The sequence below is a fragment of the Kitasatospora sp. NPDC057936 genome (assembly GCF_042887525.1).
Taxonomy (GTDB): domain Bacteria; phylum Actinomycetota; class Actinomycetes; order Streptomycetales; family Streptomycetaceae; genus Kitasatospora.
Window position 1 is genome coordinate 1 of the sequence record NZ_JBHVPD010000015.1, and the last position, 115,343, is coordinate 115,343.

General features: G+C 73.0%; 83 protein-coding genes, 2 pseudogenes and 1 riboswitch (1 of these 86 running past the window's edge). Of the genes and pseudogenes, 31 read left to right on the forward strand and 54 right to left on the reverse strand.

Annotated features, from left to right (window positions below; all coding sequences use genetic code 11):
- Nucleotides 1-96, forward strand: a pseudogene (locus ACFVU9_RS10725) (ATP-binding protein); the annotation flags it as partial.
- Nucleotides 97-156: 60 nt separating this feature from the next.
- Here ACFVU9_RS10725 and cimA read toward each other — a convergent pair.
- From cimA to ACFVU9_RS10745, 4 genes are all read right to left on the reverse strand, one after another.
- Nucleotides 157-1,761, reverse strand: a complete 1,605-nt coding sequence (gene cimA / locus ACFVU9_RS10730; RefSeq protein ID WP_380441411.1) for a citramalate synthase — start codon at nucleotides 1,759-1,761, stop codon at nucleotides 157-159.
- A 360-nt stretch (nucleotides 1,762-2,121) separates the two neighbouring features.
- Complete coding sequence (locus ACFVU9_RS10735; protein WP_380505835.1) at nucleotides 2,122-3,234, reverse strand: branched-chain amino acid aminotransferase; 1,113 nt, start codon at nucleotides 3,232-3,234, stop codon at nucleotides 2,122-2,124.
- A 259-nt stretch (nucleotides 3,235-3,493) separates the two neighbouring features.
- Nucleotides 3,494-4,531, reverse strand: coding sequence for a 3-isopropylmalate dehydrogenase (locus ACFVU9_RS10740; protein ID WP_380441407.1), 1,038 nt, complete (start codon nucleotides 4,529-4,531; stop codon nucleotides 3,494-3,496).
- 9 nt (nucleotides 4,532-4,540) lie between these two features.
- Nucleotides 4,541-5,161: a Uma2 family endonuclease gene (locus ACFVU9_RS10745; RefSeq protein ID WP_387592034.1), complete on the reverse strand. Its 621-nt coding sequence runs from the start codon at nucleotides 5,159-5,161 to the stop codon at nucleotides 4,541-4,543.
- Nucleotides 5,162-5,352: 191 nt separating this feature from the next.
- On the opposite strand from ACFVU9_RS10745, the gene ACFVU9_RS10750 reads away from it, so the two are divergent.
- Nucleotides 5,353-7,785, forward strand: coding sequence for a YfhO family protein (locus ACFVU9_RS10750; RefSeq protein ID WP_387592037.1), 2,433 nt, complete (start codon nucleotides 5,353-5,355; stop codon nucleotides 7,783-7,785).
- 60 nt (nucleotides 7,786-7,845) lie between these two features.
- On the opposite strand, the gene ACFVU9_RS10755 is transcribed toward ACFVU9_RS10750, so the two are convergent.
- The 20 genes and pseudogenes from ACFVU9_RS10755 to ACFVU9_RS10850 form a co-directional block, all read right to left on the reverse strand.
- On the reverse strand, nucleotides 7,846-11,193 hold the full coding sequence (locus ACFVU9_RS10755; RefSeq protein ID WP_387592040.1) for a S8 family serine peptidase: 3,348 nt from the start codon (nucleotides 11,191-11,193) through the stop codon (nucleotides 7,846-7,848).
- A gap of 226 nt (nucleotides 11,194-11,419) precedes the next feature.
- On the reverse strand, nucleotides 11,420-11,581 hold the full coding sequence (locus tag ACFVU9_RS10760; RefSeq protein WP_380441399.1) for a hypothetical protein: 162 nt from the start codon (nucleotides 11,579-11,581) through the stop codon (nucleotides 11,420-11,422).
- A gap of 289 nt (nucleotides 11,582-11,870) precedes the next feature.
- Nucleotides 11,871-13,451 carry a phosphoglycerate dehydrogenase gene (serA, locus tag ACFVU9_RS10765; RefSeq protein ID WP_380441418.1) on the reverse strand — a complete coding sequence of 527 codons (1,581 nt, stop codon included), beginning with the start codon at nucleotides 13,449-13,451 and terminating at the stop codon, nucleotides 11,871-11,873.
- Nucleotides 13,452-13,699: 248 nt separating this feature from the next.
- A complete protein-coding gene (ilvC, locus tag ACFVU9_RS10770) occupies nucleotides 13,700-14,698 on the reverse strand; it encodes a ketol-acid reductoisomerase (RefSeq protein WP_030243908.1) in 999 nt (332 codons plus the stop codon).
- 102 nt (nucleotides 14,699-14,800) lie between these two features.
- On the reverse strand, nucleotides 14,801-15,325 hold the full coding sequence (gene ilvN / locus ACFVU9_RS10775; RefSeq protein WP_238951331.1) for an acetolactate synthase small subunit: 525 nt from the start codon (nucleotides 15,323-15,325) through the stop codon (nucleotides 14,801-14,803).
- Between the two features lie 80 nt (nucleotides 15,326-15,405).
- Nucleotides 15,406-17,262: an acetolactate synthase large subunit gene (locus ACFVU9_RS10780; RefSeq protein ID WP_380499309.1), complete on the reverse strand. Its 1,857-nt coding sequence runs from the start codon at nucleotides 17,260-17,262 to the stop codon at nucleotides 15,406-15,408.
- A 332-nt stretch (nucleotides 17,263-17,594) separates the two neighbouring features.
- On the reverse strand, nucleotides 17,595-20,537 hold the full coding sequence (locus ACFVU9_RS10785) for a putative bifunctional diguanylate cyclase/phosphodiesterase (protein ID WP_387592143.1): 2,943 nt from the start codon (nucleotides 20,535-20,537) through the stop codon (nucleotides 17,595-17,597).
- Between the two features lie 458 nt (nucleotides 20,538-20,995).
- Complete coding sequence (locus ACFVU9_RS10790; protein ID WP_387592045.1) at nucleotides 20,996-24,136, reverse strand: AAA family ATPase; 3,141 nt, start codon at nucleotides 24,134-24,136, stop codon at nucleotides 20,996-20,998.
- A 50-nt stretch (nucleotides 24,137-24,186) separates the two neighbouring features.
- A complete protein-coding gene (locus ACFVU9_RS10795; protein ID WP_380441391.1) occupies nucleotides 24,187-24,345 on the reverse strand; it encodes a hypothetical protein in 159 nt (52 codons plus the stop codon).
- Between the two features lie 226 nt (nucleotides 24,346-24,571).
- Nucleotides 24,572-26,080 (reverse strand): Asp-tRNA(Asn)/Glu-tRNA(Gln) amidotransferase subunit GatB, encoded by a 1,509-nt coding sequence (gene gatB, locus ACFVU9_RS10800; protein ID WP_380441388.1) that lies wholly within the window; start codon nucleotides 26,078-26,080, stop codon nucleotides 24,572-24,574.
- Nucleotides 26,081-26,171: 91 nt separating this feature from the next.
- On the reverse strand, nucleotides 26,172-26,432 hold the full coding sequence (locus ACFVU9_RS10805; RefSeq protein WP_329927884.1) for a hypothetical protein: 261 nt from the start codon (nucleotides 26,430-26,432) through the stop codon (nucleotides 26,172-26,174).
- Entirely contained in the window at nucleotides 26,429-27,922 is a 1,494-nt protein-coding gene (gatA, locus tag ACFVU9_RS10810; protein WP_380441383.1) for an Asp-tRNA(Asn)/Glu-tRNA(Gln) amidotransferase subunit GatA, read from the reverse strand. Before gatA ends, ACFVU9_RS10805 begins: the two co-directional genes overlap by 4 nt.
- 5 nt (nucleotides 27,923-27,927) lie before the next feature.
- Nucleotides 27,928-28,224, reverse strand: coding sequence for an Asp-tRNA(Asn)/Glu-tRNA(Gln) amidotransferase subunit GatC (gene gatC / locus ACFVU9_RS10815; protein ID WP_329927886.1), 297 nt, complete (start codon nucleotides 28,222-28,224; stop codon nucleotides 27,928-27,930).
- Between the two features lie 162 nt (nucleotides 28,225-28,386).
- Nucleotides 28,387-30,159 (reverse strand): annotated as a pseudogene (locus ACFVU9_RS10820) (putative bifunctional diguanylate cyclase/phosphodiesterase); the annotation flags it as partial.
- Between the two features lie 326 nt (nucleotides 30,160-30,485).
- Nucleotides 30,486-32,789 carry an NAD-dependent DNA ligase LigA gene (gene ligA, locus ACFVU9_RS10825; protein WP_387592145.1) on the reverse strand — a complete coding sequence of 768 codons (2,304 nt, stop codon included), beginning with the start codon at nucleotides 32,787-32,789 and terminating at the stop codon, nucleotides 30,486-30,488.
- A gap of 21 nt (nucleotides 32,790-32,810) precedes the next feature.
- Nucleotides 32,811-33,821 (reverse strand): methionine synthase, encoded by a 1,011-nt coding sequence (locus tag ACFVU9_RS10830; protein WP_387592050.1) that lies wholly within the window; start codon nucleotides 33,819-33,821, stop codon nucleotides 32,811-32,813.
- Nucleotides 33,822-33,857: 36 nt separating this feature from the next.
- Nucleotides 33,858-34,547 (reverse strand): SDR family oxidoreductase, encoded by a 690-nt coding sequence (locus ACFVU9_RS10835; protein WP_380505820.1) that lies wholly within the window; start codon nucleotides 34,545-34,547, stop codon nucleotides 33,858-33,860.
- Nucleotides 34,548-34,560: 13 nt separating this feature from the next.
- Complete coding sequence (locus ACFVU9_RS10840; protein WP_380441377.1) at nucleotides 34,561-35,085, reverse strand: TIGR00730 family Rossman fold protein; 525 nt, start codon at nucleotides 35,083-35,085, stop codon at nucleotides 34,561-34,563.
- A gap of 47 nt (nucleotides 35,086-35,132) precedes the next feature.
- Complete coding sequence (gene mnmA / locus ACFVU9_RS10845; RefSeq protein WP_387592055.1) at nucleotides 35,133-36,269, reverse strand: tRNA 2-thiouridine(34) synthase MnmA; 1,137 nt, start codon at nucleotides 36,267-36,269, stop codon at nucleotides 35,133-35,135.
- Nucleotides 36,270-36,439: 170 nt separating this feature from the next.
- Nucleotides 36,440-37,621 carry a cysteine desulfurase family protein gene (locus tag ACFVU9_RS10850; protein ID WP_387592058.1) on the reverse strand — a complete coding sequence of 394 codons (1,182 nt, stop codon included), beginning with the start codon at nucleotides 37,619-37,621 and terminating at the stop codon, nucleotides 36,440-36,442.
- Nucleotides 37,622-37,797: 176 nt separating this feature from the next.
- Here ACFVU9_RS10850 and ACFVU9_RS10855 point away from each other — a divergent pair, with 176 nt between their 5' ends.
- Nucleotides 37,798-38,544, forward strand: a complete 747-nt coding sequence (locus ACFVU9_RS10855; RefSeq protein ID WP_380441371.1) for an IclR family transcriptional regulator — start codon at nucleotides 37,798-37,800, stop codon at nucleotides 38,542-38,544.
- Here the strand turns inward: ACFVU9_RS10855 and ACFVU9_RS10860 are convergent.
- From ACFVU9_RS10860 to ACFVU9_RS10895, 8 genes are all read right to left on the reverse strand, one after another.
- Nucleotides 38,480-39,139, reverse strand: coding sequence for a trimeric intracellular cation channel family protein (locus ACFVU9_RS10860; RefSeq protein ID WP_380441369.1), 660 nt, complete (start codon nucleotides 39,137-39,139; stop codon nucleotides 38,480-38,482). The two genes, ACFVU9_RS10855 and ACFVU9_RS10860, sit on opposite strands and share 65 nt — an antisense overlap.
- 109 nt (nucleotides 39,140-39,248) lie before the next feature.
- Entirely contained in the window at nucleotides 39,249-40,313 is a 1,065-nt protein-coding gene (locus ACFVU9_RS10865; protein WP_380441367.1) for an ABC transporter ATP-binding protein, read from the reverse strand.
- A gap of 34 nt (nucleotides 40,314-40,347) precedes the next feature.
- Entirely contained in the window at nucleotides 40,348-41,418 is a 1,071-nt protein-coding gene (locus ACFVU9_RS10870) for an ABC transporter ATP-binding protein (protein WP_380441365.1), read from the reverse strand.
- Entirely contained in the window at nucleotides 41,415-42,425 is a 1,011-nt protein-coding gene (locus tag ACFVU9_RS10875) for an ABC transporter permease (RefSeq protein WP_380441363.1), read from the reverse strand. Before ACFVU9_RS10875 ends, ACFVU9_RS10870 begins: the two co-directional genes overlap by 4 nt.
- A gap of 99 nt (nucleotides 42,426-42,524) precedes the next feature.
- Nucleotides 42,525-44,285 (reverse strand): ABC transporter substrate-binding protein, encoded by a 1,761-nt coding sequence (locus tag ACFVU9_RS10880; protein WP_380498046.1) that lies wholly within the window; start codon nucleotides 44,283-44,285, stop codon nucleotides 42,525-42,527.
- Between the two features lie 54 nt (nucleotides 44,286-44,339).
- Nucleotides 44,340-45,329 carry an ABC transporter permease gene (locus ACFVU9_RS10885; protein WP_380441359.1) on the reverse strand — a complete coding sequence of 330 codons (990 nt, stop codon included), beginning with the start codon at nucleotides 45,327-45,329 and terminating at the stop codon, nucleotides 44,340-44,342.
- Nucleotides 45,330-45,793: 464 nt separating this feature from the next.
- Nucleotides 45,794-46,723: an enhanced serine sensitivity protein SseB C-terminal domain-containing protein gene (locus ACFVU9_RS10890; protein ID WP_387592063.1), complete on the reverse strand. Its 930-nt coding sequence runs from the start codon at nucleotides 46,721-46,723 to the stop codon at nucleotides 45,794-45,796.
- Between the two features lie 116 nt (nucleotides 46,724-46,839).
- Nucleotides 46,840-47,634 (reverse strand): enhanced serine sensitivity protein SseB C-terminal domain-containing protein, encoded by a 795-nt coding sequence (locus ACFVU9_RS10895; protein ID WP_380441354.1) that lies wholly within the window; start codon nucleotides 47,632-47,634, stop codon nucleotides 46,840-46,842.
- Nucleotides 47,635-47,842: 208 nt separating this feature from the next.
- Nucleotides 47,843-47,948, forward strand: a riboswitch (glycine riboswitch).
- A 231-nt stretch (nucleotides 47,949-48,179) separates the two neighbouring features.
- Here ACFVU9_RS10895 and gcvT point away from each other — a divergent pair.
- From gcvT to ACFVU9_RS10915, 4 genes are all read left to right on the forward strand, one after another.
- Complete coding sequence (gene gcvT, locus ACFVU9_RS10900; protein ID WP_380441352.1) at nucleotides 48,180-49,301, forward strand: glycine cleavage system aminomethyltransferase GcvT; 1,122 nt, start codon at nucleotides 48,180-48,182, stop codon at nucleotides 49,299-49,301.
- Nucleotides 49,302-49,400: 99 nt separating this feature from the next.
- Nucleotides 49,401-49,775 carry a glycine cleavage system protein GcvH gene (gcvH, locus tag ACFVU9_RS10905; protein WP_359969324.1) on the forward strand — a complete coding sequence of 125 codons (375 nt, stop codon included), beginning with the start codon at nucleotides 49,401-49,403 and terminating at the stop codon, nucleotides 49,773-49,775.
- Nucleotides 49,776-49,911: 136 nt separating this feature from the next.
- On the forward strand, nucleotides 49,912-51,180 hold the full coding sequence (glyA, locus tag ACFVU9_RS10910) for a serine hydroxymethyltransferase (protein WP_380498044.1): 1,269 nt from the start codon (nucleotides 49,912-49,914) through the stop codon (nucleotides 51,178-51,180).
- Nucleotides 51,181-51,334: 154 nt separating this feature from the next.
- On the forward strand, nucleotides 51,335-52,702 hold the full coding sequence (locus ACFVU9_RS10915) for an L-serine ammonia-lyase (protein ID WP_387592069.1): 1,368 nt from the start codon (nucleotides 51,335-51,337) through the stop codon (nucleotides 52,700-52,702).
- A gap of 81 nt (nucleotides 52,703-52,783) precedes the next feature.
- Here the strand turns inward: ACFVU9_RS10915 and ACFVU9_RS10920 are convergent, their stop codons facing one another.
- The 6 genes from ACFVU9_RS10920 to ACFVU9_RS10945 form a co-directional block, all read right to left on the reverse strand.
- Nucleotides 52,784-53,065 (reverse strand): hypothetical protein, encoded by a 282-nt coding sequence (locus ACFVU9_RS10920; protein WP_387592072.1) that lies wholly within the window; start codon nucleotides 53,063-53,065, stop codon nucleotides 52,784-52,786.
- A 135-nt stretch (nucleotides 53,066-53,200) separates the two neighbouring features.
- Entirely contained in the window at nucleotides 53,201-54,142 is a 942-nt protein-coding gene (locus ACFVU9_RS10925) for a DMT family transporter (RefSeq protein ID WP_387592075.1), read from the reverse strand.
- 554 nt (nucleotides 54,143-54,696) lie between these two features.
- Nucleotides 54,697-55,254, reverse strand: coding sequence for an ATP-binding protein (locus ACFVU9_RS10930; protein ID WP_380441343.1), 558 nt, complete (start codon nucleotides 55,252-55,254; stop codon nucleotides 54,697-54,699).
- Between the two features lie 160 nt (nucleotides 55,255-55,414).
- Nucleotides 55,415-56,629: an Ig-like domain-containing protein gene (locus ACFVU9_RS10935; protein ID WP_380441341.1), complete on the reverse strand. Its 1,215-nt coding sequence runs from the start codon at nucleotides 56,627-56,629 to the stop codon at nucleotides 55,415-55,417.
- A 200-nt stretch (nucleotides 56,630-56,829) separates the two neighbouring features.
- Complete coding sequence (locus ACFVU9_RS10940; protein ID WP_380441339.1) at nucleotides 56,830-58,068, reverse strand: Ig-like domain-containing protein; 1,239 nt, start codon at nucleotides 58,066-58,068, stop codon at nucleotides 56,830-56,832.
- A 168-nt stretch (nucleotides 58,069-58,236) separates the two neighbouring features.
- Complete coding sequence (locus ACFVU9_RS10945; protein ID WP_387592079.1) at nucleotides 58,237-59,478, reverse strand: Ig-like domain-containing protein; 1,242 nt, start codon at nucleotides 59,476-59,478, stop codon at nucleotides 58,237-58,239.
- 255 nt (nucleotides 59,479-59,733) lie between these two features.
- Here ACFVU9_RS10945 and glgX point away from each other — a divergent pair, with 255 nt between their 5' ends.
- The gene (gene glgX, locus ACFVU9_RS10950; RefSeq protein ID WP_387592082.1) at nucleotides 59,734-61,938 is read left to right on the forward strand and encodes a glycogen debranching protein GlgX; all 2,205 of its coding nucleotides are present in this window, start codon (nucleotides 59,734-59,736) and stop codon (nucleotides 61,936-61,938) included.
- 11 nt (nucleotides 61,939-61,949) lie between these two features.
- On the opposite strand, the gene ACFVU9_RS10955 is transcribed toward glgX, so the two are convergent.
- Nucleotides 61,950-63,377, reverse strand: coding sequence for a family 2B encapsulin nanocompartment shell protein (locus tag ACFVU9_RS10955; protein WP_387592085.1), 1,428 nt, complete (start codon nucleotides 63,375-63,377; stop codon nucleotides 61,950-61,952).
- A gap of 233 nt (nucleotides 63,378-63,610) precedes the next feature.
- Here ACFVU9_RS10955 and ACFVU9_RS10960 point away from each other — a divergent pair, with 233 nt between their 5' ends.
- Together ACFVU9_RS10960 and ACFVU9_RS10965 are read left to right on the forward strand one after the other, a co-directional pair.
- Nucleotides 63,611-65,413, forward strand: coding sequence for an ABC transporter ATP-binding protein (locus ACFVU9_RS10960; RefSeq protein ID WP_387592088.1), 1,803 nt, complete (start codon nucleotides 63,611-63,613; stop codon nucleotides 65,411-65,413).
- On the forward strand, nucleotides 65,410-67,266 hold the full coding sequence (locus ACFVU9_RS10965; RefSeq protein WP_387592091.1) for an ABC transporter ATP-binding protein: 1,857 nt from the start codon (nucleotides 65,410-65,412) through the stop codon (nucleotides 67,264-67,266). The genes ACFVU9_RS10960 and ACFVU9_RS10965 overlap by 4 nt, the downstream gene beginning before the upstream one ends.
- Nucleotides 67,267-67,305: 39 nt before the next feature.
- Here ACFVU9_RS10965 and glgP read toward each other — a convergent pair whose 3' ends face one another.
- Complete coding sequence (gene glgP / locus ACFVU9_RS10970) at nucleotides 67,306-69,999, reverse strand: alpha-glucan family phosphorylase (RefSeq protein ID WP_387592094.1); 2,694 nt, start codon at nucleotides 69,997-69,999, stop codon at nucleotides 67,306-67,308.
- 1,159 nt (nucleotides 70,000-71,158) lie between these two features.
- Here glgP and ACFVU9_RS10975 point away from each other — a divergent pair.
- From ACFVU9_RS10975 to pyk, 7 genes are all read left to right on the forward strand, one after another.
- Nucleotides 71,159-73,114 carry an alpha-1,4-glucan--maltose-1-phosphate maltosyltransferase gene (locus ACFVU9_RS10975; protein WP_380498053.1) on the forward strand — a complete coding sequence of 652 codons (1,956 nt, stop codon included), beginning with the start codon at nucleotides 71,159-71,161 and terminating at the stop codon, nucleotides 73,112-73,114.
- Nucleotides 73,111-74,835: a maltose alpha-D-glucosyltransferase gene (gene treS, locus ACFVU9_RS10980; protein WP_380441325.1), complete on the forward strand. Its 1,725-nt coding sequence runs from the start codon at nucleotides 73,111-73,113 to the stop codon at nucleotides 74,833-74,835. The genes ACFVU9_RS10975 and treS overlap by 4 nt, the downstream gene beginning before the upstream one ends.
- A 254-nt stretch (nucleotides 74,836-75,089) precedes the next feature.
- Entirely contained in the window at nucleotides 75,090-76,580 is a 1,491-nt protein-coding gene (locus tag ACFVU9_RS10985; RefSeq protein ID WP_380441323.1) for a phosphotransferase, read from the forward strand.
- 61 nt (nucleotides 76,581-76,641) lie between these two features.
- Entirely contained in the window at nucleotides 76,642-78,978 is a 2,337-nt protein-coding gene (gene glgB / locus ACFVU9_RS10990) for a 1,4-alpha-glucan branching protein GlgB (protein ID WP_380498035.1), read from the forward strand.
- A gap of 223 nt (nucleotides 78,979-79,201) precedes the next feature.
- Nucleotides 79,202-81,331, forward strand: coding sequence for a phosphate acetyltransferase (gene pta, locus ACFVU9_RS10995; protein ID WP_387592099.1), 2,130 nt, complete (start codon nucleotides 79,202-79,204; stop codon nucleotides 81,329-81,331).
- A gap of 177 nt (nucleotides 81,332-81,508) precedes the next feature.
- Nucleotides 81,509-82,750 carry an acetate kinase gene (locus ACFVU9_RS11000; RefSeq protein WP_380440179.1) on the forward strand — a complete coding sequence of 414 codons (1,242 nt, stop codon included), beginning with the start codon at nucleotides 81,509-81,511 and terminating at the stop codon, nucleotides 82,748-82,750.
- 94 nt (nucleotides 82,751-82,844) lie between these two features.
- Nucleotides 82,845-84,272 carry a pyruvate kinase gene (pyk, locus tag ACFVU9_RS11005; RefSeq protein WP_380440177.1) on the forward strand — a complete coding sequence of 476 codons (1,428 nt, stop codon included), beginning with the start codon at nucleotides 82,845-82,847 and terminating at the stop codon, nucleotides 84,270-84,272.
- A gap of 78 nt (nucleotides 84,273-84,350) precedes the next feature.
- Here the strand turns inward: pyk and ACFVU9_RS11010 are convergent, their stop codons facing one another.
- The 4 genes from ACFVU9_RS11010 to ACFVU9_RS11025 form a co-directional block, all read right to left on the reverse strand.
- A complete protein-coding gene (locus ACFVU9_RS11010) occupies nucleotides 84,351-85,826 on the reverse strand; it encodes a hypothetical protein (RefSeq protein WP_387592103.1) in 1,476 nt (491 codons plus the stop codon).
- Nucleotides 85,823-86,389, reverse strand: coding sequence for a DUF6114 domain-containing protein (locus ACFVU9_RS11015; protein ID WP_387592105.1), 567 nt, complete (start codon nucleotides 86,387-86,389; stop codon nucleotides 85,823-85,825). The genes ACFVU9_RS11010 and ACFVU9_RS11015 overlap by 4 nt, the downstream gene beginning before the upstream one ends.
- 131 nt (nucleotides 86,390-86,520) lie before the next feature.
- Nucleotides 86,521-87,189, reverse strand: a complete 669-nt coding sequence (locus tag ACFVU9_RS11020; RefSeq protein WP_380440169.1) for a DUF6230 family protein — start codon at nucleotides 87,187-87,189, stop codon at nucleotides 86,521-86,523.
- Nucleotides 87,190-87,886: 697 nt separating this feature from the next.
- Nucleotides 87,887-88,894, reverse strand: coding sequence for a tetratricopeptide repeat protein (locus ACFVU9_RS11025; RefSeq protein ID WP_387592109.1), 1,008 nt, complete (start codon nucleotides 88,892-88,894; stop codon nucleotides 87,887-87,889).
- Nucleotides 88,895-89,320: 426 nt separating this feature from the next.
- Here ACFVU9_RS11025 and ACFVU9_RS11030 point away from each other — a divergent pair, with 426 nt between their 5' ends.
- Nucleotides 89,321-89,965 (forward strand): TetR/AcrR family transcriptional regulator, encoded by a 645-nt coding sequence (locus ACFVU9_RS11030; protein WP_380440193.1) that lies wholly within the window; start codon nucleotides 89,321-89,323, stop codon nucleotides 89,963-89,965.
- Nucleotides 89,966-90,041: 76 nt separating this feature from the next.
- Here ACFVU9_RS11030 and ACFVU9_RS11035 read toward each other — a convergent pair whose 3' ends face one another.
- The 3 genes from ACFVU9_RS11035 to ACFVU9_RS11045 form a co-directional block, all read right to left on the reverse strand.
- Nucleotides 90,042-91,727: a methylmalonyl-CoA mutase gene (locus ACFVU9_RS11035; RefSeq protein ID WP_387592112.1), complete on the reverse strand. Its 1,686-nt coding sequence runs from the start codon at nucleotides 91,725-91,727 to the stop codon at nucleotides 90,042-90,044.
- Between the two features lie 259 nt (nucleotides 91,728-91,986).
- Nucleotides 91,987-92,328, reverse strand: coding sequence for a DUF3817 domain-containing protein (locus ACFVU9_RS11040; protein ID WP_329927945.1), 342 nt, complete (start codon nucleotides 92,326-92,328; stop codon nucleotides 91,987-91,989).
- 77 nt (nucleotides 92,329-92,405) lie between these two features.
- A complete protein-coding gene (locus ACFVU9_RS11045) occupies nucleotides 92,406-92,954 on the reverse strand; it encodes a MarR family winged helix-turn-helix transcriptional regulator (RefSeq protein ID WP_380509457.1) in 549 nt (182 codons plus the stop codon).
- 497 nt (nucleotides 92,955-93,451) lie between these two features.
- Between ACFVU9_RS11045 and ACFVU9_RS11050 the strand changes: the two genes are divergently transcribed.
- Nucleotides 93,452-95,089, forward strand: a complete 1,638-nt coding sequence (locus ACFVU9_RS11050) for a M4 family metallopeptidase (protein ID WP_387592116.1) — start codon at nucleotides 93,452-93,454, stop codon at nucleotides 95,087-95,089.
- A 216-nt stretch (nucleotides 95,090-95,305) separates the two neighbouring features.
- On the opposite strand, the gene ACFVU9_RS11055 is transcribed toward ACFVU9_RS11050, so the two are convergent.
- The gene (locus tag ACFVU9_RS11055) at nucleotides 95,306-95,617 is read right to left on the reverse strand and encodes a DUF3817 domain-containing protein (protein ID WP_380496789.1); all 312 of its coding nucleotides are present in this window, start codon (nucleotides 95,615-95,617) and stop codon (nucleotides 95,306-95,308) included.
- A gap of 249 nt (nucleotides 95,618-95,866) precedes the next feature.
- Between ACFVU9_RS11055 and ACFVU9_RS11060 the strand changes: the two genes are divergently transcribed.
- The 5 genes from ACFVU9_RS11060 (at nucleotide 95,867) to ACFVU9_RS11080 (ending at nucleotide 99,443) form a co-directional block, all read left to right on the forward strand.
- A complete protein-coding gene (locus ACFVU9_RS11060) occupies nucleotides 95,867-96,661 on the forward strand; it encodes a DUF2127 domain-containing protein (RefSeq protein ID WP_380496788.1) in 795 nt (264 codons plus the stop codon).
- A gap of 58 nt (nucleotides 96,662-96,719) precedes the next feature.
- Nucleotides 96,720-97,358 (forward strand): AIM24 family protein, encoded by a 639-nt coding sequence (locus ACFVU9_RS11065; protein WP_387592119.1) that lies wholly within the window; start codon nucleotides 96,720-96,722, stop codon nucleotides 97,356-97,358.
- Nucleotides 97,358-98,008, forward strand: coding sequence for an AIM24 family protein (locus tag ACFVU9_RS11070; RefSeq protein ID WP_380440157.1), 651 nt, complete (start codon nucleotides 97,358-97,360; stop codon nucleotides 98,006-98,008). Before ACFVU9_RS11065 ends, ACFVU9_RS11070 begins: the two co-directional genes overlap by 1 nt.
- 119 nt (nucleotides 98,009-98,127) lie before the next feature.
- Complete coding sequence (locus ACFVU9_RS11075; RefSeq protein ID WP_380440191.1) at nucleotides 98,128-98,862, forward strand: AIM24 family protein; 735 nt, start codon at nucleotides 98,128-98,130, stop codon at nucleotides 98,860-98,862.
- Between the two features lie 65 nt (nucleotides 98,863-98,927).
- Complete coding sequence (locus ACFVU9_RS11080) at nucleotides 98,928-99,443, forward strand: MarR family winged helix-turn-helix transcriptional regulator (protein WP_380440155.1); 516 nt, start codon at nucleotides 98,928-98,930, stop codon at nucleotides 99,441-99,443.
- A 66-nt stretch (nucleotides 99,444-99,509) separates the two neighbouring features.
- On the opposite strand, the gene meaB is transcribed toward ACFVU9_RS11080, so the two are convergent.
- Nucleotides 99,510-100,469, reverse strand: a complete 960-nt coding sequence (gene meaB / locus ACFVU9_RS11085; RefSeq protein WP_380440153.1) for a methylmalonyl Co-A mutase-associated GTPase MeaB — start codon at nucleotides 100,467-100,469, stop codon at nucleotides 99,510-99,512.
- A gap of 77 nt (nucleotides 100,470-100,546) precedes the next feature.
- On the reverse strand, nucleotides 100,547-101,755 hold the full coding sequence (locus tag ACFVU9_RS11090) for an acetyl-CoA C-acetyltransferase (RefSeq protein WP_380440151.1): 1,209 nt from the start codon (nucleotides 101,753-101,755) through the stop codon (nucleotides 100,547-100,549).
- A gap of 248 nt (nucleotides 101,756-102,003) precedes the next feature.
- Between ACFVU9_RS11090 and mce the strand changes: the two genes are divergently transcribed.
- The 3 genes from mce (at nucleotide 102,004) to ACFVU9_RS11105 (ending at nucleotide 108,838) form a co-directional block, all read left to right on the forward strand.
- On the forward strand, nucleotides 102,004-102,447 hold the full coding sequence (mce, locus tag ACFVU9_RS11095) for a methylmalonyl-CoA epimerase (RefSeq protein ID WP_329928148.1): 444 nt from the start codon (nucleotides 102,004-102,006) through the stop codon (nucleotides 102,445-102,447).
- A gap of 563 nt (nucleotides 102,448-103,010) precedes the next feature.
- The gene (locus tag ACFVU9_RS11100; RefSeq protein ID WP_387592124.1) at nucleotides 103,011-107,801 is read left to right on the forward strand and encodes a hypothetical protein; all 4,791 of its coding nucleotides are present in this window, start codon (nucleotides 103,011-103,013) and stop codon (nucleotides 107,799-107,801) included.
- Nucleotides 107,802-107,908: 107 nt separating this feature from the next.
- Nucleotides 107,909-108,838 (forward strand): cellulose-binding protein, encoded by a 930-nt coding sequence (locus ACFVU9_RS11105; protein ID WP_329927955.1) that lies wholly within the window; start codon nucleotides 107,909-107,911, stop codon nucleotides 108,836-108,838.
- A 61-nt stretch (nucleotides 108,839-108,899) separates the two neighbouring features.
- Here ACFVU9_RS11105 and ACFVU9_RS11110 read toward each other — a convergent pair whose 3' ends face one another.
- Together ACFVU9_RS11110 and ACFVU9_RS11115 are read right to left on the reverse strand one after the other, a co-directional pair.
- Nucleotides 108,900-109,211: a hypothetical protein gene (locus ACFVU9_RS11110; protein WP_329927956.1), complete on the reverse strand. Its 312-nt coding sequence runs from the start codon at nucleotides 109,209-109,211 to the stop codon at nucleotides 108,900-108,902.
- Nucleotides 109,208-110,005, reverse strand: a complete 798-nt coding sequence (locus tag ACFVU9_RS11115; RefSeq protein ID WP_387592128.1) for an alpha/beta fold hydrolase — start codon at nucleotides 110,003-110,005, stop codon at nucleotides 109,208-109,210. The genes ACFVU9_RS11110 and ACFVU9_RS11115 overlap by 4 nt, the downstream gene beginning before the upstream one ends.
- A 92-nt stretch (nucleotides 110,006-110,097) precedes the next feature.
- On the opposite strand from ACFVU9_RS11115, the gene ACFVU9_RS11120 reads away from it, so the two are divergent.
- Nucleotides 110,098-111,102 carry an ABC transporter ATP-binding protein gene (locus ACFVU9_RS11120; RefSeq protein WP_380496783.1) on the forward strand — a complete coding sequence of 335 codons (1,005 nt, stop codon included), beginning with the start codon at nucleotides 110,098-110,100 and terminating at the stop codon, nucleotides 111,100-111,102.
- A 1-nt stretch (nucleotide 111,103) separates the two neighbouring features.
- Nucleotides 111,104-111,871, forward strand: a complete 768-nt coding sequence (locus ACFVU9_RS11125) for an ABC transporter permease subunit (RefSeq protein WP_380440142.1) — start codon at nucleotides 111,104-111,106, stop codon at nucleotides 111,869-111,871.
- A 29-nt stretch (nucleotides 111,872-111,900) separates the two neighbouring features.
- On the opposite strand, the gene ACFVU9_RS11130 is transcribed toward ACFVU9_RS11125, so the two are convergent.
- Entirely contained in the window at nucleotides 111,901-112,221 is a 321-nt protein-coding gene (locus tag ACFVU9_RS11130) for an ATP/GTP-binding protein (RefSeq protein ID WP_380440140.1), read from the reverse strand.
- A 389-nt stretch (nucleotides 112,222-112,610) separates the two neighbouring features.
- Between ACFVU9_RS11130 and ACFVU9_RS11135 the strand changes: the two genes are divergently transcribed.
- Nucleotides 112,611-113,777 carry an LLM class flavin-dependent oxidoreductase gene (locus ACFVU9_RS11135; RefSeq protein WP_380440189.1) on the forward strand — a complete coding sequence of 389 codons (1,167 nt, stop codon included), beginning with the start codon at nucleotides 112,611-112,613 and terminating at the stop codon, nucleotides 113,775-113,777.
- Nucleotides 113,778-113,871: 94 nt separating this feature from the next.
- On the opposite strand, the gene ACFVU9_RS11140 is transcribed toward ACFVU9_RS11135, so the two are convergent.
- Entirely contained in the window at nucleotides 113,872-114,264 is a 393-nt protein-coding gene (locus ACFVU9_RS11140) for an SCO5389 family protein (protein ID WP_329927961.1), read from the reverse strand.
- A 486-nt stretch (nucleotides 114,265-114,750) separates the two neighbouring features.
- On the opposite strand from ACFVU9_RS11140, the gene nucS reads away from it, so the two are divergent.
- Nucleotides 114,751-115,343, forward strand: the 5' portion of a protein-coding gene (nucS, locus tag ACFVU9_RS11145) for an endonuclease NucS (protein ID WP_355252708.1). 67 nt of this gene lie beyond the right edge of the window; only the first 593 of its 660 coding nucleotides appear in the window; its start codon is at nucleotides 114,751-114,753; its stop codon lies beyond the right edge, outside the window.

Genomic DNA, 115,343 nt, shown 5'->3' on the forward strand with positions numbered 1-115,343 from the left:
ACCCCCGTCATCACCCTCGACGCCCGCCGCCGCGACAGCGCCAAGAGCGCCCTCATCACCCTCGTCGAACACGCCCTCCTCGCCCGACTCCGCTAACCGACGCGCCCGTGGCCCGCGGATCGAACCTCCGCGGGCCACGGGCGGGTTGACGGCTCGTCACTCGGTGGGCTCCACGCCCGCCCGGATCAGGCCGTAGGTGTACGCGTCCTCCAGCGCCAGCCAGGAGGCGGCGACGACGTTGTCGGCCACGCCGACGGTGGACCACGTCGACGTGCCGTCGGTGGACTCGATCAGCACCCGGGTCTTGGAACCGGTGCCGTGCTGGCCCTCCAGGATGCGGACCTTGTAGTCGACCAGTTCCAGCTTGGCCAGCTGCGGGTGGATGCCTTCGAGCGCCGTGCGCAGGGCCTTGTCCAGCGCGTCGACCGGGCCGTTGCCCTCGCCGGTGGCGATCCGGCGCACGCCCTTGGCCCACAGCTTGACCGTCGCCTCGTTGCCCGTGAAGCCGTTCGGGCCCTGCTCGCTGATGGTCCGCCAGGACTCCAGCGTGTAGAAGCGCTCCCGGCTGCCGCGCACCTCGTCGCGCAGCAGCAGTTCGAATGAGGCGTCCGCGGACTCGTACGTGTAGCCGAGGTTCTCCTGCTCCTTGACCCTGGCGACCACCCGGCCGGCCAGGTCTCGGTCGGTGGAGAGGTCGTAGCCGAGCTCCTTGCCCTTCAGCTCGACCGAGGCCCGGCCGGCCATGTCGGAGACCAGCATCCGCATGGTGTTGCCGACCAGCTCGGGGTCGATGTGCTGGTACAGGTCCGGGTCCACCTTGATCGCGGAGGCGTGCAGCCCGGCCTTGTGCGCGAAGGCGGAGTAGCCGACGTACGGCTGGTGGGTGGCGGGGGTCAGGTTCACCAGCTCGGCGATGGCGTGCGAGATCCGGGTCATCTCGGCGAGCCGACCCGCGGGCAGCACCCGGCGGTCGTACTTGATCTCCAGCGCGCCCACCACCGGGAACAGGTTGGCGTTGCCGACCCGCTCGCCGTAGCCGTTCGCGGTGCACTGCACGTGGGTGGCGCCGGCGTCCACCGCGGCCAGGGTGTTGGCGACGGCGCAGCCGGTGTCGTCCTGGGCGTGGATGCCGATCCGGGCACCGGTCGAGGCGATCACGTCGGCGACGATGTCGCGCACGCCGGCCGGCAGCATGCCGCCGTTGGTGTCGCACAGCACGACCACGTCGGCCCCGGCGCGGTGCGCGGTGCGGACGACGTCGAGCGCGTAGTCGCGGTTGGCCCGGTAGCCGTCGAAGAAGTGCTCGCAGTCGATGAACACCCGGCGGTCCGCGGCCCGCAGGAACTCGACGCTGTCCCGGATCATCTCCAGGTTCTCGTCCAGGGTGGTGCGCAGGGCCAGTTCGACGTGCCGGTCGTGCGCCTTCGCGACCAGGGTGACGACGGGGGCGCCGGAGGTGACGAGCGCCGCCAGCTGCGGGTCGTCGGCGGCCCGGCCGCCCGCCCGGCGGGTGGCGCCGAAGGCGACCAGTTGCGCGTGTTCGAGCGTGAGCTCGGCGGCGGCGCGGGCGAAGAACTCCGTGTCGCGCGGGTTGGCCCCGGGCCAGCCGCCCTCGATGAACCCCACCCCGAAGTCGTCCAGGTGCCGGGCAATGGCCAGCTTGTCGGCCACCGTGAGGTTGATGCCCTCCCGCTGCGCGCCGTCGCGCAGGGTGGTGTCGAACACGTGGAAGCTGTCGTCGGTACGGGTGACCTCGGTCATGACCCCTGGTTCTCCGTTCGGGGAGGTTTCGTACTGCTCTGCCGGTTCGTCGTCCCGGCTCCACTGTCCAGCATCCCGCGCGCGGCCCCGGTGTCCCCGAGCCCTTCGTGGGGGCTCTCGGCCGGTCCGGGAAACAAAAAGACCCCTCGCGGGTGCGAGAGGTCTGCGCGCGGGTCTGGACGCTGGTGGTCGCTCCGCATCGGGTCGTGCGGGAGCGGTCACTGCGGACCGGCGCGCCTGCTGCTAATAATCAGCGACAGCGAGGACACGCTGGCAGTCTGGCACACCCTCCGCGGTCCGGCCCGCACGTCTCGCGATGCGAAACGGTGCGGGCCGGAGGCGGTGGGGCGGGAGCGGAGATCAGACGATCTTGTGCAGCCAGCCGTGGGTGTCGGGGCTCTGGCCGCCCTGGATGGCGAGCAGGGCCTTGCGCAGCTCCATGGTGACCGGGCCGGGCTCGCCGGTGCCGACCGTCCAGTCGGCGGCGGCGGACTTGACCGAGCCGACCGGGGTGATGACGGCGGCGGTGCCGCACGCGAAGACCTCGGTGAGGGTGCCGTCGGCGTTGGCCTGCTGCCACTCGTCGGTGGAGATCTTCCGCTCCTCGACGGCGTAGCCGAGGTCGGCGGCCAGGGTCAGCAGCGAGTCGCGGGTGATGCCGGGCAGCAGGGCGCCGGACAGCTCCGGCGTGACGATCTTCGCGTCCTCGCCCTCGCCGAAGACGAAGTACAGGTTCATGCCGCCCATCTCCTCGACCCACCGGTGCTCGGCGGCGTCGAGCCAGACCACCTGGTCGCAGCCCTTCTCGGCGGCCTGGGCCTGGGCGACCAGCGACGCGGCGTAGTTGCCGGCGCACTTGGCGGCGCCGGTGCCGCCGGGGGCGGCCCGGACGTACTCCTTGGACAGCCAGACCGAGACCGGCTTGACGCCGCCCGGGAAGTACGCGCCGGCCGGGGAGGCGATGATCATGAACAGGTAGGAGTTCGCCGGGCGCACGCCCAGGCCGACCTCGGTGGCGAACATGAACGGCCGCAGGTACAAGCTCTGCTCGGGCTCGTTCGGCACCCAGGCCTGCTCCTGCTGGACCAGCAGCTCGACGGCCTCGACGAAGGTCTCGACCGGCAGCTCCGGCATGGCCAGGCGGCGGGCCGAGGCCTGGAAGCGGGCGGCGTTGGCCTCCGGGCGGAAGGTGGAGATCGAGCCGTCGGCCTGGCGGTAGGCCTTCAGGCCCTCGAAGATCGCCTGGCCGTAGTGCAGGGTCATGTTCGCCGGGTCGATCTCCAGCGGCGCGTACGGCGCCAGCTGGGCGTCGTGCCAGCCCCGGCCCTCGGTCCAGCGGACGGTGACCATGTGGTCGGTGAAGACGCGACCGAACCCGGGGTTGGTCAGCCGGGCCTCGCGCTCCGCGTCGGACAGCGGGTTGGCGGAGGGCTTGAGGTCGAACGTGATGGGCGCCTGGGTGGGCGTGCTCATGGCTGTGTGTCCTTCACCGTGGGGTTGGTTCGGGCCGCCACCGCCGGCTGAGCGTCGCTGCGGGCGGGTGAACGCCCGAACACACGCACAACGGCACGGCCCACTGTCGATACTCGCATCCAGAGGGCCGTGCCGAACAGTCGCCTGCCGCTTGGGAAGCTGCAAGCTGCGGTTATGTGGTCCGGCCCCGCGGCCGGATTCCCTTGTGGGGGTCGCGGCCCGTAATCGGCCGGAACTCCGCTGGTCGGATCCGGCCCCCTCAGCCGGATACTCGGGCGGCGAGCGCGTCGCCGACCTGGGAGGTGGTGCGGGTGCCGGAGCGCTCGGTCAGATCCGCGGCGACCGCGGCCTCGACCCGGGCGGCCTCGGCGGCCAGGCCCAGGTGGTCCAGCAGCATCGCGACCGACAGCACGGTGGCCGTCGGGTCGGCCTTGCCCTGGCCCGCGATGTCCGGCGCGGAGCCGTGCACCGGCTCGAACATCGACGGGAACTCCCCGCCCGGGTTGATGTTGCCGCTCGCGGCCAGGCCGATCCCGCCGGTCACGGCGGCGGCCAGGTCGGTCAGGATGTCGCCGAACAGGTTGTCGGTGACGATGACGTCGAAGCGCTCCGGCTGGGTGACGAAGAAGATGGTCGCCGCGTCGACGTGCAGGTAGTCGGTGGTGACCTCGGGGAACTCCGCGCCGACCTCGGCGAAGATCCGCGTCCACAGGTGGCCGGCGTGCACCAACACGTTGTTCTTGTGGACCAGGGTGAGCTTCTTGCGCGGCCGCGCCTGCGCCCGCCGGTAGGCGTCGCGCACCACGCGCTCGATGCCGAAGGCGGTGTTCAGGCTGACCTCGGTGGCCACCTCGTGCTCGGTGCCGGTGCGCAGCGAGCCGCCGTTGCCGACGTACGGGCCCTCGGTGCCCTCGCGGACGACCACGAAGTCGATCTCGGGCTGCCCCGCCAGCGGCGACGCGACGCCCGGGAACAGCCGGCCCGGCCGCAGGTTGATGTGGTGGTCGAAGGCGAACCGCAGCTTCAGCAGCAGCCCCCGCTCCAGCACGCCCGACGGGACGCTCGGGTCCCCGATGGCGCCGAGCAGGATCGCGTCGTGGCCCTTCAGCTCCGCGAGGACCTCGTCCGGCAGCGTCTCCCCGGTCCGGTGGTAGCGCCGGGCGCCGAGGTCGTACTCGGTGGTCTCCAGCTTCACCTCGGCGGGAAGCACGGCCCTGAGGACCTTGAGCCCTTCGGCCACGACTTCCTGGCCGATGCCGTCACCGGGAACAACTGCGAGACGAATCGTGCGAGACATGCTCGGACCCTACTCCGGTGTCCCAGGGGCTGACACCTCGCGTCCACGATCCGGACGCGTCAGGGTGAGGTCGAGAGGAAACGGCCGTCTCGTCACCAGGCGGTCGGGAAAAACCCCGGTCGGAACGTAGTCACTCGACGCCAGGTCCAACTCGTAGGTGTGGACGACCGGGCGGTCCTGCTCGTACTCGACCCGCCAGAAATACCGGATACCGGCGTTCGCGTACTTGCGCGGCTTGAGCTCACGATCGCGCTCCGCCGATTCCTCCTCAACCACTTCGACCACCAGCAGGACGTCCTGCGCGAGACAGAACGTCTGGTCGGGGCCAGTGTCCGCCCTGGCGTCCACCACCATCACGTCCGGCTCCGGTCGGTTCCGGGCGTCAAGCTTCAATCCCATCCGGCCCCAGATCTCCCAGCCCTCCGGCGCCTGGTCCTCCAGCTGCCGTTCCAAGGTGCTGATCGTCCTTGAGTGGAACATCGTCTGGCGCGACGAGAAGATCAGGCTTCCGAAGAGCAACTCCGTGTGTGGAGGGAGATTTTCGAGCCGATCAAGGTCGTCGGCGGTGTGGCCCGTGGCGGGAGGGCGAAGCCACTCCGGCATGTCATCGAGATCCATCTCCTTGTGCACGGGAAAACCTTGGCAGAACTGGCCCCGAGGCTGCTTCCACACCACCCGTTCGAAGGAGCGCGTACGCCCGGGAATGCGCTGGGGGCGCACTTACTGTGGCGGAGATCGGGATTCCTCGTAGAGCGGGGCGCAGCGTGCGGGCTGGGTGGCGGCGGGAGGGCGGGGTCTGTGCGGGGGCGGGCGGGCTCGCGATGGGTGGGTACGCGCTGGCCGCCGGGCTGCGCGGGGGCTGGCCGCCCGGGGCGGACGACCTCGCGGTGCCGTTCCACGCCCACCTGTGGGACCTCGTGCACGGGCGCGCCGCCGGGGACCTCCTGTTCAACTGGAACAGCGGGTACGGGGTGCCGTTCCTCGCCGACTTCTTCGCGTACCTGATGAACCCGTTCTCCTGGCCCGCCGCACTCCTCCCCCGCGACCAGGGGCACCTCGCGGTCCTCCTCGTCACCCTCGCGAGCATCGGCCTGGGCACCGCCCTGATGACGCACGTCCTCGGCCGGCTGCACCCGGGCCCGCGCCGGCTGCGCGCGCTCACCGCCGTCGGGTACGGGCTCTGCGCCTGGGTGCTGGCCGTCGGCGGGGCGGCGCCGCACTGGCTGTGGGGCCTGGTCTCACTGCCGCTGCTGTGCCTGGCCGGCGACTGGTGCCTGCACGAGCGCCACTGGGTGCTCGGCTCGCTGTGCGTCGCGCTCGCCTGGGCCGGCAACCTCTACACCGCCGCGATGGCCACCATCACCGCCGGACTCGTGCTCGCCGTGCGGCTGCTGGCGACCCCCCGGCCGTTCCGCCACCGCGTCCGCACGACCGGCCGGGCCGTCACGATGGCCGTCGCCGGGGTCCTGCTCGCCTCCCCCGTCCTGTTCGTCGCCGTCCGGGCCGCCCGCGCCGCCCAGCCGGAGTCGCCCGTGGAGCCGCTCGGCCCGGACGGCTTCGGCGGGCACCTCGCGCAGCTGCTGCCCGGCACGCACGGCGGCGCCCCGCTGCCGGACGTCGCCATCGGCCTGTTCGGGCTGCTGCTGGTGTGCGGGCTGCCGTTCAACCGGCGGGTGCGGGTGCGCGAGCGGGCGGTGTGGTGCGGCGCGCTGGCGCTGGTGGTGCTGAGCTTCGTCTGGACGCCGACGGTGCTGGTCTGGCACGGCCTGGCGATCCCGGCCGGCGGGCCGTACCGGGTGGCGTTCGCGCTGAGCGGGCTGCTGGTGCTGGCCGCCTGGGTGTCGCTGGCGCACCGGCCGGACCTGCCCGCGCTGCTCGGCGGGGCCGCCGTGATCGCGGTGATCGCCGGACTGGCGGCGGGCCGGCACTCCGTGCGGACGTCCACCTGGCTGCTGCTGGCGGTCGGCGGGGCGGTGCTGCTCACCGCGCTGTGGGCGTCGGAGCGGTGGCACGCCGACCGGCGGGCCGGCGCCGCCCTCACCTGGGTGCTGGGCGGCGCGGTGCTCGGCAACGCCGTCTGGTCCGGCTACGCGGCGCTGGCCCCCGGCCCGGAGGGGACGGCCTCCGGCACGGCGGTGCGGGCCGCCCACGCGGCGGTGCGCCGGGCCGCGGACTGGCCCGCCGGGCGCAGCGACCCGGGCCCGCACGCCTTCACCCCCAACGACCCGCTGCTCCTCGACGGCCAGGGCGGCGGCTACTTCAGCGGCTACCTGCCGACCGTCGCTGCCCTGCTCCTGCACGACCTCGGCGCGGGCTGGACGGCGGGCGGGCGGAGCACCGGCAGCGTCACCGACCCGGTCGGGCAGGCGCTGTTCGCCGTCCGCGCCCACCTGGACGACGGCCCCCCGCCGGACGGCTTCGCCCCCGGCCGGGCCGCCGCGCCGCCGCTGGTCACCGTGCTGCCGGCGGGCCACCGGGTGGACACCACCTCGGTGTGGTCGCGGCAGGAGTCGCTGCTCGGCGGCCCGGTGTACGACGCTCCGGTGCCCGTCCCGGCGGGCGGCCCGGCGCCGACGCCGCACGGCAGCAGCGGCTGGTCGCTGCCGGGCGGGGGCGCGGCGACGGAGTTCACGGCGGCGTGCACGCCCGGCGGGACGGCGTTCTTCCACGGCGTCTGGTACCGGGGCACGGTCAGCGGCCTCGGCACCACCTACCGCAGCGAGGGCGACCAGCCGACCACCGCCGTCCCGGTCCACCGGCTGGGGCCGGTCCCGGCCGACGGGCTGGTCCGGGTGGCGCTGCGGTCCGACGGGGTGAGCCAGGTCCCGGCCCGCCCGATCGGCTGCCTGCGGCCGGGCGCCCTGGAGGCGGCCGTGGCCCGGCTGACGGCGACCGGCGCGACCCGGGTGACGGCCGGCGGCCACGCGCTCACCGCCGTCCTCCCGGCCGGCTCGACGGGCACGGCGCTGGTGTCCGTCCCGGCCACCGAGGGGTGGACCTGCGCGGCCGGCGGCGGCCGGCCCGCGGAGCCCACACCGGTCCTGGGCATGATCGGCGTCCCGCTGGGGGCGGGGGCGGACCGCGTCACGTGCGCGTTCCGGCCGCCCGGCCTCACCGAGGGCCTGGTCGTCACGTCCGCGACCACGGCGGCCCTCGCCCTGGTCGCCGTCTTCACCCGCGTCTCCCGCCGCCGCCCGCCGCACACCCCGCGCCGCGTCCGCCGCCGGGAGGCCCGCGCGGCACAGGCCGGCTGACGGCACGCGGAGGGGCGGCCCGCGCGTGTCGTGCGGGCCGCCCCTCCTTCCGTCCGGGGGTCAGGGAAGCACGACCACCTCCGCCCGCCGGGCGCCCGGGTTGAAGTGGTGGAGCAGCAGGACCGAGGACGTGTCGCCCGCCGCCCGGTGGACGTCGAGGACGGTGCCGGGCCGCGCCGGGGCCGCGATGGCGGCCGGTCCCGCGATCCCGGCCCGGACCGTGACGGCCGGGTGGAGCACGTCGACCGCGACGGTCGGCCGCACGCCCCGCAGGCCGATCGACCCGAAGGCGTCGGCCGGGTCCGGCTTGCCCTGGACGGCCGGGCCGGTCCACACGCCGTACCGCACCACGCTGTGGCCCTCCTTGACCCCCGGGAGGGCCGCGATCCGCACCGGCAGGACCAGCACCTCGCTGTCCAGCAGGGCGGTGTCGACGTCGCCCCAGCGGGCGTTGAGCGGCTGGACGTCCAACTCGGCGCCGGTGCGGGCGTCGAGCGCGCGGGCGACCAGCACGTCGCTGCCGCGCTCCCGGTCGGCCTTCACGATCACGTCGGCGACGCCGTCCCCGTCGGTGTCCAGCGAGACCCGGACCCCGTAGAGGCCGACGGGCGTCGTGGCGGGAGCCCAGAGCCGGGCACCGAAGTAGAGCGTCCCGGAGTCCGCGGCGGCGCCGACGGCCCGCAGGTTCGCCGCCCGGTCACCGGGGTGTTCGACGCACACGTCCTCCGGCGCCGGCGCGTCCCCGCCCGACTTCTCGGGCACGATGCCCGAGCCGGGCCGCAGCCCGGCGCCGCCGCCGGGCGGGCAGTCGGCCCAGCGGGCGCCCTCGCCGCCGAGGGCGAAGGCGCTGACGAGTCCCGGCCGGTCCCCGGGGGCGCTGCTCCCGCCGAGCACCAGCAGGGTGCCGTCCCGGGCGGTGCGCACCGGGGCGGAGGCGCTGAGGCCGGTGGCGGGCCGCGGGGCCGCGAACACCGGGACCCGCAGCTCGGGCAGGGCCGGGTCGGTGACGGGGCTGAGCAGGACGCGTCCGGAGAGCTCGCCCCGGTAGGAGCGCGCCTTGCCGCCCTGGACGGCGTCGAGGGTCGGGTCCGGCGCGCGTCCCAGCTCTCCGGGGACGCTGAGCGTCACCCGGACGTGCGCGGTGCCGCCCGCCGGGACGTCGACCTGCTCCGGCGCCACCTCGTAGTGGGCGCCGGGCAGTTCGGTGGCCGCCGCGTACCCGGTGCGGTAGCTCAGCGGCGCCGCCGAGTGGTTGCGCACCTCGATCTCGCGCCGCAGCGCCGTCGGGCCGCCGACCTCGACCGGCCCGAAGGAGACGCCGACGGAGCCCTCGACCGCGCCGTCCCCGGAGGCGTAGGCGACGGCCGGGGTGCGCACGGCCCGGTCGACCGCGGCCCGGCCGGCGCCGGTGCGCTCGGGGCCGTAGACCGGGCTGCCGCGGTCCGCGTCGAGGCGGGTGTCGACGGAGGTGTTCATCAGCGCCGCCTTGACCTCCTCGACCGGCCAGTCCGGGTGGGCGGCGCGGACGAGGGCGGCGAGCCCGGCCACGTGCGGTGTGGCCATCGAGGTGCCGTCCTCGCGCTGGCCGCCGCTGCCGCTGCCGGCGAGCGCGGACCAGATGCTCTCGCCGGGGGCCGCGAGGTCGGGCTTGACGACACCGGGCAGGCCGATGCCGCGCGAGGTGAAGTCGGTGAGGGTGTCGGCCCGTTCGGGCTGGAGCTGGGAGACCGAGCCGTGCAGCGAGTTGCCGGGGGCGGCCAGCCGGACCTCGGCCCCGCCGGCCGCGGCGGCCCGGCGGAGCCGCTCGCCGTCGGCGCGGGCCAGCAGGGCGACGGGGATGCGGTCGTTGCCGGCGATCTCGGGCAGGTGGTCGCTGTCGGCGGCGTAGAGGGCGCCGATCGCGCCCGCGTCGGCGGCGTGGTCGGCGCGCGGGCCGGAGTTGCAGGCCCGCTCGGACTCGCGGGTGGCCCAGGCCAGCACCGCGACCTTGCCCGCGAGCCGCTGCCGGTCGGCCGCGCTGAACGCGGTACAGCCGTCCGACTGGTCGGCGGGCAGGGCGAGTCGGCCGTGCACGTCGGCGGTGGACCAGCCCTGGTAGCGCTCGCTCCAGTGGGCGGGGACGGCGCCGGCGAGGTCGGCCGGGGCGAGCACGGTGATGCCGTCGGTGTCGGCGTGCCCGTGCACGGAGGCGGCCACGGCGATGGCCCGGGCGGCGGTGCCGGGGCTGCCGCTGATGCCGTAGACGTCCCCCTCGTTGCCGGCGGCGGCGACCACGACGGTGCCGAGCGCGGCCAGGTGGTCGACGGCCACCGCGTCGGCGTCGTCGGGGCTGCCGAAGCGGCTGCCGAGCGAGAGGTTGACGACGTCGAGGCGGTCGCCGAGGTCGCCGTCGCCGTTGGGGTCGGCGGCGAGGTCGAGGGCCTGGGCGAGGCGGTCGGTGGAGCCCTCGCAGCCGAACACCCGGATCGCGTACAGCTGGGCGCCGGGGGCCGCGCCGGGGCCGATCCTGAAGCCGGCCGGGTCGAGGCCGGCCCGGTAGGGCCCGGTGTAGGTGCGGCCGTCGGCGGTGACGCCGAGACCGGCCGCGGTGCCGGCGACGTGGGTGCCGTGGCCGTTGCGGTCGCAGTCGATGGGGTTGTCGCTGGGGTGCGGCACCGGCTGGTGGTGCGGGGAGGACGGGTCCGGGTCGTAGTCGTCGCCGACCAGGTCCTTGCCGCCGATCACCTTGGCGGTGGGGAACAGCGCGGCCGGGGCGGGCTTGCCGCGCTCGACCGACCGGTAGGCGGCCTCGGTGCCGGGGCCGCCGAAGTCCGCGTGGGTGTAGTCGATCCCGCTGTCGATGACGCCGATCCGCACGCCCTTGCCGGTGTTGCCGTCGCTCCCGGTCCCGCTCGCGGCGGCCTCCCACACCTGTGGGGCGCCGGTCAGCGGAACGGAGTACGCGTTGTCACGCTGCTTGCGGACGATCGGGTGGACGGCCCGGACGCCGGGCAGCGCCCGCAGCGCGGCCAGCCGGTCGGCGGGCGCGGTGACCGCGAGGCCGGTGAGCAGGGTGCGGGTGCGGTACAGCTCGCGGGCGGCGGGCACGGCCCGGTGGACGGCCGCGGCGGCCCGGTCCAGCGCGTCGCCGGCCCTGGCCCGCTGGTCGGCGCCGGCCCGGGCGGCCGCCCGGTGGACCTCCTCGGGGGAGCGCCGGGCCCGCCGGGAGTCGTTGGCGGCGCGCCGCCAGGCGGGGCCGGCCGCCTCGGTGCCGAGTTCGAGCAGGACGGACGCCGCGCGGTCGGACCCGGGCGGGTCCGTCGGCGGACTGCCGCCGGCCGGCGCGGCGGCGAGCGCGGCCGGGCCGACCAGCAGGGTCAGGGTGACGCCGATCCGGGCGAGCGAACGGCGGACGGTTGGCAGACGCACGTGGGCCCTCTCCCCCGGCAAGGGGGACGGATCCGCACACCGAGGAGGTCGCTGACGCCCGCCCGCGCGGGCGTCGATCACCCTTCCGGGGGCCCCAAATTAGGATGATCGCGTCGGCCGGTGCGAGCACCGTCCCCCGGACGGAGGCAAGGTGCACTCTCCCGGGTGACCGTCCGTCAGCCCGTCCGGCCCAGTTGGCAGATGAACGCCCGGACGGCCCCGCCGGTCAGAGGTGGCCGGTCGCACCGCCGTTGTCGCGGCGGTCCAGCGAGCGCTGCAGCGCGGCGGCGGCGAAGGGGTTCCGCTCGGCGGACCGGCGGCGGCGCGGGGCGCGGACGGGGGTGGCGGCGGGGGCGGGAGAGGCGTGGCGGTCGGCGGTGGAAGGCATACCGGACTCCTTGGAAGCGGCGCGCAAAAGCACGACATGGTGAGGGGAGGGGTACGCGCAGAGGCAGGGGTCGCCTGCCCGTGAAGGCGCACGCACACACGGGCCGCGCGCCCTGGCTACAGGGGCGGCACACCGTATGGCTCTTCCACGGTACGACCCCGGCCCGGCCGTGTCTGCACGAATACTTGGATTTCCTAGTATCTGAGACGGGAGTCACCCGCACGCACGCAACCGGGCCCGGACCACCGTCGAAACGGAGGTCCGGGCCCGGTACGGAGCCTCGGGAGGGTCAGCCCAGGTCGACCGACCGCGCGAAGCGGGCGCCGATCTCGGCGGCGATCGCCGACAGCACGTCCTGCGGGATCTCGCTGTCCACGGTGAGGGACGCGAGCGCGCCGCCGCCGTCCCGGGCGACCTGCATGCCGGCGATGTTGATGCCGGCGTCGCCGAGGTGCTTGCCGAGGACGCCGACGACGCCCGGGCGGTCCTCGTACTTGAAGAAGGCCATGTGGTCGGTGAGCGCGACGTCCACGTCGAAGGCGTCCACGCCGACGATCTTCTGGGTCTGCTTCGGGCCGGCCAGCGTGCCGGAGATGGCGATCTCCTCGCCGTCGGCGAGCGTGCCGCGGACGGTGATGACGTTGCGGTGCTCGGGGCTCTCGCTGGAGGTGGTCAGGCGCACCTCGACACCGCGCTCCTGGGCGAACAGCGGGGCGTTGACGTAGGACACCGTCTCCGCCACGACGTCCTCGAACACGCCCTTCAGCGCGGACAGTTCGAGCACCTTGACGTCGTGCTGGGTGATCTCGCCGCGGACCTCGACGTCGAGCCGCACGGCGACCTCGCCGGCCAGCGCGGTGAAGATCCGGCCGAGCTTCTCCGCGAGCGGCAGGCCCGGGCGCACGTCCTCGGCGATCACGCCGCCCTGGACGTTGACGGCGTCCGGCACCAGCTCGCCGGCCAGCGCGAGGCGCACCGACCTGGCGACGGCGATGCCGGCCTTCTCCTGCGCCTCGTCGGTGGAGGCGCCGAGGTGCGGGGTGGCGACCACGTTGTCGAAGGCGAACAGCGGGGAGTCGGTGCACGGCTCCTTCGCGTACACGTCGAGGCCGGCGCCGGCCACCCGGCCGTCGCGCAGGGCGCTCGCGAGCGCCTCCTCGTCGACGATGCCGCCACGGGCGGCGTTGACGATGCGCACGGTGGGCTTGACCTTGTGCAGCGCCTCGTCGCCGATCAGGCCGATCGTCTCGGGGGTCTTCGGGAGGTGGACGGTGATGAAGTCCGAGACCTCCAGCAGCTCTTCGAGCGAGACCAGCTTGACGCCCATCTGCGCGGCGCGGGCGGCCTGGATGTAGGGGTCGTACGCGACGATCTTCATGCCGAACGCGGACATCCGCTGCGCGACCAGGACGCCGATCCGGCCGAGGCCGACGACGCCGAGGACCTTCTCGCTCAGCTCGACGCCGGTGTACTTGTTGCGCTTCCACTCGCCCTGCTTGAGCGCGGCGTTGGCCGGCGCGATGTTGCGGGCGACGGAGATCAGCAGGCCGCAGGCGAGCTCGGCGGCGGTGACGATGTTGGAGGTCGGCGCGTTGACGACCATCACGCCTGCCTTGGTGGCGGCGGCCACGTCCACGTTGTCGAGACCGACGCCGGCGCGGGCGACGACCTTCAGCCTGCGGGCGGCGGCCAGCGCCTCGGCGTCGACCTTGGTCGCCGAGCGGATCAGGATCGCGTCGACGTCGGCGATCGCGGTGAGCAGCTCGGTGCGGTCGGCACCGTTGCAGTGGCGGATCTCGAAGTCGGGGCCGAGGGCGTCGACGGTGGCGGGCGACAGCTCCTCGGCGATCAGTACGACGCCGGTTCTCACAGTGTTGTTAGCAGTGCTCACGACAGTGTGTCCTTAACTGTCCGGTTCCCCCGGGCACGGCGGTGGCGTGGAGGGCGGGGGAAGGTGGCATGCCGCGTAGGTAGACGCACGACGCTGTGGGCCTGACGCGCACTCGGAAGTGTATCGACGGGCGGAGTACGAGGCTGCTCCCGTCCGGCGAAATCACCCGGACGGGAGCAGCCTACTTGTACAAGGGAGTTGCGGAACGGGGCAGACCCCGGGCCGGGTCAGGCCTTCTCGTTGACCCAGCTCATCAGCGAGCGCAGCTTCTTGCCGGTGGTCTCCAGCAGGTGGTCCTCGTCGGCCTTCTTGTACTCGTTGTACTTGGGCAGACCGGCCTTGTACTCGGCGATCCAGGTGTTGGCGAAGGTGCCGTCCTGGATCTCGGCGAGGACCTTCTTCATCTCGGCCTTGGTGGCGTCGGTGATGATGCGCGGGCCGGTGACGTAGTCGCCCCACTCGGCGGTCTCGGAGACCGACCAGCGCATCTTCTCCAGGCCGCCCTCGTACATCAGGTCGACGATGAGCTTCAGCTCGTGCAGGCACTCGAAGTAGGCGATCTCCGGCTGGTAGCCGGCCTCGACCAGGGTCTCGAACCCGGCCTTCACCAGGGCGGCGGTGCCACCGCAGAGGACGGCCTGCTCACCGAACAGGTCGGTCTCGGTCTCCTCGGTGAAGGTGGTCTTGATGACGCCGGCCTTGGTGGCGCCGAGGCCCTTGGCGTAGGACAGCGCCAGGGCGAAGGCGTTGCCGGTCGCGTCCTGCTCGACCGCGACGATCGCGGGGACGCCGCGGCCCTCCTCGTACTGGCGGCGGACCAGGTGGCCCGGGCCCTTCGGGGCGACCATGCAGACGTCGACGTCCGCCGGGGGCTTGATGAAGCCGAAGCGGATGTTCAGGCCGTGGCCGAAGAACAGGGCGTCGCCGGCCTTCAGGTGCGGGGCGATGTCCGCCTCGTAGACGTCGGCCTGGATCGGGTCCGGCACCAGGATCATGATGACGTCGGCCTCGGCCGCGGCCTCGGCCGGGGTGACCACGCGCAGGCCGGCCTCCTCGGCCTTGGCACGGGACTTGGACTCGGGCTTGAGGCCGACGCGGACGTCGGCGCCGGAGTCGCGCAGGGACAGCGCGTGGGCGTGGCCCTGGCTCCCGTAGCCGATGACCGCGACCTTGCGGCCCTGGATGATGGACAGGTCGGCGTCGTCTTCGTAGAACAGCTCGGCCACGGGGGCACATCTCCTTGCGTGATGGGTGCCGGGTACGCGGTGCCTACCGTATTCGCACCCGGCGGGGTGTGGGGTCTTTGTTCAGCGTGTGAGAAACGCCGGTTACGCGCTGCGGTCCAGGGCGCGGAGCGAACGATCGGTGATCGAACGGGCACCGCGCCCGATGGCGACCAGGCCGGACTGGACCAGTTCCTTGATGCCGTACGGCTCCAGCATCCGGAGCATGGCCTCCAGCTTGTCCGAACTGCCGGTGGCCTCGATGGTCACCGCATCGGGCGACACGTCGACGGTCTTGGCACGGAACAGCTGGACGATCTCGACGATCTGCGACCGGGTCTCGTTGTCGGCGCGGACCTTCACCAGGACCAGTTCCCGCTGGATCGCAGCGGCCTGGTCGAGTTCGACGATCTTTATCACGTTCACGAGCTTGTTGAGCTGCTTGGTGACCTGTTCCAGCGGGAGGTCCTCGACGTTGACCACGATCGTCATCCGGGACACGTCCGGATGCTCGGTCGGGCCGACGGCGAGGGAGTCGATGTTGAAGCCCCGACGGGAGAACAGCGAGGCGATGCGGGCGAGCACGCCGGGCTTGTTCTCGACCAGGACGGAGAGGGTGTGCTTGGACATGTCGTTCCTCAGGCGCACGAGGGGGGTCCGGCGAAGCCGGTCCCGAGAAGGGTGGCGGTGGGCGACGGGAGGGCGGGGCGTCAGTCGAGGTCGTCGCCGAAGTCGGGGCGGATGCCCTTGGCGAACTGGATCTCGTCGTTGTTGGTTCCGGCCGCGACCATCGGCCAGACCATGGCGTCCTGGTGGACGATGAAGTCGATGACGACCGGGCGGTCGTCGATCGCCATCGCCTGCTCGATGACCGCATCCAGGTCCTCGGGGCGCTCGCAGCGCAGCCCGACGCAGCCCATCGCCTCGGACAGCTTGACGAAGTCGGGGATCCGGGTGCCGCCCTGCTCCGGCGGCTCGACGCCGTCGTGCCCGGGGCCGGCGTGCAGCACGGTGTTGGAGTAGCGCTGGTTGTAGAACAGCGTCTGCCACTGGCGGACCATGCCCAGCGAACCGTTGTTGATGACCGCGACCTTGATCGGGATGCCGTTCAGGGCGCAGGTGACCAGCTCCTGGTTGGTCATCTGGAAGCAGCCGTCGCCGTCGATCGCCCAGACCACGGCCTCCGGACGGCCCGCCTTGGCGCCCATCGCGGCCGGGACCGCGTAGCCCATGGTGCCCGCACCGCCCGAGTTCAGCCAGGTGGCCGGCTTCTCGAAGCGGATGAACTGCGAGCTCCACATCTGGTGCTGGCCGACGCCCGCGGCGTAGATGGCGTCCGGGCCGACGATCCGGCCAATCCGCTCGATGACCTGCTGCGGCGAGAGCTCCCCGGCGGGGGCGGGCTCGTAGCCCAGCGGGTAGGTCTTCTTCCACTCGTCGAGCTTCTGCCACCACTCGCTGTAGTCGCCCTTGTGGCCGGCGTCGAACTCGGCCTGGACGGCGACGATCAGGTCGGCCAGCACCTCGCGGGCGTCGCCGACGATCGGCACGTCGGCCGGGCGGTTCTTGCCGATCTCGGCCGGGTCGATGTCCGCGTGGACGACCTTGGCGTACGGGGCGAAGCCGTCCAGCTTGCCGGTGACGCGGTCGTCGAAGCGCGCACCGAGGGTGAACAGCAGGTCCGCCTTCTGCAGCGCGGTGACGGCCGGGACGCTGCCGTGCATGCCGGGCATGCCCAGGTGCTGCGGGTGGCTGTCGGGGAAGGCGCCGAGCGCCATCAGGGTGGTGACGACCGGGGCGCCGGTCAGCTCGGCCAGGATCCGCAGCTCGGCGGTGGCCTGCGCCTTGATCACGCCGCCGCCGACGTACAGCACCGGGCGCTTGGCGCCCACCAGCATCTTCGCGGCCTCGCGGATCTGCTTGGCGTGCGGCTTGGTGACCGGGCGGTAGCCGGGCAGCGAGGTCTCGACCGGCCAGCGGAAGGTCGTGGTGGCCTGGAGGGCGTCCTTGGCGATGTCGACCAGGACCGGGCCGGGGCGGCCGGTGGCGGCGATGTGGAACGCCTCGGCGATCACCCGGGGGATCTCGGCGGGGTCGGTGACCAGGTAGTTGTGCTTGGTGATCGGCATCGTGATGCCGCAGATGTCCGCCTCCTGGAAGGCGTCGGTGCCGATCGCCTTGGAGGCGACCTGGCCGGTGATCGCGACGATCGGGACGGAGTCCATGTAGGCGTCGGCGATCGGGGTGACGAGGTTGGTGGCGCCCGGACCCGAGGTGGCCATGCAGACCCCGACCTTGCCGGTGGCCTGGGCGTAGCCGGTGGCGGCGTGCCCGGCGCCCTGCTCGTGGCGCACCAGGATGTGACGCACCTTGGCCGAGTCCATCAGCGGGTCGTAGGCGGGCAGGATGGCCCCGCCCGGGATGCCGAACACGGTGTCCGCGCCCACGGCTTCGAGCGAGCGGATGAGCGACTGGGCGCCGGTCATGGTCTCGACGACGTGCTGGGGAGCGGGAGCGTGGGCGGCCGGGTTGTCCCCGCGGCGGGGGGATGCGGCGTGCTCGGTCATCTACCTGTCTCTTCTCGGGTTTTGCCGGCCCTGTGGTGCGGGCCCCAGGTGCTTCGAGGGTGGGGTCCCGGTTCGGGCCGATCGCCGGCTCTGCCTCAATCGTCCCGCTTTTCCCCGTTTCCGTGGGGTTCGCGGAGCAGTTGCGGCCAGGGGTCTTGCGTGGGTGGAACAGCGTCAGTGCAACAAAAAACCCCTCGTGCCAAGGGCATGCGAGGGGTGGCGCGTCGGTCTGTCACAAGCGGGGCGTGCGTGCCCGCTCAGCCGACGCGCCCGCCAAGTACGAGAATTCGGGTGCGCATGGCAACGACCTTCCTCCCGTTCGGGGGCGCGTGTCAAGCAGGTGGGACGGCCGTCTCGCCATGCGGACCGGCTCCCGGACCTGTCACGGCCCGGTGTTCGGGCAGGTCGGAGGCCCCGTGGTGATGTACGACACGCCCTCCCTGAGACTCCCCGCGGCCACTCGTCCGGGTGTCCGCGGCCAGGTACGCCCGGCGGGCCGAGAGCGAGCCGAGCGGTCTCGGGAGGGGGTATCCGCGGCGCACCAGGGCGCGGCGCAGCCGGGGCTCGTCGAGCGGCGGCGCGAAGGCCGATCCCTGGCCCTGGCGGCAGCCGAGCTCCTGCAGGGCGGCGATCTGCCGGGGCAGGTCCACCCCCTCGGCGCCGGTGAGCAGCCCGAGGTCGCGGCCGAGGCGCAGCGCGTGCCCGGCCAGGGTGCGGCTGAGCGCGGACTCGCCGAGGTCCTGCACGAGGGAGCGGTCCAGCTTGAGGCCGTCCAGCGGCAGCCGGGCGAGGGCGCCCAGCGAGCCGCTGCCGGCGCCGTAACCGGCCAGGACGGTGGCGACCCCGAGCCGGCGCAGTGCGGCCAGGCGGCGGCCGAGTTCGTCGGCGAGGGCGTCCGGGCCCATCCGGGCCACCTCGATCACCAGCTCGCCGGCCGGCAGCCGGTGGTCGCGCAGCGCAGCCGCGACGGTCTCGTACAGTCCGGGCGAGCACAGCCGCTCGGCGGAGAGGCGGACCGCGACGGGCACCGGCGCGGGGCCGGTGCGGTTGCGGGAGGGCAGGCCGCGCCGGGCGGCGGCCGCCGCCACCGCCTCGTGGATCAGCCAGCGGGAGAAGCGGGTGGCCGCGTCGCCGTGCTCGGCCGAGCGCAGGAACTCGGCGGGGGTGAGCAGCAGGCCCTTCGCCGAGCGCCAGCGGGCCTGCGCCTCGACGCCGGTCACGGCGCCGCTGCCGAGGTCGACCACGGGCTGGTGGAGCAGCGTGAAGCCGCCCTCGCGGACGGCGACCCGCAGCCGCTCGTCGAGTTCGGTGCGGCGCTCCAGGTCGGCCCGCATGGCGGGGCTGTAGAGCACCACCCGGCCCTTGCCCTCGGACTTGGCCCGGTACATCGCGAGGTCGGCGTTGCGCATCAGCTCGTCGGCGCCGGTGCGCGGGTCGGCGGCCGGGCCGCGCTCGGGGGTGCCGAAGGCGATGCCGATGCTGGCGGCGACCGCGAGCTCGGCGCCGCCGATCCAGTACGGCTCGGACAGCGCGACCCGCAGCCGGTCGGCGAGCTCCTGGACCTGGAGGCGGCCGAGCGGGCCGCACACCAGCGCGGCGAACTCGTCGCCGCCGAAGCGGGCGACGGTGTCCCCGCAGCGGACGGCGCCCTGCAGGCGGCGGGCGGCCTGCACCAGGAGCTCGTCGCCGACCTGGTGGCCGGCGCTGTCGTTGACCGCCTTGAAGCCGTCCAGGTCGAGGAAGAGCACGGCGATCCCGGCGCCCGGCTCGCCCCGGCCGCCCTGCCGGTCGCGGGTGCCGAGGGCGGCCCGCAGCCGCTGGGTGAACAGCGCCCGGTTGGGCAGGTCGGTGAGCGGGTCGTGGAAGGCGTTGTGCTGCAACTGGGCCTGGAGCATGACGCGTTCGGTGACGTCCCGGCTGTTGAGGATCAGCCCGTCGCGGTGCCGGCTGACGGTGGACTCGACGTGCAGCCACTCGCCGGCGCCGGAGCGGATCCGGCACTCGACCCGGGCGGAGGGTTCGGCGGTGCCCGGCGAGCGGTGCGCGGTGAGGCGGACCCGGGCGAGGTAGCGGCGCACCTCGCCGAGCACCCGGTCGACGTCCTCGGGGTGCACGAGGTCCAGCAGGTTGCCGCCGACCAGTTCCTCCGGGTCGCGCCCGTAGACGCCGAGCGCGGCCGGGGAGACGTACGAGAGGACGCCGTTGGCGCCGGCGATCATGATGACGTCGCTGGAGCCCTGCACCAGGGAGCGGAAGTGCGCCTCCTTGTGGGCGAGCTCCTGGGCGAGCGAGAGGTTGTCGAGCAGCATCACGCCCTGGCGCAGGATGAGCGCGAGGCCGACGGTGCAGGCGGCCGCGGCCACCACCCGGTCGAGCTGGCGCCCGCCGAGCGCGTTGTACAGGATCCCGGCGGTGCACACCGCGGCCGCGGCGTACGGGGTGAGCGCGCTGAACGTGGTGGCCACCCGGCGGCGCGGCAGGCCGCCGGCCGACGGGTGCTCGCGCAGCGGGCGGCGCCAGCGCGGCGACCACGGCGCCCAGGCCAGCAGCAGGCTGCCGGAGAACCAGCCGGCGTCGAGGAGCTCGCCGGAGTGGTAACTGCTGTGCAGCGCCGGGGAGGTGAACAGGGCGTCGCAGATGACGGTGACGGCGAGCGCCATCATCGCGGTGTGCACGGCGGCCCGGTTGCCGTCCCGGCCGCCGAAGCGCAGCCCGACCACCAGGCTGACCAGCAGGATGTCCAGCACCGGGTAGGCCAGCTTGAGGGCCAGGGTCAGCACCGAGCCGCCCTCGCCGGCGGCGATCCGGCCGAGCGCCAGGCTCCAGCTGAGGGTGAACAGCGAGCCCGCGATCAGCCAGCCGTCCAGCAGGAGGCAGAGCCAGCCGGCCGCGGAGCGCGGGCGCTGGGCGAGCACCAGGATGCCGGTGATGGAGAGCGGGGCGAACAGCAGGAAGGCGTACGCGGCGAGCGAGTCCTGGGGCAGGGCGGTGCGTTCGACGAGCTCGTACCAGCCCCAGGTGCCGTTGCCGAAGGCCACCGTGAGCGAGGAGAGGCCGAACAGCAGCCAGGCCGGGCGGGCGTGGCCGCCGACCGTGCAGCCGTAGACGAGGCAGGACAGCGCGGCCGCGAGGGCCGCCGCGGCGAGACCGAAATCACCCATGAAGACGGCGAGTTGGTGGGACCCCCAGCCGGTCGCGGCGCCGCACGCGTAGCTGAGGCACAGGGCGCCGAGGGCGAGGCCGGGCAGGGCGCGGCCCTCCCGCAGGCGGCGCATCGCGCCGCGTCTCGTGGTGGGCGCGTCGGCGGCCGGCGCGCCCGGCCGCTCGGCCGCGGGCAGCACCGTATCGGTGGAGCTCACTTGACCTCTCCCCCTCCGGCCCGGGACCCGGCGCCCCGGCCACGGGCCACCGGCCGCGCGCCGCTTCGCCGTACGCGGTGACCTGGCGCACCGTCAGGACGGTGGCCCAGGGGGTGGGCGGCCTTCCGGTCGCCGCACCGCACCGATGCTCCCGATCGGGACCCTACACCAATTCCGTCACTCAATGACACGCACACTGAACTTAGAGTAATGGTGGGAGGGTAGGGAAATGCACCTGATTCCGGCGGATCGGCCCGGTTGGCGGCGGCGCGCGGGCGGGGGCTCACGCGGCGCGCACGGGAGCACGCGACGGCGCCCACCGGTCCGGGGCCGGCGGGCGGGGTCCGCCGGCCGGTCCCGGGCCGGAGCGCGGGTCACCCGGTGGCGGGGGCCAGGTCGTCCGGGAACAGCCGCAGCCGGTGGGCCAGCGCGGCCGCCTCGCCGCGGCCGCCGACCGCGAGCTTGCCGAGGATGTTGGACACGTGCACGCTCGCGGTCTTCGGAGAGATGTACAGCTCCTCGGCTATCTGCCGGTTCGTCCAGCCGCGGGCGAGCAACCGGAGCACGTCCCGCTCACGGGGGGTGAGCCCGAACGACTCCCCCGCCGGTGCGGCCTGCCCCGAGGAGGCCGCCGCGGGCGCGGCCGGGGCCGGGGCCAGCCCGGCGCGGTCGGCCAGGCCGGTGATCTCGGCGACCAGCGGGCGGTCACCGCGCGCCTCGGCCAGTTCCCGCGCCTCGCGCAGGAGTTCGGCGGCCGCCTCGCGCCGCCCGGCCCGCACCTCGGCCTCGCCCGCCCGCAGCAGGCCGAGCGCCAGCGGGTGCGGCAGGGCGACCGGCCGCAGCAGGGCGACCGCGGCGGCCCACTGCTCCGGGGTGTCGGTGCCCCCGGCGCGGGCCAGCTCGCACTCCAGCAGCCGCGCCCAGCCGTGGTGCAGCGGCGCCTTGGGGGTGAGCCCGGCCGCCGTCGCGGCGATCCCGGCCAGCGCCTCGGCCCGCCCGGCCGCGGCCTCCGGCAGGCCCCGGGAGTCCGCCTCCACCGCGGCCCCCTCGAACAGCAGCGGGTACACGTCGGCCTCGTCGCCGAGCCGCCGGGCGTCCGCGAGCGCGCCGAGCAGTTCGGCGCGGGCCTCCATCGGCCGGCCGTTCAGCCACGCGATCCGCACCGCGAGCCGGCTGATCGGCGCCGAGTGCTGGATCCGGCCGACCCGGTTGGCCTCCCGGGCCCGGGCCACGAGAACGGCCGCCTTGGGCAGGTCCCCCCGCAGCAGGGCGATCTCGCCGCGCATCCGCTCCAGGAACTCGGCGTGGGCGTTGGTGGTCTCGTCCGGGTCGCAGTCGCCCAGCACCTCGACGGCCTCCGCGAGGCGGCCGAGGTCGATCAGCGCCTCGGCCAGGTTGCCGGTCAGGATGCTGCCGCTGTTGCGCACCAGTCCGTAGCCGGCGGCGTGCTCCAGGCCCTCGCGGGCCATCGCCATCGCCTCCTCGGACCGGCCGAGCCCGCGCAGCACGCTGGCGAGGTTGTTGATGCCGCGCAGCAGCACGTCCGGCGTGCCGACCCGCCGGGAGGCCTCGACGGCGGCCCGCAGCCCGGCCAGCCCGGACTCGGCGTCCCCCTCCAGGTCGTAGCGCAGGCCGGCGAGCGTCATCCGCGCGTGCTGCTCGACGGCGTGCGCGCCGACCTCGCGGGCGATCCGGATCGCCCGCTCGGCGAGCTCGATGTGCTCGGGCCCCGGGTCCTTGAGCATCGCGACGCCGGCGCCGAGCGCGAACACCTCGGCCTGCACCGCGGACGGCGGCAGGTGGTCGACCAGCCGGTGCGCGTACGCGATCTCCTCGTCGTCGCCCGAGCGCCGCAGGTGGCCGAGCATGCGGGCCCGGTTGATCCGGAACCAGGCCGCGCGCAGCGGGTCCACCGTCTCGTCGACCAGCTTGAGCGCCCGCTTGGCCAGGCTGAGCCCGCGCTCGCGGTCGCCGCTGCGCCGGGCGGCGACGACGGCCTCGGCGAGCACGTCGATCAGCTGGATCCGGTCGCAGTCCTCGTCCTGGGGACGGACGTCGCAGGAGCCGGGCGGGTAGGTCTCGGCCCAGTCGTACGGGCGCAGGGTGTGCGCGAGGACGTCCTCGGAGACCATGTCCCACAGTTCGAGGGCGCGTTCGAGCATGCGCAGCTGCTCGGCGAAGGCGTTGCGGCGCCGGGCGGCCCGGGCGGCGTCGAGGGCGGTCGGCAGGGCGCGGGCCGGATCGTGCGCGTGGTACCAGTAGTTGGCGAGCCGGGCGGGCAGGGCGTCAGCGGGCACGAGGTGCGGCTCGGCCTCGACGGCGAGCGCGAACTTGCGGTTGATCCGGTGCCGTTCGCCGGGCAGGAGGTCGTCCGAGACGGCCTCGCGGACCAGCGCGTGCCGGAAGCGGTAGCCCTCGCCGTCGCTGTCCAGGCGCAGGATGTTGGCGCCGACGGCCGTGCGCAGGGCGCCGATCAGTTCCTCCTCGTCGGCCATCAGGTCGGCCAGGACGGCGGCGAGCAGGGCGTGCTCGACGTGCGAGCCGCCCTCCGCGGCGATCCGCACCACCTTCTGGGCCTCCTCGTCCAGGCTCTCCACCCGGACCAGCAGGATGTCGCGCAGCGAGTCGGTGAGGCCGGCCCCGCAGCCGTCCTCGAAGGCGGTGGCGAGCTCCTCGACGAAGAAGGGGTTGCCCTCGGAGCGGCGGTGGATCCGGTCCACCAGCTGCCGGTCGGGCGCGGCGGTGCCGAGGATGCCGGCCAGCTGGGCGGCGACCTCGCCGCGGCGGAACCGCGCCAGCTCCAGCCGCTGGACGGTGCGCAGCCGGTCGAGCTCGGCGAGGAAGGGGCGCAGCGGGTGGCGCCGGTGCAGGTCGTCGGAGCGGTAGGTGGCGACCAGCAGCACGCGGGCGCGGTGCAGGGTGCGGACCAGGTAGGCGAGGAGCTCGCGGGTGGAGCGGTCGGACCAGTGCAGGTCCTCGACGGCGATGACGAGGGTACGGTCCGCGCCGAGCCGTTCGATCAGCCTCGCGGTGTGCTCGAACAGCCGGGCCCGGCCGTACTCGTCGTTCGGTTCGCCGTCGCCGTCGCCGAACTCGGGCAGCAGGCGGGCGAGATGGCCCTCGCTGCCCACGGCCGCGGCCTCCAGTTCGGGGCCGAGCGTGCGGTGCAGCCGGCGCAGGGCGCCCGCGATCGGTGCGTACGGGAGGCCCTCGGCGCCGATCTCCAGACAGCCGCCCAGGGTGGTGACCACTCCCCCGCCGTGGCCGGCGCGGTCCAGGAACTCCTCCAGCAGGCGCGTCTTGCCGACGCCGGCCTCGCCGCCGACCAGGACGGTCTGCGGGCTGCCGGTGCCGGCCCGGCGCAGCGCGTCGGCCAGCGCGGTGATCTCGGTGCCGCGGCCGACGAAGACGGGACTGACCGACATCTGCTGCATGGAGGCGAGCATGCCATAGGCGGTGGCGGCGGGCCGAGGGGATATCTCGCCCGGCGAACGCCCGGAGGGGGAGGCGCTCACTCGCGCCTCCCCCTCCGACTTCTCCTCGGCACCCGCCGGGTGCCGGTCCGTCAGCATTCCGTCTTCCGCGCGGCGCGGCGCTGGAAGCGCGCGGCGACCGGGCGGCGCAGGCCGCGGCGGGCCTCCTTCGCCTCGCGGACGAGGCGCTGGTGTTCGGCGTGGACCTGGAGCTCGTGGACCTGCTGCTGGATGAGCTCGTACTCGATCACGGTGTTCCCCTTGTGGGTTTCGTTCTTCGGTCTTCCCTGTTGACTAAGAGCTTCCTCTCCCAGAGGGGGGCACCACATCGGCAGGCTTCCCGATGTTTCGGGACCCGGATGCCTTAGATGAGGCCCCTCGGGCATGGCAAAGGCCCGGTTCCCTCCCAATTTAGGGGTGGAACCGGGCCTTAGGTCTTACTTAGGGGGCCTTAGATGCCTAAGACACCTTAGGAACTCAGGCAGAGACGCCGAGCTTCTCAAGGATCAGATCCTTCACGCGGGCGGCGTCCGCCTGGCCGCGGGTGGCCTTCATGACCGCGCCCACGAGCGCGCCCACGGCCGCGACCTTGCCGTCGCGGATCTTGGCGGCGACGGCCTCGTTCTCGGCGATGGCCTGGTCGACCGCGGCACCGAGCGCGGAGTCGTCCGAGACGACGGCCAGGCCGCGCTTCTCGACGACCTCGTCCGGCTCGCCCTCACCGGCCAGCACGGCCTCGATGACCTGGCGGGCCAGCTTGTCGTTCAGCTTGCCCTCGGCCACCAGCGCGGCGACCCGGGCGACCTGCGCCGGGGTGATCGGCTGCTCGCTGAGCTCGGTGCCGGTCTCGTTGGCGCGGCGGGCCAGCTCGCCCATCCACCACTTGCGGGCCTGGTCGGCCGGGGCACCGGCCGCGATGGTCTCCTGGATCGGCCCGACCGCGCCGGCGTTGAGGACGGACTGCATGTCCTTGTCGGACAGGCCCCACTCGGCCTGCAGGCGGGCCCGGCGCACCCGCGGCAGCTCGGGCAGGGCGGCGCGCAGCTCCTCGACCCACTCGCGCGAGGGGGCGATCGGGACCAGGTCCGGCTCGGGGAAGTAGCGGTAGTCCTCGGCGTTGTCCTTGATCCGGCCCGAGGTCGTGCTGCCGTTGTCCTCGTGGAAGTGGCGGGTCTCCTGGACGATGGTGCCGCCGTCGGTCAGCACGGTGGCGTGGCGCTGGATCTCGAACCGGGCGGCCCGCTCCACGCTGCGCAGCGAGTTGACGTTCTTGGTCTCCGAGCGGGTGCCGAAGGTCTCGGTGCCGTTGGGGCGCAGCGACAGGTTCACGTCGCAGCGCATCTGGCCCTTGTCCATCCGGGCCTCGGAGACGCCCAGCGAGCGGATGACCTCGCGCAGCTCGGCGACGTACGCCTTGGCGACCTCGGGGGCCCGCTCGCCGGCGCCGGTGATCGGCTTGGTGACGATCTCGATCAGCGGGATGCCGGCCCGGTTGTAGTCGAGCAGCGAGTGGGTGGCCCCGTGGATGCGGCCGGTCGCGCCGCCGACGTGGCTGGACTTGCCGGTGTCCTCCTCCATGTGGGCGCGCTCGATCTCCACGCGGAAGGTCGAACCGTCCTCCAGCTGCACGTCGAGGTAGCCGTTGAAGGCGATCGGCTCGTCGTACTGCGAGGTCTGGAAGTTCTTGGGCATGTCCGGGTAGAAGTAGTTCTTCCGCGCGAACCGGCACCACTCGGCGATCTCGCAGTTGAGCGCCAGGCCGATCTTGACCGCCGACTCCACGCCGGTCGCGTTGACCACCGGCAGCGAGCCCGGCAGGCCCAGGCAGGTCGGGCAGGTCTGGCTGTTCGGCTCGGCGCCCAGCTCGGTCGAGCAACCGCAGAACATCTTGGTCTTGGTACCGAGCTCGACGTGGACCTCAAGGCCCATCACCGGGTCGTACGACGCGAGAGCGTCCTCGTAGGAGACCAGGTTCATGACGCTCACAGCGTCCCTTCTCACGTAAAGACTTGGGAGGTACGGGCCCGGCCGCCGCTCGCGCGGGGCCGGGCCGGGGCGCTCGGCCCGAAGAGTGGCCCTAGCCCAGCAGCACGTCGTCGGAGGCGAGCTGCCGCAGCTCGCGCACCAGCAGGGCGGTGCCGGTGATCAGCGCGGCGGCGCCGACGAGGGCGTTGACCAGCTTCAGGGTGTCGCTCTCCTCGCGGGCCTTGCGGACGTCCTTGACCACGGAGATCGCGCCGAAGGCGCTGGTGCCGATGGACAGCCACAGACCGGGCTTGGAATGCTTCCACCCCTTCAGAGAAGCAGACTGGGCCTTGGCCTTCTCGATCTTGCTCACAGTGCCGGTGCCTCCTCCAGCAGGGTGTGCCCCCACTTGTCGTTGAGTGCGGCCTCGACGGCGCCGCCCACGCGGTACAGGCGGTCGTCCGCCATCGCGGGCGCGATGATCTGCAGGCCGACCGGGAGATTGTCCTCCGGGGCCAGGCCGACCGGCAGCGACATGGCCGCGTTGCCCGCCAGGTTGGACGGAATCGTGCACAGGTCGGCCAGGTACATCGCCATCGGGTCGTCGGCGCGCTCGCCGATCGGGAAGGCGGTGGTCGGCGTGGTCGGCGAGACCAGGACGTCCACCCCGGCGAACGCGGCGTCGAAGTCGCGCGAGATCAGCGTGCGCACCTTCTGGGCCGAGCCGTAGTAGGCGTCGTAGTAGCCCGAGGAGAGGGCGTAGGTGCCGAGGATGATGCGGCGCTTGACCTCGTCGCCGAAGCCGGCCTCGCGGGTCAGCGCGGTGACCTCCTCGGCCGAGCGGCTGCCGTCGTCGCCGACCCGCAGGCCGTAGCGCATCGCGTCGAAGCGGGCCAGGTTGGAGGAGCACTCCGACGGCGCGATCAGGTAGTACGCGGGCAGCGCGAGGGTGAAGGACGGGCAGGACACCTCGACGACCTCGGCGCCCAGCTCGCGCAGGAGCTCCACCGACTCGTCGAAGCGCTGCATGACGCCGGCCTGGTAGCCCTCGCCGGCGAACTCCTTGACGACGCCGATGCGCATGCCGCGCACGTCGCGCATCCTCGCGGCCGCGACGACGGCCGGGACGGGCGCGTCGATCGAGGTGGAGTCCAGCGGGTCGTGCCCGGCGATGGCCTCGTGCAGCAGCGCCGCGTCCAGCACGGTGCGGGCGCACGGGCCGCCCTGGTCCAGCGAGGACGAGAACGCGACCAGTCCGTAGCGGGAGACCGAGCCGTAGGTCGGCTTCACGCCGACGGTGCCGGTGACGGCGCCGGGCTGGCGGATCGAGCCGCCGGTGTCGGTGCCGATCGCCAGCGGGGCCTCGAAGGCGGCCAGCGCCGCGGCCGAGCCGCCGCCGGAGCCGCCGGGGATGCGGGAGAGGTCCCACGGGTTCCCGGTCGGGCCGTACGCCGAGTTCTCGGTGGAGGAGCCCATCGCGAACTCGTCCATGTTGGTCTTGCCGAGGATGACGACGCCGGCGTCCTTGAGGCGCGAGGTCAGCGTGGCGTCGTACGGCGGGATCCAGCCTTCGAGCATCTTCGAACCACAGGTGGTCGGGATGCCCTTGGTGGTGAAGACGTCCTTCAGCGCGAGCGGGACGCCGGCCAGCGGGCCCAGCTCCTCGCCCTTGGCGCGCTTCTCGTCGACCGCCTTGGCGGCGTTCAGCGCGCCCTCGGTGTCGACGTGCAGGAAGGCGTTGACCTTCTTGTCGACGGCGTCGATGCGGTCCAGGTGCGCCTGCGCGACCTCGACGGCGGAGACCTCGCCCTTGGCGATGGCGCTCGCGGTCTCGGCGGCGGTGTAGCGGATCAGGTCGGTCATCTCGGTCAGTCCTCCCCGAGGATCTGCGGCACACGGAAACGCTGCTCCTCGGCGGCGGGCGCGCTCGCGAGCGCCTGCTCCGGGGTGAGCGACGGCCGCACCTCGTCCGCCCGCATGACGTTGGTGAGCGGGAGCGGGTGGGAGGTCGGCGGGACGTCCTGTCCGGCGACCTCGGAAACGCGGGCGACCGCGCCGATGATCACGTCGAGCTGCTCGGCGAAGTGGTCCAGCTCTTCGGGCTTCAGCTCAAGACGCGACAGCCGGGCGAGGTGGGCGACCTCCTCGCGCGTGATGCCAGGCATGCAGCGATCCTCAGGGTGAGTTCTGGTGAGGCCCGGCGCTGCTTCAGCGGTGCCGGGCCCGGGCGGGAGCAGCCGGCTCGGCGCTCCCGTCCTCGTGGTCTTTGGACCCCATCCTATGGGGCCCGGCCCGGCCACCGGCCAACGAGTAACCGGCGGCGGCGGTTACTGCGGCCTGGTCCGGGCCCAACTCTGCGTCCCCGGCGCGTTGATCTCCATCTGCGCGGCCTGCACGGCCTGCACCACGGGGGGCAGGACGGGCGGCAGGACCGGCGGGAGTGTCGGGGGCAGGACCGGCGGCATCGCCGGCTTGCCGCCCGGGACCTTCTGCACGGCCGGCTTGATGCCGGGCGGCAGCGTGGCGGCCAGGCGCTCCACGGTCGGGCTGCCGGTGCGGTGCACCCGCAGCCAGGCGGTGGCCTGTTCGGGCGGCAGCGCGGCCGACACCAGCCAGCCCTGCACCGCGTCCACCCCCATGCAGTGCAGCCGCTCCCAGGTCTCGTCGTCCTCGACGCCCTCGGCGACCACGGTCAGCCCGAGCGAGTGCGCGAGCTCCACCGAGCAGCGGACCACCGCCGCGTCGTGGTCGTCGGCGACCATCCGGGAGACGAAGGAGCGGTCGATCTTCAGCTCGCCGACCGGCAGGCTGCGCAGCCGCACCAGCGAGGAGTGCCCGGTGCCGAAGTCGTCCAGGGACATCCCGACGCCGTAGCCGCGCAGCTCCGCCAGGGTGTCGGCGGCCCGCCGCGAGTCGTCCAGCAGGAGCCGTTCGGTGATCTCCAGCTGGAGCGCGTGGGCCGGCACCTGGTGGCGCACCAGGTGCCCCGCGACGCGCTGCGCGAAGCCCGGGTTGAGCACGTCGCGCGGCGAGACGTTCACCGCGACCTGCACCTGCAGGCCCTGGTCGCGCCAGTACGCGAGCTGGCCGACCGCCGCCTCCAGCACGTAGTCGGTCAGCCGCGGCATCAGCCCGCTGGACTCGGCGAGCCCGACGAACTCGTCCGGCGACACCTTGCCCTGGCCCGGCCGCTCCCAGCGCAGCAGCGCCTCCAGGCCCACCACCCGGCCGTCGAAGGCCACCTTCGGCTGGTAGTGCAGCTGCACCTCGCCGGTCTCCAGCGCGCGGCGCAGGTCCCCCAGGAGCCCGATCCGGTACGGGGTGTCGGCGTCCTGCGTCTCGTCGTACTGCTCGACGCCGCTGCGCCCGCGCTGGGCGTGGCCCATCGCGACGTCGGCGCGGCGCAGCAGCGACTCGGCGTCCTGGGCGTGCTGCGGGAAGACGCAGACGCCCGCGCTGGCCTCCAGGACGAGCAGCAGCCCGTCCAGCCGGATCGGGGCGGCGAGTTCGGCGATCAGGGCCTTGGCGACGCGCTCCAGGCAGTCCGGGTAGTTGATGCCGGGCAGCAGGACGGCGAACTCGTCGCCGCCCATCCGGGCCACCATCGGGCGGCCGCGGCGGTAGTGCCGGGGCAGGCCGGCGAAGACGTCGTCGATGGACTCGCGGGTGGGGGTGCCGACCGCGCCGCCGGAGCGCAGGGCGCGGTGCAGCCGGCGGGCGATGTGCACGAGGAGCCGGTCACCGGCAGTGTGGCCGAGGGTGTCGTTGAGTGATCGGAAGCGATCGAGGTCGAGCAGTATGAGACCGACGCTGTAGCCCTGTTCGTGCTCGGCGATCGCCTCCTGGGCGGCCAGCAGCAGGGCCTGACGGTTGGGCAGGTCCGTCAGCGGGTCGGTCAGCTGGTCGCGGGCGCGGTCCCGGGCGATCCGCCACGCCGCGACCAGGACGGCCAGCGGTACCGCGAACAGCGGCAACAGCTCGGGTTCGTACCGGTAGACCAGGACGGCCAGCGGGATGAGCGGCGCGGCTCCGGCCAGCAGCACGCCGAGCAGCAGGACCGCACCCGCCACCCCCTGCGGCGGGCGTGTGGGCGCGCCGCCGGTCGTACGATCCATAAGCCCTGTCCTCCGTCGGGCCCGCCCCGTCAGGCCGCCTTACGGTGAGGCACCGTGCCGGTACCGACTGCTGGCGGGCATGGAGCGACCCCGCGGAGTACCGGCTCAGCCGGTGCCCCCACCCCTGCTGACACTCTGTTGCGCTCCAGGGTATGCCGGGGCCCACCCGGTGGGCAGACTTTCGGACAACCGGAAACGCGCCACCGTGCCCGGGTGTCGCTCAGGGACACTGTGCCCGCTTTCACTGAACGGCACCCGGTGACGTTGCATCAGGACGATAACAAGACGGATTCGGCCACTCGCGGCTCGGGTCAGCCCTCGGCGGGGGCCTCCTCGGGGGCGTCCTCCGGGGTGTCCTCGGGAGCGTCCTCCGGGGTGTCGAGTCCCAGGTGGGCGCGGGCGGCGGCGGGCCCGTCGGCGAGCAGGACGGCGAAGCCGGCGTCGTCCAGGACGGCCAGGCCGAGCTGAACGGCCTTGTCGTACTTGGACCCGGGGTTGTCACCGGCGACCACGAAGTCGGTCTTCTTCGAAACCGAAACGGTCACCTTCGCTCCGCGCGAGGTCAGCGCCTCCTTGGCGCCGTCCCGGGTGTGCCCGGCCAGCGTGCCCGTCACCACCACCGTCAGCCCCTCCAGCGGGCGCTCCGCCTCCTCCTCGTCGGCGGGCTCCTCGACGAAGCGGACGCCGGCCGCGCGCCACTTCTCCAGGATCCCGCGGTGCCACTCCTCCTGGTACCACTCGATGACGGACCGGGCGATCGTCGGCCCGACCCCCTCGACGGCCGCCAGCTCCTCCTCGGTGGCCGAGAAGATCCGGTCGAGATCGCGGAACTCCCGTGCCAGCTCCTGGGCCGCGACCGGACCGACGTGCCGGATCGACAGGCCGTTGAGGAACCGCCAGAGCGGCCGGTCCTTCACCTTCTCCAGGTTCTCCAGCAGCAGGCCGGCCGTCTTCTTCGGCTCGCCCTTCTGGTTGGCGAAGAAGGTGGCGATCTTCTCCTTGCCGGTGCGGTCGTCCAGCTTGGGCATGCCGGTCTTCTGGTCGCGGACCAGCACCTTGATCGGCAGCAGCTGCTCCATCGTCAGCCCGAAGACGTCGCCCTCGTCCTTCACCGGCGCCTCGCCCGGCTCCAGCGGCTGGGTCAGCGCGGTGGCCGCGACGTAGCCGAGCCCCTCGACGTCCAGCGAGGAACGGCCGCCCAGGAAGGCGATCCGCTCCCGGATCTGGGCCGGGCAGAACTGGGCGTTGGGGCAGCGCAGGTCGATGTCGCCCTCGGACATCGGACGCAGCTCGGCGCCGCACTCCGGGCAGTGCGAGGGCATCACGAACTCCCGCTCGGTGCCGTCCCGCAGGTCCTCCACCGGCCCGAGGATCTCCGGGATGACGTCACCGGCCTTGCGCAGCACCACGGTGTCGCCGAGCAGGACGCCCTTGGCCTTGACGACCTGCTGGTTGTGCAGCGTCGCGTACTGCACCATCGAACCGGCCACCTTCACCGGCTCGGCCAGCACCGCGAACGGCGTGGCCCGGCCGGTGCGGCCGACGCCGACCCGGATCTCCGCCAGCCTGCCGGTGACCTCCTCCGGCGGGTACTTCCACGCGATCGCCCAGCGCGGGGACTTGGAGGTGGCGCCGAGGCGGCCCTGGAGGGCGATCTCGTCCACCTTGACCACGACGCCGTCGATCTCGTGCTCGACGGAGTGCCGCTGTTCGCCGAAGCGCTTGATGAACGCCCGCACCTCGTCGAGCGTCCCGACCACCTCGTTGTGCCGGGCGGTCGGCAGGCCCCACTGGCGCAGCAGGTCGTAGGCGTGCGACTGGTTGTCGATGTCGAAGCCGACCCGGGCGCCGATGCCGTGCACCACCATGTGCAGCGGGCGCGAGGCGGTGACCAGCGGGTCCTTCTGGCGCAGCGAACCGGCGGCGGCGTTGCGGGGGTTCATGAACAGCCGGATCAGCGCCCGGGGCCGCTTGCCCTCCTTGGCGCGCTCCTCGTTCTCCTGGCGGCGGCGCTCGTTCTCCTCCGCGAACGAGGCGTTGAGCGCGTCGAACGCCTCGGTCGGGAAGTAGACCTCGCCGCGGATCTCCACCAGCTCGGGGACGTCGTCGCCCTTGAGCTGCTGCGGGATCTCCTTGATGGTGCGGACGTTGGGGGTGATGTCCTCGCCCACCCGGCCGTCGCCGCGCGTCGCGGCCTGCACCAACTGGCCGTTCTCGTAGGTGAGGTTGACGGCCAGGCCGTCCACCTTGAGCTCGCACAGGTAGTGGTAGTCGATGCCGGCCAGCTCGCCCGCGACGCGCTCGGCCCAGGCGGCGAGCTCGTCGTCGTCCATGGCGTTGTCGAGGCTGAGCAGGCGCTCGCGGTGCTCGACCGAGGCGAACAGCTCGGTCGGGGCGCCGCCGACCTTCTGGGTCGGCGAGTCCGGGGTGACGAGGGCCGGGTGCTCGGCCTCCAGCGCCTCCAGCGCGCGCATCAGGCCGTCGAACTCGGCGTCGGAGACGACCGGGGCGTCCTGCTCGTAGTAGCGGGCGCGGTGGTCGGTGATCTCCGCCGCCAGCTCGGCGTGCCGCCTGCGCACCTCCGCCGGGACGTCCTCCCAGCCCTCGACAGCCACCACCGCAAGCCTCCTACGTTCTCATTCCGGGTTGTCCACCAGGCTCTGCGCCGCCCGCGCCGCGAGCAGCAGCGCCTTGCGCGCGTACGCCGGGGAGGCCCCGGCCAGCCCGCAGGTCGGTGTCACGAGCACACGACGGCCCAGCAGCTCCGGGGCGAACCCGAGCCTGCGCCACAAGGTCCTGACACCCTGGACACTACCGGCCGGGTCGGACACCTCCTGGTCAGTGGAGGGGACGACACCCGCGAGGATCGCCGTGCCCGCCTCGACGGCCTCGCCGAGGTCGTCGTCGGCGCGCTCGGTCAGCAGCGAGAGGTCCAGCGAGACGCCGGCGACGCCGGCCCGGCGCAGCAGCGGGATCGGCACGTCGGGCGCGCAGCAGTGCACGACGACCGGTGCGTCCAGGGCGCGGATCAGCTCGCGCAGCGCCTCCTCGGCGACCTGGCGGTCCACCGCGCGCAGCCGCTGGAAGCCGCTCGCGGTCTTCACCGAGCCGGCCAGCACGGCGGGCAGCGAGGGCTCGTCGAGCTGGAGCACCACCTCCGCGCCCGGCACCCGCCTGCGGACCTCGGCGAGGTGGCGGCGCAGGCCCTCGGCGAGGGACTCGGCGACGTCCCGGCAGGCGCCGCGGTCGGCGAGCGCCTTCTCGCCGTGCTTCAGCTCGATCGAGGCGGCCAGCGTCCACGGCCCGACGGCCTGGACCTTGAGCGGCCCCCGGTGGCCCTGGGTGTACTCCTCCAGCGCGTCGAGGTCCTCGCCGAGCCAGGAGCGGGCCCGCCGGGTGTCCCGGCCGGGGCGGTCGGCGAAGCGCCAGCCGCTCGGCTCGGTCTGCGCGAACAGCTCGGCCAGCAGGCCGGCGCTGCGGCCGATCATGTCGGCGCCCGGCCCGCGCGCGGGCAGCTCGGGCAGGAACGGCAGCTGCTCCAGCGCCCCGGTGGAGGTCCTGGCGGCCTCCCGGGCGTCGGTGCCGGGCAGCGAACCGACGCCGGTGGCGGCGCCGTGCAGGTCGGGGAAGGGGTGTGGGGTGCTCACCCGTCCGAGCCTAGTGCGCCGCCGACCGGCCCCGGATCAGTGGCCCGGGCGGACGGTGATGTCCGTGATCTCCGCGTCGCGGCTGGCGTCCAGGGCCGCGAGGACCGCCCTCGCGACGGACTCCGGCTCGATCCAGCGGCCGGCGTCGTAGGACCTGCCCTCCTGCTGGTGCACCTTGACCTGCATCGCGGTGGCGGTGCGGCCCGGGTACACCGAGGTGACGCGCACCCCGCCGGCGTGCTCCTCCTCGCGCAGCGCGTCGGCGAGCGCCTTGAGGCCGTGCTTGCTCGCCGCGTACGCCGCCCACTCGGCGCCGGCCCGCAGGCCCGCACCGGAGTTGACGAACACGACGTGCCCCTTGGCGAGGCGCAGCGAGGGCAGCAGGAGGCGGGTCAGCTCGGCCGGGGCGACGAGGTTGACGCCGAGCGTGTCGTTCCACACCTTGACCGGCAGGTCGCCGACCGGGCCGAGCTCGACCACGCCCGCGATGTGCAGCAGCGAGTCCAGCTCGACCGGCAGCTCCTGGTGGCCGAGGGCCCAGGCGAGCTTGGCCGGGTCGCCCAGGTCGCCGACCAGGGTGCGGGCGCCGGGGAAGCGCTCGCGCAGCTCGGCGGCGCGGCGGGCGTCGCGGGCCAGGAGCCAGAGGTCGTCGCCGCGCTCGGCGAGGCGCCCGGCCAGGACGGCGCCGATGCCGGAGCCGGCGCCGGTGATCAGATGTGCAGGCATGGGGCCGATCCTCTCAGGACTTGAGCTGTGCGAACACCTCGGCGGGCGTGTCCGCGAAGGAGATCAACTCGCCGAGCGGGCGCGGCAGGAAGCCCTCGGCGTCCATCCGCTCCAGCTGGAGGCGCAGGCCCGAGTAGAACCCCTCGCTGTCGAGGACGACGACGGGCTTCTCGAACATCCCGTGCTTCTTGAGCTCCAGCACCTCGGTGACCTCGTCCAGCGTGCCCAGCCCGCCGACCAGCACGACGATGGCGTCCGCGCGGGCCGCGAGCTCCGCCTTCCGCTCGGCCAGGTCGCGGGTCATCACGAGCTCGTCGGCGCCGTCGTACCCCTTGTGCTTCAGCATCTCGACCATGACGCCGACCAGCTTCCCGCCGGCCGCCTTCACCCCGTCGGCCAGCAGGCCCATCAGGCCGGCGTTCGAGCCGCCCCACACCAGGGTGTGCCCGCCCTCGCCGAGGAGCCGGGCGAACTCGGCGGCGGGGGCGGTGTAGCGGTCGTCGAGCGAGTACGCGGAGCAGAAGACAGTGATGTTCATAGTGTCGTCCGGTCTATCACGCGGACCGGGGACCGCTCACCGGGGTTTCAGGCCCGGACGGCCGGGCGCTCGGTCGTCGCGATGGTCGCGGAGCCGACCACCCGGGTGCCGTCGTACAGCACCACGGCCTGGCCGGGGGCGATGCCGCGGGCCGGCGAGTCCAGGTCGACGCGGAGCTCGCCGTCCACGACGGACGCCGAGACCGGCACCTCCTCGCCGTGCGCGCGCAGCTGGGCGGTGTAGCGCCCGTCGGCGGCCGGCTCGCCCCCGCACCAGCGCGGGCGGATCGCGGTCAGCCCGACCACGTCCAGGCCCTCGGCCGGGCCGACCGTGACGGTGTTGTTCACCGGCGAGATGTCGAGCACGTACCGCGGCTTGCCGTCCGGCGCCGGGCGGCCGATCCGCAGGCCCTTGCGCTGGCCGATGGTGAAGCCGTACGCGCCGTCGTGCTCGCCGAGCTTGGTGCCGTCCACGTCGAGGATGTCGCCGGTCGCGGTGCCGAGGTGCTTGGCGAGGAAGCCCTGGGTGTCGCCGTCCGCGATGAAGCAGATGTCGTGGCTGTCCGGCTTCTTGGCGACGGCCAGGCCCCGGCGCTCGGCCTCCTCGCGGATGACGTCCTTGGTGGTGTCGCCGAGCGGGAACAGCGAGTGGGCCAGCTGGTCGGCGTCCAGCACGCCGAGCACGTACGACTGGTCCTTGGCGGCGTCCACCGCGCGGTGCAGCTCGCGGCGGCCGTCCGGCAGGTCGACGATCCGGGCGTAGTGGCCGGTGCAGACGGCGTCGAAGCCGAGCGCGACCGCCTTGTCCAGCAGCGCGGCGAACTTGATCTTCTCGTTGCAGCGCAGGCAGGGGTTGGGGGTGCGGCCGGCCGCGTACTCGGCGACGAAGTCGTCGATCACGTCCTCGCGGAAGCGCTCGGCGAGGTCCCACACGTAGAAGGGGATGCCGATGACGTCGGCGGCGCGGCGGGCGTCCCGGGAGTCCTCGATGGTGCAGCAGCCGCGGGCGCCGGTCCGGAAGGACTGCGGGTTCGACGACAGCGCCAGGTGGACGCCGGTCACCTCGTGCCCCGCTTCGGCGGCACGGGCGGCGGCGACGGCGGAGTCGACCCCGCCGGACATCGCCGCGAGCACGCGCAGACGGCCAGTGGACGGAGCGGTCGGGGCACCCGGGAAATCAGTCATGATGCCCCCAAGCGTACGTGCTGCCCCCGGTGTTCCCCGAGCCGATATCGGGCCTCCGCCCGGGGCCCGGGCCGACGACGGACGCCGGCTCGGGGGCCGCAGGTCGACAGCGCCGGGGCGCGCGCCTTCGACGGGCGTTCAGACCCCCGAAGTGCGCGCCCGCGGAGCGGCTAGCGGCGGACCGACATCGGGCCCGCGTTGCGGGCGCGTTGGACGGCGGGGGCGATCGCCTGGGCCAGGGCCTTCACGTCGTCCTGGGTGGAGGTGTGGCCGAGAGAGAAGCGCAGGGACGCGCGCGCCAGGAGCGGGTCGGCGCCCATCGCCAGCAGCACGTGGCTGGGCTGCGGGACGCCCGCCGAGCACGCGGAGCCGGTCGAGCACTCGATGCCCTGGGCGTCGAGGAGCATGAGCAGGGCGTCGCCCTCGCAGCCGGGGAAGGAGAAGTGCGCGTTGGCGGGCAGCCGGCCCTCGGGGGCCGGGTCGCCGTTGAGCACCGCGTCGGGCACGGCGGCGAGCACCGAGGCGATCAGGTCGTCCCGCAGCGCGCCGAGCGCCGCCGCGTGCTCGGCCCGCCGTTCGACGGCGATGGCCGCGGCCGCCGCGAAGCCGGCCGCGGCGGGGGCGTCGAGGGTGCCGGAGCGGACGTCGCGTTCCTGGCCGCCGCCGTGCAGCAGCGGAACGGGCGCGGCGCCGCGCGAGAGCAGCAGCGCGCCGATGCCGAACGGGCCGCCGATCTTGTGCCCGGTGACGGTGACCGCGGTGAGCCCGGAGTCGGCGAAGGACACCTCCACCTGACCGAGCGCCTGCACCGCGTCGGCGTGCATCGGGATGCCGAACTCGGCCGCCACGGCCGCGAGTTCCCGCACCGGCTGGACGGTGCCGACCTCGTTGTTCGCCCACATCACGGTGACCAGGGCGACCGAGCCCGGGTCCCGTTCGATCGCCTCGCGCAGCGCCTGCGGATGGACCCGCCCGAGCCCGTCGACCGGCAGGTACTCGACGGTGGCGCCCTCGTGCTCGGAGAGCCAGTGCACCGCGTCGAGCACCGCGTGGTGCTCGACCGGGCTGCACAGCACCCGCGTGCGGGCCGGGTCGGCGTCCCGCCGGGCCCAGTACAGGCCCTTGACGGCGAGGTTGTCGGACTCGGTACCGCCGCCGGTGAGGACGATCTCGCTCGGCCGGGCGCCCAGCGAGTCGGCGAGCGACTCGCGGGCCTCCTCGACGACGCGGCGGGCCCGGCGGCCGGCCGCGTGCAGGGAGGAGGCGTTGCCGACGACACCGAGGTGCGCCGTCATCGCGGCGATCGCCTCGGGCAGCATCGGCGTGGTCGCCGCATGGTCCAGGTATGGCATAACCATCAGATTGTAGAGGGCCGTCCCCGGCACCGTTCCCGGCCTGCGCACCAGAATGCGACCTGATCCGAAAGACCCGTCCGAGCCGGGACCGCCGCGTCCGGCGCCGGTTTGACCCACTGCGCCGTCCGGTGGTTAGCCTGACGGACACTTCTCGTCGGAACTCGGGGGACGCCATGTCGCAGTCGGTCGACCGCGCCCTCACGCTGCTCGGCTCGCTCGGCGACGGACCCGTGACCCTGGAACAGGCGGCGACCAGCATCGGCGTCCACAAGTCCACCGCGCTGCGCCTGCTGCGCACGCTGGAGGAGCACGGCTTCGCGCAGCGCCAGCCGGACCGGCGCTACCGCCTGGGCGGCCGGCTGCTGTCGCTGGCGCACCGGGCGCTGGAGGAGATCGACGTCCGCCAGGTGGCCGCGCCGTACCTGGCCGCGCTGAACGCGCGCAGCGGACTCACCGTCCAGCTGGCCGTGCTGGAGGACGGCGAGGTGCTGTACGTCGACGAGGTCGCCGGGCCCGGCGCCCGGCGGCCGTCGCGGATCGGGCGGCGCGCGCCGGCCGCGGGGACGGCGATCGGCCGGGTGCTGCTGGCCGGGCGGCCGGAGGACGGCGCCCGCGAGGAGGAGCTGCCGCCGGAGCTGGCGGCGGTGCGCCGCCGGGGCTGGGCGGCGGAGTCCGCCGAGCACCGCGAGCCGGTGACGTGCGTGGCCGCGCCGGTGTCGGGCAGCGGCGGGCGGACGGTCGCGGCGTGCGCGGTGAGCGCGCCGGTGAGCGAGGTGCCGCCGGGCGAGCTGGCCCGGATGGTGCCGGAGCTGCTGTGCACGGCGGAGGCGATCTCGCTGGCGTACGGCGGCTCGCCTACTCCTCGCTGGTGCGAGAACCGTTGCGGTGCCAGGCCCGCGGGGCGCGCCAGCCGTACTTGAGGGCGAGCATCCGCAGCACGAAGGCGGTGAGCGCGGCGGCGGTGCCGGTGGCGCCGGTGAGCCGGTCGAGGCCGATCAGCACGGCGACCAGGGCGGCGCCGACCAGGGCGGGCACGGCGTAGATCTCGCGGTCCCAGCGCAGCAGTGAGGGGATCTCCCCGGCGAGGACGTCCCGGACGACGCCGCCGCCGGCCGCGGTGACCATGCCGAGCGCGACGGACGCGACGGCGCCGAGCCCGTAGTCGTGGGCCTTGGCGGTGCCGGTGACGCAGAACAGTCCGAGCCCGAGCGCGTCGAGCGTCTGGACGGCGCGGTTGATCCGCTCGACCTCGGGGTGCAGGAAGAAGACGACGAAACCGGCCGCGAGCGGCGTCAGGAAGTAGCCGAGGTTGCTGAACGCGGCGACCGGGGTGGCCCCGATGACGAGGTCGCGCATGACACCGCCGCCGAGCGCGGTGACCTCGGCGAGCACGCAGATCCCGAAGATGTCCATGTTCTTGCGGACGGCGAGCAGCCCTCCGGAGAGGGCGAAGACGAAGATGCCGACGAGGTCCAGCGACTGCTGCACGTCGGAGGGGAAGATCTGCGAGGTCACGGGAACAACTATGACCTGCGCGGACCTCCCCCTCCGACGTCCTCCGGCGCCCGGTGCGTCAGGCCGTCGCGTCCACGAGGGTGCCCGTCCGGGTGTTCTCCGGGCCGTGCTAGTCGTTCCCCTCGCTCTGCTCGGGGAAGTGGCACGCCACTTGGTGCCCGGTCCGCATGACGGCCAGCGGGGGCTCCTGTGTGGCACAGATCTCCTGCGCCTTCCAGCAGCGGGTGCGGAAGCGGCAGCCGCTGGGCGGGTTGATCGGCGAGGGGACGTCGCCCTTCAGCAGGATGCGCTCGCGGCCGGCGCGCTGGCGGCGGCGCGGGTCGGGCACCGGCACCGCGGACATCAGCGCGGTGGTGTAGGGGTGCATCGGGTTGCGGTAGAGCGAGTCCCGGTCGGCGATCTCGACGACCTTGCCGAGGTACATCACGGCGACCCGGTCCGAGACGTGCCGGACCACCGAGAGGTCGTGCGCGATGATCAGGTAGGTCAGGCCGAGCTCGCGCTGGAGGTCGTCCAGCAGGTTGACCACCTGGGCCTGGATCGAGACGTCGAGCGCGGAGACCGGCTCGTCGGCGACGATCATCTTGGGCCGCAGGGCGAGCGCCCGGGCGATGCCGATGCGCTGGCGCTGGCCGCCGGAGAACTCGTGCGGGTAGCGGTTGTAGTGCTCGGGGCTGAGCCCGCACAGCTCCAGCAGTTCCTGGACGGCCTTCTTGAGCCCGCCCTCGGGCACCGCGTTCTGGAGCTTGAACGGTGCGCCGACGATGGTGCCGACGGTGTGCCGCGGGTTGAGCGAGGAGTACGGGTCCTGGAAGATCATCTGGATGTCGCGGCGCAGCGGCCGCATCGCGCCGACGCCCAGGTGGGTGATGTCGGTGCCCTCGAACTCGATCGTGCCGGCGGTCGGCTCGTCGAGCCGGGTGACCAGTCGGCCCATCGTCGACTTGCCGCAGCCGGACTCGCCGACGACGCCCAGCGTCTCGCCGGCGTTGACGGTGAAGTCGATGCCGTCGACGGCCCGCACCGCGCCGGTCTGGCGCCGCAGCAGCCCGCCGCGGATCGGGAAGTGCCGGGTCAGACCGGTCACCTTCAGCAGCGGCTCGCGGTCGGAGGCGGGCGCCGGCGACGCCCCGTTCAACTGTGCCTGGGGCGCGGCCGCCTGAGTGTCCGTCATCGGTTCTCTCCAGAAAGGTGGTACGAGGCCGGGCTCACAGCCGGGGCGCGATCTCTTCGGCGAAGATGCGGTGCCGCTCGGCGGCCGCGAGGTGGCAGGCCGCGTGGTGCCCGGGCGCGGCCTCGGCCAGCACCGGGACCTCGCTCGTGGAGCGCCCGCCGGTCTGCCCGGCGTACGGGCAGCGCGGGTGGAAGGCACAGCCGCCGGGCACGTTGATCAGGCTGGGCGGCGTGCCCTTGACCGGGACGAGCCGGTCCTGGAGCTCCCGGTCGAGGCGCGGCATGGAGCCCAGCAGGCCCCAGGTGTAGGGGTGTTCGGGCGCGTCGAAGAGGGTCTCGGCGGGGCCGCGCTCGATGCACTTGCCGCCGTACATGACGAGGATGTCGTCGGCGAGCTCGGCGACCACCCCGAGGTCGTGGGTGATGATGATGACGGCGGAGCCGAACTCCTCCTGGAGGTCGCGGATGAGGTCCAGGATCTGCGCCTGGACGGTGACGTCCAGGGCGGTGGTGGGCTCGTCGGCGATCAGCAGGGAGGGGTCGTTGACCAGGGCCATGGCGATCATCGCGCGCTGGCGCATGCCGCCGGAGAACTGGTGCGGGTAGTCGTCCACGCGGCGGTCGGGCTGCGGGATGCCGACGCGGTCGAGCATCTCGATCGCGCGGGCGCGGGCCGCCCGCTTGGACGCGTCCGGGTGGTGCACCCGGTAGGCCTCGACGATCTGCGCCCCGACCGTGTAGTAGGGGTGCATCGCGGTCAGCGGGTCCTGGAAGATCATCGCCATCTCGCGGCCGCGCAGCTGGCGCACCCGTTCCGGGCCGGCCGAGACCAGTTCCTCGCCGTTCAGCCGGATCTCGCCGCTGATCCGGGCCCGCTTGGAGCGGTGCAGGCCCATGATGCCGAGCGAGGTGACGGACTTGCCGGAGCCGGACTCGCCGACGATGCCGAGGGTGCGGCCCTTGTGCAGGTCGAAGCTGACCCCGTCCACCGAGCGGACCAGGCCGTCGTCGGTGTCGAAGTGGATCCGCAGGTCGCGGACGGAGAGGAACGGGTCGCCGGCCGGGGTCTGCGCGGCGGGCGCCGTGGTCTTCTGGAGCTCGGTCACGAGAGCCTCACCCGGGGGTCGACGAGGGCGTACAGGAGGTCGACCACGAGGTTGCAGACGACGATGAAGAAGGCGGCGAGCAGGGTGACGCCGAGGATCTTCGGCAGGTCGTTGTCGGAGATCGCCTGGACGGCGAAGGCGCCGACGCCCTGCAGCGAGAAGACCTGTTCGGTGATGAGCGCACCGCCGAGGAGCAGGCCGAGGTCCATGCCGAAGATGGTGACGACGGGGGTGAGCGCGGCGCGCAGCCCGTGCCGGGTGACGACCTTGCGCTCGACCAGGCCCTTGGCCCGGGCGGTGCGGATGTAGTCCTCGCTCATCGTCTCCAGCATCCCGGCGCGGGTGAGCCGGGCGTAGAGGGCCGAGTAGAGGAAGGCCAGCGAGATCCACGGGAGGATCAGGTTGCGGGCCCACATGATCGGGTCGTCGGTGAAGTCGACGTACTGGAGGTTGTCCAGGATCGGCCACTCGTAGCTGAAGACCGTGAGCAGCAGCGCGCCGGTGAAGAAGACCGGCAGCGAGACGCCGGCGAGCGAGATGCCCATGGCGATGCGGTCGAAGACCGAGCGCGGCTTGAGGGCGGAGATGACGCCGGTGGTGACACCGGAGACCAGCCAGAGCACGGCCGCGCCGATGGCCAGCGAGAGCGTGATCGGGATGCGCTTGGTGAGCTCGGGCCAGACTTCGAGGTGGTTCTTGAAGGAGTAGCCGAAGCACGGTACGTGGCAGGTGACCGGGTCCGGGCCGAACTTGTACTCGGCGCCGCCGACCAGGCCCTTCAGGAAGTTCCAGTACTGGGTGTACAGCGGCTGGTCGAACCCGAGGTTACTCTTGACGGCCGCGATCGCCTCCGGCGACGGGTTCTTCCCGACGTACTGGGCGGCCAGCTGGTCGGCGGTCTCGCCGGCGATGCGCGGGAGCAGGAAGAAGATCGCGAAGGTGACCGCGCTGACCACCAGCAGCAGTACGACGGCCGCGAATGTCCTGCGGATGATGTAGGCAAACACAGTTGGGCGGCTCCGGCGGCCCGCCACCGTCCGGGGTCTGCCGGACGGTGGCGGGCGCCGCTGCCTTCACCTGCCTTCAGGGATGCGGAGCCAGGCTCTTTACTTGGTGGTGCCGATGTTCAGGTAGTCGTACTGGCCCGAGAAGGCCGACGTGGAGACCAGGTTGGTGGCGTTGTCCGGGCGGTACAGGAAGACCTTGGCGTACATCAGCGGGACGTAGACCGCCTGGTCCATGATCTTCTTGTCGATGTCGCCGTAGATCTTCTCGCGGGCCGCCTGGTCGGTGTTGGCGATCGCGTCGTCCAGCAGCTTGTTGATCGCGGGGTCGTTCAGCTGGGCCAGGTTGCTGTTGCCGGAGGCCTTGATGGCGCGGCCGTCGGCGATCTGCTGCAGGAAGCCGTAGCCGGTCGGCCAGTCGGCGCCCCACTGCATCATCATCAGGCCGATGTTGTGGTCCTGGGTGAACTGCGGGGAACCGGCGTTGTCCGAGAAGTACTTGCCCTGCGGGTACTTCTGGATCTCGACGTTGATGCCGACCTTCTTCAGCGCGGCCTGGATCGCGGTCGCCGCCTGGATCTCGGGGTCGCGCTCGGTGCGGGCGGAGATCACGGTGCTGAAGCCGTCCGGCTTGCCGCAGGCCTTGAGGGCGTCCTTGGCCTTGCCCTCGTCACCCTTGTTGTCCGGGGTCGCCCAGGTGTTGAAGTCCTGGTGGCCCGGGATGTCCGGCGGGAGCACGGTGCTGGCGATCGCGCCGCGGATCGGGCCGCCCTCGACGGTCTGCACCGAGAGCTTGTCGATCGCGTACTGGACGGCCTTGCGGCACTCGACGTTGTCGAACGGCGCGACCTTGGTGTTGATCGCGGTGTAGATCAGGCGGCCGCCGTAGGAGCTGTCGCTGCTGGCCTTGAGCTTCGGGTTCTGCAGGATCTGCGCCTGGGTCTGCGGGTCGACGCCCAGGCCCACCAGGTCGACCTGCGCGTTGCCGGCGATCAGGTCCTTGTCGATGGTGGCCTGGTCCATGCCCATCTTGACCACGATCTTGTCCGCGAGCTGCTTGCGGATCGGGTCGGTGCTCGGGTCCCAGTTGGTGTTCGGCACCAGGGAGAGCTGCTTGCCGTCGTCGTAGGACGCGAACTTGTAGGTGCCCGAGGAGACCACGTGCTTGACGTAGCCGGCGCCGTCGTCCTTGGCCTGCGGGACCGGGACCGTCTGCGGGGCGCTGACCAGGTAGTCGAAGTCCGCGAACGGCTGCTTCAGGTGGAAGACGATGGTCAGGTCGTCCGGGGTCTCGATCGAGTTCAGGCCGCCTTCCTTGTCCTTGTACGGACCCTGGTAAGGCGTGGCGTTGTCGACCAGCAGGTCGTGGAAGTAGGTCGGGCCGTTGGAGTTCACGTCCGGCGCGAAGTTGGAGCGCTCGACGGCGTACTTGACGTCCTTCGAGGTGATCGCGGAGCCGTCGTCGTACTTCAGGCCGGGACGCAGCTTGTACGTCCAGGTCAGGCCGTCGGCGCTGGGCTGGCCGAGGCCGGCCGCGAGGTCCGGGACGAGCTTGTTGCCCTGCGCGCCGGGGCCCGGGGCGAAGGTGGTCAGCGGACGCCCGTACAGGCGCGAGAAGTTGTAGATGTAGGCGTAGTAGGTGTTGCCCGGGTCGAAGGAGTCCGGGGTGCCCTTCATCTCGTAGGTGACCGTCCCGCCCTTCTTGTCCGAGGCGTTGACGACCCCCTTCGTGGCGGCGTCGGCGCCGCCGCCGGCCGCGCTGCTGGAGGAGCCACCTGTGGTCTTGCTGGACGTGCATCCGGTCACGACGAGGACTGCGGCAGCTGCCACCGCGGTCAGCGCGACGGTACGGGACCTACGCATGGGTGAGATCAACCCCTTGAGGATGTGGAAACGGTGAAGGTTCCTGACGCAGGGTCAGTTGCTCTTGGGATCGAGGGCGTCACGCAGCCCGTCGCCGAGCAGGTTGAAGGCGAGCACGGTGAGGAAGATCGCCAGACCGGGGACCACCATGAACTGGGGGTCCACCTGGTAGTACTTGATCGCGTCGTTGAGCATGCCGCCCCAGGAGGCCTGCGGGGGCTGGATGCCGACGCCGAGGAAGCTGAGGCCCGCCTCGAAGAGGATGTTGGTCGGGATCAGCAGGGTCGAGTAGACCAGGATCGGACCGACCAGGTTGGGCAGCAGTTCCTTGAACAGGATGAACGGGCCGCGGGCGCCGAGGCTGCGGGCCGCGTGCACGAACTCCCGCTCGCGCAGCGAGAGGGTCTGTCCGCGCACGATCCGGCCCATGTAGGGCCAGTTGAAGAAGCCGATCACGAAGATCAGCACCAGGAGGTGCAGCGGGAGGCCGTGCAGGCCGAACGCGCCGCCCTGCAGCGAGGTCGAGATCGCGATCGCGAAGAGCAGCAGCGGGAACGCGAGGAAGACGTCCATGATCCGGCTGATCAGCGTGTCCACCCAGCCGCCGTAGTAGCCGGCCATGACGCCGAGCACGGTGCCGATCGTGTTGGACAGCAGCGTCGCGCCGAAGGCGACCAGCAGGGAGACCCAGGAGCCCTCGATGACACGGGCGAGCAGGTCGCGGCCGGTGAGGGGGTCGACGCCCAGCGGGTGGTCCCAGCTCATGCCGCCCCAGTCCCCGAGCGGCAGACCGCCGAGGTTGGCGTCCAGCAGGTCCTGGTTGAAGGCGTCCGGGTCGAGGCCGAACAGTCCCTCGATCGGCTTGGCCAGCACGGCGAGCAGGATCAGCAGGATCACGACGATGCCGCCGACGACGGCCAGTTTGTCCCGTTTGAAACGGGTCCAGGCGATCTGGCCGAGGGAGCGGCCCTCGATCTTCTGGGCCGGGCTCGCGGGGGCGGGTGCCTCCGGATCGTTCCCGGCGGTGGTGACGGATGTGGTCATGTCAGTAGGTCCCCTCGCCGACGGTGGCCGGCCCACGGGTGCCGGTCGCCGGCTTCGGCGGTGCGGCTATGCGGACGTGCGGAGGTGCTAAGGAGCGGGGTTTCGCGGCAGTGCGGCAGTGCGTCGTGCACGGTGCACTGCCACCACGCGGGATGGGCGTCGCGTGGCTGGAGCGGTCGGCGTGCGCGTTGACCTTTGTGGGGTTCCGAGTTCGCGCGGTGCGTTGCGCAGAACTCTCTGCCATCCGAACTGGCTTGCGCCAGCCCTGCCAAGCGACAGATGCCCAACTGTGATCTGCGTGCATGCACCTCCACGATCATCGGCATATCCCTCTTCACACGGTCGTGATAACCGTGTCAAGATGCCTGACACCCGCAGCCGCGAAGTCGTCCGGAAAACGCCGAAGCCGACCTGACGCAAAGTCAAGTCGGCTTCTGGAAATGGGTTTTGGCGGGTTTAGCGGTTCAGCGCCCCGGGTATCCGGGCCACGGCCGCTGGGGCGGCTGCGGCTGCGGCTGCCCGTGCCAGCCCGGCCCGGTCTGCTGCGGGTAGTACGGCGGCGCCTGGTGGCCCGGCGGCGGCACCGGTGGGTAGGCACCGGTCGGCCGGGCGAGCCCGGCCGCCTCGCGGTCGTAGAACGGCCGCGCCTTGGCCCGCATCCACAGCGCCACCGGGTCGTACTCGTCCGCCATCGCCACCGTGGACACCGCCAGCCCCTCCGGGGCCACCGCGATCGCCCGCTGCATCAGCGCGCGCACCGCCTCCACGGCCGGCGGGGAGCCGTCGTACAGGTCCAGGCCGATGGCCAGGTACGGTTCGCCCACGGCCGGCTGCACCCAGGCCCGGCGCAGCGCCCGGACGGCCCGCACCTCGCGCGCCTGGTGCTCCAGCAGCGCGAAGAACTGCTGGGCGTTCACCTGCGGCTCGCTGAGCCTCAGCGGCCCGGCCGGCAGCCGGTCCAGGCCCCCCGCGATCCGCCGCAGGTCCGCCCACGGCACGCCGACCCCGCCGCCCGGGGCGTGCGGGTTCAGCCACAGGCCCCAGCGGGTGCGGTACAGCGACGCGGCGATCTCGCGCCCGGAGACGACCTCGTGGGCGCGCGCCCAGCCGGAGGCCGCCAGCTGCTCGGGGGAGGTGACGGCCGGCGCGTAGCCGTGGCCGCTGATCTCCATGTTCCCGTACTGGGCGTCCGGGCTGCCCGGGGTGCCGTGCCACAGCAGCATCCAGACCTGGCCCTCGGCCAGGGCGCGGAGCAGTTGCTCGTACGCCTCGTAGCGCTCCGGCGCGACCTCGCGCAGCGCGCGCTCCAGCACGCCCGGATCCGCGCCGGGGCGTCCGGCCGGTGCCTGGCCCCAGGGCCCCGGTGCACCACCGGACACCGCTCCCGCACTCATGCGCCCACCTCGCCGCGCCTCTTTCCTCACCTGCCGCCGGCCCGTCGGCCGTCTGCACGCACCCTATGGCGCGGCACCGGCCGACGCCACGGCGACGTGCCTACGAACGGACCCCGTCACACCCGCGCGTAGAACGGCAGCACCCGGGTGAGCAGCCACTCGACCACCGGATCGTCGGCGAGGTCGAGCAGCACGAGGTGGACGCCGCCGGGCAGCGGCGCGGTTCCCAGCGCGCGGCCGAGCGCCTCGTTCACCGCCGCCGGGTCGGCCGGGGCGGCCGGGTCCAGCTGCACGCCGATGAACATCACGGTCGGCTCGCCCTCGATGCTCGCGAGCGCGCGGCGCGCGGTCAACACTCCCGGCAGGGCGGCGAGTTCGGCCCGGCAGACGGCCAGGAAGTGCTCCGGGTCCTCCCCCGGCACGGGCTCGCGCAGCGCGACCCGGCCACCGGTCGGCGCCGAGGGGTCCTCCCAGCGGTCCTCGCGCGGACCGCGGCGCAGCTCGGCGACGCCCTGCGGCGGCACCGGGATGCCCACCGCGGCCTCGGGGTTGACGGCGATCCCGACGCCCAACGGCAGCCCGCGGGCGAACTCCCAGGCCGGGGCGACCGCGAACGCCATCCCCGGCGCCTGCTGGAGGAACACCTCCTGCGAGGAGAAGACCGGGACGTACGGCTCGCCGCCCAGCTCGATCGTCGGCAGGTCCAGCGACTGCCCCTGCGGGTCGCCGCCGGCGGGCAGCGGGATCCACACCTGGCTGCGGGCCAGCACCTCGACCACCCGCGGCGTCGCGCCCGGATCGCCCAGCGCGGCGGTGAGCACCTGCTCCAGCTCGTTGGCCGGCCAGGCCCCGCCCGGTGGCGGCGTGTCCGGGCCGCCCCACCCCTGCTGCTGCTCCACCGGGTACCCCATGCGCCCCTGTACCGCCCTCTGCCGGTCGGCCGCCCACTGCTGCCGACGCGCAGCAGTCTAGGGTGCGTGTTCCCTTGTGTGGCGTGTGGCCGGGTCCCCTGTGGGGTGTGACCGGGTCCCCCCTCCCATCGGTGCCGCGGACGTGCCATGATGTGCGCGTCCGACGGCGTCGTGCGCAGTCGGCCCCACTAACTCCATACCGGCCGCTCGAACCCGCGCGGGAGAGTCCGGAGTGCCCCGTCTGGTGGCACGGCCGGCGCCGAAGGAGCAAGTCCTCCCCGGAATCTCTCAGGCCCCCCTACCGCACGGGTTAGGCACATCTGGAAAGCGGCGCACGGCCTGTCGTGCGCCCACCCACGGTGCAAGCCGCCATCCTGTCCGGAAAGCTGGAAACAGCGACGGGCCGCTGCGCGGTGAAGCTCTCAGGTTCGACGACAGATGGGGAGACCCACGCCGCCGCATGCCCGCGCGCAGGAGTCGGTCCCCGAGCGGGTCCGGTCCGGCGCGTGCACCCCTGAGTGCCCAGACCGAGGAGTTCCCAGGCCATGTCGTCCCTCCGCCTCACCGCGCTCGACGCGCTGCACCGCGCCCTCGGCGCGACCATGACCGACTTCGCCGGCTGGGACATGCCGCTGCGTTACGGCAGCGAGCGCGAGGAGCACCTCGCCGTCCGCACCAAGGCCGGTCTGTTCGACCTGTCCCACATGGGCGAGATCACCGTGACCGGCCCGCAGGCCGGCGAGATGCTGGACCACGCGCTGGTCGGCTTCGTCTCCGCCCTCGGCGTGCTGCGCGCCCGCTACACCATGATCTGCGCCGAGGACGGCGGCATCCTGGACGACCTGATCGTCTACCGCCTGCGCGAGGACTCCTTCCTCGTCGTCGCCAACGCCTCCAACGCCCAGCTGGTGCTGGACGAGCTGATCGCCCGCGCCAAGGGCTTCGACGCCGTCGTCACCGACGACCGCGACACCTACGCGCTGATCGCCGTCCAGGGCCCGGAGTCCACCGCGATCCTCGCGAAGACCACCGAGGCCGACCTGCCCGGCCTGAAGTACTACGCGATCCTCCCGGCCCGGGTGGCCGACCGGGACGTGCTGCTCGCCCGCACCGGCTACACCGGCGAGGACGGCTTCGAGATCTTCTGCGCCCCGGCCGACGCCGAGCCGGTCTGGCAGGCGCTGACCGCCGCCGGCGAGGGCCACGGCCTGGTGCCGTGCGGCCTGTCCTGCCGCGACACCCTGCGCCTGGAGGCGGGCATGCCGCTGTACGGGCACGAGCTCTCCACCGACCTGACCCCGTTCGACGCCGGCCTCGGCCGGGTCGTCCGCTTCGACAAGACCACCAACGACGGCGCCTTCGTCGGCCGCAAGGCCCTGGAGAAGGCCGCCGCCGAGGCGGAGTCGACCCCGCCGCGCGTCCTGGTGGGCCTGGTCTCCGAGGGCAAGCGCGTGCCGCGCGCCGAGTACACGGTGGTCTCCGCCGACGGCGCCCCGATCGGCCGGATCACCTCGGGCGCGCCGTCCCCGACGCTGGGCAAGCCGATCGCGATCGCCTACGTCGACGCGGCCCACGCCGCCCCCGGCACCGCCGTCGCGGTGGACGTGCGCGGCAAGCACGAGCCGGTCGAGGTCGTCGCCCTGCCGTTCTACAAGCGCGCCCGCTGAGGATCTTCCCGGGCCCTCGGTCACCACTGATCCGCGACGAAGCCGTCCGCGCGGCGGCCCGCTTCGTCGTACCCGCTTCCCATCCTGGAGAATGACGCCATGAGCAACCCCCAGCACCTGCAGTACACCAAGGAGCACGAGTGGCTGACGGCCGCCGAGGACGGTGTCTCGACGGTCGGCATCACCAAGCACGCCGCGGACGCGCTCGGTGACATCGTCTACGTGCAGCTGCCCGAGGTCGGCGACGAGGTGACCGCCGGCGAGACCTGCGGCGAGCTGGAGTCCACCAAGTCGGTCAGCGACCTGTACTCCCCGGTGACCGGCGAGGTCGTCGAGGTCAACCAGGACGTCCTGGACGACAACGCCCTGGTCAACAGCGCCCCGTTCGAGGGCGGCTGGCTGTTCAAGGTCAAGGTGGAGTCCACCGACGAGCTGCTCAGCGCCGACGAGTACACCGCCTTCATCGGCGGCTGACCAGGCCCTTGGCGCGGCGGGCCGCAGCGCGGCGGCCCGCCCCCCTCACCGCCCACCCGTCACCCGCCGCCGCCCTTCCGAGGGCGCACTTCGCGCGGCGGTCCCGATTCCTCCTTCGCCCCGGGAAGACCACACCATGACGGTTCTCAACGAATCCCTGCACTCGCTCGACCCGGAGATCGCCGCCGCGGTCGACGCCGAGCTGCACCGCCAGCAGACCACCCTGGAAATGATCGCCTCCGAGAACTTCGCCCCGGTGGCGGTCATGGAGGCCCAGGGCTCGGTGCTCACCAACAAGTACGCCGAGGGCTACCCCGGCCGCCGCTACTACGGCGGCTGCGAGCACGTCGACGTCGTCGAGCAGATCGCGATCGACCGCATCAAGGCCCTGTTCGGCGCCGAGCACGCCAACGTCCAGCCGCACTCGGGCGCGCAGGCCAACGCCGCCGCGATGTTCGCGCTGATCCAGCCGGGCGACACCATCCTGGGCCTGAGCCTGGCCCACGGCGGTCACCTGACCCACGGCATGAAGATCAACTTCTCCGGCAAGCTCTACAACGTGGCCGCGTACCACGTCGACGAGAAGAGCGGCCAGGTCGACATGGCCGAGGTCGAGCGCCTCGCCAAGGAGCACCAGCCGAAGCTGATCATCGCCGGCTGGTCCGCCTACCCGCGCCAGCTCGACTTCGCCGAGTTCCGCCGCATCGCCGACGAGGTCGGCGCCCTGCTCATGGTGGACATGGCGCACTTCGCCGGCCTGGTGGCCGCGGGCCTGCACCCGAACCCGGTGCCGTACGCGGACGTCGTCACCACCACGACCCACAAGACCCTGGGCGGCCCGCGCGGCGGCGTCATCCTGTCGAAGGCCGAGTGGGCCAAGAAGATCAACTCCGCGGTCTTCCCCGGCCAGCAGGGCGGTCCGCTGGAGCACGTGATCGCGGGCAAGGCCGTCGCGTTCAAGGTCGCCGCGTCCGAGGAGTTCAAGGAGCGCCAGCAGCGCACCCTGGACGGCGCCCGGATCCTCGCCGAGCGCCTGCTGCAGGCCGACGTCGCCGAGGCCGGCGCCTCCGTGCTGTCCGGCGGCACCGACGTGCACCTGGTGCTGGTCGACCTGCGCAACAGCCAGCTCGACGGCCAGCAGGCCGAGGACCGCCTCCACGAGGTCGGCATCACGGTCAACCGCAACGCGATCCCGAACGACCCGCGCCCGCCGATGGTCACCTCCGGCCTGCGCATCGGCACCCCGGCCCTCGCCACCCGCGGCTTCGGCGCCGAGGACTTCCGCGAGGTCGCCGACATCATCGCCGAGGCCCTCAAGCCGGGCTTCGACGAGACCGTCGCCGCCGGCCTGAAGGCCCGCGTCACCGCGCTGGCCGAGAAGTACCCGCTCTACCCGAACCTCTGATCGCCGGGGGTGGGTGACCGGCCTCACGCCGGTCGTCCACGGGAGTTTCCGGGGCACCGCGCACACTGGAAAGACGCGCGGTGCCCCTCCTCATGCTGCGCCTACGCACAGCAACGCAATGTCCGTCCACGAGACCAGACAAGGACGTCCCCCCGTGGCCCTCAGTGTCTTCGACCTTTTCTCCATCGGTATCGGCCCGTCGAGCTCCCACACGGTCGGCCCGATGCGCGCCGCCCGGATGTTCGCCCGGCGGCTGCGGTCCGAAGGCCTGCTGCCCGGGGTGGTGAGCGTCCGCGCCGAGCTGTACGGCTCGCTCGGCGCCACCGGCCACGGCCACGGCACCCCGAAGGCCGTCCTGCTCGGCCTGGAGAACAACTCCCCGCGCACGGTCGACGTCGACCAGGCCGACCGGGACGTCGAGCGGATCACCGCCGAGAAGCGGCTCAGCCTGCTCGGCGAGCACCCGATCGACTTCGATCCCGACACCCAGCTGATCCTGCACCGGCGCCGCTCGCTGCCGTACCACGCCAACGGGATGACCCTGTGGGCGTTCGCGGCCGACGGCTCGACGCTGCTGGAGAAGACCTACTACTCGGTCGGCGGCGGCTTCGTCGTCGACGAGGACGCGATCGGCGCCGACCGGGTCAAGCCGGACGACACCGCGCTGAAGTACCCCTTCCGCACCGGCGAGGAGCTGCTGCGCCTCACCCGCGAGACCGGGCTGTCGATCTCCGGCCTGATGCTGGAGAACGAGAAGGCCTGGCGCAACGAGGAGGAGATCCGCACCGGGCTGCTGGAGATCTGGCAGGTCATGCAGGAGTGCGTCCGCGCCGGCATGTCCCGCGAGGGCATCCTGCCGGGCGGCCTCAAGGTGCGCCGCCGGGCGGCGGCCGCGGCCCGCGCGCTGCGCGCCGAGGGCATCGGCCCGGCCAACGCGATGGAGTGGGTGACGCTCTACGCGATGGCGGTCAACGAGGAGAACGCCTCCGGCCGCCGGGTGGTCACCGCGCCGACCAACGGTGCGGCCGGGATCATCCCCGCCACCCTGCACTACTACCTGAACTTCATCCCGGGCGCCGACGACGACGGCATCGTCCGCTTCCTCCTCGCGGCCGGCGCGATCGGCATGCTGTTCAAGGAGAACGCCTCCATCTCCGGCGCCGAGGTCGGCTGCCAGGGCGAGGTCGGCTCCGCCTGCTCGATGGCCGCGGGCGGCCTCGCCGAGGTCCTCGGCGGCTCCCCCGAGCAGGTCGAGAACGCCGCCGAGATCGGCATCGAGCACAACCTCGGCCTCACCTGCGACCCGGTCGGCGGCCTGGTCCAGATCCCGTGCATCGAGCGCAACGGCATGGCGTCCGTCAAGGCCGTCACCGCCGCCCGCATGGCCCTGCGCGGCGACGGCCGGCACCACGTCTCGCTCGACAAGGCGATCAAGACGATGAAGGAGACCGGCGCCGACATGAAGATCAAGTACAAGGAGACCTCCCGCGGCGGCCTCGCCGTGAACGTCATCGAGTGCTGATCGCCCCGGCGTGACGGCGGGCCCCCGGACGGCGTGACCGTCCGGGGGCCCGTTCGTCTGCGGCGGCCGGCCCGCCTGCCGCTATTCCTGCGCCGCGCGGCGGCAGGCGTTGCCGGCGATGACGGCCGGGACGTAGTCCTCCCGCAGGAGGTGGTAACAGCTCTGGAAGGCAGCCTGTCCCCCGGCCGCGCCGATCAGGCAGGCGTCCTCCGCGATCTGGGCGTCGGCGTCCGGCTTGTTCTCCAGGACGTAGTAGAAGCAGCCCTGCGGGGTCGCGCTCGCGGCCGGCGCGAGGGCGACGACACCACCCAGCGCGAGGGTGAGGCCGGTGGCCGCGGCGGCGATCCGTCGTACGAGCTTCATGGTCGGCAAATCCTTCCGGTCGTCACGGAGTCGGCGGACGAAGGACGAACGCTTCGTCCACCAACTCCCGGTCCCGGCAAGAGATACCGAAGTGGCCCGCCGACCGCCCGGGGCCGCGCCGACGACCCGCCAAGATCACCCGAAGGCGAGGAAGGCCAGCCCGGCGGCCAGGATGCCGAGGCCCGACCACGAGACGGCCGGCAGCCGTTCGCCGAGCACCGCGACGCCGAGGAGGGCGGCGACGGCGGGCTCGGCGAGGGTGAGCGTCGTGGCGGTCTGGGCCGTGGTGCGGCGCAGGCCGTGGCCGAAGAGGCGGTACGCGAGGAAGGTCGTGATCACGGCCAGGTGGAGCACGACGGCCGCCCCCCGGAGCGAGACGAGCCAGGGCCCGCCGCCGAACACCAGGACGGGCAGCACGAGCACCGCGGCCGCGCCGAACATCGCGCCCATCACCCCGCCCGACGCGTGCCCGCGCGCGATCAGCGCGCCCCCGATGAGCGAGTACGCGGCGTACGAGAGCCCGGAGAGGGCGGCCAGCAGGACGCCGAGGAGGTCCACGGGCGCGCCGGCGCCGGTGAGTTCGGGTCCGAGGACGAGCACCGCGCAGCCGAGGACGGCGGCGGCGGTGGCGACGGCCCACCGGGTGCCCGGTAGCTGCCGCCCGGCGATCCAGCCGAGGAGACCGGTGAACACGGGGGCGCTGCCGAGCGCGATCACGGTGGAGACGGCGACGCCGGTGCGCGTCACGGCCGGGTAGAACGTGAGCGGGTAACCCACCACCGCGACGGCGCCGAGGGCGAGCAGCCGGCGCTCGCCGCGGGTGCACGCCCCGGGCAGGGCGCGGGCGTCGCGGCTGGAGAGGAACAGGAGGAGCCCGCCGAGGACGAGCGCGGCGGCCCCGAGGACCGCCGGGGGCGCACCGGCGGGCGCGAGGGAGCTCGCCGTCCCGGTGGTGCCCCAGAGCACGGCGGCGGCCAGGATCGGCAGCGGACCGCGCAGGCGGCCGGGGGCGGTGGGAGCCGCCGGGGTGGCGGGGGCGGGGCGGGAGGGCGTGCGGGTACGGGTGCGGTTCGGCACAGTGGTGAACTTCCGTCGTCGAAGACCGTCTTGGGACTGGTTTCGAAAACGGGCGCACGCGACGGACCCCCGGCGGCAGGGGCCGGCCGGGGCCGCGGGTCAGATCACCTGCGCGCGCCCGCTCAGGCGCGGAGCGGTGGCAGCGCGACGCGCCAGTACGGGTTCACGCCCCCGATGCTACGTCAACGGCGCATGGTGCACGCTCGCCCGAAAGCGTTAACGGCCGCCCCCACCCACACAGGGATGGCGACACCGGTCGGGCGGCCCCCTCGGGGGCGATCATTTATGAATATTCACAGGCAACATCGTTAACCTATGCAAATTCCCAAGGTGAAGTAGGTTACAAACCTTTCAATCCAAGCTGCCCGGTTTGCCCACATGCTGAGATCCGTGCCATAGTCGACACATCGGACTTCGACTGGCCCGACCTGGCACAGTCGACGCCCATCGCGCGGCACGCACCCCCTTGGCCGGCGCGATGACCTGCACGGGCCCCCAACCGCCGGACCACGGCGATTCCAGGGGGCCCTGCGTGTTTTCCGGACCCTGCCGCGTCAGTGGCGCTCGCGGATCTTCAGCTCGAACCAGACGCCCTTGCCCCGCGGCAGCAGGTCCGCACCCCACCGGTCGGCGAGGTCGTCGACCACCTTCAGGCCGCGCCCCCGCTCGGTGACGGGCAGCGGCTCGGCGAGGATCACGCAGGGCAACGCCCTTGAGGAGTCCCGGACTTCGACCCGCAGCCAGCCCGGCTTGCGGATCACCTGGAGCCCGATCGTGCGGCCGGCGGCGTGCCGAACGGCGTTGGAGACGAGCTCGCTGGTGAGTAACTCCCCCGCCTCCAGGTGCTGGTGGAGGTCCCAGGACTCCAGGACGGAGAGCACCAGCCGGCGGGCCACCTGAGCGGACTCCGCCCGGGACGGCAGCCGCACCTCGCCCGGCGCGGACTGGTCGCACAGCCTGCCGAAGTACATCTCCTCCAGTTCCCCGGAGCTGAGCCGCTCCAGCGCCGACAGCGCGCCCGGGACGTCGATCCAGGACGCCTCCGCGACCATTCCGGCTCCCGGAACTGATGACTGATCTGTTTCGCCCCAACCCGCCATGCGACCCATCATTGCGGAACGCAAGCAGCCGCGTACGGACAATGAGCAAACGATCACGACCGATTCGGCATATGCCCCGTGCAAGAGGGGGCGACGGGCGGGCGGCAAAACGACGACCCGGGACCGGCACGAGGCCGGTCCCGGGTCGCGGGGAACGCGTGGTGCCCGGTGGCTACCAGGAGGCCCAGGGCAGGCTCCAGCCGCTCAGACCGTTCGACGGGTCGAGCGTCTCGCTCTTGCTGGAGTTCTTCACGATCACGACGTCGCCGACGATCGAGCCGTCGTAGAACTTGCCCATCGAGGTGGAGTCGCCGCCGCCCTTGACGTCCTTGAGGCCGACGCAGCCGTGGCTGACGTTGTCCTCGCCGAAGGCGTCCGACCAGTAGTTGCCGTGGATGTAGGTGCCCGAGTCGGTGAGGCGCATCGAGTGCGGCACCTGGAGGTCGTACGGCGCGCCGGTCATCCCGGGCAGGGTGCTGGACTGCATCCGCACCACGCCCTCCTTGGACTCGATGACCATGGTGCCGTTCCAGGTCGGGTGCGCGTCCGAGCCGGAGGTGATGTCGATGTCGGAGGACTGGCCGTCCCGCACGACCGTCATCCTGTGGGTCTTGGCGTCGACGGTGGACACCTGCGAGCGCCCGATGGTGAAGGGCTCGTCGCGGTCGCTGCCGTAGACGCCGGGGGCGATCTCGACGCTGCCCAGGTGGTAGTGCACCGTCACCTTGGTACCGGACTTCCAGTACTCGGCGGGGCGGAAGTCCAGCCGGCGGTCGCCGAACCAGTGGCCCTTCACCTCGGTGCCGTTGCTGCTCTCGAAGGTGATGCCCTTGAGGACCGCGTCCTTGTTCTTGACGTCCTTGCTGAAGTTCACCGAGACGATCATGCCGACGCCGTACGTCGCGTTGTTGTCGACGTTGTCGGCGGCCTTGGCCAGCGCCGTCGGGGTCAGCGTGGTGAAGCTGCTGTCGGCCTGCGCCACGGCGCCGTTGGCGTCCGCGGCCATCGCGCTCACCTGGTAGGAGGTGCCGACCGCGAGCCCGGCGGACGGGGTCCAGCTGGAGCCGTCGGCGGCGATCGTGCCGGGTATCTCCTTGCCGCTCTTGTCGCTCACCTTCACGGTGGTGAGCTTGCCGCCCGTCGCGCCGACCTTCAGCGCGTCCGGCGCGACGTCGACCGAGCCGGTCTTCGGCTCGATGGACACCACGGCCTGCGACGTCTTCGGCGCCGCGCTCGTGCCGGCCGCCGAGGGAGCCGCGGAGGCCGCGCCGCCCCCGAGGTCGGCCTTGGCCGCGCTCCCGCCGCCGTCGTTGTTGTTGCACGCCGCCGTCAGGACCATCATTCCGCCGACCAGACCGACGGCCATCACCCTGCGTATCGACTTCACGTCGATCCCTCCCTCAAACACCCCGTTCGGACCCAGCGGGCCCGACCAATACACGCGCTGGCCACCGGAAAGGTTGCGCCATTCGAGGGGCTTCGCGCTCGGAAAACGCCGGCGGCCCGACCCCAACGGGTGAGGATCGGGCCGCTCGACGGAAAAGCAGTGACGATACGGGACTACCCGGGCCTATTGCCGGGTAAGTCCTACCAGTTCGCCCAGGCGACGTTCCAGCCGCCCAGCCCGTTGGAGGGCGAGACGGTCTTCTCCTTGGTGTTCACTACCTTGACGACGTCGCCGACCATCGAGTCGTTGTAGAACCTGCCGGCGACCGAGGAGTCGCTGCCGCCCTGCACGTCCGACATCGCGACGCAGCCGTGGCTGCCGTTCAGGTTCCCGAACGGGTTGTTCTTGGCCCAGTAGTTCCCGTGCACGAACGTGCCGGACGTGGTCAGCCGCATCGCGTGCGGCACGTCCTGGATGTCGTACTCGCCGCCGAGACCGACGGTCTGCGAGTTCATCCGGGTGACCTTCTCCTTGGACATGATCACCATGGTGCCGCCCCAGGACGGCGTCGCGTCCGCGCCCAGCGTGACCGGCACGGTGGTGCTCTTGCCGTCCCGCTCGACGGTCATCTGGTGCGTCTTGGCGTCCGCGGTGGAGACCATCGAGCGCCCGATGGTGAAGGGCTCGTCCTTGTCCACGTCGCCGTAGACACCGGGCGACACCTCGACGTTCTTCAACCGGTACTTGATGGTGACCTTGGTGCCCGGCTTCCAGTACTCCGCCGGACGGAAGTCCACCCGGCGGTCGCCGAACCAGTGGCCCTTCACCTCGGTGCCGTTGCTGCTCTCGAAGGTGATGCCCTTGACGACGGCGTCCTTGTTCTTGACGTCCTTCGTGAAGTTCACCGAGACGATCATGCCGACGCCGTAGGTGGCGCCGTCGCTGATGTTGTCGTTGGTGGAGACCTTCTTCTCCGGCGTCAGCGTCGTGAACGTCGTCGTGGACGCGGCCACCAGGCCGTCGGCGTCCTTGGCCTGCGCGTTCACCTTGTACGCCATGCCGACGGCGAGCGCCGCCGCGGGCTTCCAGCCGGTGCCGTCCGGGGTGATCGCGCCCTCGACCGGCTTGCCGTCCTTGTCGGTCACCTCGACCGACGTGAGCTTGCCGTTGGACACGCCCACCTGCAGCCCGTTGCTCGGCGCGACGTCCTGGGCGCCGTCCTTCGGTGCCACGGCCAGCACCGCGGCCGAGGTCTTCGGTGCGGCCTGCGAGGCCGCCGGGGCCGCGGCGCCGTCGGCCGCCGTCGTGCTGCCCCCCGACGCCTTGTCGCCGCCCCCGTTGTCGTCGTTGCAGGCCGCGGTGAGCAGCAGCACCCCGCCCATGGCCAGTGCCACCGCACCCCTGCGTATCGCGGCGCCGGCCGTCGTACCCGTCTTCACGGTTTCTCCCCTCCCGGTATTCACTCACTTGACGCGGCGAGTGCCCCCGAAAGTTGCACCGGGCGCCGATCTTTCGCGCCGGGTCCCGGCACGTCGGAGCAGGATAACCGGGCCGTCCGGGTGAACTCCGGGGGGAGGTGGGTGAAGCAGTCGTGAAGGCTCCCGGCGCTAGTGGGACGGCGGCAGCGCGCTGCCGGCCACCCACTGGGCCCACGGCACGTTCCAGTCGTTGAGCCCGTTCTGCGGCGGCACGACGTCCCCGGCGGAGGCCTTCACCTCCAGCACGTCCCCCGGGATGGTGTGCTCGAACAGCCAGCCGGCCGGGGTGTCCTTGCCCGTCCCGCCCTTGGTGTCGGCGAGGCCGATGCAGCCGTGGCTGGTGTTCGCGGTGCCGAACACCCCGGGATCCGCCCAGTAGTTGCCGTGGATGAAGGTGCCGGAGGCGGTCAGCCGCATCGCGTGCGGGACGTCCTTGATGTCGTACTCGTCGCCCATGCCGACGGTCTGCGAGTTCATCCGGGTCTCCCGGTACTTCTCCGACACCACCAGCACCCCCCGGTAGGTGGAGTGGTCGGGGCTGCCACCGGACACCTTCAGCACCCGCAGCACCTTGCCGCCCTGGCCGGAGCGGACGGTCAGGGTGTGCGCGTCGAGGTCCACCGTGGACACCTGGGCCCGGCCGACCGTGAAGCGCAGGTCCTTGGTCTGGGTGCCGAACTCCCCCGGCGCGCCCTGCACGTCCTTCAGCCGCAGCTCCACCGTGACCTTCGTCCCGGCCGCCCAGTACCGCTGCGGGCGGAAGTCCAGCCGCTGGCCGCCGAACCAGTGCGCGGCCACCGGGACGGGCGGGTCCGCGCTCACCCGCACCGCCCGCTCCACCGCCGCCCGGTCGGTGACCGGACGGCTGAAGCGCAGCGAGACGGGCATCCCGACACCCACCGTGGAGCCGTCCTCGGGGGTGAAGAAGGCGACGAAGGTGTGCGCGCGGGCGACGGTCGAGAACGCCGAGTGCTGGGCCGCCTTCTGGCCCTGCCCGTCCTCGGCGACGGCGTCCAGGGTGTACGCGGTGCCGAGCGGCAGCGGGCCGTCCGGCGTCCACGCCGCGCCGTCCGGGGCGACGGTGCCGGGGACCTCGGTGCCCCTGCTGTCGGCGAGCCGGACGGAGACCAGCCTGCCCTGCGCGACCGTCACCCGCACCGGCCCGTCCGGCGGCACGTCCTGGGCGCCGTCGGCGGGGAGGGCGGCGAGCACCGCCCGGGACGGCGGCGGGGGCGGGGTGTGCACCCCGGGCGGGGCCCCGTCGTTGGCGGGCGCGGCCGGGGTGCCGCCGCTGCCGCAGCTCGTGAGCGTGGCCAGGCACCAGGCCACCGCCACCGCCCGCCGCGCCCAAACCCGTCCTCGGCGCCGCATTCCGGGGGCCTCCAGCCGTGTCGTTCCGATATCCGGAACAACGAGGAGCCCCGGGACCGGACACGGCGGCGCGGGCCGGCCGGCGCCCGCCCCCCGGGCCGCGCGGGCGCCCCGCGCCGACCCGGGCACCCCACGGCCCGCACCCCTCGGCCGCCATCCGCCGGTAAGCCCCCGTTCAGCCGCTTCCGATCAGTGCAAACCGGGAATGAGGAAGGGCACGGGGTCCGGGACACCCCGGCCAGGGAGGGCACGGCCATGGCGTCAGGGCAGGAGCTGGAAGCCGGTGTGCGGACGCGCGGCGGACGGACCGCCGAGCCACCGTGGCCCGGCGACTGGCAGCCGCTCGGCGCCCGCTTCCGCACCGACCGGCTCGGCGGCCCCGGCACCAACTTCGCGCTCTGGGCGGCCGGCGCCGAGGCCGTCGACCTGTGCCTGTTCGACGAGGACGGCAAGGAGAGCCGGCACCGCCTCACCGAACAGGACTTCCAGATCTGGCACGGCTTCCTGCCCGGCGTGCGCCCCGGCACGCGGTACGGCTTCCGCGTGCACGGCCGCTGGGACCCGTGGACCGGCGCCCGCTGGAACCCGGCCAAGCTGCTGCTCGACCCGTACGCCCGCGCCGTCGACGGCTGTTACACCTCCCACGACGCGGCCAGCGGCGCCGTCCGCAACTGGCCCGAGGCGGACGTCGCCGACACCGTCCGGGACAACCGCGACTCCGCCCGCTACGTGCCCAGATCCGTCGTCGTCCACGACGACGACGACTGGTACGACGACCACCGCCCGAAGACCCCGTGGGCCGAGACCGTCCTCTACGAACTGCACGTCCGCGGCTTCACCATGCGCCACCCCGACGTCCCGCCCCACCTGCGCGGCACCTACGCGGGCCTGGCCCACCCCGCCGCCGTCGCCCACCTGACCCGCCTCGGCGTCACCGCCGTCGAACTGCTGCCGGTCCACCAGCACGCCAGCGAGGACCACCTCCAGGCCCGCGGCCTGGCCAACTACTGGGGCTACAACACCGTCGGGTTCTTCGCCCCGCACGCCGGCTACTCCGCCTCCGGCTCGCGCGGCGGCCAGGTCGGCGAGTTCAAGCGGATGGTCCGCGCCCTGCACGCCGCCGGGATCGAGGTGATCCTCGACGTCGTGTTCAACCACACCGCCGAGGGCGCCGAACTCGGGCCCACGCTCTCGCTGCGCGGCATCGACAACGCCGCCTACTACCGCCTCGCCCCGCACCGTCCGCGCGGCTACGCCGACTACACCGGCTGCGGCAACACCCTGGACACCCGGCGCCCGCAGGTGATCCGGCTGATCACCGACTCGCTGCGGTACTGGGTCACCGAGATGGGCGTGGACGGCTTCCGCTTCGACCTCGCCGCCGCCCTCGCCCGCGCCGGCGACGGCGTCGACATGGAGCACCCGTTCCTCGCCGCCGTCTCCCAGGACCCCCTCCTCAGCCGGGTCAAGCTGATCGCCGAGCCGTGGGACGTCGGCCCGGGCGGCTACCAGGTCGGCGGCTTCCCCCCGCTGTGGGCCGAGTGGAACGACAAGTACCGGGACACCGTCCGGGACTTCTGGCGCGGCGCCCGCCCGGACGTCCGTGAGCTCGGCTACCGGCTCTCCGGCTCCTCCGACCTCTACCAGCGCGGCGGACGGCGCCCGTACGCCTCCGTCAACTTCGTCACCGCGCACGACGGCTTCACCCTGCGCGACCTCGTCAGCTACGACCGCAAGCACAACGAGGCCAACGGCGAGGCCAACCGGGACGGCACCGACGACAACCGCTCCTGGAACCACGGCGTCGAGGGCGAGACCGACGACCCGGACGTCACCGCCCTGCGGCTGCGCCAGCTGCGCAACCTGCTGGCCACGCTGCTGCTCTCCACCGGCGTGCCGATGCTCACCGCCGGCGACGAGTTCGGCCGCACCCAGGGCGGCAACAACAACGCCTACTGCCAGGACAACGAGGTCAGCTGGCTGGACTGGTCCCTGCTGCGCGAGCCCGGCTGGCGGGACCTGTGCGACCTGACCGCCCGCCTGGTGCGGCTGCGCCGCGCCCACCCGGTGCTGCGGCAGCGGGCGTTCTTCTCCGGCCGGGCCGCCGTCCCGGGCGGCCTGCCGGACCTCGCCTGGTTCACGCCGCTCGGCAAGGAGATGACCGAGGCCGACTGGTTCGCCCCGACGGCCTGCCTCGGCATGCTGCTGTCCGGTGCCGCGATGTCCGAACGGGACGGCGCCGGGCGGCCGTCGCACGACGACAGCTTCCTGCTGCTTTTCAACGCCGGCCACGAACCGGTCGTCTTCACCCTCCCCGGCGAGCCCTGGGCCGCGCCGGAGGCCGCGTACGGGACGGTCGTCGACACGGCCGCCCCGGGCACCGGCGAACCGCACCCGCGGGGGGCCGTCGTGCTGGGCGGGCGCTCGCTCCAGCTGCTGCGCGCGCCCGCCCCGGAGTGATCCGGCGCGCGTCAGCCGCGCGCGTGGCCCACCTCGACGTTCTCCAGCACGCCGATCGCGTCCGGCACCAGCACCGCCGCCGAGTAGTAGGCGCTGACCAGGTAGGACGCGATCGCCTTCTCGTCGATGCCCATGAACCGGACGTTCAGCCCGGGCTCGTACTCGTCCGGGATGCCGATCTGGTTGAGGCCGATGACGCCCTGGTTGTCCTCGCCCACGCGCATCGCGATGAAGGACGTGGTGCCGGTGTCCGCCACCGGGATCTTGTCGCACGGGAAGATCGGCACCCCGCGCCAGGTCGGCCGGTGCTTGCCCGCGACGTCGACGGTGCCGGGGTGGATGCCGCGCCTGTTGCACTCCCGCCCGAACGCCGCGATCGCCCGCGAGGGGGCGAACAGGTAGTCGGTGTCGCGGCGCATGGCGAGCAGCTCGTCCAGGTCGTCCGGGGTGGGCGGGCCGGAGTGGGTCTGGATGCGCTGGTCGAAGTCGGTGTTGCTCAGCAGCCCGAAGTCGGGGTTGTTGATCAGCTCGTGCTCCTGGCGCTCGCGCAGCGCCTGGACGGTCAGCCGCAGCTGCTGCTCGGTCTGGTTCATCGGCTGGTTGTAGAGGTCGGCGACCCTGGTGTGCACCTTCAGGACGGTCTGCGCGACGCTCAACTCGAACTCGCGCGGCCGCAGTTCGTAGTCCACGAAGGCGCCGGGCAGCTCGAACTCGCCCTCGTGGCCCGCCGACAGGTCGATGTTCGCCTCGCCGTGCGGGTTCTGCGCCTGCGCGGCGTCGGCCGCGAAGCCCAGCAGCTGCTCGCGCAGCGCGTCCGAGCGGTCGACCAGCTCCTGGAACACCGGCCACGAGAGCGCCATCGCGACGCCCGCGGTCGCCGCCTTCACGGTGTACGGCCAGGTGCCGTCCTCCCGGGTGAGGGCCTCGTCGCCGATGTGGTCGCCGTCCGCGAGCGTCCCGACCACCGTCTGCTCGCCGTACTTGCCGGTGCCGAGCCGGTCGACCTTGCCGTGCGCGAGCAGGAACACCTCCTCGATCGGCGACCCCTCCTGCACCAGGACGTCGCCCGGGGCGAAGTCCCGCTGCACGAACCGGCGGGCCAGCTCCTCCAGCACGGCGTCGTCCTCGAAGCCGCGCAGCGCCGGCACCTCGCGCAGCGAGGGGGCGATCACGCTCACCGAGGTGCCGGTCTTGGCGAAGCTCACCCGGCCGCGCCCGGTCGCGTAGCTCAGGCGGCGGTTGACCCGGTACGTACCCGCCTGGACCGGTACCCAGGGCAGCATCCGCAGCAGCCACCGGGAGGTGATCTCCTGCATCTGCGGCTCGGACTTGGTCGTCGTCGCCAGGTTCCGCGCCGCCACCGTGCTGAGGCTGAGCTGTGTCCGCACCTGCACCACCGTGGCGCCCCCCGCGGGGCCCGGCTCGGTCTCGACCGTCATGTCGCATCTCCTACCACTCGCGCATCAGTGACCATCCGTCAGGAGATGTAATCGGCCGATCGGCAGGGGCTCGCAAGAGGCGCTCGACGCACTCCTCCCTGCACGAACCGACACGTGCGCCCCGTCGAACGCCTCCGCCCCACCCGTACGGGTGGCCGGTTCTCGCCGCACCGCGCCGACAGGGGTGAAAAACCTGGTGAGAAATGACGGGAGGTCTGCCTACCCTCACGGCGATGGCCGAGAACCGACAACCCGACGCCCCCGGGACCGCCCACCGCTCCACGGTCCGCTCCCTGCTGCGCCTGTGGCCCTACGCCCGGGCCGTCCGCCGCCGGCTCGCCACCTCCGTGACGGCCGCCGTGCTCGCCATGCTGAGCGTCCTCGGCGTGCCGATCGTGCTCGGCCGGATCGTGGACGGACCCCTGGCCCGGCACGACCTCGCCGGGCTGTGGCCGCTGGTCGGCCTGCTGCTGCTCCTCGGCCTGGTCGAGGCCGGCCTGTTCTACACCCGCCGGGTGGTCCTGGCCCGCCCGCTGGCCGGGCTGGAGACGGCCATGCGCGGCGACCTCTTCGCCAAGCTCCAGCGGCTACCGGTCTCCTTCCACGAACGGTGGGGATCCGGCCAGTTGCTCTCCCGGGCCACCGCCGACATGTACACCATGCGGCTGTTCCTGGCCTTCCCGCTGGTCTTCCTCATCGTCAACTCGGTGATGTTCCTGGCCGGCACGGTGGTGATGTTCACCCAGGACTGGCGGCTCGCCCTGATCGTCGTGCTGCCCGCCGCACCGCTGTTCGTGCTCACCCGGCGCTTCGAGTCCGGCTACTCCGGCGCCTCCCGGCTCGCCCAGGACCGCAACGGCGACCTCGCCACCGTCGTCGAGGAGTCCGTCCTCGGCATCCGCGTCCTCAAGGCCTTCGGCCGCCACCGCTCGATGCACGAGCGGTTCCGCGCCCAGTCCCGGCTGCTGCGCCGCACCGAGCTGCACAAGGCCCACCTGCTGGCGAACCTGTGGGCGGTGATCGTCGGCCTGCCGGAGATCGCCCTCGGCTGCGCCCTCGCCGTCGGCGCCTACCTGGTCGCCCACGACCAGCTCAGCGCGGGCAGCCTGGTCGCCTTCCTCTCCACCGCGCTCGCGCTGCGCTGGCCGGTCGAGTCCCTCGGCTGGCTGCTCGCCTACGCCAACGAGGCCGCCACCGCCACCGACCGCTTCTTCGAGGTCCTCGACGAACCCGAGGAGGAGGACCCGGGCACCGCCACCGGCCTCGGCGCCACCCCGGACGGCATCCGCCTCACCGGCGTCCGCTTCCGCTACCCCGACGCCCCCGACGGCACCCCCGACCTGCTCCGGGGCATCGACCTGCACGTGCGCAGCGGCGAGACGATGGCCCTGGTCGGCGCCACCGGCAGCGGCAAGACCACCCTCACCGCCCTGCTCCCCCGTCTGTACGAGGCCACCGGCGGCACCATCACGCTGGACGGCCGCGACATCCGCGACCTGCCCCGGGAGCGGCTGCGCGAGCTCGTCGCGGTGGCCTTCGAGGAGCCCACCCTGTTCTCGGCGACCGTCCGGGAGAACGTCCTGATGGGCGCCCCCGGCGCGGGCGAGGACCGGCTGCGCTCCGCGCTCGCCACCGCCCAGGCCGGCTTCGTCGACAAGCTCCCGGCCGGGGCGGACACCGAGGTCGGCGAGCAGGGCCTGAGCCTCTCCGGCGGCCAGCGCCAGCGCCTCGCCCTGGCCCGCGCGGTCGTCGGCGACCCGGCCTTCCTCGTCCTCGACGACCCACTGTCCGCCCTCGACGTGCACACCGAGGCCCTGGTCGAACGCGCCCTGCGCGAGGTCCTCTCCGGCACCACCGCCCTGGTGGTCGCCCACCGCCCCAGCACCGTGCTGCTCGCCGACCGGGTCGCGGTGCTCGCGGACGGCCGGATCGAGGCCGTCGGCACCCACCAGGAACTGCTGCGCACCTCCACGCGCTACCGCGAACTGATGACGGGCGAGGCCGCCCTGATCCCCGAGGGGAGCACCTCCCGGTGACCACCACCGCCGAACCCGCCGTCGAACCGGCCGACCCCGCCGGCCCCGCCGCCGAGGAGGAGCTGCCGCCTCCCCCGGACGACGAGGAGGACATCCCCGTCCCGCCCGGCGCGCCCCGGGCGCTGCTGCGCTCGCTGCTCGGCCCGCACCGGGCCCGGATCACCGTCGCGATGGTGGTGATCCTCGTCCAGCAGGCCGCCCTGCAGTCCGGCCCGCTGCTGGTCGCGGTGGCGATGGACCGCGGCATCCCGGCGCTGCGCGAGAACGACGCCGGACCGCTGATCGCGGTGATCGCCGCCTACCTGTGCTTCGCCCTGCTCAGCCCGCTGCTGCAATGGGTGTTCATCAAGATCAGCGCCCGGGTCAACCAGGACATCCTGCTGGAGCTGCGCGGCCGGATCTTCCGGCACGCCCAGCGGCTCAGCCTGGACTTCCACGAGCGCTACACCTCCGGCCGGATCATCTCCCGCGCCACCAGCGACATCGACGCGCTGCGCGAACTGCTCTCCGAAGGCCTCCAGGAGCTGCTGACCGTCTTCCTGTCGGTCTGCTACATCTCGGTGCTGCTCATGGTGCTGGACTGGCGCCTCGGGCTGGCCTCACTGGCCGCCCTGGTGCCGCTCGGCCTGATCGCCCGCTCCTTCCGCACCCGCTCGCGCCGGGTCTACCGCCGCTCGCGGACCTCCGCCGCCTCGATGATCGTCCGCTTCACCGAGACCATGAACGGCATCCGCCCGGTACAGGCCTTCCGCCGCGAGAAGGCCAACGACGCGGCCTTCGCCGTGGTCAACCAGCGCTCCGCCACCGCGACCGCCGACGGCTTCCTGGAGCTCGCCCGCTACGTCGGCCTCTCCCGCACCGCCGCCAACGTCTGGACGGCCGGCGTGGTGCTGCTCGGCGGCCGGCTGGTCGTCGACGGCACGCTGGAACTCGGCGTCCTCACCGCCTTCCTGCTCTACCTGCGCCGCCTGTTCGACCCGATCGACCAGCTCGCGATGTTCCTCAACAGCTACCAGTCGGCCGCCGCCGCGCTGGAGAAGATCGCCGGCCTGCTCGCCCACGAGCCGACCGTCGCCGAGCCGGCCGAGCCCGCCGAACTGCCGCGGGCGGCCGGCAAGGGCCGCGAGGTCTCCTTCGAGGGGACGCGCTTCGCCTACCGCACCGGCAAGGAGGTGCTGCCGCCCTTCGACCTGGTGATCCCCGCCGGACAGACGGTGGCCGTGGTCGGCGCGACCGGCGCGGGCAAGTCGACCGTCGCCAAGCTGCTGGCCCGCTTCTACGACCCGACCGAGGGCCGGATCCGGCTGGACGGCGTCGACCTGCGCGACCTCGCCACCCCCGAACTGCGGCGCGGGGTGGTCATGGTGACCCAGGAGTCCTTCCTGTTCTCCGGCACCGTCGCCGAGAACATCGCGATCGGCCGCCCCGGCGCCACCCGCGCGGAGGTCGAACAGGCCGCCCGGGACATCGGCGCGTACGAGTTCGTCGCCGCGCTCCCGGACGGCTTCGACACCGACGTGCGCAAGCGCGGCGGCCGGATCTCCGCCGGGCAGCGCCAGCTGGTCGCCTTCGCCCGCGCCCTGCTGGCCGACCCGGCGGTGCTGATCCTGGACGAGGCGACCAGCTCGCTGGACGTCCCCGGCGAGCAGGCCGTCCAGCGGGCCATGCGCACGGTGCTGGCGGGCCGGACGGCCGTGATCATCGCGCACCGGCTCTCCACCGTGGAGATCGCCGACCGCGTCCTGGTGATGGACCAGGGCCGGATCGTCGAGGACGGCGGCCCGCAGGAGCTGATCGCCGGCGCCGGCCGCTTCGCCGAACTGCACCAGGCCTGGCGGGACAGCCTGGTCTGAGCCGTCCCGCCGCGGCCCAGCCCGTCCCGGCGCAGGGCCTCAGCGCAGTAGCCCCGCGTCCATCCCGGCCGACTCGACGGGCAGGGCGACCAGCCCCGGCTCCGCCGGGGAGGCCAGCCGCGGGTGGGACGGCAGCACCCGGACGGTGTAGCCGAACGGACCGGTCCTGGACAGCTCCAGCGAGCCCTCGTAGCGCGTCCGCCCGTCCAGGTCCGGGCCGCCGACCGGCTTGAGCGCGAGCAGGCCGGCGTCCGAGATGCCGTCCGTCTCGTCCACCCGGCCGGACACCACCTGCACCTCGACGTCGCCCGGCGACAGCGCGCCGAGCGCGACCTGCACCCGCAGCGCCAGCGAGCTGCCGAGCTCCTGCGCCTCGGCCGGGCAGTCCGCCTCGACGTGCTCGACCCGGACGGCCGGCCAGGCCTCGCGGACCTTCGCCTTCCAGGCCGCCAGCTCGCGGGCGCCCTCGCCCGATCCGGCCGCCAGCTCGCGCTGGGCGAGCGCCGCCGGGGCGTACAGCCGCTCGACGTACTCGCGGACCATCCGGCCGGCCAGCACCTTGGGGCCGAGGGTGACCAGGGTGTGCCGGACCATCGCGATCCAGCGGTGCGGCAGCCCGTCCGCGCCGCGGTCGTAGAAGCGCGCGGCGACCTGCTCCTCGATCAGGTCGTAGAGCGCCGCCGCCTCGATGTCGTCGCGCCGCTCGGCCTCGCTGCTCTCCGGGTCGAGCACGCCGCCGGCGTCGTCCGCCGTGGGGATCGCCCAGCCGTTCTGGCCGTCGTACCACTCGTCCCACCAGCCGTCCAGGACGGACAGGTTGAGGCAGCCGTTGAGCGCGGCCTTCATCCCGGAGGTGCCGCAGGCCTCCAGCGGGCGCAGCGGGTTGTTCAGCCAGACGTCGCAGCCCGGGTAGAGGTGCTGGGCCATCGCCATGTCGTAGTCCGGCAGGAAGACGATCCGGTGGCGGACGGCCGGGTCGTCGGCGAAGGCGACCATCTGCTGGATCAGCCGCTTGCCGCCGTCGTCGGCCGGGTGGGCCTTGCCGGCGACGACGATCTGCACCGGGCGGGTCGGGTGCAGGAGCAGGGAGCGCAGCCGAGCCTGGTCGCGCAGCATCAGGGTGAGCCGCTTGTAGGAGGGCACCCGGCGGGCGAAGCCGATGGTCAGGACGTCCGGGTCGAGCACCGAGGAGACCCAGCCGAGCTCGGCCTCGCCCGCGCCGCGCTGGCGCCAGGAGGTGCGCAGCCGGCGGCGGGCCTCGTCGACCAGCTGGGCGCGCAGGCTGCGGCGCAGGTCCCAGATCTCGGTGTTGCCGATCCGCTCCAGGCCGGTCCAGCGCTTGGCGTCGCCGTTGGTCATGGCGTCCTCGGCGCGGTCGGCGCCGATCTCGGCGGCGCCGAGGCGCACGACGGCCGGGTCGATCCAGGTGGCGGCGTGGACGCCGTTGGTGACGGAGGTGATCGGGACCTCGGCCGGGTCGAAGCCGGGCCACAGGCCGTTGAACATGGCCCGGCTGACCTCGCCGTGCAGCGTGGAGACGCCGTTGGCGCGCTGGGCGAGCCGCAGGCCCATGGCGGCCATGTTGAAGAGCTTCGGGTCCCCGCCGGGCCAGGTCTCGGCGCCGAGCGCGAGCACCGGCTCGACCGGGACGCCGGGCAGGGCGGCGTCGCCGGAGAAGTGCCGGGCGACGAGCTCGCGGTCGAAGCGGTCGATGCCGGCCGGGACGGGCGTGTGGGTGGTGAAGAGGGTGCCGGCCCGGACGGACTCCAGGGCGGCGGCGAAGTCGGGGCCGGCACCGTCGGCCCCGGCGGTGTCGGTCTCGGCCGTGCCGGCGGCGACGAGTTCGCGGATCCGCTCGACGCCGAGGAAGCCGGCGTGGCCCTCGTTGGTGTGGAAGACCTCGGGGGCGGGGTGGCCGGTGAGGCGGCAGTAGGCGCGCACGGCCCGGACGCCGCCGATGCCGAGGAGCATCTCCTGGAGCAGCCGGTGCTCGCTGCCGCCGCCGTAGAGGCGGTCGGTGACGTCGCGTTCGGCGGGCGAGTTCTCCTCGGTGTCGGAGTCGAGGAGGAGCAGCGAGACCCGGCCGACCTGGGCCTTCCAGATGTGCGCGGCGAGGGTCCGGCCGCCGGGCAGGGCGAGGTCGACCCGGCAGGGGGTGCCGTCGGCCTCCCGGAGCAGGCTGACCGCGAGTTCGTCCGGGTCGAGCAGCGGGTAGCGCTCCTGCTGCCAGCCGTCCCGGTCGAGGGACTGCCGGAAGTAGCCGTGCCGGTAGAACAGCCCCACGCCGATGATCGGGACGCCGAGGTCGCTGGCGGCCTTGAGGTGGTCGCCGGCCAGGATCCCGAGCCCGCCGGAGTACTGGGGCAGCGCGGCGGCGATGCCGTACTCGGGCGAGAAGTAGGCGACGGCGGCGGGCAGCGGGGTGCCGCCGCCATCCTGGGCCTGGTACCAGCGCGGGCCCGCGAGGTAGTCGCGCAGGTCGTCGGCGAGGTCGCCGAGGCGGCGCAGGAAGCGCCGGTCGGCGGCGAGCGCGGCGAGCCGGGCGGCCGGGACCTCCCCGAGCAGCCGCACCGGGTCCTCGCCGGTCGCGGCCCAGACCTCCGGGTCCACGGACCGGAAGAGGTCCCTGGTCTCGGGGTGCCAGGACCAGCGCAGGTTGAGGGCCAGCTCGTGCAACGGCTGGAGTTGTTCGGGCAGGACGGTGCGGACGGTGAATCTGCGGATTGCCTTCACGGCGTGAAGCGTAGCCCCGACGGCCGTCATGACAGTGCGTCAAGTGGGCTATTGGGCATCCGTTCGGCCTATTGATGAGATCGCATTCGGCGCATTGGGCTGCACGGGGGGCGCGCGAGGCGCACTTTCCGGGGGCTCGCGCTACCAAAGCGTGAACACTGCGGAACGACCCCATTTCCGATCGCTCATCCGCTCCGGACAAAGCCCGAAACTACTGTCGTACCGCTGCGAAAGTCCGGCCCGCGGTGCGAGTATGAACCGAGGTCGTTGATGCTGTGGGGAGTGCGGCGACGGGCGGCGCCCCCCTTGAAGCAGCACGTCCGAATCCTTTTCGCGTTGATCGTTCCTCGTCCTCCTTAGCCCATTCGGCGCCCACGGCGCTCCGACGCGTGTCCTCGTACTCGGTCGGCTCGTTCACGGGTCGACCGGGTCGCCCAGGGGCGTGCCCCCGGAGGCGTGCGCCGGGACGCGCGCGGGCTCCGGGGCGTCCCCCCACGGGCCGGGCGGGCGCCGGGCAGGTTGCCGGGGACGGCGGCGCGGGCAGGCTCTCGGTCGCACGTCCTCCCCACCCAGCAGTCCTCCCGGTACTCCCCCGGCCCGCCCCCCGGCGCCGGCGGGAGCTGCCGCCGATCTCGGGCAGGAGCTTGGCATGCACGGCGACACGCGGGACCAGTCCACACCGGTGGCCGACACCCTCGACGCAGCGGTCGCGGAATCCGCCGGACGGGCGGATTCTGACACTCGGACGGATCCGGCGATGCCGGCGCCCAGGGCGGCCGGAGCGGCCCGTCCCCCGCACTCCGGACCCGAGCACGCCTCACCCGGGCAGCCCTCGTCCGAACACCCCTCCCCGCTCGAACACTCCGAGCCCGAGTCCTCCGCAGCGGCCCGACAACCAGGGGTCGCGGAGAGCCGGACCACGGCACCGCGCAGGCGCACCACCACCACGCGCCGCACCGCCACCGCCGGGTCCACCGCGCCGTCCGCCACCCCGGAGGCGGACGGCGCGAAGGCCGGTGCGAAAGCCGGTGCGAAGGCCGGTGCGAGGTCCGGTGCCACCAAGGCGGGCGCCGCGAAGGCCGACGCCCCGCCGCGCAAGGCGCCCGCCCGCAAGACCGCCGCCGGCAAGACCGCCGCCCGAAAGACAGAGAGCGACACCGTGATCGGCCGCATCCCCGTCCTGGACGTCAGCCCGCTCGTCGACTCCGGCCGCCGCCCGGCCAAGGCCGTCGCCGGCGAGACCTTCCTGGTCACCGCGACCGTGTTCCGCGAGGGCCACGACGCCGTCAACGCCAACGTCGTGCTGCGCGACCCGCGCGGGCGCAGCGGCCCGTGGACCCCGATGCGCGAGCTCGCCGAGGGCACCGACCGCTGGGGCGCGCACGTCACCCCGACCGCGCCCGGCCGCTGGTCCTACCTGGTCGAGGCGTGGAGCGACCCGATCGCCACCTGGCGCAGGACGGCGTCGGTCAAGCTCCCCGCCGGGATGGACACCGCGCTCGTCCTGGAGGAGGGCGCCCGCCTGCTGGAGCAGGCCGCGGCCGGCGTGCCGAAGAAGGAGGGCCGCGCGCACGTGCTCGCCGCCGCCGACGCGCTGCGCGACCCCGGCCTGCCGCCGCTGTCCCGGCTGGCGGCCGCGCTCGCCCCCGAGGTGCTGGAGCTGCTCGCCCGGTACCCGCTGCGCGAGCTGCTGAGCGCCTCCCGCCCGCTGCCGCTCCAGGTGGACCGCGAGCGCGCCCTGTTCGGCTCCTGGTACGAGTTCTTCCCGCGGTCGGAGGGCGCCGTGGTGGACCCGAACGGCGTCGAGCCGCCGCGTTCGGGCACCCTGCGCACCGCCGCCGAGCGGCTGCCCGCGATCGCCGCGATGGACTTCGACGTGGTCTACCTGCCGCCCGTCCACCCGATCGGCCGCGCCTACCGCAAGGGCCCGGACAACACCCTGACGGCCGGTCCGCACGACGTCGGCTCGCCCTGGGCGATCGGTTCGCCGGAGGGCGGCCACGACGCCGTCCACCCGGACCTCGGCACCATCGAGGACTTCGACCACTTCGTCGCCGAGGCCCGGGCGCTGCACCTGGAGGTGGCGCTGGACTTCGCCCTCCAGTGCTCCCCCGACCACCCGTGGGTGAACAAGCACCCGGAATGGTTCAGCCACCGCGCCGACGGCACCATCGCGTACGCCGAGAACCCGCCGAAGAAGTACCAGGACATCTATCCGGTCAACTTCGATCAGGACATGGATGGAATCGTCAAGGAAACCGTTCGCATCCTGCGTTTCTGGATGTCCCACGGAGTGCGGATCTTCCGGGTCGACAACCCGCACACCAAGCCGGTGCTGTTCTGGGAGAAGGTGCTCGCCGACATCGCCCGCACCGACCCCGACGTCGTGTTCCTGGCGGAGGCCTTCACCCGCCCCGCGATGATGCACACCCTCGGGAAGATCGGCTTCCACCAGTCGTACACGTACTTCACCTGGCGCACCACCAAGCCGGAACTCACCGATTACCTCACCGAACTCACCGGTGACGCGGCCGCCTACATGCGGCCCAACTTCTTCGCCAACACCCCCGACATCCTGCACGCCTACCTCCAGCACGGCGGCCGGGCCGCGTTCGCCGTCCGCGCCGTGCTCGCCGCCACGCTCTCCCCCACCTACGGCGTCTACGCCGGGTTCGAGCTGTACGAGAACGAGCCGGCCCACCCCGGCTCCGAGGAGTACCTGCACTCGGAGAAGTACGAGCTGCGCCCGCGCGACTGGAACCGCACCGACACCCTCGCCCCGCTGCTCACCGTGCTCAACCGGCTGCGCCGGCGCCACCCCGCCCTGCGCCAGCTGCGCGACCTGCGCTTCCACCCCACCGACAACGACCAGGTGATCGCCTACTCCAAGACCGCGACCACCCCGGAGGGCCTGACCGACCAGGTCATCACCGTCGTCAACCTCGACCCGCACCACGTCCAGGAGGCCACCGTCACGCTCGACGGCGACGGCCCGTTCGCGGTGCACGACGAGCTCACCGGCGCCGCCTACACCTGGGGCCGGCACAACTACGTCCGGCTCGATCCCTCAGCCGAGCCGGCTCACCTCCTCACGGTTCGGAGGAACCCAGCGTGACAGTGAACGAGCCCGTCCCCGACACCTTCCCCGAGACCTCGAAGAAGAACCTGGACCCCGAGTGGTTCAAGCGTGCGGTCTTCTACGAGGTGCTGGTGCGGTCCTTCCAGGACAGCAACGGCGACGGGGTCGGGGACCTGAAGGGGCTCACGGCCAAGCTCGACTACCTCCAGTGGCTCGGCATCGACTGCCTCTGGCTCCCGCCGTTCTTCGCCTCGCCGCTGCGCGACGGCGGGTACGACGTGGCCGACTACAAATCGGTGCTGCCCGAGTTCGGCGACATCGCCGACTTCATGGAGTTCGTGGACGCCGCGCACGCCCGCGGCATGCGCGTGATCATCGACTTCGTCATGAACCACACCAGCGACCAGCACCCGTGGTTCCAGGCCTCCCGCGCGGACCCGGACGGGCCGTACGGCGACTTCTACATGTGGGCCGACGACGACAAGCGGTACCCGGACGCCCGCATCATCTTCGTCGACACCGAGACCTCCAACTGGACGTACGACCCGGTCCGCAAGCAGTACTTCTGGCACCGGTTCTTCTCTCACCAGCCCGACCTCAACTACGACAACCCCCGCGTCCAGGACGAGATGATCGCCGGGCTGCGGTTCTGGCTCGACCTCGGCATCGACGGCTTCCGGCTGGACGCGGTGCCCTACCTGTTCGCGCGCGACGGCACCAACTGCGAGAACCTGCCGGAGACCCACGAGTTCCTGCGCCGGGTCCGCAAGGAGATCGACGCCGACTACCCCGACACCGTGCTGCTCGCCGAGGCCAACCAGTGGCCCGAGGACGTCGTCGACTACTTCGGCGACTTCGCGGCGGGCGGCGACGAGTGCCACATGGCGTTCCACTTCCCGGTGATGCCGCGGATCTTCATGGCGGTGCGGCGCGAGTCCCGCTACCCCGTCTCGGAGATCCTCGCCAAGACCCCGCACATCCCGTACGGGTGCCAATGGGGCATCTTCCTGCGCAACCACGACGAGCTGACCCTGGAGATGGTCACCGACGAGGAGCGCGACTACATGTACGCGGAGTACGCCAAGGACCCCCGGATGCGCGCCAACGTGGGCATCCGGCGCCGGCTCGCCCCGCTGCTGGAGAACGACCGCAACCAGATCGAGCTGTTCACCGCCCTCCTCCTCTCGCTGCCCGGCTCGCCGGTGCTCTACTACGGGGACGAGATCGGCATGGGCGACAACATCTGGCTCGGCGACCGGGACGGCGTCCGCACCCCGATGCAGTGGACCCCGGACCGCAACGCGGGTTTCTCCTCCGCCGACCCGGGCAGGCTCAGTCTGCCGCCCATCATGGACCCGGTGTACGGCTATCAGGTGACCAACGTCGAGGCGCAGCAGAGCAGTTCGAGTTCGCTGCTGCACTGGACGCGTCGCATGATCGAGATCCGCAAGCTCAACCCGGCGTTCGGTCTGGGCACGTACACCGAACTGCCCTCCAGCAACCCCGCGGTGCTGGCCTTCGTGCGGGAGCACGAGGGGGACCTGGTCATGTGCGTGAACAACTTCTCGCGGTTCGCACAACCGACCGAACTGGACCTGCGGCAGTACGGCGGACGCTACCCGGTCGAGCTGATCGGCGGAGTGCGCTTCCCCTCGATCGGTGAGTGGCCGTACCTGCTCACCCTGGCCGGCCACGGCTTCTACTGGTTCCAGCTCCGGCAGCCCCCGCGACTGAGCGGGACCAGGCGGTCGAAGTAACGATCCGCCGCACCGGCCCCGACCGCACCACCAGACCCTCGGGGAGCGCGAGTTGAACCCGCGCGCCCCGGGGTCCTCCGCCCCGCGGCGCCCCCGGCGCCGCGTACGGAGAACAGCCCAACGGCCACCCACACGAAGGCGTGACACCTGAGCCCCGCTCGCGTGCCGCCACCGCCGCGCCGCCGAAATCCGGAAGACTGACGGACCCGGCCAGACCCGTCGGGCAGTCGGCCCGCTTCCGGGGAAAGGGAGTCATGTCCGAAACCTCCCGTTCTCAAGCCCATGTGCAGCACGACACCCCGGCCGGCCCCGCCGCGTCGGCGGGCGCGCGGAGCACCGGGCTCCGGAGAACCGCCCTGGGGGTCAGCGAACTCGTCCAGGCGGCCCTGCCGCTGATCTCCGAGTGGCTCCCCACCCAGCGCTGGTACGCCGGGAAGGGACGGCCCATCACCGGGCTCACCCCGGTGGTCGGAACCCCGCTGCAGGTCGGCGACCCGGCCCTGCTGCACCTCCTGCTGCGGGTCGAGCACGCCACCACGGCCGGCGCCCCGCACGGGGACGTCTACCAACTCCTCCTCGGCGTCCGTTCCGAGCGCCCCGCCGACATCGAGCCCGGCGCCGTGCTCGGCCGGCTCACCCACGGCCCGTACGACGGCGCGACGCTCTACGACGCCGTCCACGACCCGGAGCTCACCGGGCGCCTGCTGGAGCACCTGGCCACCGGCGACCGCTTCGGCTCGCTGTCGTTCCGCCGCACCCCCGGCTCCGGCCTGCCCACCACGATCCCCGGGCGCGCCTCCACCGCCGAGCAGTCCAACAGCTCCGTCATCTACGGCACCTCGTACATCCTCAAGCTCTTCCGCCGCGTCCACCCCGGCACCAACCCCGACCTCGAACTCTCCCTCGCCCTCTCCCGGGCCGGCTCCACCCGCATCCCGCGGGTCGCGGCCTGGTTCGAGAGCCGGATGGAACGCGCCGAACCCGCCACCCTCGGCCTGCTCCAGCGTTACCTGCCGGACGCCGAGGACGGCTGGGAGCTCGCCCTCGACCAGGTCGGCCGGCTCAAGGGCGACCCGTCCCCCGGCAACTTCGCGATCGAGGCCCACCGGCTCGGGCGGGCCACCGCCGAGGTGCACCGGGTGCTCGCCCGCTCGATGCCCGTCGCCCGCCTCGACCGCGCCCAGACCCGCCAGCTCGCCACCGCCATGGCCGACCGCCTCGACAGCGCCGTCGCCGCCGTCCCCGGACTGATGCGCTACCGGGCCGCCCTGCGCAGCGCCTTCCAGCAGCTCGCCGACGCCCACCCGGACGGCCTTCCGGTCCAGCGCATCCACGGCGACCTGCACCTCGGCCAGGCCATGCGCACCCCGCACGGCTGGGTCCTGCTCGACTTCGAGGGCGAGCCCGCCAAGTCCGTCAACGAGCGCCGCGAACCGCAGCCCGCGCTGCGCGACGTCGCCGCGATGCTGCGCTCCTTCGACTACGCGGCGGCCCACCTCCTCGCCGGCGGCCCGGTCGACCCCGAGCTCGCCCACCTCGCCGCCGCCTGGGCACAGCGCAACCGCACCGCCTTCTGCGCCGGGTACACCGCCGGGGGCGGCGTCGACCCGGCGGCCTCGCCGGAGCTGATGCGCGCGCTGGAGATCGACAAGGCGGTCTACGAGGTCGTGTACGAGGCCCGGCACCGCCCGAGCTGGCTGCCGATCCCGCTGGCCGCGATCAACCGGCTCGCCCTGACCGTGTGATCCCCCGCTCGTACCGCCCGCAGGAGTTCGCCCACACCCCCCGCCGCAGGAGGACCCCGCCGTGACGCCGCTCGACCCGCCCGGCCGCACCACCCGTCCCGTACCGGCCACGTTCCTGGCCGGTACGGGGACACCCGCTCCTGCCCCCGCCGCCACCTCTGCTCCCGGCCCCGCCCCGGCTCCCGAACCGCTGCCGGCCGGGGCCCTGCGGCTGCCCGAGGCGCCGCTGCCGCCCTCCGAGGTGGACCGGCTGGTCGGCGGCCAGCACCACGACCCGCACGCGCTGCTCGGCGCCCACCCCGTGCACGGCGGCACCGCGATCCGGGTGCTGCGGCCGTTCGCCGAACGGGTCGTGGTCGAGACCGCCCAGGGCCCGGCCGAACTCACCCACCAGCAGGCCGGGTTGTTCACCGGCCTGCTCGCCGGCGGCGCACCGCCCGACTACCGGCTGCTGGTGACCTACCCGGACGGCGAACCCCTCGTCCAGCAGGACGGCTACCGCACCCCGCCCACCCTCGGCGAGCTCGACCTGCACCTCATCTCCGAAGGCCGGCACGAGCAGCTGTGGCAGGTGCTCGGCTCGCACGTGCGGACGGTGGACGGCGTGGCCGGCACCGCGTTCGCCGTGTGGGCGCCGAACGCCGCCGGGGTGCGGCTGATCGGGGACTTCAACCACTGGGACGGCACCGGGCACCCGATGCGCTCGCTCGGCTCCTCCGGCGTGTGGGAGCTCTTCGTCCCCGGGCTGGCCGAGGGCACCACCTACAAGTACGAGATCCACACCCGGCAGGGCTGGGTGCTCGACAAGGCCGACCCCCTGGCCCGCGCCGCCCAGTGCCCGCCCGGCACCGCGTCCGTCGTCACCTCCTCCGCCTACCGGTGGGAGGACGGCGAGTGGATGGCCCGCCGCGCACGCGCCGCGCACCACCGGGCGCCGATGTCGGTGTACGAGCTGCACCTGCCGTCCTGGCGGCCCGACCTCACCAGCTACCGCGCGATCGCCGAGGAACTCCCCGGCTACCTGAAGGAGTTGAACTTCACCCACGTGGAGTTCATGCCGGTCATGGAGCACCCCTTCGGCGGCTCCTGGGGCTACCAGGTGTCCGGCTACTACGCGCCCACCGCCCGCCTCGGCACCCCGGACGACTTCCGCCACCTCGTCGACACGCTGCACCGGCACGGGATCGGCGTGATCGTCGACTGGGTGCCCGCCCACTTCCCCAAGGACGCCTTCGCCCTCGCCCGCTTCGACGGCGAGCCGCTCTACGAGCCCGCCGACCCGCTGCGCGCCGAACACCCCGACTGGGGCACGCTGGAGTTCGACTACGGGCGCAAGGAGGTGCGCAACTTCCTCGTCGCCAACGCGGTCTACTGGTGCGAGGAGTTCCACATCGACGGGCTGCGCGTGGACGCCGTCGCCTCGATGCTCTACCTCGACTACTCCCGCGAGGGCGGCGCCTGGACGCCCAACCGGTTCGGCGGACGGGAGAACCTCGACGCGGCCTCCTTCCTCCAGGAGATGAACGCGACCGTCTACCGGCGCTGCCCGGGCGTCGTGACGATCGCCGAGGAGTCGACCGCCTGGGACGGCGTGACCCGCCCGACCGACGGCGGCGGCCTCGGCTTCGGCCTCAAGTGGAACATGGGCTGGATGCACGACTCGCTGGTCTACATGTCCAAGGAGCCGGTGCACCGCAGGTACCACCACGACGAGATCACCTTCTCGATGGTGTACGCCTACTCCGAGAACTACATCCTGCCGATCTCCCACGACGAGGTCGTGCACGGCAAGCAGGCGCTCGTCTCCAAGATGCCCGGCGACTGGTGGCAGCAGCGCGCCAACCACCGCGCCTACCTCGGCTTCATGTGGTCCCACCCCGGCAAGCAACTCCTCTTCATGGGGCAGGAGTTCGCCCAGGGCGCGGAATGGGACCACGAGACCGGCCCGCAGTGGTGGGTGCTCGACGAGCAGTGGCCGGCCCACCGCGACCACCAGGGCGTGCGCCGCCTCGTCCGCGACCTCAACCGCCACTACCGCGACACCCCCGCCCTCTGGGAGCTCGACACCTCCCCCGAGGGCTTCCAGTGGCTCGACGGCGGCTCCGCCGACGACAACCTGCTCTCCTACGTCCGCCACGCCGCCGACGGCTCGCCCCTCGTCGCCGTCTGCAACTTCTCCCCCGTCGTCCGCCACGGCCACCGCGTCGGCCTCCCCGCCCTCGACGGCCGCGACCAGCTGTGGGAGGAAGTCCTCAACACCGACGCCGAGGCCTACGGCGGCACCGGCACCGGCAACTCGACCCCGATCAAGGCCGACCCCGTCGAGTGGAACGGCCAGCCCCGCTCCGCCGACCTGATCCTCCCCCCACTGGCCACCATCTGGCTCCGCCCGGCCTGACCCCTCCGCGGGCACGACCGACGGCGGCACCGCGGACGTCCGACGTCCGCGGTGCCGCCGTCCGCGGTCTTCCGTTCGCGGTCTTCCGTTCGCGGTCTTCCGCGACCGACGTGACCTTCGTCCCTTGCCTCCCCCGGGATGCTCTGCTCGCGGACGCCAGTTCGGGGTGCGAAGGTATGGTCGATATGACCACTTTCCGAGGCGACGGGACGGAGAAGACCGCGTGGCGCGCAGCGTGTACGTGACCGGGATCGACCGGGGGGACGGACGGCAGGCGGTCGAGCTCGGGGTCATGGAGCTGCTCACCCGGCAGGTGGACCGGGTCGGGGTGTTCCGGCCGCTGGTGCACGCGCACGCGCCGGGAGAGTCCGGGTCGGACCACGTGGTCGAGCTGCTGCGCGGCCGGTACCGGATCGACCTGCCCGCCACCGACCTGTACGGGCTGACGTACGAGGAGGCCGCCGCCCTGCAGGCCGCCCAGGGGCAGGACGAGCTGGTGTCGGCCCTCGTCGACCGGTTCCGGGCGGTGGAGCGGCGCTGCGAGGCCGTGCTGGTGCTCGGCACCGACTTCGCGGACACCAACATCCCGGACGAGCTGGCCTTCAACGCCCGGCTGGCCAACGAGTTCGGCGCCGCCGTGCTGCCAGTGCTCGGCGGGCAGGGCAAGGAGGCGGAGGCCGTGACCGCCGAGGTCCGCAACGCCCACCGGGCGTACACCGACCTCGGCTGCGAGACCCTCGCGATGATCGCCAACCGGGTCGCCCCCGCCGCCAAGCAGCGGATCCAGCGCAAGCTCACCGAGAAGCTGCCGATCCCCGCCTACGTCATCCCCGAGGAGCCGGCGCTGGCCGCGCCCACCGTCGCCCAGCTGGTGGAGGCGACCGGCGCCGAGGTGCTGCTCGGGGACGCCGCCGGGCTCGCCCGGGACGTCCGCGGGTTCGTCTTCGGCGGCGCCATGCTGCCGACCTTCCTCGACGCGCTGACCGACGGCGCCCTCGTCGTGACCCCCGGGGACCGCGCCGACCTGGTCATCGGCTCGCTCGCCGCGCACGCCGCCGGCGCCCCGCCGATCGCCGGCGTGCTGCTGACGCTCGGCCAGCACCCGGGGCCGAACGTCATGGCGCTGGCCGCCCGGCTCGCCCCCGGCACCCCGGTCGCGGTCGTCCCCGGGGGCAGCTGGCCGACCGCCGCCACCCTGACCCACCTGGAGGGCAAGCTCAGCGCGGCCAGCCCGCGGAAGGCCGAGATCGCCCTCGGGTTGTTCGAACTGCACGTCGACACGGTCGAGTTGACCAACCGGATCGAGGTCGGCCGGTCCGAGCGGGTCACCCCGATGATGTTCGAGCACGAGCTCCTGGAGCGCGCCCGCGCCGACCGCCGGCACGTCGTCCTGCCCGAGGGCACCGAGGAGCGCGTGCTGCGCGCGGCCGAGATCCTGCTGCGCCGCAACATCTGCGACCTCACCCTCCTCGGCGACGTCGACGCGGTGCGCCGCACGGCCGCGGGCCTCGGCATCGCGATACCGCGGGAAGACTCCGGCGCCGACCGCGCCCGGGTCCGGATCGTCGACCCGACCACCAGCCCGCTGCGCCGCCAGTTCGCCGAGCTGTACGCGCGGCTGCGCGCCCACAAGGGCATGACCGTCGAGCTCGCGCTGGACGTCGTCACCGACGTCTCCTACTTCGGCACCCTGATGGTCCAGGAGGGCATCGCCGACGGCATGGTCTCCGGCGCGGTGCACTCCACCGCCGCCACCATCCGGCCCGCCTTCGAGGTCATCAAGACCTCGCCGGGCGCGTCCATCGTGTCGAGCGTCTTCTTCATGTGCCTGGCCGACAAGGTCCTCGTGTACGGCGACTGCGCCGTCAACCCGGACCCGGACGCCCAGCAGCTGGCCGACATCGCGATCCAGGCCGCGGCCACCGCCGCCCAGTTCGGCGTCGAGCCGCGGGTCGCGATGCTCTCCTACTCGACCGGCACCTCCGGCTCCGGCGCGGACGTCGACAAGGTCCGCAAGGCCACCGAGCTCGTCCGCGAGCTGCGCCCGGACATCCTGGTCGAGGGCCCGATCCAGTACGACGCCGCCGTGGACCCGCACGTCGCGGCCACCAAGCTGCCGGGCTCCGCGGTGGCCGGCCGGGCGACCGTGCTGATCTTCCCGGACCTCAACACCGGCAACAACACCTACAAGGCCGTGCAGCGCTCGGCGGGCGCGGTCGCCGTCGGCCCGGTCCTCCAGGGCCTGCGCAAGCCCGTCAACGACCTCTCCCGCGGCGCGCTGGTCGAGGACATCGTCAACACCGTCGCGATCACCGCGATCCAGTCCCAGGACCGCAAGGAGTCGAACGCATGAGTGAGCGCAGCATGGGGGTCCCCCCGGCCGGAGGCTGGGGGAGAATCATCAGCGGGTGCGTGTTTCGCGAAGCGACCACCGAGCGCAGCGAGGTGGACGCATGAGCGAGCGCAGCGAGCGAATCATCAGCGGGTGCGTGTTTCGCGAAGCGACCACCGAGCGCAGCGAGGTGGACGCATGAGTGAAGGAACGCGTGTCCTGGTCCTGAACGCCGGCTCCTCGTCGGTCAAGTACCAGCTGATCGACATGCTCGACGGCGCCCGGCTCGCCTCCGGGCTGGTCGAGCGGATCGGCGAGCCGAGCGGCCGGCTGGTGCACACCCCGCGCTCCGGCGAGCGGCGCGAGAGCCTGCAGACCTTCCCGGACCACTCCGCCGCGCTCAAGGCCGTCGCCGAGGAACTCGCCGCCGACGGCGTCGGGCTGGACTCCCCGGAGCTCGCCGCGATCGGCCACCGCGTGGTGCACGGCGGCAAGCGGTTCACCGAGCCGACCGTGCTCACCGACGAGGTGCTCCGGGAGATCCGCCGGCTGATCCCGGTCGCGCCGCTGCACAACCCGGCCAACATCACCGGCATCGAGGTGGCCCGCGCGCTGCGCCCGGACCTGCCGCAGGTGGCCGTCTTCGACACCGCCTTCCACGCCTCGATGCCCGAGCCGGCCGCCCGGTACGCGATCGACAAGGCCGTCGCGGACGAGCACCGGGTGCGCCGCTACGGCTTCCACGGCACCTCGCACCAGTACGTCTCGCGGGCCACCGCCCGGCTGCTCGGCAAGGACCCGGCCGAGGTGAACGTCATCGTGCTGCACCTGGGCAACGGCGCCTCCGCGTCGGCCGTCGCCGGCGGCCGGTGCGTGGACACCTCGATGGGCCTGACCCCGCTGGAGGGCCTGGTCATGGGCACCCGTTCGGGTGACATCGACGCGGGCGTGGTGTTCCACCTGCACCGGGTGGGCGGCCTGTCGATCGACGAGATCGACGACCTGCTCAACCGCCGCAGCGGCCTGCGCGGCCTGTGCGGGGACAACGACATGCGCGAGATCATGCGCCGCGCGGACGAGGGGGACGCGGACGCGAGGCTCGCGTTCGACTCCTACGTCCACCGGCTCCGCAAGTACATCGGCGCCTACTACGCCGTGCTCGGCCGGGTGGACGCGATCGCGTTCACCGCGGGCGTCGGCGAGAACGCCGCACCGGTGCGCGCGGCGGCCACGGCGGGCCTGGAGGAGCTGGGCATCGCGGTGGACCCCGAGCTGAACTCCGTGCGCTCCGGCGAGCCCAGGATCATCTCGCCGGAGTACGCGCGGGTGGCGGTCGCGGTGGTGCCGACCGACGAGGAGCTGGAGATCGCCCGACAGGCCTTCGCCCTCGTGCACCGCCGGGACCAGGAGGCGCAGGGAACCCACGGGTCCGAGGACTGACACTCCGTCGTCTCGGTCCGCGGAATCCTTCGTCGGCGATTCCTCACGATTCGTGCCGAATGCACCCATAACACGAACGGATAGACTGATCCATATGCGCCGAGCGAAAATTGTCTGCACCCTGGGTCCGGCGACGGACTCCTACGAACAGCTGAAGGCCATCGTCGAAGCGGGCATGAACGTCGCCCGACTGAACATGAGCCACGGCACCCACGCGGACCACGAGGAGCGGTACCGAAAGGTCCGCCAGGTCTCGGAGGACACCGGCAAGGCCATCGGCGTCCTGGCCGACCTCCAGGGTCCCAAGATCCGTCTGGCGACCTTCGCCAACGGCCCGGTGACCGTCGACAACGGCGACGAGTTCACCATCACCACCGAGGACGTCCCCGGTGACCAGCACATTTGCGGCACCACCTACAAGGGCCTGCCCGGCGACGTGAAGCCCGGCGACCCGATCCTGATCAACGACGGCGTCATCGCCCTGGAGGTCGTCAGCGTCGACGGCCCGCGGGTGAGGACCGTGGTGGTCGAGGGCGGCGTGCTCTCGAACAACAAGGGCATCAACCTGCCCGGCGCGGCCGTGAACGTGCCCGCCCTGTCCGAGAAGGACAAGGACGACCTGCGCTTCGCGCTCCGCCTGGGCGTCGACATGATCGCCCTGTCCTTCGTCCGCAACGCGGACGACGTCAAGGACGTCCACGAGGTCATGGACGAGGTCGGCATCCGCGTGCCGGTCATCGCCAAGATCGAGAAGCCGCAGGCCGTCGAGGCCATGGAGGAGATCGTCCTCGCCTTCGACGCGATCATGGTCGCCCGCGGCGACCTGGCCGTGGAGTACCCGCTGGAGCGGGTCCCGCTGGTCCAGAAGCGCCTGATCACGCTGGCGCGCCGCAACGCCAAGCCGGTCATCGTCGCCACCCAGATGATGGAGTCGATGATCCACGCCTCGCGCCCGACCCGCGCCGAGGTCTCCGACGTCGCCAACGCCATCCTGGACGGCGCCGACGCGGTCATGCTGTCGGCCGAGTCGAGCGTCGGGAAGTACCCGGTCGAGACCGTCCGCACCATGAGCCGGATCTGCGAGAAGGCCGAGGAGGAGCTCGTCGGCCAGGGCCTGCAGCCGCTCAACCCGGGCCGCAAGCCGCGCACCCAGGGCGGCTCCGTCGCCCGCGCCGCGTGCGAGCTGGGCGACTTCCTGAACGGCAAGGCGCTGATCGCGTTCACCAAGTCCGGCGACACCGCGCGCCGGCTGTCCCGCTACCGCTCGCCGATCCCGGTGATCGCGTTCACCCCGGACTCGGCCACCCGCAACCAGCTCTCGCTGAGCTGGGGCGTCGAGTCGTACGTCACCGAGCAGGTGGCCACCACCGACGCGATGGTCGCGCAGGTCGACCGCGAGCTGCTGAAGATGGGCGAGCTGTCCGAGGGCGACACCGTCATCGTCACCGCCGGCGTCCCGGTCGGCATCCCCGGCACCACCAACATGGTGCAGGTGCACCGCCTGGGCTCGCACGGCGAGTAGTCCGCGCCGCACCGCCGAACGCCCGTGGGGCGGCTCCTCCGCGACGGAGGGCCGCCCCACGGGCGTCGTGCGTTGCTCCTACTTGTCGCTGTAGGGGGCGTTGTCGTTGAACAGGTGCATCCCGGGGATGTGCAGCGTGCCGCCGAACTGGCCGGCCTGCTTGGCGGTCACCCCGGTCAGCTCGATGTCCAGCGGGATCGGGACCGAGCCGATCAGGTCGTACAGCCAGCGCGGCAGGGTGTCCGGGGTGAGGGTGATCTCGCCCAGGTCGATCGGGATCGGCAGGCCCAGCAGCTTGGACAGGTGACCGGACAGCCGCTCCACGTACATGGTGACCGCGCCGTCGCGCATGGTCGAGGTCGAGCCGGGGGCGCCCTGGACGTGGAACGTCACGCCGTTGCCCTCAAGAGTCGACATGTCGAGGTTCTCGATGTCGACGCTCGACACCACGAACTTCAGCACCCGCTTGGTGCCGGTCGGGGTCCTGACGTCGTAGACGCCGTGGAAGGCCGCGCCGTGCAGGCCGAGGCGGCTGGTCTGCAGCGTCCAGTTCTGCTCCGGGACGACCTGCTCGCCGGGCGCCGGGGCAGCGGTCAGGCCGCGGGCGTCCACCGCGCAGTTCGGGTTCGCGGTCGGGGAGCCGGAGGCCGACGGGGACGCCGAGGACGACGGCGCCGAGGTCGAGGCGGAGGCGGACGGCGTGCCGGACCCGGACGGCGCGGCCGAGGCACTGGACGACGGCGCCGGCTTGGTGGGCGCCTTGCCCGTCGCGGGCGGCTTCGGGGCCTGGGTCACCGTGCCGCCGCCGGGCACCTGCGGGGACGGCTGCGCCTGCGGCTGGGTCTGCGGCTGGGGCTGGGTCGGCGGCTGCCCGGGCTGGACCGGGGCGCCGACCCGCGGGGCGGGCGCGGCGGGCGCCGGGGTGGTCGCCGGGGCCGGGGTGGCGGTCGGCGACGCGGAGGGCGTCGGGGACGCCGAACCACCCGGGTTCAGGAGGTTGCCGATCCCGCCGAGGATGTCGTCGATCAGCCCGGCCTGGGACGCCTTGGCCGTCCCGTTCGGGTCGCCCTGGTAGACCGCGCTCACCGCGCCCGCACCGCCGTTGGCAGCGGACCGGACGGCCGGCGCGGTGGTCGCCGTCGACGTCGGGGCCGTCGGGGCGGCGGTCGGCGTCTTCACCGGCGCGGACGGCTGCGGGGTGGGCGCGGCCGTCGGGGCCTGCGTCGGGACGCCCGTCGCAGCGGCGCTCGCCCCCGCGGTGGGCGTGCCGGTGGGCGTCGCGGACGGACCGGGCGGCGGCGCGGGCAGCTCGCTCTTGGGCACCGGCGTCTCCTGGACCGACGAGACGTCCGGCACCGCCACGGGGGCGGTGGGGCACGCCTTGCCGGCCGTGGACTCGGCCGACGCCGGGTTCGGCGTGTAGGCGGCGGCCATCAGCAGCGCCGTCGGCACCGCGGCCATGGCCAGCGCCCGGCCCCGCAGCCGGACCCGGACGGGCGTCCGCGGAGCGGCGTGGCGCCCGGAGCGCTTCGCTTGGTCGTCGCCCGTGCTCACCGCGCCTCCCCCGGGTCCGCCGTGGCGGCCTGCTCCCCCGGCACGGCCTGGGCGGGCAGCTTGGCCGTGGGCGCCTCGGCGGCAGCGGGCTCTTCGGCGGCGACGCTCTCGGCGACGACGCTCTCGGCGACGGCGTTCTCGGCCGCAGCCTCGGGCTCCGGCAGCGGCGCCCAGGAGACCAGCAGCCCGCCACCGATCAGACCCGGCAGCAGCGCCATGCCGAAACCGGCCAGGTTGGACATCGGGATCGAGACCAGCGTCAGCAGGATGGTCGCGATGCCCGCGAAGACCCGGACGGCCGGCTGGAACCACCCGGTGATCCCGAGGATGATCATCAGGATGCCGATCAGCAGCGACCCGGCCCCCGCCGTGGTCGACATCGCGATCGTCACGCTGCCGAGCGCGAGGTGCGCGTAGGGGAAGTACAGGATCGGGACGCCGGCGATCATGGCCAGCAGGCCGCCCCAGAAGGGCCTGGTGCGGCGGAACGCGCGGAAGTGCCGCCAGAGCCACCCGATCGCGTTCTGGTGGCCGGTCCGGGTTTCGACCGTTGCGCTGGACATGGTGCAGCTCCTCGACATCGCTACGAGGGAAGAACGATTGGCAGGAGGCCGGGAACGACGGTGACCCGCCGCCCCCGGCCCGAGAAGACCCGTCACTCGGGCGTGCCGGCCGGCACGCCGTCAGGCGAGGCTCAGAAGCACTCGTTGCCCGCGCCGTCGCCCTGCTTGAGCGACAGGTGCAGGCCGCTGAGGACGAAGGTGCCGGCCGACGTGGCGCGCGCGGTCTGCTGCACGTTGTCCAGGGTGGCCGTCCTGGCGGCCTGGGCGAAGCCCATGGCGCCGGTCGGCAGCTTGTCCCCGGTCGCCTTCCCGACCACCGGGTGGGGGTGCCAGCTTCCGACGGCGGGGCCGGTCAGGGCAGAGGCGTCCTCACCGATGTTGATGTCCTGGAAGGTCGCGTCGGCCTTCAGGTCCTCCAGGTCGATGAGCAGCTTCTCGGCGTGCACCGGCGTGCTCCCCTCGCCGCCGGCGTTCAGCTGAAGCGTGATCTTGCCGAGGCCGAAGCCGCTCAGGTCGGTCACCACGGACTGGCACAGGTTGGTGATGTCGGCCTTGTCGAAGGCCGAGACGGCCACCGGGTGCAGCTTGCCGCCGGCCTCGACGTCGACGGTGCCGAACTGGGAGAAGCCCTCGCCCTGGAGGTGCGTGGTGTGCACCTTGAACTCCTGGCCGGAGATGCTGAACGAGGCGGCGAGCGCGCTGTTGGCAATGGAGAAGCCCACCGCGGCGGTGGCCGCGATGCTCGGCACCATCACCAGGGCGAAGCGCTTCCAGCGGGTCTTGCCGTAGGTCTTGGACATGCGAGTCCTCCTTCTGGGACGTACATCTCCGGCTCCCCGGCGGCGCCTCCGGCACCGGTGGGGGCCTGGGATGGGAGAGAGCTACGTCCTCGGTAGCGGAGAGCGCGCGTGTCGTCGGACGCGGGAGCGGCCTGCGTGGAGCGGCACTCCCGTCCCTGGACCGGCCGTCCTTGTGGGGCGGCGGGCAGGACCGGCGACATCGGCGATCACCCCCGAGCGACAACCAGCGACCGCGCAGGGCACGCGGCCGGTCGAAGGACAGGAACCGCCGTGGGACCGCGGATACCCCCCTGCCCTCCCTACCGCCGGCCGTGGCCGGCGGATCACCCGGTGGGGATCCCGCGCTCCCCGTGGCCGACCGGCTGTCGGGGGAAGGAGTCTGGGACCGGGCGTGGCCGATCGTGCTTGAATCCCGGGCGAAGCACAAGAGGTGCCTTACTGACGGGTAATGCAACAGTCGGTGGCGTCGATCATGAACTCGGCCCGATCCGCACCGTGCGTGACGTCGTGCAGGAATCGTGTTGGCGAAATCCCCCGGAAACACCGCCGAAACACCCGTGGGTGGTCACACTTGGTGACCACCCACGGGTGAAATCAAGATTTGGTAAACGTCGGCCGGGTTGACCGGATTGTCGCCAAATCACCAGCGACACCGCAGGTCACCCGCCGTGCCAGACGCACCACCCGGCACGCGGGCTCAGAAGAGCACGCGCGCCAGCCCGGCGCGGGCCACCACGACGCGCGGGTCCTCCGCGCCGATGACCTCGAAGAGTTCGAGCAGGCGCAGCCGGACGGTGTCCCGGTCCGCGCCGAAGGTCTTGCCGACGGTGTCGATCAGGCGCCCGAAGGCGTCCTCGACGTGGCCGCCGACCAGGTCCAGGTCGGCGGCCCGGAGCTGCACCTCGACGTTCTTCGGGTCGGCCGCGGCGGCCGCCCGGACGGCCTGGAGGTCCAGGCCCTCGACGCGGTGCAGGAGTTCGGCCTGGGCCAGGCCCAGCTTGGCCTCGGTGTTGCCGGGCTGGTCGGCCAGCACGTTCCGGTAGGCCTGGATCGCGCCGGCGAGGTCGCCGCGGTCGAGCGCGTCGTGCCCGGCGGCGAGCGCCGGGTCCTCGAAGCGCTGCGGGGCGCCGGCCGGACCGGCCTCGCCGTCCGCGGTGCCGGGGGCGGCCTGGCCGCCGACGATGCCGAAGCGCTGCTCGGCGACGAGGATCAGCTGGTCGAGGACCTTGCGGACGTTGGCCGCGCTCTCCGCGCCCTGGAACAGCGGCACGAGCTGGCCGGCCACGACGGCCATCACGGCCGGGATGCCCTGGATGCCGAACTGCTGGGCCAGCATCTGGTTGGAGTCGACGTCGATCTTGACGAGGACGAACCGGCCGGCGTACTCCTCGGCCAGGCCCTCCAGGATCGGGCTGAGCTGCTTGCAGGGGCCGCACCACTCGGCCCAGAAGTCGATGACGACCGGCACCTCGGCGGAGCGCTGGACGACCTCGGTCTCGAAGGTGTCCTCGGTGACGTCGATGACGAGCTCGTAAGCGGGCTCGGCGGGGGCAATGCCGGCCGCCTCGGCGGCGGCGGCCTGGCGGGCCCGCTCGGCCCGCGCCTGCTCGGCCTTCTGGGCTGCCTCACCGGCCGCCTTCACGGCGGCGAGGTCGACCGCACCACGCAGGGCGGAGCTGTTCTGACGCGAATTCCGTGGCTGCATGGCACCATCCTCCCCCGTCCGCGCCGCCCGCGAGCACCAACCTCGGGAAAGTCGTCCCGCGCGGGCTGCGCGGTGCCTCTCCCCGGAGCGCCGTGCGCTCCCCCCAGTAGCCTGCTGCCTCCGGTGCGGATCCCCACCCGCACCCGCGCCGTTCCCGTCCCACGGGATCCGGCGCCCGGTTGTCACTGCTTTCGCTACGAGTCGTAGCGTAACTGGAGCGAGTGGCCCGCCCGCAAGCCCCACCGGCCGTTCCGTGACGTGACCTGCCCCACTTTCGCGGACCGCCCGGCTGTCCGAAGTGCCGGACAGTCGCTACCGTTACCAGCCCCACCCAAGTTACTAACCAGTAGAGTGCAAGGAGGCCCGGTGCCGGCCGCCCAGCCCCCCGTGAGCCAGCCGACCGCCGCGAACCCGTCCGCCACGGCGCTGCCGGCGGCCCCGGGCACCCCGGCGGAGGCCGTCACGGTCCGGGCCAAGGGGCGCCCGCGCAGCGCCGCCGCCGACCTCGCGATCCTCGACGCCACCCGCGAGACGCTCGCCGAACTCGGCTGGGGCGGGCTCACCATGGGCCACGTCGCCACCCGCGCCAAGGTCGCCAAGACCACCCTCTACCGCCGCTGGCCGTCGAAGAACGAGCTCGTCGTGGACGCCGTCGCCAGTCTCTTCGACGAGCTCGTGATGCCCGACCTCGGCAGCCTGCGGGCCGACATCGAGGCCGTGGTGGCCCAGTTCGCGGACCTGCTGGCCCGGCCCGAGACCCAGGCCGCGCTGCTCGCCCTGTTCGCCGAGGGCACCCGCGACCGGCAGCTGCGCCGGCGGATCCGGGAGGCCATCGTCGACCCGCAGAAGCGGCTGGTCCGCCAGGGCCGGGCGGCGGCCCAGGCGCGCGGCGAACTCGCCCCGGACACCGACCCGTCGGCGGCCGGCGAGGAGATCGACATCATCTTCGACACCATCGCGGGGACGGTCGAGCACCGCGTCCTGGTCAGCGGGGAGCCGATCACCCCGGAGTGGACCCGCCGCTTCACCAGCCTCCTGCTGGGCCCCTTCCCGAGCCTCGCCACCGACTGACGCGGGGCATGCCGGAGCCGTCCCGCGCCCATGGCGTGCGGGACGGCTCCGGGAAGAGAACCGGCCGGAAGACCTGTCAGAAGGCCGCCGTCTCCTGGTAGGTGCCCCACTCCTGGCGCAGCACGTTGCAGATCTCGCCCAGCGTCGCCTCGGCGCGGACCGCGTCCAGCATCGGCGGGATCATCGACTCGCCGGAGCGCGCCGCCGCGAGCATGGCGTCCAGCCCGGCCCGCACCGCCGCCTCGTCCCGGGCCGCCTTGCGCTCGGCGAGGACGCGCACCTGCTCGCGCTCGACCTCGTGGCTGACCCGCAGGATCTCCAGCTCCGGGGTGACGCTGCGCGGGTGGCAGTTGACGCCGACCACGCGCTTGTCGCCCTTCTCCACGCCCTGCTGGTACTGGAAGGCGGCCTCGGCGATCTCGCCGGTGAACCAGCCCTCCTCGATCCCGCGCAGGATGCCGGCCGTGATCGGGCCGATCTCGTGGTCCTCGCGGCCCTTGTCGAGGATCCGCTGGAAGATCACCTCGGCCTGCTGCTCGATCCGGTCGGTCAGCGCCTCGACGTACCACGAACCACCCAGCGGGTCGGCCACGTTGGCGACGCCGGTCTCCTCCATCAGCACCTGCTGCGTGCGCAGGGCGATCTCGGCGGCCTGCTCGGAGGGCAGCGCCAGGGTCTCGTCCAGGGCGTTGGTGTGCAGCGAGTTGGTGCCGCCGAGCACCGCGGACAGCGCCTCGACGGCGGTGCGGACCACGTTGTTGTACGGCTGCTGCGCGGTGAGCGAGACGCCGGCGGTCTGGGTGTGGAAGCGCAGCCACTGCGCCTTGTCGGTCTTCGCGCCGAAGCGGTCGCGCATCCAGCGGGCCCAGATCCGGCGCGCGGCACGGAACTTGGCGATCTCCTCGAAGAAGTCGAGGTGCGCGTCGAAGAAGAACGACAGGCCCGGCGCGAACACGTCGACGTCCAGGCCGCGGGACAGGCCCAGCTCGACGTACGCGAAGCCGTCGGCGAGGGTGTACGCCAGCTCCTGCGCGGCCGTCGCCCCGGCCTCGCGGATGTGGTAGCCGGAGACGGACAGCGGCTTGTACGCGGGGATGCCCTTCGCGCAGTACGCCATCAGGTCGCCGATCAGGCGCAGGTGCGGCTCGGGGGCGAAGAGCCACTCCTTCTGGGCGATGTACTCCTTGAAGATGTCCGTCTGCAGGGTGCCGTTGAGCACCGCCGGGTCGACGCCCTGGCGCTCGGCGGCGACGAGGTACATGCAGAAGATCGGGACGGCCGGGCCGCTGATGGTCATCGAGGTGGTGACCTCGCCGAGCGGGATGCCGGCGAACAGCACCTCCATGTCGGCGGCCGAGTCGATGGCCACGCCGCAGTGGCCGACCTCGCCGAGCGACTTGGCGTCGTCGGAGTCGTAGCCCATGAGGGTCGGCATGTCGAAGGCGACCGAGAGGCCGCCGCCGCCCGCCTCCAGGATCATCCGGTAGCGCTCGTTGGTCTGCTGCGCGTTGCCGAAGCCGGCGAACTGGCGGATGGTCCAGGTGCGCCCGCGGTAGCCGGTGGCGTGCAGCCCGCGGGTGAACGGGTACTCCCCCGGCCAGCCGATCCGCTCGAAGCCCTCGTACGGCTGCCCGGCCGGCGGGCCGTAGGCCGGCGCGACCTCGTCGCCGGAGAGGGTGGTGAAGTCCGCGTCGCGCTTGCGGGCCGCGTCGTACCGCTGCTGCCAGCGCAGGCGTCCGCGCTCGATCTCCTCGGCGTCCATGGGCCGAACTCCGCTCCGTACGGCCGCCACGGCACCGGGGCGGCACAGCTATTAGGACGTCCTACTAATTTACTCGGACGTCCTACTACTTGTCGATGGACGAACCGGGGCAAGCGGGTGGACATCGCGGAGATCCCCCGGGAACGGGAGGTCTCCCCGGGAACAGGGGGCCTCCTCGGGAACGACGGAGGGCCCTCCTCCCCGCACCGGGGAGGAGGGCCCTCGAAGGTTCCGTCGTCGCTGCGCGCCGCGTCCGCGCTCAGACGCCGGCCGGCTGGCGGGCGTCCGACCCGGCCGGGAGGCTCGCGGCGGCCTCGCGGGCCACCCGGCGCTCGAAGACGAAGGAGAGGAACGGGATGCAGCCGGCCGCCAGGGTCAGCACCAGCCGGCCGAGCGGCCACTTCAGCTTCTGGCCCAGCAGGAAGGTCACCACGAAGTAGCCGATGTACAGGTAGCCGTGCAGCATCGCGACGTACGTCGTCACGTCCTCGCCGGTCTGGAACCCGTACTTCGCGACCATGAAGCCGCAGAACACCAGCAGCGCCACACCGGTCGCGACGGCCAGGGCCCGGTACCAGCCCAGCAGGGGGGTCGCCTTCATCTTCTACATCGCCTCGTTCGGCTGGATCGGCCGGTACGTCCGGATCTGCGCACCGCTCCGAACGAGGGTAGCCGTCCTCACGGCCGCGCCGGCGCAGGCCCCTCGTCGGCTTCGTCACCCTCGTCGGCGAAGTCCCCGGCGGCGACCCGCAGCGGCCGGAGCAGGTCGAACACCTGCCGGCACTGTCCCGCGTCGTACTCCTCCAGCCCGAACTCCATCGCCATGAGCTCCCGGGTGGCCTCCTCGACCACCTCGCGGCCGCGCGCGGTGATCGAGGCGAGCACCCCGCGGCCGTCCAGCGGGTTGGGGCGGCGGGCGACCAGGCCGGCCCGCTCCAGCCGGTCGACGGTGTTGGTGACGCTGGTCGGGTGGACCATGAGCCGCTCGCCGATCTTGGAGAGGGACAGCTCGCCGGTCCGGCTGAAGGTGAGCAGCACCAGCGCCTCGTAGCGGGCGAAGGTCAGCCCGTACGGCTTGAGCACCGCGTCGACCCGGGAGAGCAGGATCTGGTGGGCGCGCATGATCGAGGTGATCGCCGCCATCGAGGGGGCACCGCCCCAGCGGCGGGTCCAGAGCTCGTCGGCGCGGGCGATCGGGTCGAAGTCGAGTGCGAGGGGCTTGGCCACCTCCTTACCGTACCGGCGGAACGGACGTGTGCTACCAGCCGTCCTGATGCTGGACAAGCGACGGTGCGTGGCGGGATCCCGCCAATCGGGCGGGCAGGTCCATACCTGGACATTGCGGCGGTGTGTCGGCCCGCCAACGCGCGGTCACGACACGGCCGCTGACGCCGAATCAGCGGTTCACCCCGCTATCAGGCCTCGGTTCGGGCGGTAACCCGCTGAAAGACGGGGTGATTCGCCGGTTTTGTCGGCCCGTTCACAATGCTTCGCCCTGGCGGGACTTGGCCAATTCATGAACCAGACCTGTCATTTCGTTTGCTCGATTGTCATGCTTTCGGCCAACCCCGTTCAGCGGCCACCACCCCCACCCATCGGTGCGCCGCCGTCCGCCGCACGGGGTTGCCCAGCACGTCAGCGCCCGTTCCGCCCCCAAGGTGCCGACCCCGGCCCCCGGGACGCGGCGTGACCGCGCACCCGCGGTTTCCCGGAAGGACTCGCACGTGAAGCGAAAGCTCGCAGCCGTCGCCGTACTCTCCGCCACCGCCCTCCTGACCGGCGTCGTCCAGGTGGGCACCGCCGCCGTGGCGACCCCCGCGCCCGCGCTCCAGGCGCAGGCCGCGCAGCAGTACGCCGCCGCGCTCGCGCTGGCCGGCGGCCAGGCCGGGCCGCTCGGCAAGGCCCTGGCGCTCGGCGGCCAGGAGCAACTCGTCGCCAAGGACGCGGTGGTGGACGCCGACGGCACCCGCCACCTGCGCTTCGAGCGCACCTTCGCCGGACTGCCCGTGCTCGGCGGCGACCTGGTGGTCCACCAGAGCGCCGGCGGCGCCGTCGAGTCGGTCGACAAGGCGATAGCCGCCCCGATCGCGGTGCCCAGCCTGACCCCGGAGATCCCCGCCGACCAGGCCGCCGCGCAGGCGACCGGCGCCGTGCAGTCCACCGTCGGCGTCACCACCGACAAGGACGAGTCCCCGCTGACGGCCGTCCACCAGACCGGCAAGCCCGAGCTGGTGATCTGGGCCTCCGACGGCAACCCGCGCCTGGCGTACCGGACCACCGTCGAGGGCGAGCGCGCCGACGGCACCCCGAGCAGCCAGCTGCTGGTCACCGACGCGGCCTCCGGCGAGGTGCTGTCCACCCACGAGCAGGTACAGACCGCCGCCGGCACCGGCACCGGCGTCTTCGTCGGCAAGGTCCCGCTCACCACGACCCAGACCACCGGCGGCTACTCGCTGAAGGACGCCGGCCGCGGCGGGCAGTCCACCGTCAACATGAAGAACCGGACCTCGGGTTCGGGCACCCTCTACGCCAAGTCGACCAACACCTGGGGCAACGGCAGCGCCGGCAACGGCGAGTCCGCCGCCGTGGACGCCCAGTACGGCGCGGCGGCCACCTGGGACTTCTACAAGAACACCTTCGGCCGCAGCGGCATCAAGAACAACGGCGTCGGCGCGACCAGCCGGGTCCACTACGGCAGCAACTACGTCAACGCCTTCTGGAGCGACACCTGCTTCTGCATGTCCTACGGCGACGGCGCGAGCAACACCCACCCGCTCACCGAGATCGACGTGGCCGGCCACGAGATGACCCACGGCGTCACCTCCGCCACCGCGGGCCTCAACTACTCCGGTGAGTCCGGCGGCCTCAACGAGGCCACCTCCGACATCCTCGGCACGATGGTCGAGTGGTACGCCAACCTGCCCTCCAACCCGCCGAACTACTGGATCGGCGAGCTGATCAACCTCAACGGCGACGGCACCCCGTTGCGCTACATGGACCAGCCCAGCAAGGACGGCTCCTCGGCCGACTCCTGGTCGTCGGGCGTCGGCAACCTGGACGTCCACTACTCGTCCGGCGTCGCGAACCACTTCTTCTACCTGCTGTCCGAGGGCAGCGGCGCGAAGACCATCAACGGCTTCAGCTACAACAGCCCGACGTCCAACGGCTCGACGGTCACCGGCATCGGCCGGGACAAGGCGGCGCAGATCTGGTACCGCGCGCTGACCGTCTACTTCACGTCCACCACCAACTACGCGAGCGCCCGCACCGGCACCCTCAAGGCGGCGGCGGACCTGTACGGCGCCACCAGCGCCGAGTACAAGGCCGTCGCGGCCGCGTGGAGCGGCGTCAACGTCAACTGACGCACGGCGCCCCGACGAACGGCACAGGGCCCTGCGGACGTCCGAACGTCCGCAGGGCCTCTTCTTGGCCAATCCCCCGAGGCGCTCTGTTCTTCCCGGCCGCGACTTGTCATGCTTCTGTCGGAGCCACCCCCGGAAACGGCGACAGGCTGTCGCGGCCCTTGGGAGAGGAGGCCGCGACAGCCTGTCGACCGGCTGCGCGTGGGACGGAGGGCGTCAGGCGGCGGCCGGCTGCAGCTCCCCGCGCTCCTCCTTGCCGAGCATCCGCTCGGCGAAGAAGCCGCCGGTCGGCAGCACCGCGAGGACGAACAGCAGGACGCCGCGCTTGGCGTCCCACTTCTGCGCCTGCCACGCCTGGATCCAGAAGACCACGTACAGGATGAACAGGATCCCGTGGACCATCCCCATCACCGGGACGGCGTCGAAGCTGGTGGTCCGCTTCAGCACCGAGCAGATCAGCAGCAGGATGAACGAGACCCCTTCGGGGCCGGAGACCAGGCGCAGGCGGTGGACGGCGCTGCTGTTCACGATGGATACCTCGATGCGGGGGTCGGAGATCGCTTGTGAACCCGCTCACAAGCCTCCGGCCATTATCACCGAGCACACGTCCGAACCGGCCGCCGGGGTGCCCGGCAGCACGCCAGGGGTGCCCGATGTCACAACCGGGCCCCAGAACCGCGCCGCGCCGGGCGCCGCGCCGCCCGCTGCCCCTATCCTGCTGCCCGCGCGCCCGGCGAACCGGGCGCCGTACGCAACGCACGACGGGGGTAGCCACCGATGTTCAAGCGGGACTGGGACCGAAGGACCTGCGCCAAGCGCGGGCACGTGACCTACGCGCCGGCCGAGCCCGAGCTCGCCGCCCGGCTGCACGCCGCGACCGCGCTCGGCGACGCCTGGCGCTGCCTGCGCTGCGGGGACTTCGCCCTCGGCGCCCCGCACGGCTCCGGCCCCGCCGGGAACGCCCCCCTGGTGCCGCGCGGCAAGGCCCTGCGCGACATCTTCATCCTGCGCTTCCTGGCCGTCGAACGGATCCTGCGCGGCGTGCTGATCCTCATCGTCGCGTTCGGCGTCTGGAAGTTCTCCAACAGCCAGGACGCCGTGCACCGGGTCTTCGACCAGGACCTGACGGTCTTCAAGCCGGTCACCGACCACTTCAACTGGGACATCGAGCACTCCCCGATCGTCGACACGATCCGCAAGACCTTCGACTACAAGAAGAGCACCCTGGTGATCGTCGCCGGTGCGCTGGTCGCCTACGCGCTGATCGAGATCGTCGAGGCCTTCGGCCTGTGGCTGGGCAAGCGCTGGGCCGAGTACCTGACCGTCATCGCGACCGCCGCCTTCCTCCCGCTGGAGGGCTACGAGCTGCACGAGAAGACGAGCGTGCTGAAGATCTGCACGCTGCTGCTCAACATCGCCGCGGTGGTCTGGATCATGCTCTCCAAGCGGCTGTTCGGCCTGCGCGGCGGCGTGGTCGCCTTCGAGGCGGAGCGCCACTCGGCCTCGCTGCTGGAGGTCGAGGAGTCGGCCGGCACGGTGCCGCCGTCCCGGGGCGCGCACGCCCGCACGTAAGCCGGACACGCCCCGGGCCCCCTCCCACTGCCACGGCCGCTCCGGTTACATTGCGGCCGTGGCACAGTTCAGACTCCAGGGGTCCCGGGTGCTCGCCGTCGAGCTGGCGGGCGACGCCGTGAAGGCCAGGAACGGTTCGATGGTCGCCTACACCGGGCAGATGGCCTTCAAGAAGCTCACCGGCGGCGGTGACGGCCTGCGCGGCATGGTCGCCAGACGGCTGACCGGCGAACAGATGGAAGTGATGGAGGTCAAGGGGCAGGGCACCTGCTACTTCGCCGACCGGGCCACCGAGATCAACCTGGTCCGGCTGACCGGCGAGGTGCTGTACGTCGAGGCGGACAACCTGCTCTGCACCGAGGCCGCCCTGCGCACCGGCACCACCTTCACCGGGCTGAACGGCGTCTCCTCCGGCAACGGCCTGTTCACCACCAAGGTGGAGGGCCACGGCTGGGCCGCCGTCACCTCGAACGGCCCCGCCGTCGTCCTGCGGGTCGGCAAGGACATGCCGCTGCGGGTGGACCCGGGCGCGTACGTCGCGCACACCGGCAGCCTGCACCGCAGCCTCAAGTCCGGCGCGGGGTGGACGACGGCGATCGGCGAGGGCGGCGGCGAGGCCGTCCAGGTGGAGTTCACCGGCGAGGGCCTGGTGTACGTCCAGCCCTCCGAGAAGCACACCCCCGGAGGTGACGTCTGATGGCCTTCCGGCAGCTCAACGGCAAGCTGGTCGAGGCCCGGGTGCTGCCCGGACAGCGGCTGTTCAGCCAGCGCGGCGCGATGATCGCGTACACCGGGGACGTCCGCTTCACGCCGGACATCACCGGCGGGCAGGGCGGCGTGCTGTCGATGATCGGCCGCCGCGTGGCGAACGAGGACACCCCGCTGATGACCGTCGAGGGCCAGGGCACCGTCATGTTCGGCCACGGCGGCCACCACGTGCACGTGATCGACCTGACCGGGGACACCCTGTTCGTCGAGGCGGACCGGCTGCTGGCCTTCGAGGGCTCGCTGCGCCAGTCCACCGCGTTCCTCGGCGCGCAGGGCGGGGTGATGGGCGTCGTCCGCGGCCAGGCCACCGGCCAGGGGCTGTTCACCACCCGGCTGGACGGGCACGGCGCGGTCGCGGTGATGGCGCACGGCGGCGTCTTCGAGCTGCCGATCGTCCCCGGGCAGCCGGTGCACGTCGACCCGCAGGCCTACGTCGCCCACCGCGGCGAGGTGCGCAACCGGCTGTCCACCGCGCTGGGGTGGCGCGAGTTCATCGGCCGCGGTTCCGGCGAGGCGTTCCAGCTGGAGCTGGACGGGCACGGCGCGGTGTACGTCCAGGCGAGCGAGGAGAAGCTCTGATGACCCACCCGCCCCAGCCGCCGTACGGCCCGCCCTCGTACGGGCAGCCGGCGTACGGCCGGCCCGAGTACGGGCAGTCGCCCTACGACCAGCCGACGCAGCCGGGCCTCGCGATCCCGATGCCCACCCAGTACGACCTCTCGGTGCCCCTCCCGGAGCCGCGGGACGGCGCCGGCCCGGTGGTCCACGACGCGTACACCCTGCCGGTCGACGACAACGTCAACCCGTACGCGTTCTCGGTCGACCTCAACGGCTCGTACTTCCTGCAGAAGGGCAAGATGATCGCCTACTACGGCGACATCTCCTTCCAGGGCGTCGGCGCCGGCGCGCTCGACCGGATGCTCAGCCTGCACTTCAACTCGCCGCTGCACGCGGCCGATTGGGTCGTCGCCCGGGGCCGCGGCAAGCTGCTGCTGGCGGACCGCGCCTACGACCTCAACTCCTACGACCTGGATGACGGCAACCTGACCGTCCGCTCGGGCAACCTGCTCGCCTTCGACCCCGCGCTGCGGCTCAAGCAGTCGATCGTCCCGGGCTTCCTGACCCTGCTCGGCACCGGCCGGTTCGTCGCCGCGTCCAACGGCCCGGTGCACTTCGTCGACCCGCCGATCCGGGTGGACCCGCAGGCGCTGGTCGGCTGGGCGGACTGCCCCGCTCCCTGCCACCACTACGACCACGACTACCTGCACGGCGTGGTCGGCGGCCTGCGGCGGCTGACCGGCATCGGCGGGGTGTCCGGCGAGGAGCACCAGTTCGAGTTCGTCGGCGCCGGCCAGGTGCTGCTGCAGTCCACCGAGCGCGTGGTGGCCGGACGGCCGGTCGGTCTCGTGGGCGCCGAAGGGTCGGTACCCTGAGCCGGACGACGTTTCGCCCCGTAAACTCGTACAAGATTTAACTAAATCGGGGTATGCTGGGCGCCATGGACACGCACCCCGCCGACACCGCGGACGCCCCCGCGTCGCAGCCCGAGGACGAGACGCCCTGGCTGACCGCCCGGGAGCAGCGGATGTGGCGCGCCCATCTGGAGGTCGCCAAGCTGCTGGACTACCAGCTCGGCCGCGAGCTCCAGCCGCACAACCTGGCGATCAACGACTACGAGATCCTGGTCGTCCTCTCCGAGGCGCCCGATCGCCGGATGCGGATGACCGACCTCGCGACGGCCACCCTGCAGTCCAAGAGCCGGCTCTCGCACCAGATCACCCGCATGGAGACGGCCGGCCTGGTGCTCCGCCAGGAGTGTCCGGGCGACCGCCGCGGCCTCTTCGCGCACCTCACCGAGGAGGGCTGGGAGACGATGCAGCGCGTCGCCCCGGACCACGTGCGCAGCGTCCGCAGCCACTTCATCGACCGTTTCACCCCGGAGCAGCTGGACGCGATGTACGACGCCCTGGCACCCGTCGCCGAGCACCTGCGCGGCCTGCGCGGCCGCTCGTAGGGCCCGCGCACGGCACGCGGACACGGAGGAGGCCGGACCCCGCGGGGTCCGGCCTCGTCCGTCGTCTCAGGCCTGGGCGGTCAGCCCGGCCACCAGGGCGTCGGCGGCGCCGTACGGGTCCAGGTCGCCCGTGACGACGCGCTCGGCCAGCCCGGCCAGGTGCCGGTCCCCGCGCAGGTCTCCGATCCGGGCGCGCAGCTCGGCCAGCGCGATCGCCTCGATCTCGTCGGCGGCCCGGCGGCGGCGGCGCACCGCCAGCTCGCCGTGCTCCTCCAGCCAGGCGCGGTGCTTCTCCAGCGCCTCGACGACCTCGTCCACGCCCTCGCCGCGCGCGGCGACGGTCTTGACGATCGGCGGGCGCCAGTCGCCGGCCTCGCGGGCCTCGCCGAGGCCGAGCATGTGGTTGAGCTCCCGGGCGGTGGCGTCGGCGCCGTCCCGGTCGGCCTTGTTGACCACGAAGAGGTCGCCGATCTCCAGGATCCCGGCCTTGGCGGCCTGGATCCCGTCGCCCATCCCGGGGGCGAGCAGCACGACGGTGGTGTCGGCCTGCGCGGCGACCTCCACCTCGGACTGGCCGACGCCGACGGTCTCCACCAGGATCACGTCGCAGCCGGCCGCGTCCAGCACCCGCAGGGCCTGCGGGGCGGCCCAGGACAGGCCGCCGAGGTGGCCGCGGGTGGCCATCGAGCGGATGAAGACCTCCGGGTCGGTGGCGTGCTCCTGCATCCGGACCCGGTCGCCGAGCAGCGCGCCGCCGGAGAACGGCGAGGACGGGTCGACGGCCAGCACCCCGACCCGCTTGCCGAGCCGCCGGTAGGCGGAGACCAGCGCCGAGGTGGAGGTGGACTTGCCCACGCCGGGGGAGCCGGTGAGGCCCACGGTGTAGGCGCGTCCGGTGTGCGGGGCCAGCGCGGCCATGACCTCGCGCAGCTCCGGGGCGGCGTTCTCGACCAGCGTGATGAGCCGGGCGACGGCGCGCGGTCGGCCGTGCCGGGCCTGTTCGACCAGCGTGGCGACATCGATCATCGGGTGCTCCTTGGCGGATGCCGACGGGGCCGCGGACCGCTCGTGGCGGTCCGCAGCCCCGGACAGGTCGAGGTTGATCAGGCCTTCGGGCTGTGATCCTTGGGGACGTGCACGATCAGGGCGTCGCCCTGGCCGCCGCCGCCGCACAGGGCGGCCGCGCCGACGCCGCCGCCGCGCCGCTGGAGCTCCAGGGCCAGGTGCAGCACCACCCGGGCGCCGGACATGCCGATCGGGTGGCCGAGGGCGATCGCGCCGCCGTTGACGTTGACGATGTCCGCGGAGACGCCGAGGTCCTTCATCGACTGGTGGGCGACGGCCGCGAAGGCCTCGTTGATCTCGATCAGGTCGAGGTCGGCGACGGTCAGGCCGTCCTTGGCCAGCGCGTGCTTGATCGCGTTGGACGGCTGGGACTGCAGCGAGTTGTCCGGGCCGGCCACGTTGCCGTGGGCGCCGATCTCGGCGATCCAGGTCAGGCCCAGCTCCTCGGCCTTGGCCTTGCTCATCACGACCACGGCGGCGGCGCCGTCGGAGATCTGCGAGGCGGAGCCGGCGGTGATCGTGCCGTCCTTGGCGAAGGCCGGGCGCAGCTTGCCGAGGCCCTCGGCGGTGGTGTCCGCGCGGATGCCCTCGTCCTGGCCGAACAGGACCGGCTCGCCCTTGCGCTGCGGGATCGGCACCGGGACGATCTCGGCGTCGAAGAGGCCGTCGGCCTGGGCCTTGGCGGCGCGCTGGTGCGAGGCGGCGGCGATCTCGTCCTGGACCTCGCGGCCGATGCCGAGGCGGGTGTTGTGCTTCTCGGTGGACTCGCCCATCGGGATGTTCTCGTAGGCGTCGGTGAGGCCGTCGTACGCCATGGCGTCCAGCACCTCGACCGCGCCGTACTTGTAGCCCTCGCGGGACTTCGGCAGCAGGTGCGGGGCGTTGGTCATCGACTCCTGGCCGCCGGCCACGACGATGTCGAACTCGCCCGCGCGGATCAGCTGGTCGGCCAGGGCGATCGCGTCGAGGCCGGAGAGGCAGACCTTGTTGATGGTCAGCGCCGGGACGTTCATCGGGATGCCGGCCTTGACGGCGGCCTGGCGGGCCGGGATCTGGCCGGCGCCGGCCTGGAGCACCTGGCCCATGATCACGTACTGGACCTGCTCCCCCGTGATCCCGGCCCGCTCCAGCGCGCCCTTGATCGCGAAGCCGCCGAGGTCGGCTCCGGAGAAGCCCTTGAGCGAGCCGAGCAGGCGACCCATGGGGGTCCGCGCACCGGCAACGATCACAGAGGTGGTGTTGGTCATGGGACGAGCCCCTTCGCACGTCGTGGCCAGGTGAGGATGCCGCTCAATGTACTGACCTGTTACCCGCCCGTCACCGGAGCTACGGTGTGATCGAGCGCACTGGCACCGTCCAGTCAACACCGTGTCAACGCGGTCCGGGTGAACCCCGGGCGTGTGAGCAGACTCGCACGTCCGGCGCTGGCGCGCGTTAAGCGCGATGCGCTGCACTGGTGGCCACCCGTTTCGCGACCCGCTCACCGGAGGCCGCCGTGCTGACCCGTATCGACCACATCGGCATCGCCTGCCGAGACCTCGACAAGACGGTCGAGTTCTACCGCGCCACGTACGGCTTCGAGGTGTTCCACAGCGAGGTCAACGAGGAGCAGGGCGTCCGCGAGGCCATGCTCAAGATCAACGACACCGGCGACGGCGGCGCCTCCTACCTCCAGCTGCTGGAGCCCACCCGGCCCGACTCGACCGTCGCCAAGTGGCTGGAGAAGAACGGCGAGGGCGTCCACCACATCGCCTTCGGCACCGCCGACGTCGACGGCGACGCGGAGGCGATCCGGGGCAAGGGCGTCCGGGTCCTGTACGACCAGCCGCGGATCGGCTCGATGGGCTCGCGGATCACGTTCCTGCACCCCAAGGACTGCGGCGGCGTCCTGACCGAGCTGGTCACCTCGGCCGAACCGGCCGCCCACGACGAGCACTGAGAGCCCCGGGATGCCGCTCCCGCCCCGGGCGGCATCCCGTTCCCTCCCCCCGCTGACGCCCGGGAGGCGCCGGACGCGCATGCACCTTTCGACGGGGCCCTCGCTCCGCCCGGACCCGGGAACTCGTCAGTAACCTGGCCGGGTACGCCGAAAACCCCCACGCGGCCATTCCCCCGCAGTGCGCTCCCACTACAATGCCCAGGTGCGCGAAGACTCCGGGGGACGGAGGGGACGGGCACGGCCGATGACAGGCCCGTCCGCCCTCCGGCGGCGGCCCGTCGCAGGGGAGTCCACTACGCGGGCACGGCTGAACAGTCGCAAGTCGGATCTGTCACCATTCTCCACAAGGCAAGAGTTCGCCCAGGAGTCCACCCGGACGGGGGAACGCGGCATCACCGCGCTCCCGCACCGAGGGCTCCGACGACCGCGGCGGGCGGCCCCGGCTTGAACGTGGGGGCTCACCGGCCGCGGATGCAAGGACCAGTCGGAGCGGCACCCGGAACCACGGGGGCCTCGCACCGGCCGGGTCGAGGACGCGACCAGGAGATGGATGGGACCGCGGAGTGCGGGGCAACGACCGCTACGAGGCTGACGATCACCTCTCCCAGTTCGAGGCCGAGATGGGTCGGACTCGAAAGGAGCGGGACAAGGCAGTCGAGCACGCCGAGGACCTCGCCTACCAGGTGGAGGTGCTCCGGGCCAAGCTGCACGAATCCCGTCGCATGCTCGCCCAGCCGCGTGCCTTCGACGCCGTCTCCGGCCAGGCCGAGCAGATGCTCAGGACCGCCGAGATGCAGGCCCAGCAGATGCGCGCGGACGCCGAGCGCCAGCTGCGGGACTCCCAGGCCGCGACCCAGCGGATCATGGCCGAGGCCGCCGAGCGCACCGCCCGCCTGGAGGCCGAGCTCACCGCCCGCCGCCGCCAGCTGGAGGACGAGCTCACCGAGCTGCGCCGCAACGCCGAGCAGCACCTGAACGGCTGGGCCGAGCAGACCAGGTCCGGCAGCGAGCAGGAGGCCCACCGCCTGCTCCAGGAGGCCCGCGCCGAGGCCGAGCGGATGATGGCCGCCGCCCGCGCCGAGGCCGTCGCCCTCGCCGACCAGGCCCGCGCGCAGACCGCCGCCGACGTGGACGCCGCCCGCGGCGAGGCCCAGGCCGCCGCCGAGGCCGCCCTGCACAGGGCCCAGAACGACGCCGAGCGCCTCCTGCGCGCCGCCTCCGAGCAGGCCCAGCAGGCCGGCGCCCAGGCCGCCGCCGACGTCGACGCCGCCCGCGGCGAGGCCCAGCAGCAGCTGGCCGCCGCGCACGCGGCCGCCGAACAGCAGCTCGCCGCCGCGCAGGGCGAGATCGGCCGGCTCAAGGAGCACGCCGCCGCCGAGCAGGCCCGCGCCGAGCAGCAGCTGTCCCACGCCCAGGCCGAGATAGAGCGGCTGCGCGCCGAGGCGATCGCCGAGGCCGAGCGCACCCGCCGTGAGGCCGCCGAGCTGCGCGACCAGGCCGAGCGGGCCGCCGAGCAGCTCCAGGCCGACGCCGAGGCCGCCGTCGAGCGCCGGGTCGCCGACGGCGACGCCGCCAACGAGCAGCGCTCCCAGACCGCCCGGGCCGAGATCGCCCGCCTGGTCGCCAAGGCCACCAAGGAGTCCGAGGCCATCCGGGCCGAGGCCGAGGCGGTGCGGGCCGAGGCCGCCAACCGGCAGGCCGAGGCGGACGCCGCCAGGGCCGCCGCGGCCGAGGAGAGCGAGCGGCTGCGCGCCACCGCCGAGTCCGTCGCCGCCGAGCTGAAGGCCGAGGCCGAGGCGGCGATCGCCGACCTGCGCGCCCGCACCGAGCGCGACCTCGCCGACCTGCGGGCACAGGCCGAGGCCGACGCGCTGCGCCTGCGCGGCGAGGCCGAGGAGGAGGGCCGCGCGGCGGGCGCCAAGGACGCCACCGTCCACCTCGCCAAGGCCGCCAAGACGGCCGAGGAGGTCCTCGACCGGGCCGACCGGGACGCCGAGGCGGCGCGGAGCGAGGCCGCCGCGGAGGCCGAGCGGATCCGCACCGAGGCCGCCGCCGAGGCCCAGCTCCTGCGCGAGCAGGCCCAGGCCGCCGTCGAGCAGGCCCAGAACGCCGCCCTGGACGACGCCGCCGCGATCCGCGAGCGGATCGAGCAGATGCAGGACGAGGCCGCCCGGCTGCGCGCCGAGGCCGAGGAGCTGCGCGCCCAGGCCGCCGCCGAGGCCGACCGGGTCCGCGGCGAGGCCCGCCGCCAGGCCGTGGTGCAGATCGAGGAGTCGGCGAAGAACGCCGAGGAACTGCTCACCAAGGCCAAGGCCGACGCGGACGAGCTGCGCGCCGGCGCCGCCGCCGAGATCGAGCGGCTGCGCGAGCAGGCCCAGGAGCAGGCCGCCGAGACCCAGGGCCGGGCCGAGCAGACCCTGTCCCGGGCCCGTGCCGAGGCCGGGAAGATCACCGCCACCGCCGAGCAGCAGGGCCAGGACGCGCTCGCCGCCGCCCGCGCCGCGGCCGCCGAGAACCGCACCGCCGCCGAGCGCGAGACCGCCGAACTCCGGCGTGACGCAGCCGAGTTCGACCAGCGGGTGCGCGCCGAGGCGGGCACCGCCGCAGAGGCCCTGCGGGCCGATGCCGACGCCGCGGCGAAGGCCGTGCGGGACGCCGCGGTGGCCGACGCCGAGCGCGTGCGCACCGAGGCCGACACCGAGGCCGCCCGCACCCGGGGCGAGGCCGAGACGGTCGCCACCGCGCTGCGCGAGGAGAGCCGGCGCGAGCACGAGGAGGCCGCCGCCGGGCTCCAGCGCGAGCGCGAGGAGACCGCGGAGCAGCTGGCCGCCGCCCGGGCCGCGCGTGAGCAGGCCGAGCAGGGCGCCGAGGAGCTGACGAAGCGGACGGCCGCCGAGACCGCCGCCGTCCGCGAGGCCGCCGAGACGTACGCCGACCGCGTCCGCACCGAGGCCGAACAGACCGCCACCGACCTCACCGAGCGCACCGCCGCCGAAACGGCAGCCCAGCGCACTGCCGCCGAGCAGGCCGCGGACGAGCTGACCAGGCGGACGGCCGCCGAGACCGCCGCCGTCCGCGAGGCCGCCGAGACGTACGCCGAGCGCGTCCGCACCGAGGCCGAACAGACCGCCACCGACCTCACCGAGCGCACCGCGGCCGAGACGACCGCCCAGCGCACCGATGCCGAGGCCTACGCCGAGCGCGTCCGCACGGAGGCCGAGCAGGCCGCCGCCGACCTCACCGAGCGCACCGCCGCCGAAACGGCCGCCCAGCGCACCGACGCCGAGGCCTACGCCGAGCGCGTCCGCGCCGAGGCCGAGCAGGCCGCGGACGAGCTCGCCGAGCACACCGCCACCGAGACCGCCGCCCAGCGCGCCGACGCCGAGGAGCTGCTGGAGGCCGCCCGCGTCTCCGCCGAGCAGCGCAAGGCCGAGGCCGCCCAGGCCGCCAAGGAGATCCGCGAGAAGGCCGCCGCCGACCTGGCGCTGGCCGCCGAGCAGGCCGAGACGGTCCGTGCCGAGGCCGGCCGCGAGCTGTCCGAGGCCCGCGCCACCGCCGACACCATCCGCGCCGAGGCCGGTGCCGTCCTGGACCGGGCCCGCGCCGACGGCGACGAGCTGGTCGCCGCCGCCAAGGCGGAGTGCGCCGCGCTGGTCGAGGTCGCCGAGGACGAGGCCGCCGAGGTCCGCCAGTCGGTGGCCGGCCTGCACGAGGCCGCCTCCCAGCAGATCGCCGAGCTGACGGCCACCGCCGAGCGCGAGGCCGCCGACGTCCGCGAGCAGGCCGAACAGGCCGCCGCCGACCTGCGCGCCGACGCCGAGCGGGAGACCGCCGAGCAGCGCGAGCTCGCCGACCGGGAAACCTCGGAGCAGCGCGAGCTCGCCGACCGCGAGACCGCCGACCTGCGCGCCCGCACCGAGGCCGAGACGGCCGCCCTGCGCGAGCAGACCGAGCTGGAGCTCGCCGCCGAGCGCGAGGCCGCCGAGGCCGAGATCGCCCGCCGGTACGCCGAGGCCCAGGCCTACGACGAGCAGCTGCGCGCCGAGGCCGACCACGAGCTGCGCACCGCCCAGGAGGCCGCCGACCAGCTGCGCGCCGACGCCGAGGCCCAGGCCGCCCGGACGGTCGCCGCCGCCGAGGAGCACGCGGCCGGCGTGGTCGCCGACGCCGAGGAGCTGGCCGCCGCGCTGCGCTCGGAGGCCGAGGAGTACGCGCTCGCGACCCGCACCCTGGCCGACGAGTACGACTCCGCGACCCACGCCCGCGCCGACGCCTACGACGCGGACACCCGGGAGGCCGCCGAGCAGTTCGACAAGGCCACCCGCGACCAGGCCAAGTCCGTCCTGGAGCGGGCCTTCGCGGACGCCGAGTCGCTCGGCGAGGACGCCCAGACCACCGCGCTGGCCACCACCGCCGCCGCCGAGGAGCAGGCCGACGCGATGGTCGCCGCCGCCCGCAAGGAGGCCGACCGGCTGGTCGCCGCCGGCGAGGCGGCCGGCCAGGGCGAGGTGGAGAAGGGCCGCTCCGACGCCGACGCGCTGCTCGCCGAGGCCCGCCGGGACGCGACCGCGATCCGCGAGCGCGCCGAGGAGCTGCGCGAGCGCACGGACGCCGAGGTCGAGGCGCTGCACGAGCGCGCCCGCAAGGAGAACGCGGCGGCCATGAAGTCGGCCGGCGAGCGCGTCGACGCGCTGGTGACGGCCGCCCAGGAGCAGCTCACCGAGGCCGAGGAGCAGGCGGTCGCCACCGTCGCCGAGGCCGAGGACCGCGCGGCGGCCCTGGTCGCCGCCGCCGAGGAGCGGGCCGGGGAGCTCTCCTCGGAGGCGTCCGCCGAGGCGAGCAAGGTCCGGCTGTCGGCGGTCCGCAAGGCCGAGGGCCTGCTCAAGGAGGCGGAGACCAAGCTCTCCACCTCCACCGACCGGGCCGAGGCGCTGATCGAGAAGGCCGAGGCCAAGCTGCGGTCCTCCCAGGAGGAGGCCGAGGAGCGGCTGGAGAAGGCGTCCGCCGAGGCGGAGAAGCGGCTGCAGGCCGCCGACCGCGCGGCGGACGAGCAGGTCGAGCTGGCCAAGGCCGAGGCCGAGCGCCTGCTGGAGGAGGCGCGCGCCGAGGCGGAGCGCGTCACCACCGAGGGCCGGCGCGAGCTCGACGAACTGGTGCGCCGTCGCAAGGACATCAACACCGAGATCTCCAGGGTCCAGGACGTCCTGTCCGCCCTGGAGGCCTTTGAGGCACCGGCACCGGTCGCACAGACCAACGGGGGAAGCAGCAAGAAGGACGGGGGTGCCAAGGCCGGTGCCGGAGTTGGCTCCCCCCGGTCGGGTGGCAATCGCTCCAAGAACGCACCACCCGATTGAGCGGACATTGTCCGCGGGACAACGGCATTTCGCCGTCGACACTCCGGTACCGTGTCAGGATTCCCTCAACCACCTCAGCGGTTTGACGACAGGAAGCCCAGAACCCCATGAGCGACAGTCACTCCCCTCACGGCTTCGACCTGGTGCGCCGTGGGTACGAGCGTGCCCAGGTCGACGAGCGGATCACCAAGCTGGTGGCCGACCGTGACAGTGCCTTGACCCGGATCAGTGCGCTGGAGAAGCGCATCGAGGAGCTCCACCTGGAGACGCAGACCGCCCAGGCGGCGGTCGCCGAGCAGGAGCCGTCGTACGCCGGTCTCGGCGCCCGGGTCGAGAAGATCCTGCGCCTCGCCGAGGAGGAGGCCAAGGACCTGCGCGACGAGGCGCACCGCGCCGCCGAGCAGCACCGCGAGCTCGCCGAGGCCGCCGCCCAGCAGGTCCGCACCGAGGCCGAGAACTACGCCAAGGACCGCAAGGCCAAGGCGGAGGACGAGGGCATGCGGATCGTCGACAAGGCCAAGAGCGACGCGGCCCAGCTGCGCGCCGAGGCCAACAAGGACGCGCAGAACAAGCGCGAGGAGGCGGACGCCCTCTTCGAGGAGACCCGCACCAAGGCCGCCCAGGCCGCGCTGGAGTTCGAGACCAACCTGGCCAAGCGCCGCGAGCAGTCCGAGCGCGACCTGGCCGCCCGTCAGGCCAAGGCCGAGAAGCGCCTCGCCGAGATCGAGCACCGGGCCGAGCAGCTGCGCCTGGAGGCCGAGAAGCTGCGCACCGACGCCGAGCGCCGCGCCCGCCAGACCGTCGAGACGGCCCAGCGCCAGTCCGAGGACATCGTGGCCGACGCGAACGCCAAGGCCGACCGGATCCGCAGCGAGTCCGAGCGCGAGCTGGCGGCGCTCACCAACCGCCGCGACAGCATCAACGCCCAGCTGACCAACGTCCGCGAGATGCTGGCGACGCTGACCGGCGCGGCCGTGGCCGCCGCCTCGCTGCCGAACGACGACACCATCGGCGTGCCCGCCCAGCAGGGCCGCTGACGCAGCAGCACGGCGGGCCCTCACCCTCCCGGGTGAGGGCCCGCCGTCGTTCAGGGCGTCATCATCTCGGGTAGGCCCCGTCCGGCCGCTGGTGGCCGCTGCTGAGCTGGTTGCCCTCGTCGTCCGAGACGGTGCCGAACCACGACGTGCACCACACCGAGACCGAGTCCGGCCAGTACTGCACCTCGAACGGGTGGCCCGAGCCGTGGTCGCCGTACGAGGTGACGATGAAGGTCTCCCCCGGGCGCATCCAGTAGTCCTCGCCGAGCGGCTCCAGGGTCAGCTCCAGCAGCCCCTCGCCGCGGTTCGTCAGCGGCATCCGGCCGGTCACCTCCAGGGCCGAGAAGTCCCAGCCGGCCTCCTCCTCGGTCATCCGGCGGCCACCCGGGCGAGCAGCTTGCGCACGGCGTCGTCGAACGCCTCCGGTGCCTCCAGGGCGCTCAGGTGGCCCACCCCGGGGATGACGGTCAGTTCGGCGTCCGGCCGCAGCCGCGCCATCAGCTCGGCCTCCTCGACGGCCACCAGGGCGTCCTCGGCGCCCGCGACGACCGCGGTCGGCACCCGCACCCCGGCGAGCACCTCCCGGGAGTCCGGCCGGGCCGCCATGGCCCGCTGCGCCCACGCGACGGCGGCCGGCGGCGCGGCGGCGACCAGCGCCTGCACCCGCTCGACCAGGTGCTGCGAGTCCGGACCGAGCTGGCCGGCCGCCACCTCCTCGTCGAACAGCAGCTGGACGCTGTCCCGGGCGAGGACCGCGGCGGCGATGCGCTCCCGGTTGGCGCGGACGGCGTCGGAGTCGGCGGTGGCGCGGGTGTTGGCCAGCAGCAGCCCGGCCAGCCGGTCCGGGTGACGGCGGGCGAAGGCCAGCGCCACGTAGCCGCCCATGGAGAGCCCGCCGACCACCGCCCGGTCGATCCCGGCCGCGTCCAGCAGCAGCGCGAGGTCGTCCGCGACCAGGTCCAGCGAGGGTTCGTCGGTGCCCAGCACGGTGCCGCCGAACCCCCGCTGGTCGGGGGCGAGCACGCGGGCGTCGTCCCCGGTCAGTCCGGGCAGCGCGTCCAGTTGGGCGGACCACATCGCGGCGTTCAGCGGGAAGGCGTGCAGGAGTACGAGGGGCGTTCCGGTGCCGCTCTCGCGCACCGACAATGCTGAGGGGAGCTGGGTCATGGGGCCACCGTATTCCGGTGCGCCCGGCGGGCCCACTCAGCGGGCCGCGATATCCGCTTTGTCCTAGCCTGACAGAGAGTAAGGGAGCGCGAATGATCGAGTTGCACGACCTGACGAAACGTTACGGCAAGACCCTCGCGGTGGACCGGCTCAGCTTCCGGGTGCCCCAGGGAGTCGTCACCGGCTTCCTCGGCCCCAACGGCGCGGGCAAGTCCACCACCATGCGCATGATCCTCGACCTCGACAGACCCACCTCCGGCCGGGTCACCATCGACGGCCGGAGGTACGGACAGCTCAGCGAACCGCTCAAGTACATCGGCGCCCTGCTGGAGGCCAAGGCCGTCCACCCCGGGCGCACCGCCCGCGACCACCTGCTCTGGCTCGCCCAGAGCAACCGGATCCCCGAGCGCCGGGTCGACGAGGTGCTCGCCCTCGTCGGCCTCACCCCGGTCGCCCGCAAGCGCGCCCGCGGCTTCTCGCTCGGCATGGGCCAGCGCCTGGGCATCGCCTCCGCACTGCTCGGCGACCCGGAGATCGTCATGTTCGACGAGCCGGTCAACGGCCTGGACCCGGAGGGCATCCTCTGGATCCGCAACCTGATGAAGCGGCTCGCCGCCGAGGGCCGCACCGTCTTCGTCTCCTCGCACCTGATGAGCGAGATGGCCGTCACCGCCGACCACCTCGTCGTCATCGGCCGGGGCCGGCTGCTCGCCGACCTGCCGATGCCCGAGTTCATCCGGCGCAACTCCCGCTCCGCCGTGCGGCTGCGCACCCCGAGCCCCGAGCGCCTGCTCGACGTCCTGGCCGGCGCCGGGATCCGCCACGAGACCGGGCCGGACGGCTCCTACGAGGTGGTCGACGGCGACCTCGCCGGCCTCGGCGACCTGGCCGCCGCGAACGGCGTCGTCCTGCACGAACTCAGCCCCCAGCAGGCCTCGTTGGAGGAGGCCTTCATGCAGATGACGGCCGACTCGGTGGAGTACCACGCCGGCGACGGACCGGGCCGGGACGCGGCCGGCGCGCCCGGCGTGTGGGGCGCCGGCTGGCAGCCCGGCGCCGAACAGGCGGCCGCCCCGGCCGGACAGGAGGAGAACTGAGATGGCGTCCTTCCCCGCGATCCTGCGCTCCGAGTGGACGAAGATCCGCAGCGTCCGCTCGACGGTCTGGACCCTCGCGCTGACCTTCGTCGTCACGGTCGGCATCGGCGCGCTGCTGTCCCTGCTGACCAACAACAACTTCACCGAGTTCCGGCGCAACGACCAGAGCCCGTTCGACGCCACCGGCACGGCCTTCTCCGGCATCATGCTCGGCGAGCTCGCCATCATCGTCTTCGGCGTGCTGGCCATCGGCAACGAGTACAGCACCGGCATGGTCCGGGTCAGCCTGGCCGCCGTCCCGCAGCGCGGCACCCTGCTCACCGGCAAGGCCGTCGTCCTCGGCTCGCTGGCCCTGGCCGTGTCGGTCGTGACGGCCTTCGTCACCTTCTTCATCGGCCAGTCGCTGCTCGGCTCGCACTCCACCACCCTCGGCGAACCGAACGTGCTGCGCGCAGTGTTCGGCGCCGCGCTCTACCTGACGATGCTCTGCCTGTTCTCGGCCGGCGTCACGGCGATGCTGCACAACCAGACGCTCGCGCTGGGCGTGCTGGTGCCGTTCTTCTTCCTGCTCTCGCCGATCCTCTCGGCGGTGCCGAAGGTCAAGACGCTCGCGCACTACTTCCCGGACTACGCGGGCTCGCGAATGCTGCTGGTGTACGAGCAGCACGGCCAGCCGTACGGACCGTGGGCCGGTTTCGCGATCTGCCTGGCCTGGACGCTGGCCGCCCTGGCCGGCGGCGCGCTCGTGCTCAAGAACCGCGACGCGTAAGGCGGTTGACCGCCGGCCGGAGCGACGGATCAGTACCGCGGAGCGCCGCGGCCCCGCAGCACGTTGGAGGCCCGGCGCTCCCGCGCTCCCCAGCACGCGCGGTGCCAGTGCCGCCGGTCGTCCACCCCGGCGCCGTGCATCGGCCAGGCGACCACGTGGCCGACCCCGGACGGGATCTCCTGGTCGCAGCCCGGGCAGCGGTAGCTGCGCCCGGACGTCCCGGCGACCGTCTGGACCACCCAGTCGTCGCCCTGGTAGCTCTCGGTGCGGCGCAGCGAACCGCCCAGCGGGGCGGCCGGTTCGTCCGCCCGGTGGGCGGCGCTCTTGATCCGGTTGTGGCGGGGCGACACGGCGACTACCTCTCTCCGGTGGCTCGGGACCGTTCCAGCCTACGGCCGGGCACGACCCCCGAGAGCCTCTATCACGGCATCACGCGCCGGTTCGGGGTTTCCGGCGAGATCCACCCGATCTTCCCCGAAATTCGTGGTTCGGCGTGCCATTGGCACATGACATCCGATACCCACAAGGGGAACAGGCGGGGCCCGCAGACCCTGCGCGCACCCGAGGAGGCCCACCGATGTCCAAGACCACCGCCCGCGCCGAGACCCGTCGGCCCGTCGGGGTCCGGCCGCCCGCCCCCGGGCCCGCGCTGACCACCGTCCCCCCGGTGACGGCCGCCGCCGGCGATCCGCTGCCCGCCGCGCAGCGGGCCGCCGCGTTCCCCGCGGACACCGCACCGATCCGGGTCGGCGCCTTCATGCTCTCCGCGCAGTTCCCCGGGCAGAGCCACGGGGAGGCGCTCGACCGCACCGTGCGCGCCGCCGTCGAGGCCGAACGCGCGGGCCTGGACAGCGTCTGGCTGGCCGAACACCACTTCGTCCCGTACGGGGTCTGCCCGAACGCCGCCACGCTCGCCGCCCTGCTGCTCGGCCGCACCCGCCGGATCGGCGTCGGCACCGCCGTCAGCGTGCTGTCCACCGCCCACCCGGTGGCGCTCGGCGAGCAGGCCGCGCTGCTGCACCTCACCTCCGGCGGGCGCTTCACGCTCGGGGTGGGCCGCGGCGGCCCGTGGATCGACCTGGACGTGTTCGGCAGCGGCGTGGACGCCTTCGAGAACGGCTTCCCGGAGCGACTGGACCTGCTGCTGCGCTGGCTGCGCGGCTCCCGGGTCGGCGCGGACGGGCCGCAGTTCGCCTTCCCCGAGGTCGCCGTCGTCCCGCGGGCGACCGAGCCGCTGCGCCGGCCCGGGCTGGGCGCCTGGCTGGGCCTCGGCGACCCCGGCGGCCGGGTGCGCCTGCCGCGTCAGCGCCAGGACGTCGAGGGGGCGGGTGCGAGCCTCGGCGCGGGCGACGAACTCACCCCCGCCGGACGGCCGGTGGCCGGCCCGCCGGTGGTCGTCGCGTGCACGTCCCCGGCCGGGGTCAGACTCGCCGCCGAACGCGGCCTGCCGATGCTGCTGGGCATGCACTCGGGCGACGACGACAAGCTGAACATGCTGGAGCTGTACCGCAGCGCCTGGCTGGCCGCCGGACGCGACGAGGAGCAGCTGCGCCGGATCAACCGCCGGCACGTCGCGGCCGGCGTGGCCCAGGTCGACGACCGCACCTCGACGGCGCGGGCCACGCTGCTGAGCGCGATGCCGGGCTGGTTCGAGTACGGGCTCGGCGCCCACCGCACCGTGGACGGCCGGGAGCGCAAGATGCGCGACCCGCACCAGTACACCGAGTTCCTGTGCGACCTGCACGCGGTGGGCACCCCGAAGCAGTGCGCCGACCGTCTGCTGGCCACCGCCGAGCGGACCGGCATCCGCCGCTTCGCACTGCTCGCCGAGGGCAGCGGCGACCGCGAGGCGACCCTGCACAACATCGCCCGGCTCGGTTCGGAGGTGCTCCCGCAACTGAGCTGAGCCGCACCGCCCGGCCGGACCGAACCGCGCCGCCCCCTCCCCCCGCACCGGGGGAGGGGCCGACGGCGTTCCGGCGCCGCCGTGAGCGGGTCGATCAGCAGTCCCGCAGTTCCTCGGACTGGTTGAGCAGCTGCTCCCGGACGGACGTGAAGCGGTCGAACCGCGCCTCGTTGGCGTCGGACGGCAGGAACACCGCCACCCGGTGACAGTTCTGGAAGGCCAGCCGGACCCCGAAGTGCCGCTGCAGGGCACCCCGGATGGCGTCGCTGGCGAGCGCCCGCAGGAGCTGGCCGCGGGCCTGCTCGCTGGGCGGCGGTACCTGGTTGTCGGCGAAATCGGTGCCGTCGACCTTGGCCTGGGCGACCAGCGAGCTGATCAGGTTCCAGGCGTACGGCAGCGAGACGCGGACGCAGTCGACGAATTCCCGCTCGTCGACCTCGCCCCGCTCGGCCTTTTCGAGCAGGGCCGGTGAGACGTCGAGCGACATGGATTCTCCTCTCGCGGACCACCCGCGCGCGGCGCGCGGGTGGTGGTGCGTGGTCCGAAGCTCACAGTGAGGGTGGGCGAAATCGCACGGGATGTCCGGAACAGCGACGGAACGGCTGTTTCCGGCGCCGTGCGAAGGGTGCGGCGGCACCACTGGACGTAACGTCCCGGATACCGACCGCTTCAGAACAGCGTGTCAGTCAACGGCGGGCCAGGCCGGTGGTTCCTAGGGATTGCTCCGTAAATACGCCGTGGTGCACCAGAATGGCCGGATCCTGTCGGATCGTTCATCTGAAGTCTCCATCCCCGTTGACAGCGGCCCCGCACGCATGCCGTCACACACGGTAGCGACCCCAGCGTAGGGGCGCCAGACCGCGGGAGGCATCCCCGGAATCGCCGAACCTCCATGTTCGCGGGGTTCGCGCTTCCTTCACCCCGTCGTCGCGGAATCGCATCAACTGGCCCCGGTGGGCTAGCGTGGTCGACCGTGCGTCTCGTAATTGCCCGCTGCTCAGTCGACTATGCCGGTCGGCTCTCCGCCCATCTGCCCTCCGCCACCAGGCTCATCCTGGTCAAGGCCGACGGCAGCGTCAGCATCCACGCCGACGACCGCGCCTACAAGCCGCTCAACTGGATGTCCCCGCCGTGCGTCCTCAAGGAGGCTGACGGGGTCTGGACGGTGGAGAACAAGGCCGGCGAGAAGCTCATCATCACCCTGGAGGAGGTGCTGCACGACTCGTCCCACGAGCTCGGGGTCGACCCGGGCCTGATCAAGGACGGCGTCGAGGCACACCTCCAGGAGCTGCTGGCGGATCGCATGGAGGTGCTCGGCGCCGGCTGGTCGCTGATCCGCCGCGAGTACCCGACCGCGATCGGCCCGGTCGACATCCTGTGCCGCGACTCCGACGGGGCGACGGTCGCCGTCGAGATCAAGCGCCGCGGCGAGATCGACGGCGTCGAGCAGCTCACCCGCTACCTCGAACTCCTCAACCGGGACCCGCTGCTGGCCCCGGTCAAGGGCGTCTTCGCCGCGCAGGAGATCAAGCCCCAGGCCCGCGTGCTGGCCACCGACCGGGGCAT

Excerpts from the sequence above, each read along its gene's own strand:
- cimA (WP_380441411.1), bottom strand. The coding sequence starts at position 1,761 with ATGACCGAGGTCACCCGTACCGACGACAGCTTCCACGTGTTCGACACC.
- ACFVU9_RS10735 (WP_380505835.1), bottom strand. The coding sequence starts at position 3,234 with ATGAGCACGCCCACCCAGGCGCCCATCACGTTCGACCTCAAGCCCTCC.
- ACFVU9_RS10740 (WP_380441407.1), bottom strand. The coding sequence starts at position 4,531 with ATGTCTCGCACGATTCGTCTCGCAGTTGTTCCCGGTGACGGCATCGGC.
- ACFVU9_RS10750 (WP_387592037.1), top strand. The coding sequence starts at position 5,353 with ATGGGTGGGTACGCGCTGGCCGCCGGGCTGCGCGGGGGCTGGCCGCCC.
- ACFVU9_RS10760 (WP_380441399.1), bottom strand. The coding sequence starts at position 11,581 with ATGCCTTCCACCGCCGACCGCCACGCCTCTCCCGCCCCCGCCGCCACC.
- ilvN (WP_238951331.1), bottom strand. The coding sequence starts at position 15,325 with ATGTCCAAGCACACCCTCTCCGTCCTGGTCGAGAACAAGCCCGGCGTG.
- ACFVU9_RS10780 (WP_380499309.1), bottom strand. The coding sequence starts at position 17,262 with ATGACCGAGCACGCCGCATCCCCCCGCCGCGGGGACAACCCGGCCGCC.
- ACFVU9_RS10785 (WP_387592143.1), bottom strand. The coding sequence starts at position 20,537 with ATGCGCCGCCTGCGGGAGGGCCGCGCCCTGCCCGGCCTCGCCCTCGGC.
- gatA (WP_380441383.1), bottom strand. The coding sequence starts at position 27,922 with ATGACCGACCTGATCCGCTACACCGCCGCCGAGACCGCGAGCGCCATC.
- gatC (WP_329927886.1), bottom strand. The coding sequence starts at position 28,224 with ATGCCTGGCATCACGCGCGAGGAGGTCGCCCACCTCGCCCGGCTGTCG.
- ACFVU9_RS10835 (WP_380505820.1), bottom strand. The coding sequence starts at position 34,547 with ATGCCTGCACATCTGATCACCGGCGCCGGCTCCGGCATCGGCGCCGTC.
- ACFVU9_RS10840 (WP_380441377.1), bottom strand. The coding sequence starts at position 35,085 with ATGAACATCACTGTCTTCTGCTCCGCGTACTCGCTCGACGACCGCTAC.
- mnmA (WP_387592055.1), bottom strand. The coding sequence starts at position 36,269 with ATGACTGATTTCCCGGGTGCCCCGACCGCTCCGTCCACTGGCCGTCTG.
- ACFVU9_RS10850 (WP_387592058.1), bottom strand. The coding sequence starts at position 37,621 with ATGCCATACCTGGACCATGCGGCGACCACGCCGATGCTGCCCGAGGCG.
- ACFVU9_RS10855 (WP_380441371.1), top strand. The coding sequence starts at position 37,798 with ATGTCGCAGTCGGTCGACCGCGCCCTCACGCTGCTCGGCTCGCTCGGC.
- ACFVU9_RS10865 (WP_380441367.1), bottom strand. The coding sequence starts at position 40,313 with ATGACGGACACTCAGGCGGCCGCGCCCCAGGCACAGTTGAACGGGGCG.
- ACFVU9_RS10880 (WP_380498046.1), bottom strand. The coding sequence starts at position 44,285 with ATGCGTAGGTCCCGTACCGTCGCGCTGACCGCGGTGGCAGCTGCCGCA.
- ACFVU9_RS10885 (WP_380441359.1), bottom strand. The coding sequence starts at position 45,329 with ATGACCACATCCGTCACCACCGCCGGGAACGATCCGGAGGCACCCGCC.
- ACFVU9_RS10890 (WP_387592063.1), bottom strand. The coding sequence starts at position 46,723 with ATGAGTGCGGGAGCGGTGTCCGGTGGTGCACCGGGGCCCTGGGGCCAG.
- ACFVU9_RS10895 (WP_380441354.1), bottom strand. The coding sequence starts at position 47,634 with ATGGGGTACCCGGTGGAGCAGCAGCAGGGGTGGGGCGGCCCGGACACG.
- gcvT (WP_380441352.1), top strand. The coding sequence starts at position 48,180 with ATGTCGTCCCTCCGCCTCACCGCGCTCGACGCGCTGCACCGCGCCCTC.
- gcvH (WP_359969324.1), top strand. The coding sequence starts at position 49,401 with ATGAGCAACCCCCAGCACCTGCAGTACACCAAGGAGCACGAGTGGCTG.
- glyA (WP_380498044.1), top strand. The coding sequence starts at position 49,912 with ATGACGGTTCTCAACGAATCCCTGCACTCGCTCGACCCGGAGATCGCC.
- ACFVU9_RS10920 (WP_387592072.1), bottom strand. The coding sequence starts at position 53,065 with ATGAAGCTCGTACGACGGATCGCCGCCGCGGCCACCGGCCTCACCCTC.
- ACFVU9_RS10930 (WP_380441343.1), bottom strand. The coding sequence starts at position 55,254 with ATGATGGGTCGCATGGCGGGTTGGGGCGAAACAGATCAGTCATCAGTT.
- ACFVU9_RS10945 (WP_387592079.1), bottom strand. The coding sequence starts at position 59,478 with ATGCGGCGCCGAGGACGGGTTTGGGCGCGGCGGGCGGTGGCGGTGGCC.
- glgX (WP_387592082.1), top strand. The coding sequence starts at position 59,734 with ATGGCGTCAGGGCAGGAGCTGGAAGCCGGTGTGCGGACGCGCGGCGGA.
- ACFVU9_RS10955 (WP_387592085.1), bottom strand. The coding sequence starts at position 63,377 with ATGACGGTCGAGACCGAGCCGGGCCCCGCGGGGGGCGCCACGGTGGTG.
- ACFVU9_RS10960 (WP_387592088.1), top strand. The coding sequence starts at position 63,611 with ATGGCCGAGAACCGACAACCCGACGCCCCCGGGACCGCCCACCGCTCC.
- ACFVU9_RS10985 (WP_380441323.1), top strand. The coding sequence starts at position 75,090 with ATGTCCGAAACCTCCCGTTCTCAAGCCCATGTGCAGCACGACACCCCG.
- ACFVU9_RS11000 (WP_380440179.1), top strand. The coding sequence starts at position 81,509 with ATGAGTGAAGGAACGCGTGTCCTGGTCCTGAACGCCGGCTCCTCGTCG.
- pyk (WP_380440177.1), top strand. The coding sequence starts at position 82,845 with ATGCGCCGAGCGAAAATTGTCTGCACCCTGGGTCCGGCGACGGACTCC.
- ACFVU9_RS11015 (WP_387592105.1), bottom strand. The coding sequence starts at position 86,389 with ATGTCCAGCGCAACGGTCGAAACCCGGACCGGCCACCAGAACGCGATC.
- ACFVU9_RS11020 (WP_380440169.1), bottom strand. The coding sequence starts at position 87,189 with ATGTCCAAGACCTACGGCAAGACCCGCTGGAAGCGCTTCGCCCTGGTG.
- ACFVU9_RS11025 (WP_387592109.1), bottom strand. The coding sequence starts at position 88,894 with ATGCAGCCACGGAATTCGCGTCAGAACAGCTCCGCCCTGCGTGGTGCG.
- ACFVU9_RS11035 (WP_387592112.1), bottom strand. The coding sequence starts at position 91,727 with ATGGACGCCGAGGAGATCGAGCGCGGACGCCTGCGCTGGCAGCAGCGG.
- ACFVU9_RS11040 (WP_329927945.1), bottom strand. The coding sequence starts at position 92,328 with ATGAAGGCGACCCCCCTGCTGGGCTGGTACCGGGCCCTGGCCGTCGCG.
- ACFVU9_RS11060 (WP_380496788.1), top strand. The coding sequence starts at position 95,867 with ATGTTCAAGCGGGACTGGGACCGAAGGACCTGCGCCAAGCGCGGGCAC.
- ACFVU9_RS11070 (WP_380440157.1), top strand. The coding sequence starts at position 97,358 with ATGGCCTTCCGGCAGCTCAACGGCAAGCTGGTCGAGGCCCGGGTGCTG.
- ACFVU9_RS11075 (WP_380440191.1), top strand. The coding sequence starts at position 98,128 with ATGCCCACCCAGTACGACCTCTCGGTGCCCCTCCCGGAGCCGCGGGAC.
- ACFVU9_RS11080 (WP_380440155.1), top strand. The coding sequence starts at position 98,928 with ATGGACACGCACCCCGCCGACACCGCGGACGCCCCCGCGTCGCAGCCC.
- meaB (WP_380440153.1), bottom strand. The coding sequence starts at position 100,469 with ATGATCGATGTCGCCACGCTGGTCGAACAGGCCCGGCACGGCCGACCG.
- ACFVU9_RS11090 (WP_380440151.1), bottom strand. The coding sequence starts at position 101,755 with ATGACCAACACCACCTCTGTGATCGTTGCCGGTGCGCGGACCCCCATG.
- ACFVU9_RS11105 (WP_329927955.1), top strand. The coding sequence starts at position 107,909 with ATGAGCGACAGTCACTCCCCTCACGGCTTCGACCTGGTGCGCCGTGGG.
- ACFVU9_RS11110 (WP_329927956.1), bottom strand. The coding sequence starts at position 109,211 with ATGACCGAGGAGGAGGCCGGCTGGGACTTCTCGGCCCTGGAGGTGACC.
- ACFVU9_RS11115 (WP_387592128.1), bottom strand. The coding sequence starts at position 110,005 with ATGACCCAGCTCCCCTCAGCATTGTCGGTGCGCGAGAGCGGCACCGGA.
- ACFVU9_RS11120 (WP_380496783.1), top strand. The coding sequence starts at position 110,098 with ATGATCGAGTTGCACGACCTGACGAAACGTTACGGCAAGACCCTCGCG.
- ACFVU9_RS11125 (WP_380440142.1), top strand. The coding sequence starts at position 111,104 with ATGGCGTCCTTCCCCGCGATCCTGCGCTCCGAGTGGACGAAGATCCGC.
- ACFVU9_RS11140 (WP_329927961.1), bottom strand. The coding sequence starts at position 114,264 with ATGTCGCTCGACGTCTCACCGGCCCTGCTCGAAAAGGCCGAGCGGGGC.